Below are 112936 nucleotides of genomic sequence, written 5' to 3'. Positions count from 1 at the left end.
GACCGGGCCGGACCCTTCCGCCGCCGTGTGCTCGATCTTTCCCCCCACCTTCACCTTGATGGTAGCCTCGGAGATCGGCTGCTCGTCCTCGTGGCGCTTCTCGTCGATGACCCTGAAGCCGATCACGGAGAAGAACTTGCGGTGCGTGCCGAGCGCGCGCTTCATCAGGAGCTCGAAGGAAGCCTCCGCCCCCTCGAACTGATAGCCGCGGTTCTCCATCGCCTTGATGTCTTCCAGGATCTCCAGGGTCACCGGATCCTTGCTGTCCAGGTTGATGTTGAACTCGGTCGCCTTGGCGAGGATGTTGGCGCGCCCGGAGAGGTCGGAAACCAGCACCCTGGTGGTATTTCCCACCAGCTCCGGCCTCATGTGCTCGTAGGTCTCGGGGTGGCGCTGGATGGCGGAGACGTGCACGCCCCCCTTATGGGCGAAGGCGGAGTTGCCGACGTACGCCTGGTGCTTGTCGGGCGCCAGGTTCGCCAGTTCGTAAACGTAGCGGGAGAGGTCGCGCAACTGGCGCATCTGCTGGTCGCTCACGCACTCCATCTTCATCTTCACCTTGAGGGCCGGGATGACGGAGCAGAGGTTCGCGTTGCCGCAGCGCTCGCCGAAGCCGTTGATGGTCCCCTGCACCTGGACGATACCGCTTTGCACAGCGACTATCGAGTTGGCGACGGCGCACTCGCCGTCGTTGTGGGTATGGATGCCGAGCGGGGTGGTGATCGCCTTTTGCACGTCGGCCACGATGCTGGCGACCTCGAAGGGCATGGTCCCGCCGTTGGTGTCGCAGAGGATGATGCAGTCGGCGCCGGCCTGCTGTGCCGCCAGCAGGGTCTTGATCGCGTACTCCGGATTCGCCTTATAGCCGTCGAAGAAGTGCTCGGCGTCGTAGAACACCTCAGGCATGCGCGCCTTCAGGTACTCCAGCGAGTCGAAGATCAGCTCCAGGTTCTCCTCAAGCGGGATCCTGAGCGCCTCGTGGACCTGGAAGTCCCAGCTCTTGCCGAAGATGGTGACCGCATCCGCCTCGGACTGCACCAGGGTGCGGATGTTCTGATCCTTGTCCGGGGTGATCTTGGCGCGCCTGGTGGAGCCGAAAGCGGCGATCTTCGCCTGGGAGAGCTTCTCTTTCTTGATGTCCTTGAAGAAGGCGACGTCCTTGGGGTTGCTCCCGGGCCACCCTCCTTCAATGTAAGCGATGCCCGTCTCGTCCAGTTTATGGGCGATGCGGATCTTGTCCTCCACCAGGAAAGAGATGTCTTCTGCCTGCGTTCCGTCCCTAAGCGTCGTATCGTACAGTTTCACCAAGCTCATATCACCCCATCCTTCACAAAAAACCGTTCAACGTTCTACGTTCAACGTTTGATGTTCAGCATTTTAAAGGTCACCGCCATACGTACGCCGCCCGATGTCCCAAGGCCTCCGGCTGCAGGGGGACGGGCACCTTGCGGAGCCAGTCCCCTGCACACAGAAGGTTCCGAAACCTCGAACGTCTAACGTTGAACGGGTGTTATTTCGACAGGCCGAAGACGTCGTGCAGCACCCTTACGGCGAGTTCGGTGTATTTGGCGTCGACGACGACGGAGATCTTGATCTCCGAGGTGGAGATCATCTGGATGTTGATCCCTTCTGCGGCAAGCGCCTTGAACATGGTTGTCGCGACCCCTGCGTGGCTCCTCATGCCGAGGCCGACGATGGAGACCTTGCTCACGTTCTCGTCGGAGAGGACTTCCTTGGCGTTGATCGCCTGGGCGGTCTCCTGGGTGATGGCCAGCGCCTTCTTGAATTCGGCCTGGGGCACGGTGAAGGTGAAGTCGGTGGAACCGGCCTCGCTCACGTTCTGAACGATCATGTCCACGGAAATATTGGCATCGGAGAGCGGCGACAGGATCTGGGCGGCGATCCCCGGCTTGTCCGGAACCTGCATCACGGCTATTTTCACTTCATCCTTGGCATAGGCGATACCCGAGACGAGTACTGCTTCCATATCTTTATCCTCCTTGGTAACCATGGTTCCGAGATTTTCGTTAAAGCTTGAGCGGACATGGACGTCGACGTTGTACTTGCTTGCGAATTCGACGGAGCGGATCTGGAGCACCTTGGCGCCCAGGCTGGCCAACTCCAGCATCTCCTCGTAGGAGATGCGCTCGATCTTCTTCGCGTCCTTGCAGATGTTGGGATCGGTGGTGTAGACCCCGTCAACGTCGGTGAAAATTTCGCAAACGTCCGCTTTCAGAGCCGCCGCGAGAGCGACCGCCGAGGTGTCCGAGCCGCCGCGCCCAAGCGTGGTGACGCTGCCGGACTGGTCGACACCCTGGAAGCCCGCGACGATGAGGATGGTCCCTTCCTTCAAATCGGTGCGCATCTTGGCGTCGTCGATCTTCTCGATGCGTGCCTTTGCGTAGGCGCTATCGGTCTGAATGGGGACCTGGAAGCCCAAGTAGGATTTCGCTTTGTACCCCATGGATTTAAGGCACATGGCCAGCAACGCGATGGAAACCTGCTCGCCTGCTGCAACCAGCACGTCGTATTCGCGGTTGTCCGGGAATTCGCAGACTTCGTTGGCAAGGGCCACCAGCTTGTTAGTTTCGCCGGACATGGCAGAGACTACCACCACCATGTCGTTGCCGGCATCGTAGGTTTTCGCCACCCTCTTAGCGACGTTACGAATCCGTTCGACGGAACCCATCGAGGTGCCGCCGTACTTTTGGACCACCAAAGCCATGTCAGTCCTCCTTATACTCAACTGTTAATCCCCGGAAAGCATCCCCCGGTGGTTAGGAGGTACCTTTATTAGCAAGAATAGAGTTCACGGTCAAAACATTTTTTTAAGTAAGAGCGGCCAAGGGACCGGAATCGGAAAATATTCCTCTCGCTGGTGGGATCGGTAAAAAAAACAGCCCCGCATCATGAGACGAGCGGGGCTGCGGCTTGAAACAAGTTGCCCGGCCTTTGACGCGGCCGGGCAACCCGCTGTTTGAAGATGCTGTTTATAGCAAGAGATCAGGAGGGGAAAAGGGCTTCCAAAACGGCATTCGGCCGTGCCCCTTCGGCGTGAAAGGAAACGCAGCGCCCCTCCCCGCGGTGGCTCAGCTCGACGGTGAGGAGCTCTTCGGGGACCTCGTCTTCCAGGCGCTCGGCCCACTCGACCACGCAGGCCCCGTCGCCGGAGAAGTACTCCTCGAAACCGAGGTCGGCCACCTCGTCCGCCCCTTGCAGGCGGTACAGGTCGAAGTGGTAGAGCGGAATCCTCCCCTGGTAGACGTTCAAGATGGTGTAGGTGGGGCTTGTCACCGGCGTCTCCGGGTCCACCTCGAGCCCCAGGGCGACCCCCTTGGCGAACTGGGTCTTCCCCGCCCCGAGCTCCCCAACTAGGGCGACGAAATCCCCCGGCTCCAGGAGCCTGCCGAGCCTCGCCCCCAACTCCACCGTCTCTTCCGAGCTTTTGGTCTCCACGCTTGGCATCGGCTACCCGATCATGGTCTTCACCATGTCGATGCGGCCGATGATGCCGACCACGCGCCGTCCCTCCACGACCGGCACCGCCTGAATCCGTTTGCTGGTCATGATGTCGGCGACCTCCGAGACCGGCGACTCGGGCCCCACGCTGAAGACCTCTTCGGCATAGATCTCCCCGACGGTCTGCGCCGTCATCTTCTGCAGTTCCTTCTCGAAACGCTTGTCGCTTTCCAGGTAGATGACCCAGTCGAAGATGGAGACCACGGTGGGGATGTGCAGGTTCTTGTCCTGCTCGATCAGGTCGCTCTCCGAGACGATGCCGACCAGGAGCCCCCCTTCATCGACCACCGGTACGGTGGAGATGCGGTGCTGGGCGAAAAGCTGGGCCAGGTCCCTGACGGTGGTGTCGCGGCGCACGGTGATGACCTCTTTGGTCATTATGTCTTTTGCTTTGAGCATGGTGGTTCTCCCTTTTATTGCAGTTCAGTGCATCATGTTGCGGCCATAAGCCGCTGCAGCGCCCTGGGGAGGGCCTCCTGCACGTCGGTTGCGACCATGCCGCGCGTACCCATTTCCTCAACCAGGCAGTCCGCCGCGTAGCCGTGGAGGAAAGTCCCTAAGCGGGCGGCGGCAAAGGGGTGGTACCCCTGGCCCAAAAGGGCGGCGATGACGCCGGTCAGGACGTCCCCCATCCCCCCGGTCGCCATGCCCGGGTTGCCGCTGCCGTTGATACTGACGCCGCCGTCGGGCGCCGCCACGATGCTGCGGGCCCCCTTGAGGACGAGGTAGACCTGGAAGCGCGCGGCGAAGTCGCGGGCGCAGCCGATGCGGTCCGCCTCGACCTGCGGGATCGAGAGCCCGGAAAGCCTGGCCATCTCCCCGGGGTGCGGCGTCAAAAGCGTCACCCTCCCCCTCCTTTGCAAGAGAAGCTCAGGTGCCGCCGCCACCGCGTTCAGCCCGTCGGCGTCGATGACAAGCGGCGCCTCCAGGAGGGCGAGGAGCGAGTGCACCAGATAAACCGTGGAGTGGGCGGTCCCAAGCCCCGGGCCGAGCGCCACCGCATCCTTCCCCTTGGCGACGGATAAGAGTTCATCGAGCGCCCCCGCCAGGAAGTACCCCTTATCCTCCCGCCCGACGGCAATGGTCATCGCCTCGGTCGTCTTCGATTCCAGCACGGGGTTTAGCGCCGCGGGAATCGCGAGGCTCACCAACCCCGCCCCGCTCCTCAAGGCGCTTTGGGCGGCCATGGCCGCGGCACCGGTCTTCCCGGCGCTCCCGGCGATGATGAGGCAATGCCCGTTGCTCCCCTTGTGGGCGAGGACGCTCCTTTTGCGGATCATCCCCCGCGCGCTCTCTTCGTCCACGAACTCGCAACCGGGCGCCTCGTCGACTACAGCCTGCGGCATGCCGATATCCGCCACTGCCAGACGCCCGCCGAACTCCGCTCCCGGGTAAAGCACGTTCCCAAGCTTCGCCAGGGCGAAGCTCACCGTTAATTCGGCGCGCACCGCCCGCCCCAGCACCTGGCCGTTGCCGGCGTCGATCCCGGAGGGGAGGTCCACCGCGACCACCGGGACCCCGCAGGCGTTGACGATGTCGATGGCCTCCCCGTAGATCCCCCCCACCTCGCTGTTGATGCCGGTGCCAAGGAGCGCGTCGACGACGACGGAGGCGCTTTTGAGGAGATGCTCCTGCCCGGAAAGCCCATGGGGGAGCGTAGTAACCACGCCTGGGTCAAGGCGCTTAAGGTTGGCGGCGGCGTCCCCGGTCACGGCTTCCGGCGAGGCAAGTAGCAGCACCGGCGCCTCCCACCCCCTCTGCGAGAGGATCCTGGAGATGACGAAACCGTCGCCGCCGTTGTTCCCTTTGCCGGCGACGATGACCGCCTTTTTCCCGACGCCGTCTCCGAAGCGCTCGGAGATGGCGTCGGCGCACGCGGTGCCGGCGCGCTCCATGAGCGCAAGCCCCGGGATCCCGAACTCCCCGATGGCCCTTTTGTCGATCGACTGCATCACCTGTCCCGTGACCACCTTCATCTAGCGCTCCAGTACCACCATGGCGACGGCGCATCCCGCGTCGTGCGACAGCGACAGGAAACAGGAGCAAAGCCCCGCCTGCCGGAACAGCTCCTCGGCGCGCCGGTAAAGCCTGAGCTCCGGCTTGCCCAGCTGGTCGTTGACCACTTCCATGTCCTTCCAGGAGATGCCGTCGCGCAGGCCGGTCCCCAGCGCCTTCAGGAAGGACTCCTTGGCCGCGAAGCGGAGCGCGTAGTGCTGCGCGCTATGTTTCTTAGCGGAGCAGTACTCTATCTCGGAGGGTGTGAAGATCCTGTCGAAGAGGGCATCGTTCCCCTGCTGCAGGAACTTCTCGAACCTCGCGATCTCAACTATGTCAACGCCCGTGCCGTAAATCACAAAAGCTCCTGTCTTCCGGGAGATCTGTCAGATCGAATCGATCTCGCGGTCCTGCTAACACTATAACCGTTCACGCTGATACTCACAACAACGGCTCACTGAGCCTTGCCGGCCGACGCAGGCAGCGCTTGCTGCCACTCGCGCAGCAACCCCGGCAGGTCGAGCGACCAGTCGGAAAGGGCCTTGGCCACCGCCTTCTCCATGGTGACCCGCTCCCCCAGGTTCTTGAGCACGTTCTGAACGGCATACCACCCGTAGCGGTTCACCATGAACTGGGCCATGGAATAGCTCTGCTGGTAGGCGAGGCCCGCCTGCTGACCGTCCATGGAGGTGAAGGAGCCGGAGAGGGTGACCAGGGGCAACTGATGCGAGGCGTCGACCAGGTTCGGGTTGCGGCCGGGGTGGACGAACTCCTTGCGCCCCTCGATCTCCGCCAGCCCCTCGTTGAGCCAGGTGGGGACGTTGCCGTGGGTGATCTCCGCGATCAGCACGTGGGTGAATTCGTGGAAGATGACGGCGCGCAGTTGCGGGGTGATCCTTGTGATCCCCCCTATCGGGAGCCGGATCTTGCCGTCGTAGAGCCCTCCGGACCAGTCGGGGCCGGCGGTCACGCTGCCGTAGTCGCGCTTGGTGTAGAGGAGCACCGGGATGCGCGCGGTCGGGAAAAGCCCGAGATCGGCGCCCACCGAATTGTAGGCGCTCTCCAGGGCGTCCAGCACCTCTCTTGAGAGCCCCGGAGGGAGCTCCGCATCGAAGCTCAGGTCAAACATGGAGCTGAACCCCTTGTCCATGCGGGACTCCACCGGTAGTTCCCGCTCCGCCTTGGCGATGAGGGTAGCCAGCATCTTGTTGTCAGGCTCCATTTCTCGGGCGCGGCGCCAATAGGAAAGCGCCCCCTGCAGGTCGCCGGTGTCGTAGCCGATCTTCCCCAGGTAGATGAGCGGATCGACGCCCTCGCCTGCTTCCTTGAACTCGCTTGCCGCCGTCAGGTAATCCTTGTCCAGGTAGAGGGCCACGCCGCGCATGAGCGTGAGCTCCCTGTTTCCCGGCAAGAGCTCCCGCGCCTCGGAAAGGCTACGCGCCGCCTTGGCGTAGCGCCCCGCGTTCATGTCGCGCTTGGCGATCTCGGTGTAGGTCAGGGCCAGGTTGACCTTGAGCGACTGCTCGTAGGGAAAGAGCGAGGAGGCCCGCTTCAGCTCGTCCAGCGCCTGCTCGTATTCGCCGCGCTCGATCAGCTGCCGGGCCTTGGCGGCATAGGTGACGGGATCCCCGGCGACCGCCGTGGCGGCGAACGCCAGCATGAGGATAAAGGCGAGAAAGGAAAGCTTCTTCATGGTCGGGACGACAGATCGGCGCCGTCGGGCCGGTCCGCCGGTTCCAGGACCAACTCCTGCGGCGACTGCCCCCTCGCCTCCCGGATGCTCCGGGCGATACCGGCGGCGTCGAGGCCGTAGGCGGCCTTGAGCTCGGCCTGCTCCCCCTGCTCCACGAAGCTGTCGGGGTACCCCAGGCGGATCACCCGTACGCCGGTGACGCCGCACTCCTCCAAAAGTTCCAGGATGGAGGTGCCGAAACCGCCCTGCAGCACGTTCTCTTCGGCGGTGACCAGGAAGCGGGTAGCCGCGAGGGAGAGGATCAGGTCGCGGTCCAGGGGTTTGACGAAACGGACGTTCATGACGGCGAGGTCCAACCCTTCGAGGGCAAGCGCCGCCGCCGCCTGCTGGGCGGGGTGCACCATGGTGCCCACGGCCAGGATGGCGCCGTCTTTCCCCTCCCGGACCAACTCCCCCTTCCCTACCGGAAGCGGCTCCAGGATCTGGTCCATGGGGACGCCCAGGCCGCCGCCGCGCGGATAACGCACCGCCGAGGGGCCATCGAGCGAGAAGGCGGTGAAGAACATGTGCTGCAGCTCGTTCTCGTCCTTGGGCGCCATAACGGTGAGCCCGGGGAGCTGCCGCAGATAGGAGAGGTCGAACACGCCATGGTGGGTCGGGCCGTCGTTGCCGACCACGCCGGCGCGGTCGATGGCGAAGACGACCGGGAGTTCCTGCAGGCAGACGTCGTGGCAGAGCTGGTCGAAGCCGCGCTGCAGGAACGAGGAATAAAGCGCCACCACCGGACGGAACCCTTCCGCGGCAAGCCCCGCCGCGAAAGTGACGGCGTGCTGCTCGGCGATCCCCACGTCGAAGAACCGCGCGGGGAATTCCTTGGCGAACGGGGTGAGCCCGGTGCCGTCCGGCATGGCGGCGGTAATGGCGACGATCTTCTCGTTGTCCTGGGCCAGCCTCTTAAGAGCCTCGCCGAAGACCCCGGTGTAGGAGGCGGGGCCGCCTTTCCCCTTGTGCACCTTACCGGTCTGCACGTCGAACGGCCCAACGCCGTGGAAAAGAGACGGGTTGGCCTCCGCGGCGGGGTAACCCTTCCCCTTCTTGGTGAGGACATGGATCAGCACCGCGTCGTCGAAACGCTTCACGTTCTCCAGGGTCTCCACGAGCTTGCCGATGTCGTGCCCGTCGATGGGACCTATGTACTCGAAGCCGAAGGCCTCGAAGAGCATGCCGGGTGTGAAGAGGGTCTTAAGCGACTCCTCGGCCCTCTTGGCTATCTTCAGGACCGACTTGCCGAACATGGGGAGCCCCTCCAGGAAAGCCTCCAGGTCCTTCTTGGCCCGGTGCACGTATTCGCTGGTTATGGTGCGGGAGAGGAGATTGGAGAGGGCGCCGACGTTTTCCGAGATGGACATCTCGTTGTCGTTCAGGATCACCACCAGGTCCTTGTTCAGCTCGCCGGCGTGGTTCAGCCCCTCCAGCGCCAGGCCGCCGGTCATGGAACCGTCCCCGATCACGGTCAGCACCTTGTTGCGCTCCCCCTTCAGGTCGCGCGCCACGGCGAAGCCCACCCCGGCCGAAATGGAGGTGGAGGAGTGCCCGACATCGAAGCAGTCGTGGGGGGACTCGGCCCGTTTGGGAAAGCCGCTGATCCCCCCGAGGGTCCGCAGCGTGCCGAAGCGCTCGTTCCTGCCGGTTAAAAGCTTGTGGGCGTAGGCCTGATGGCCGACGTCCCAGACGATCTTGTCCTTGGGGGAATCGAAAACGCGGTGCAGGGCGATGGTGAGCTCGACCACGCCAAGGCTCGGCGCCAGGTGTCCGCCGTTTGCGGCGCAGGTCTCGATGATCCGCTCGCGGAGCTCGGCCGCAAGGGTTTCCAGCTCGCTCAGCGAGAGCGCCTTCAACTGCCCCGGTTCTTTAATCCCTTCCAGGATGGACGGCATCTACGATTTCCTTTTCACTATGTACGAAGCTATGGCCCGCAAAGGTTCTGCCCGCTCGTCGAACGGCTCCAGCGCGTTCAAGGCGATCTGCACCAGTTCTTCGGCGCGCCGTTTGGACGCCTCCAGCCCGACGAGCGCCGGGTAGGTCGCCTTGCCGCGGGCCTGGTCGCTCCCGGCGTCCTTTCCCAACTCCTCGGTGGTCCCCTCCACGTCGAGAACGTCGTCCGCGATCTGGAAGGCGAGGCCGATGGCGTCGGCGTAACGGGTGAGGGCGTCGAAGGTCTCCTCGTTCGCCCCGCCGAGGATGGCGCCGGCGCGCACCGAAGCCCGGATCAGGGCACCGGTCTTGTGGGTATGGATGTAGGAGAGGGTAGCCATGTCGATGTCGTGCTTTCCCTCGCTCTCCATGTCGACCATCTGCCCGCCAACCATCCCGCGCGAGCCGGAAGCGTGCGCTATCTCGTGGATCACCCGAAGGCGCGCCCCAGGCTCCATCCCTTCGCCGTTGCAGGAGAGGAGGATGAAGGCCTCGGTTAAGAGCGCGTCGCCGGCTAAGATGGCGGTCGCCTCGCCGTACACCTTGTGGTTGGTGGGGTTCCCCCGGCGGAAGTCGTCGTTGTCCATGGCGGGGAGGTCGTCGTGGATGAGGGAGTAGGTGTGGATCATCTCCATGGCGCAGGCAGCCGGCAGGGCGGAGTTAAGCTCCCCCCCCACCGCCTCGCAGGCGGCCAGCAAGAGCACCGGGCGCACCCTTTTGCCTCCGGCAAACACCGAGTAGCGCATGGAACCGTGCAGGGACGCCGGTAGTTCCTTCCCATGGGGAAGAAAGCGCTCCAGCGCCTGGTCGACCAACTCACACTTCTGCTTCAAATATTGCTTCAGATCCATATCATGTCTCACTTTTCGATAAGTTACGTTGGCCGCGTCCCGCGGCTCTCTATTCCTCTTCCTCGAATGGCTTGGTGACGAAGCTGCCGTCGCGCTGCTTGACGAGGGTCTCCACCCGCCGCTCGGCCTCGTTCAGCTTTTTGCTGCAGAAGGCGGAAAACTTCACCCCCTCCTCGAACGCCTTCAGGGACTCCTCCAGGGAGAGCTCGCCACCTTCAAGCTTCTTCACCACGTCCTCTAGCTTTTTCAGCGCGGTCTCGAACTTCTCCACTGCCATGAATAACCCTCTCGTCCCTCTAGCCGTGCCTTTAGCGAAGATTAACGCCGCAGGCGCCGGGAATTATTAAAAAGAGATCGCCTATTATACTGATCGTGGGGGTGCCGTCAAGGAATCACTATCCTTGTGCGCCTGCTCCACGGTACAAAGCGCCGAACCCGCGGCGAAGCTCACTTCTACGCGGTCGCCGGGGGCCAACTGGCGGCTGCTGGTGACCACCGAACGGGCGGGGAGTTTCCTGGTGATGCTGTAGCCACGGGAAAGGGTGGCCAGGGGGGAAACGGCGTTCAGCGTGCCGGTGGCAAGCCCTATGCTTTCCGCGGCCACGGCGAGGCGCCGGGTCATGGCGTGGTCCAGGCGCAGCGAAAGCGTGGCAAGTCGCTCCTCCCAACGCTTTAGCGTGAGCGCCGGGGTTTGCCGCGACAGCCGCGCGGTGAGAGTCACTATCCTCTCGGAAGCGTCGTCCAGGATGAGCCCCGCCTCGCGCGTGAGCCGGGCGTCGAGCGAGTCGACCCGCTGCGCCAGGTGCCCTAGGAACCGGCTCGGGTCGGTGATGGCGCGGCTCAAGGCGGTGACCAGGGCGCGCGAGCGCTCCAGGCGGCGCTGCTGCGAGACATGGAGCCTGTGGGTGAGCGCCTCCACCTCCGCGGTCAGCTCCTTCTTGCTGGCGACGACGATCTCCGCCGCGGCCGACGGCGTCGCCGCCCGTAAGTCTGCGACAAAATCCGCGATGGTGAAGTCGATCTCGTGCCCCACCGCCGAGATCACCGGAACCTTCGAGCGGTGGATGGCGCGGGCCACCACCTCCTCGTTGAAGGCCCAGAGGTCTTCAAGAGAGCCACCGCCACGGCCGACGATCATGACGTCGAGATTCCCCACCCGGTTCAGGTCGTCGATGGCGTCGGCAATCTCACGCGCCGCCCCATCCCCCTGCACCCGGACCGGCGAGATCAGCAGCTCCACGTTGGTGAAGCGGCGGTTTAAAACGGTGAGGATGTCCCTGATGGCGGCGCCGGTGGGCGAGGTAACCACACCGATGCGGCGCGGCAGCTTCGGTATCTCCCTTTTGTGCAGCTCCGAGAAAAGCCCCTCCTTGGCGAGCTTCTCCTTGAGCTGGATGAAGGCCATCTGCAGCCCGCCGATCCCCTGCGGCTCCAGGTAGTCGGCCACCAGCTGGTATTCGCCGCGCGGCTCGAAGAGGGTGAGCCTGCCGCGGGTGAGGATGCGCATGCCGTCGCGGGGGGTGAATTTGAGGGAGCGGAAGGCGCCGCGGAACATGACGCAGCGGATCTGGGCGCCGACGTCCTTCAAGGTGAAGTAGCAGTGCCCCGACTGGGGGCAGGCGAGATTGGAGATCTCCCCCTCGACCCAGACCTGCTCGAAATTCTCCTCCAAAAGTCCGCGCACCAGCGCCGTGAGCGCGCTCACGGTGAGGACCCGCCGCTCCTTGAAAAGTTGCACTGAAACCTCCGGGACTGCGGGAAATCTGATCAAGCTGTGATGTGAACCTCCCCCTTTGCCGAAAGTTCATCGGGGAATTCCGGGGCTTGCTTGGTCCCCCCCTCCCCTTGCGGGAGGGGGAGACTATTATCCCCGGTAATCATGGAAGACCCTTGTCAAAGGGGGAACATCGGGCGCCCCTGTTAGAGTAGGAAGCGCTGTTTCGATCAATAAAACTAAATCCACACTGTCAAAGCCCGTCGCACTGTGCCTGTCACGTCCGCCGTTCTACCATGCCGCCCTGACAGTGTCAAACCGGTTGACCGTCGCGCCGTGTCGATGTTAGTATGCGCGCCATGAAAAATTACCCTTATGTAATAACCGTTTCCTCTGAAAAAGGGGGCGTGGGCAAGACCACGCTGGCGACCAACCTGGCGATCTTCCTGAAGGGGCTGGACGAGAATCTTCCCGTCTCCATCCTCTCCTTCGACAACCACTTCACCATCGACAAGATGTTCTCCATCAAGGGACAGCAGGTGCGCGGCTCCGTCGCCGACCTGCTCTTGGAGACCAGAGGCGTCGACCTTCTGCACACAGGCCAGTACGGCGTGAACTACATACCTTCCTCCACCTCGCTCCCGAGCCTCAAGGCGTCGCTCAGGGGGCCGATGGTGCTGGCGCGGCTTTTGGCCATGTCGGAGATTCCCGGCATCCTCATCGTCGACACCCGCCCGGACCTAGACGTCATGACCCAGAACGCGCTCTACGCCGCGGACCGGGTCCTGGTCCCGATCAAGGACATGGCGAGCATGGACAACTGCAGAAACATCTTCGAGCTGTTCGACAAGAGGGGACTGGACCGCAAGAGCCTGTCGCTCATCCCCTGCCTGATCGACGAGCGCATCAAGTTCGAGGGGCTCTTCAAGGACCAGAAGACGCTCCTCAAAGCCTTCGCCATCAACCGCGGCTTCCGCTGCCTCGACATGTTCATCTCCAAGAGTCCCAAGGTCGAAAGCCTCAACACGAACCCAGAAGGGAAGATCTACCCGATCCTCACCCACGGGCGCGGCACCGACGTCTACGGCCAGTTCACCGCGCTGGGACAGACCTGCCTCAACGAGTACTATCAGACCGAGGAGCCGAGAGCTCTTTTGTACGACAAGTGGCAAAACGAAGAGAACAAGCGCAAGAAGGAAGAGTACTTCGGGAGGCTTTCCGGGCTTAAGAGCCAATGCATGGTCTGCGGAAAGGAACTGAAGCAGGGGTCACAGGTTTCCTACTACTGCGAGAGCTCGGACGGAGCCGCGAGCGGCTTCATGGAAGCGGACTGCTTCACCGGCTTCCTGATCTCCACCATCTTCAAAATCGACAGGGAACTTCCCACCGACGACCCGACCCGGATGATGATTCACCAGACCGCGCTGGAGTCCGTGTTCGTGCTGAACCCCGGCGATGCCAACGAGCCGGGCAGCATCGACTTCCACCGCTTCGACCTCACCGGCAGCGAGCTGTTGAAGAAGAAGTACCCGCTGGCGCGCGCGCCGCAGCGCGACGGCTTCTCCGGGATACTGGACGGGACCCTGGTGGGATATCAAGGGGAGTTGCGCGACGCCTTCCTGATGGTTCACCCCGTGAACGGCGAAAACCCCGCCTCCATCCTGGTGGATGAGAACTATCGCGAGATGGCGAAGCTGAAAAAGAGGATCTCGGAACAGCTTTAAAAACCGGAAGCCACTCATGCAAAGGCGCAAAGACGCCAAGACCCCACCCGTGGGTTTTGACGTTCTTTGCGCCTTTGCGGCTTTGCGTGACGGCTTTGCGTGATGGTTTTCAGCTGGTTAAAGCGGAGGCGTAGACGAAGGTGATGCCGGTCTTGGCCAACTCCGGCAGGTAAGCCTTCAGAGCTCGCAGGGTCGCGGGGTGCGGGTGGCAGATGGCTATCGCCCCGCCCCTTTTCCTGGCGACGGCGGCGGCCTCTAAAAGCTGCTTTCCTATCGCCCCCTCATCCTGCACGTTGTCCAGGAACACCTGCCGGGTCCCCGCCTTTATCCCCAGGGCGCGGGCGGTCTGGTAGCCGACCGAGGCGGGAGAAGTCCTGCTGTCGATGAAGAACACCCCCTTCTCCTTCAAGACCCCAAGCGCCGCCTCCATCTTGTCCGCATGCTGCGTGAAGCGCGACCCCATGTGGTTGTTGGCCCCCACGGCATGCGGCACGCGGCTGAAGTAATCGCTCACCCGCTTCGCTATCTCGGCGTCGTCCATGGTCACCAAAAGCCCGATGCTTTCCATCTTCTGCTTCGGATACCCCTCCGGCTCCATCGGCATGTGCACCATCACCTCGGCGCCAGCCGCGTGCGCGGAATCAGCCACTTGACGCGCGCGGGGAAGGCTCGGGATGATGGAATAGGTGATGGGGAGTCCTATGGATTGCAGCGTCTGCAGTTCCTGCATGCTGCTCCCCATGTCGTCGATGATTATGGCGACGCGCCCGGGCCCATGCGCGCGCGGGACAACGGCGACATGGGGTTTGGGAGCCGGGGCCTGGGCGGTGGAGAGGTTTTGCTGCACCGGCTTCGCATGTTCGGGTAGAGGGAGATGCGGAGAGGTAACCGCCGGCGCTTCGACCTTTGCCGGCGCGGCCGGTGCCGGCTCCTTGCGGCTCTTCTCCAAGAAGAACAGGGCAAGGGCGATCACGATGGCGACCGCAATCAGCGCGACCAAAGGCCTGCGCCCCCCCCCCGGTGAAGGTTTACGTCTGTTTACCGACCTGCCCTTTTTTGCCAAAACCTACCTCCGCCACTGTCTCTTTATAAACAACGACAGGGAAATAGCATGATCGTCGCAGACAATGCAAATCATTTGAGCTGTGACGCGCTTACTTCGCGGCCAGATCAGCACAACATTAAACCTTGATAAGCGACAAGATCATGCGCTATAAGAGTAGGGCTGTTTACTGGAACATTAGCAGGAGGCAATATGGCGGTAGGGTGGCAGGACAACCTGAGCATCGGCGTGTTAGAGGTAGACATTCAGCACAAGCTTCTCTTTGACAAATTCAACAGCTTCCTGAACGCGTACGCCGCCGACGGCAATACCGACCAAACGCTGCAGATGTTCTGGTTTCTGGAAGCGTATGCCGTCACGCACTTCAATGAAGAAGAGAAACTGATGCTGCAGGCAGGTTATCCTGCACTCCCGGCCCACCGGCAGAAGCACCAGGCTTTCATCGACCAGATCAACCAGTTGAAAGAGCGCCTCAAGGTGGAAGGCCTGAACCAGGCGCTGGTCACCGCTATGACCAGCTTCATAACCTCGTGGCTGATACAGCACATCTCCACCGAAGACCGCGCCATCGGCGACTTCATCAACAAAAGGCCGGCAGGATACGTCTCGGCATAGCTGGCGCCGCCGCGCGGCTTACGGCAAAGCCAAAGCCGGCATCTTCCCGCTGCCACCTCCCGTCCAGATTCGGCGTCTCAACCTTGAACGTCGAACCTTGAACGGCCTTGCTTCCCCCCCCACCGCATCTTCCCCTTCTCATATCCAGGTATGGCGTCTCAACGTCGAACGTTGAACGTCGAACGTTGAACGGCATTACGCCTTTTCTTGATCTGGATCATACATTCTTAACCCTGTCGGTGTTACTATCAGAGCTGCAAGATGAAGCGCACCTATTTCCGGATGTGCAAAGGAGACCGACCATGGAGAAAACAGCAAAGATTCCTGTCGAAGCAACCGATTCGGAAACCGTTGGCGCCGTCGTGGCCAGGGATTACCGCGCCGCCGGCGTGTTGGAAAAATATGGTATCGACTTCTGCTGCGGAGGGAACGTCCCTCTGGACGCGGCCTGCCGCGACAAAGGGGTAGATCCGCAGGCCGTGCGGCGCGAACTGGAGGAGGCGGCGGCCCGCCCCCTGGATCGCAGCCAGAATTACGACGCGTGGGAACTCCCGTTTCTGGCTGACTACATCGTCAACACGCACCATGTCTACCTGAAGGAAAGCATCCCGACCATTGCGGCCTACTCTCAGAAGATCGCCGAAGTGCATGGCGCCAACCATCCCGAAGCGGTGGAGATCGCCGCCATTTTCCGCAAGGTGGGGGAGGACATGATGCTCCACCTGCAAAAGGAGGAGGAAAAACTCTTCCCGGCGATCAAGCGGCTTGCAGAGCTGAAGGCAAAAGGAACCAGCGCCGATGCGCAGGAAGTAGCCGGCCTGAAGGAAGTCCTGGCAGACCTGAGCCACGAGCATGACGAGGTAGGAGCCGCGGTGCACGAGATACGGCGGCTCGCCAACGACTACACCGTACCCGGGGACGTCTGCAATACCTTCATGGTGACCTATGAGAAACTGAAGGAATTCGAAGACGACCTGCACAAGCACGTTCATTTGGAGAACAACATCCTCTTCCCCAAGGCGGCAAGGGTGTAAGTCAAGATGAAGCTCCACTTGCCCGCATCTCCAGGCCCGTAAAGGTCCCCCCTCCCCTTGCGGGTGTATGGACCGGGGTCAAGGTTTACAGTTGTTCGGGGACATGGTTTACACTTTTTGTTCTTTGAGATCGACTTCTGCGATTTTCTGGCTGCAGAAATAAACGCCATATTCGCCATCGCGTATGGTTGGCCGAAATGCCACCGGCTGCCCCCTGAGCGCCTTCGCGAGGCGCACACATCGGCCTTTGAATGACACCTTACCCTCGGCCTGGACCTTTCGGATCTCGTCGTCTGGGGCGTACTGAATCTCGGGCAGTATTTCTGAGTAAGTCCGCCGGCTAGGCTTATAACGCGTCATCGGAGTTTCCATACCTAGTGATTCGTGTGGGCGCTCCAAGTTGTAGCAATGCCTGAAGGTGTCGAATCTAAGCTGGCAGTCAGCTAGGTCTTCGAAGACTCTTCCAGCGATTGCTTCTGCAACCAGAGTTCTGTGAAACCGCTCGTCCTTACCCTGTGTTTGAGGATGATAGGGGCGAGAGTGGCTGACCCGTATCTCGTTTCTGATAAGCCAGACCGTTAATGGCGTAAGGTCGTTGTATTGATCGTTACCCCATGGGCTGCCATTGTCCATGGTCATTCGATATGGCAATCCATATTGCCTGAATGCCTCAATCAAAGCAGCTTTAACCGTTTCTGTTCGCTCATTGGCACAGGCTACAAGCACCACACTAAACCGGGAATGGTCATCCAGAACAGTCAACGGATGACAGCGACCATGATGCTTCATCGGAATACTGCCCTTGAAATCCATCTGCCATAGGTCGTTTGGGTATGGGTGCTCGAACCGTTGGAAAGCAGTATGTTTATCTGACTCAGCTGGATCAATGCAGCCGTTGCGGCGCAAGATTGCTGTTATGGTCGAAGGTACAGGCACCCCCTGATGCCCAAGTTTTTCAAGACGCTTACGTAGCTTACGTGCTCCCCAAGCCTGATGTTCTTCGCGAAGCTTGAGAATAGCATCTTCGGTCGCAGTGACCGTCTTATGTGGACAGGTCAGTGGCTTGCGAGATAAGTCAATTAGGCCTTCGACGCCGGTTTCAAGGAACCTGCTAATCCATTTGTAGCCGGTCGGACGGCTGATGTTAAAGCGTTTGCAAAGGAAGGCTATGTTGCTGCCTTCCTGCAACGCCAAATGAACGAACTCGAATCTCAGGGTCATAGTATCCACCGGTCGCCAAGGCATGGTCTCCCTCCTCCGAGGAAAGGTCATTCTTGGCAAAAGTGTTAACTATGTCCCCGAACATTTGTAAACCATGTCCCCAGTCTATACAGCGGGAGGGGGTCAGGGGGTGGGGTAAGGTGCCATCATATCCTGGACAAAAGGAGAAAATCATGGTTTTCGTAGTCGCTACCGTCGCCTCCCTCTGGCTCGCTCTCGTAGCTGTTTCCCTTTGCCCCATTAAATGCAGTGCCCGTTCCCGTGACCGGGAATAATCTTCATCATTAGCCGCACCGGCCCCACGCCCCGTCTTCCGAGTCGCATGAAATACCACAATCGGCCTTTGCTTCCGCCACTTTAAGCCATGATCCGGTTGACATCACCCCCCCCATGTGTATCCTTCTGTTGCTGCAATCATTAGAGCTTGGCAACTAACTAGGCAACACGGACCAAGGAGGGCGCATGACCGGAAAAACGGCTCGTCTCATCTTCTGGCTGGGAACCCTCATCTCAGCCGCCATCTTCCTCTGGATGACCTACGATTTTCACCTGCAAACCCCGAAGTACACGCACACCGACAAACTTAGCGAAGAGGTAGTGGCCGGGAAAAAGGTCTGGCACAAGTACAACTGCAACGACTGCCACACCATCCTGGGCTTCGGCGGCTATTACGCCCCGGACATGACCAAGGCCTTCTACCGGCTTGGCGAAAACAACATCGCCTCCATCGTCCAGCACCCGGAGGTGATGTACAAGAACTCCTTCAGGAAGATGCCGCAATTGGGGATAACCGAGCCCGAAACAAGGCAGCTTATCGCCTTCTTGCGCTGGACGGCTGAAATAGATAACCGAAAGTGGCCGCCGCAGGACGAGAAGTTCGTCGAGGCGTACAAGCTCAGGGAGTCGCAGCCTCAGAAGCTGGACAAAGTACACCTGGTACTGCAGGCGTGCGGCGGCTGCCATACCTTCGAGCACCAGGGGCGCAACGTGGGAGGAGACCTCACCGAGATTGCCAACCGCATCACCTACGACCGGCAGACTCTCATCAATTACATGATCAATCCGCAATCGGTGCGGCCGGGTGTGACCATGCCGCCGCAGGATGTGAGCCTGCAGACTGCCGGCACCATCGCGGATTTCTTGCTGAGCCTTAAAAGCCACAAGGAGGTGAGCCAATGAAGACGATCGAATTCGAGAGCCAGCGCGTCTCGCTTTGGTACTTCCGTCTGGCCCTGGTGCTGTTCATCCTGCAGGTCATCATGGGGCTTTGGCTCTCCATCAACTACGCCTTCACGCTGCCGCAGGAGCTGGTCAACGTCTTTCCCTTCAGCACCGCCCGTGAAATCCACACCAACACCCTGGTGGCCTGGATGCTGCTCGGCTTCATGGGGGGGACCTACTACATACTCCCGCCCGAGTGCGACCGCGAGCTTTACAGCACGAAGATCGCCTACTTGCAGTTGATCATCTTCGTGGCAGCGGCGGTCACCGCCGTGATCGGCTTTTTATTCGGTTGGACCCGCGGGAAGCCGCTTTTGGAGATCCCCTTCCCGCTGAACGCCCTCATCGTGGTGGCGGCGCTCCTATTCATAGCCAACGTCGCCATGACCATCATCAAGGCGAAGGTGAAGACCGCGCTGCAGTGGATGCTTTTGGGCGGGGTCACCTTTCTGGCGCTCATGTACCTCTTCGGCATGCCTTTTTACCGCAACCTCAACACGGATTATTACTACTGGTGGTGGGTGATCCATCTCTGGGTGGAGGGGGCTTGGGAAATAGTCACCGCATCGATCATGGCGTACATCATCATGCGGGTGACCGGGGTGGAGCGCCAGGTAGTGGAGAAATGGCTCTACGTCGAGACCGGGCTTTTCCTCTTCACCGGCATAGTGGGGACCGGCCATCACTACTACTGGATCGGGGCTCCGGACTACTGGCTTTGGTGGGGCGGCATCTTCAGCGCCCTGGAACCGCTTCCCATCGTGCTCATGGTGGTCGACACCTGGATGCACGTTCGGGAGCGCCGCAACCCCATCGTCAATCCGCTCACCTGGTACTACATCGTGGGGCTTGCCATCTACCACCTGGTCGGCGCCGGGCTCTGGGGATTCATGCACACCCTGCCACCCGTCAACCGCTACACCCATGGTAGCCAGATCACCGTCTCCCACGGGCATCTCGCCTTTTTCGGTGCTTATGCCCTGTTGAACCTGACCATCTTCTACTTCGCCATGCCGCGCCTGAAGGGGATCACGAAGTACCACGACACCGCCGGCCGGTGGGGGTTCTGGATCACCACCATCGCCATGTTCACGCTGGGGCTCGTCTTCGGCATAGCCGGGATATTGCAGACCTACCTGGAGCGATTCCTCGACATAGGCTACAGCACCGCCCAGCAGACCATGATGCTCTGGTTCAGGATCGCCTTCGGCGTCGGGCTCGTCTTTTTGGGTGGCGTACTCACCACCATCTGGCACCTGTTCACGCTGAAGCCTTCCGACAAGCAGGCCGCCGAGGAGGTAGTCGTCACCCCGGCAGCGAATATTTAATCATCAAATAATCCTGCGAACGCTGACGCGCCCTTCAGTTGTCCATCCCCTCGCCCCTCTGGGCCTTCGCCCACCGTAGGCTACGGTCCACAGGTGGGAGAGGGGCGGGGGTGAGGGCAACGCCCCTTGGGGTATCAAAGAACAGAAAGAAAAAAGAGGCCACGGCTGAATGCTGTCGCCTCTTTTTTTTGCGACGGTCGCCTCACCCCAGCCCATATTGCTCTGCCGGGGCGCGGCCCCTCAACTCTCCTCGCCGGTTTTATCCGTCCCTCCGTGGCAAACGGCTTCTGTGTTACCGGTTTCGTCGTTCCTTCCTTCAGCAAATCTCCTCAATACCTGAAATTGCGTTTTTTGTTGCGAAATATGTCATTTCTAAATCAGGAATGACGTTTTCGAGTCGAAAAATGCAACATTTGAGAAAAATATGAACGTTTCCTGTTACGAAATGACATATTTTGAAACGAATGTGACGTTTCCTGCTCCAGAAATGACGTATTTGAAATAAAATATGACGTTTCCGCTCCGGAAAAATGCATTTTTCCGCAAAAGCTCCGCCCCGCCAGGCGGGAGGGGGAGCGCAGAATGCTGACTGTTCGGTCCGCGAAGGGGGAAGGGATCGGCTCCTCATGGTTAGACCCGCTGCAGATCAGCCTCTATAGTATCGGGGCCGAGGTCCTGACCGTCAGGCCAACCAATTCCAATAAAAAAGACGCGCACCTGCCTGAAATAGGCATCATCCTCAAGTCTCTTGAAGAAATCGCTCCTCATACACGGCGCAACATCGAATATGCCGGTTAAACATCCTTCCTTCCCTATTTCGTCTGTTAGCGAGCGGCGGAGCCCTTACCTTCCGTACTTTCCCCCGCGCTCACCCACTGCGGACTCCGTCGCCACCTGCCTTGTTGGGCCTACTTTTTCCGTTGTAGCCATGCATTTCGCGTAGACATACTCCGGGTCAAGATCAACTCCGCAATCCCATTCAATAGTGTCGAAAGAAACCTTCACCCTTTTGAATGCATCTTCGTCTTTAAGCCTCTTGAAGACGCCAAATTCCAGAACAGGCTTCATATCCAGAAGGCCACATTCACCGTTATCAAAAGCCACTTTTAAGACGTAGTCGTTTCCCGGGATTACTTCTATCACTGCCGGATACATTTGTACCCCTTACCCCAACACCAGCTTTACCTGCTTTCGAGGGAGGTTTCCTTTTATTATCTCACAAGTCCTGATGTCGACTGAAGCCTTAAAGTCGTTGTAGTACACATGGAAATGTTGCGGCGGATGCTCCGCAGGAGAGAAATACATTCTGATTATAGTGCCGAAAAAGATGGAAATTGTTGGCACTTGAAAGTCCTTTTTTGTTTTATGGGTTTCACCCACATCTCTCGCCGGTCTTAACCGGTGCGCTAAGATCTGCCCGCCAAACCTCCCTCTGCCACCGGCTTTTTTACCTGTTTTTCGAAACAGAAGAAAACCCCTTTCCTGAATCGGACAGTGCCGGCTTTTTCATATCCCAGATGTTCATAAAGTGCCGTTGCACCGGGATTCTGCGTGAACGCATCAAATCGAATCGTTTCGTAGCCCTGTTTCTCCGCGGTCTTTTCAGCAAAATCCATCAAACGTGTGGCCATTCCTTGGCGTTGATGAGAAGGGTCGATGGTAAGACGGTGAATTACGAGTACTCTGCCGGAGTACTGCCATTTGACATCTTGGTATTCCGGTGACTGTGAATCATTGATCGAGATCATGCCGACGATTCGTCCATCAACCTCAATCACATGCATATGTTGTGAATCAACGTCACTCTGCAATATCGCTCTGTCCGGGTAGATGTCATCCCACTGATGAATCCCTTTGGCTTCCATGTGACGAGTTGCCGCTTGAACAATGTCGAGCAACGTGTCCAGTTCAGTCATCTTTGCTGGTCTTATAAGTATCATGTCATCATTGTCCGTGCTGGAAAGGGGTCGGTCCTTGACGCAGGACAGTTTTGTCTTATGTCCAGGGCTGACCCCTCTTTTCCCTTTTCCTTAAACGGATGCCGGCCCACCAACCGCGCTGAAATCAGTAGTTCCAGAACTCGCTAGCTGAACAAAACCGTCAATATCCACATATCCGGCAAGCCCTCGCTTGGTCTTTAGATCAAAGCGCAAGATGCGCCAAAAACCATGCTCAGACCCAAAATCAATGAATATCGGCTTGGTGGTGTGCCAGCGCTTGAAAAGTGTGCTCTGTCCGAACCATTGAAACTGCGCAATGCTGTCCTGGTTTGGACGTCCGCGCATGTTCGAGAAGTTGAACCTGTCCGCGTCGTTTTTACAGCCATCCACAACCCATATCATCGTCTGATAGAAGGCCTCTCTCGCCTGAATTTCATCGGGGTGAATAGTTGAACGCTGGAACTCGATCACCAGTCCCGAAGGGGTTTTCACATCGGCTATGTGCAACTCGCGAGAATCCCTATCCCGATTGGGGATCTCTTGCCAATCTTGAGGGAAGCGATTTTTCCAAGCTCGATGCCACTCAGTTTCCTGTTCCCACCACGGATCACAATGGGTTCGCGACAAATGCGCCCAATGCCAAGTGATGTGCTTTCCACATTTGGCAACAACCTCGGCGCCACAGCCAGGACAAGCAGCCCTCAGTTTTAGACTGGCCTCAATTCGTATTCCGCCTAACAGTGCAAATCGCATGTTCGCTCCTATATGCTTTCTCCGGCTTTGCTCAACGCTTCCTGGACATATGGATGTCTAGCGCTTCTGTGCATTGCCCGATGTGAGTTCCAGAGCAGTTGCTGCGATATCCCCAACATTCACTACAGACGCTTCCATGGACACTATTCTCGCCTTGGAAAACAATTGTCCTAGTCCTACCGTCTTTTGACTTGCCGACTCTGGCAATAATCGGCTTCCCCGTAGTAGAATTAAAGTTCGGTTTACTGCGGATGAACTCATACGCTTGGTCGAAAGTCTGCGCCGTTGTGAACTGATTTCCCTGTCCTCCGGTTGGATGCCCCATTTGCTCACTCCTTTCGACAGGCATTGGCTTTCCTGCACCAACGCCTCAAGGCGCCAGCGGCGGAGCGTTAGCGGAGACCGCTGTCGCCGCTGGTTAACCGGTCAAATCATTTCAGATCAACTTTTTCAGTTCGTGGAAACTCTGCATAAATTTCTATTCTTTCAATGTCTGTCAAAGCAATTTCTCTTGTCATGCCAGGGACTAATCGTGAACGCAAACCAACTAATTTATTTGCTTCAAAAAACACCGTGTCAAAATACATTTTAACTACATCATTTGTAGATTTGGATGTTATTTCTAATTGTGTATTACGATCTGGAAACAAGTATAAAAGATTTCCAGCTTTATCCCGACATAATACTTTCCTTATGTTATTCGCGTCATACTTTTGATTGAAAAATAGCGATGCGAGTGGTGATACAACATAGAAGCCTGTCGGGTTTTCCGTTTTATATTGCTTCTCTGCTACCTGATTTATGAACTCATCCGGAGTTACTAAGTAATTTGCGGTACACCCTGTCGTCAGAAGAATAACTGCCGGAATTGCAATTTTAATCTTTTCACAAATTTTTCTATTCATTGTCTCCTCGCTTAACTATGTAATTAAAGGGAAATTGCCGTCATCCCCCCTCGTCGCCGTACAACATTAAAAAGATTTGTCGATCATATTGGCGTAACCCGCTGATATCACACACTGTAACGACCGGATTTTGTGCCAATTGGGGGGATGGACAGAAAACTGTCCATCCCCCCTTCCCATCTGAATGGAACATGCATACGCTACTCATATGCAAATTTCATTTGTTCCAGCTAAAACAACCGCAATATATAGAGATCTACCATCACTGTCAAAGGTGAAGTGCGGATTGTCTTAGCCGGCAATGGCGCACACAAAAAAAGGCGCCAGGTCGTGGGACCTGGCGCAAAAGGAGCTACGCCTTACTGTTGCTTCTCGCGGCTCTATCTTCTACCCCCAAATTATGCTTTGTAAGCCAATCCTCGCAGCATCTTGAACCGATGTATTATCTGTTGCTTTTAAGCAGGTCCCTGATCTCAGTAAGCAGTATTTCTTGTTGTGTCGGTGCGGGGGGGACCTCCGGCGCTGCAGCTTCTTTCTTCTTGAGCGTATTTATTGCCTTGACTGCTGCGAAAACTGCCATGGCAATGATAGTAAAATCCACGACTGTTTGTATAAACTTGCCGTAACTAATCAGCACAGGTGGCTTTTTGTCAACCGCTTCTTTAACAACGATGGAAAGTTGTGAAAAATCAACGCCTCCCAGAAGAACTCCGATTGGCGGCATAACAACATCTCCGACGAACGACGATACTATTTTGGCAAATGCCGCACCAATTATAATACCGACCGCCATATCGACGACGTTCCCTTTTACGGCAAATTCCTTGAACTCTTTAACGATGCTCATAGTCACTACCTCCGAAAGAAGTATGGGTGAAAATCCATTCGCAATTCGACAAGATGAGTGTTTAGCGGCATCTATTCATCGCCGGAGCCGATAAACCGGTAAATACTGCCGCCAGCTATTGCTCCGATAATTGGGGCCACCCAAAAGAGCCACAATTGTGAAATGGCCCATCCTCCGACGAATATGGCAACCCCGGTACTGCGTGCCGGATTTACCGACGTATTGGTGATCGGAATGCTTATGAGGTGGATCAAGGTAAGTCCCAAACCGATGGCTATCGGCGCAAACCCTTGTGGTGCACGTTTGTCGGTCGCGCCCATGATGATAAATAGGAACATCATGGTCATCACGATCTCTGTAACGAACCCGGCTAATAGCGAATACCCACCCGGAGAATGCTCCCCATAGCCATTTGAAGCAAAGCCGGCAGCAACATCGAACCCTATTTTCCCGCTGGCAATGAGGAACAGTACAGCAGCACCTGCAATGCCTCCAAGCACTTGGGCTATGATGTACGGCAGAAGTTCTTTAGCCGGGAAGCGTCCTCCGGCGAAGAGGCCGATGGAAACAGCTGGGTTAAGATGGCACCCCGAAATATGCCCAATGGCGTAGGCCATAGTGAGAACAGTCAATCCGAAAGCCAGCGCGACACCATGCAATCCAATCCCGACATTCGGGAATGCCGCAGCAAGTACCGCACTACCACAACCTCCAAGAACCAACCAGAATGTACCGATGAACTCAGCGCAAAGTCGCTTTGACATTGTACTTCTCCTTTCTGGGTGAGGGTGCCATGCCATGGTGATAGCAAAACACCCTCTTAGAAATATTCCAAAAGGGTGTTTGCTTGTCAGCAGCCGTAGCGTTATTGCTACTTGTTGTTGCAGTTAAAGTTGGATTCGATACGCCGATTCTTTGCTTTCCCCGCTTTATCCTTGTTGCTGGCAACGGGCTTTGTAGGACCATAGCCTACTGCTTTAATCCGCTCAGGTGCGATCCCGAATTCTTTGATAAGAGAATTACGGATCGTATCTGCACGCGATTGAGACAGTTTCATATTAAGAGCTTTCGGTCCAACGTTGTCGGTATGCCCCTCAATGACACCAGTGGCATTGGGGAACTCGTTCAAGAAGTCAGCTAAAGCTTTCAATTCAGGGCGATACTGGGGCTTGAGGTCGGCCTTGTTGGTATCGAACTGGATGTTTATGACAGCAGGGCTGCACAGCTTCGGAGCAGGAGCAGGGGGCGCAACCACTACTGGAGCAGGAGCAATCACCGCGACTTTGGCTGCACTATTAGCGGTGCCACCGGCGCCATTGCAGGTTATGGTGTACTCAGTATTGTCAGCAGGGACAACCTTGACGGTACCCTGAGGCTTAACAGAGCCAACTTCCGGCTGAATTTCACAATTGGTGGCGTTGCTCGACTTCCAAGTCAAAATGGCGGCTTCGCCTTTGGTAATCGAACCCGGTGTAACCGTCATGTCTGCAGAAGGAGCGGGGGGGGCGGGAGGCGGCACAGGAGCTACTACAGGAGCCGGAACAGGCTTTTGCACAGGAACGGGTTCAACAACCGGCTTTGGTGCAGGTGCAGGTGCCGGAGCCTTTACCGGTGCCGGAGCTGCCTTGTCGCCAAACAGGAAGGTCAGGCCGGCGGTGTACTCCCAGTTGTATTTAGGCTTGTCCGGACTTTCCAATACGAACAGCTGGCGAGCGTCAGCCCGCAACGCGACCGAGTCGGTAACAAAGTACTTGATGCCCCCACCGGCATTGATGGTTGCGTCAGTAGTTCTGTCACTGACTTCAAGCCCATCGCGGCCGTGACCGTAGGTAATCCCGCCACCTCCCACTGCAAGGTACGGTACCAGCGGTCCATCCGGCAAAAAGTTGTAGAGGACGTCCAGTCGATAGGACAAGGCATTGACACTTCTGTCATTACGTGTCCCTTCGGTCGCTAAGTAATCAGCAACAGCTTCGACTTCCCAGTTCTTTGTCAGGTCATAGCCCAGGCGCAGCCCAAACACAGGTGCCGTTTCCAAGTGCTGCTCCCCATCGAACGTATAACCGCCGACAAAAGGAGAAATTGAAAATGCCCCCTCTCTTTCTCCGGCAACAGCTGTAGTTGCCATGGTAAGTACAGCAGCACAGGTTAGCATCGATGAAACAATCTTTTTCATACGTCCTCCTTTTCCGAAATAAAATTAAATGCCGAACTATATAAGCTGCACGGCATTCTGAATAACTGGTGGTGTATCATACATAGGATCAAGTGGATACCTGAAAATTACTTCATCGTATCTGACTTTAGATAAAACCGCTCGATAATCTCCTGATTTGCTTCCTGCTACAGATTTAGTAGGGCACCCATGTCACCAGTTCTTTATATGTAATACATTTTTTATCCAGTAAAACTTCTTCTATCTTTTCTGTTTTCTAGCACGTACTTCTTCGGCCGGGGTGTTGCTAAGGTGCTGGCAATGGTGATAGAAAAACCTATGCAGCAGGGCACGCTCAAAAAGGCGCCAGGTCGTAGGACCTGGCGCTAAAGGAGCTACTACCTCTTCTTGTTTCTTGTTACTTCTTGCCGCCTCTGCCACTGCTGACCTGTAGTCCGCTTCCCCTGTCGGAAAAGGCTTTATTACTGCCCGAGGCTCGCCTTGAGGTCGGCATCGACCGTGCTGATCTGGCCGATGTTGAAGTTGCTGACCAAAAACTGCAGCACGTTCGGCGAGAGATAGGCGGGAAGCATCGGACCGAGCTTGATGTCCCTGATCCCCAGGTACAAAAGCGAAAGCAGGATGACGTGCGCCTTCTGCTCGTACCAGGAAAGGATGAAGCTAAGCGGCAGGTCGTTGACGCCGCAGTTGAAGGCTCCGGCGAGGGCCAGGGCGATCTGCACTGCGGAGTAGGCGTCGTTGCACTGCCCCACATCGAGAAGGCGCGGGATGCCGCCGATATCGCCGAATTCGAGCTTGTTGAAACGGTACTTGCCGCAGGCAAGGGTAAGGATGATGCAGTCTTTGGGGACCTTCTCGGCGAACTCGGTGTAGTAGTTGCGGCCGCTCTTCGCGCCGTCGCAGCCGCCGATCAGGAAGAAGTGCTTGACCGCTCCCCCCTTCACCGCCTCGATGACCTTGTCCGCCACCCCCAGGACGGCGTTGTGCCCGAAGCCAGTCAGGATCTCCTTGCCGGGAGCGTCCGGGAGGTCCGGGCACTCAAGGGCCTTGTTGATCACCTCGTCGAAGTGCCAGCCGGCGATGTGCTTCACCCCGGGCCACCCTACCTCGCCCCAGGTGAAGAGGCGGTCTTTGTAGCTGTCGGCGGGGCGCTGGATACAGTTGGTGTTGAAGATGATGGCGCCGGGGAAAGCCTGGAACTCCTTGTGCTGGTCCTGCCAGGCGCCGCCGAAGTTGGCGTAGAGATGCGGGTACTTCTTCAGGGCAGGATAGCCGTGGGCGGGGATCATCTCGCCGTGGGTGTAGATATCGATCCCCTTCCCTTCGGTCTGCTTGAGGATCTCCTCCAGCATGCGCAGGTCGTGGCCGGAGACCAGTATCCCCTTATTCTTGCGGGTGCCGAGCTGCACCTTGGTCGGGACCGGATGGCCGTAGCGCTCGACGTGCCCCTCGTTGAGTATTCCCATCACCTTGATGTTGAGCTTGCCGCACTCCATGGCGATGCCGACGAAGTCCATCAGCCCCTTGTCGGTGTCGGTGGTGGCGGCGAGCGCGCTGTGGAAGAAGGCGAATACCTCCTCGTCGGTCTTGCCGAGGATGCAGGCGTGGTTAGCGTAGGCGGCCATACCCTTCAAGCCGTAGATGATGATTTCGATGGAGGAGAGGATGTCGGGATCGCTGTGCTGGCTCATGACTCCGCAGTTTTTACCCTGCGCCACCAGACCTTCCAGCGTATCCGCTATCACCCACGCGGCGGGACCGTCGGTGATGGCCGCGGGAGACGCCCCATGCTTCTCGCGCCAGGCTCCCTCGTACAGTGCTTTGACCTGTTCCTTCAGGTCGTAGCACCTTCTCAGCTTGCCGGCCAGCTGCACCGGATCGAAATCCACGTTGGTGACCGTGGTGAAGAGCCCTTCGATGAGATACATGTCGGCGACAGTATTGCGCGCATCCAGGGCACGCGCCTTGTCCGCATAGATCGCGAGCCCCTTGAGACCGTGGAGCAACAGATCCAGCAGGGCGGCTACCTCGGGACTTTTCCCGCAGACACCCATGACGTCGCATCCGGTTCCCTTGGCGGCCTGCTCACATTGGCGGCAAAACATGGACATATTATTTCCCCCTTTTGGCATTATAGTAATAGAAGATAACGAAATACGATCTACTATAACGACTAAGAATGTCATTTCAACCCTCGACCCAACCAAATATGGATTAATTTAAACTAATAATAGTTCTTGCCCTTTGCAATGAGAGAGGGTGACACCTGTCCTAGCCCGTTCATAGACAAAGGAAGCCAACATCTAAGGGAGATCCAGCAATGTCCAAGGAAGAGAAGCCGCTATGCAAGTGGGACAAGGAAGAAATAAAGGATAACCTGAAGGAATTGAAGAAACTGGTGTCGGCACCGCGCTTCGTCTGTCGCAAGTGCGCCCGCGCGGCGCGCAAGGAGGCGGTGCTCTGCAAGCCGGAACCGCTGGATGAGAAGAAAGGGGAGAAGTAGCGTCACGGGGGGGGAGTTGGCATAGCAAGACGAACAATAGAAGAATTCCGCCTCCTGCATAGAAGTAGATGAATCGCGGGTGCTCAAGGATGTCTCCTCCCGGTCATTGCTGTGCCAGCATGGTGACATTGTCGCCGTGCGTCCCTCATCCCGGGCAACAGTGATCCCAACGTATACCGATTCGTCACTTGCTAAACTCGGTTTGCACCATAAACTAACAAGTTGTTGCCGACTGGTTACTCTCAAACCATCTGCCACAGACAAAGCAGATACTGGAAAAGCAGGAAGGTTTAACGGTTTATGACTGGCGATCGCGAAGCTGGAGCGAACGTCGTAACGGCTGAAAGATTGATTTCCCACTCCATATCGAGGAGGCTGGCATGAATCAACAGGAAGGGTACGCGGACGACGTCGTCAAGGGGTTCATCACCTGGAGCATGGTGTGGGGTCTCGTGGCGGTCCTGGTCGGCGTGCTGATCTCGTTCCAGATCGCTTTCCCGCAGTTGAACCTCCCCCCCTACCTCACCTACGGACGGCTGCGCCCGATCCACACCAACGCCGGGATCTTCGGCTGGGGGATCGGCAGCTTCATGGCCTTTTTCTACTACATCACCCAGCGCCTCACCCGTACCGGCATCTGGAGCCCGGGCCTCGCCCGTGTCCAGCTCTGGCTCTTCAACCTGGCCATAGCGCTCGCCGCGGTGACGCTGGCTCTCGGCATGAACCGCTCCAAGGAGTACGCCGAGCTGGAATGGCCGGTGGCGAGCCTGGTGGTGGTGGTATGGGTCATCTTCGCGATCAACATCGTCATGACCATCGTCAAGCGCCGCGAGGAGCAGATGTACATCTCGCTTTGGTACATCCTGGCCACCCTGGTCGGCGTCGCGGTGCTCTACCTGGTGAACAACGCCTCCATTCCCGTGTCGCTCACCAAGTCCTACTCCGCCTACGCGGGGGCCAACGACGCCAACGTGCAGTGGTGGTACGGCCACAACGCCGTCGCCATGGTGCTCACCACCCCACCGCTCGCCATCTTCTACTACTTCCTCCCGAAAGCGACCGGCGTCCCCATCTACAGCCACCGCATGGGCGTGATCGCCTTCTGGAGCCTCATCTTCATGTACCTTTGGACCGGAGCGCACCACCTGCTCTGGGCGCCGGTCCCCGACTGGGTGCAGACGCTCGCCATGGCCTTCTCGGTGATGCTGATCGCCCCCTCCTGGGCCGCGGTCTTCAACGGCTACTTCTCGATGAACGGCCAGTGGCACCAGATGCGTGAGAACTACCTGGTCAAGTTCCTCATCTTCGGCATCACCTTCTACGGGGCGCAGACGCTGCAGGGTCCCTCCCAGTCGATCAGGACCTTCTCCGCCTTCATCCATTTCACCGACTGGGTCCCGGGGCACGTGCACATGGGGACGCTGGGGTGGGTCTCGCTGGTCCTCTTCGCCGCGATCTACTACACCCTCCCCCGCATCTACGGCACAGAGATCTACAGCATCCGCCTGGCCAACGTCCATTTCTGGCTGGTGCTCACCGGGCAGCTCATGTTCTCGATCAGCATGTGGATCGCGGGGGTACAGCAGGCGGCGATGCTGAACGCGACCAACCCGGACGGAAGCCTCCACTACAGCTTCATGGAGACCATGATCGAGATCTATCCCTACTGGCACATAAGAGCCCTGGGCGGGGTGGTGTATCTCGCCGGACTTTGCGTGTTCCTCTACAACATCTGGAAGACCGTCGCCGGCGCCAAGACGCAGGGCGCCGCGCAGCCGGCCTAGGGAGGAGACGCCATGATAGAGAAAAAACCGATCGTTTTCCTGCTCCTGGCCACCGTCACCATCCTGGTCGGCACCGTCATCACCATGGTGATCCCCTTCCGGTGGATCAACGACCCGAAGCTTGCTATCGCCTCGGTGAAACCCTACACGCCGCTGCAGTTGGAGGGGCGCGACATCTACATCCGCGAGGGGTGCAACAACTGCCACACCCAGACGGTGCGCCCGCTCTTATCCGACGTGGAGCGCTACGGCGAGTACTCCAAAAGCGGCGAGTTCGTCTACGACCAGCCCTTCCTCTGGGGCTCCCGGAGAAACGGGCCGGATCTCGCCCGGATCGGCGGCAAGTACCCCGACGCCTGGCACGTGAAACACATGAAGGATCCCCGCTCCATGGTGCCCCGCTCCAACATGCCCGCCTATGCCTTCATGAACCAGCCGCTCGACTCAAGCCTTAGCGAGCGGAAGATGAAGGCGCTCAACTTCCCCTACACCCAGGCGGACCTGGACGCGCTCAAGGGGAAGACGGAGCTGGACGCCATGGTCGCCTACCTGCAGAAGGTCGGAAACGACATCCCCTGGAGAAAGACCGGCCGCGCCGCCGTGCTGGGCGAGCTGAAGAACCCCTACCAGGACAACATGTCCGTGCTCCCGGAGGGAAAGGCGCTCTATCGCGAGCATTGCGGCCAGTGCCACGGGGAGGAGTTGAAGGGCGAGGTGGGACCGGACCTGCGTGACATGGATAAGCCGGACGCGGCCATCTTCGGCACGATCTACAGCGGCACCCAGGCCGGCATGCCCGGCTTCGGCGACTCGCTAGGGAAGGATAGGACCTGGAAGGTGGTCACCTACATCAAATCCGTGCACAGGCGCTGATATGGATCTTGCGAGCATCTACTACCTGGGAGTCACCATCCTGCTCTTCCTCGTCTTCGCCGCCATCGTGGCACGGACCTACAGCAAAAAGCACAAGGCCAGCGGCGAGGAGCCGAAGTACCGGATGATGAACGATGACCACCCCGAAGAGAACGGCAAAGGAGGACGAGATGTCCGACGAAAATAAGGAGTACGACGGCATCAGGTACCGCCCGGAAAAGAAAACCCCGCTGGTCTTCAGGATCCTGTTCTACGGGCTCATCCTCTGGGCCGTCCCCTTCATGGGGTACTACCTGTTCAGCGGCTGGAGTTCCTACGCCGAGTTCGACACGATCAAGAAGGCCAAAGAGGCCCGGCTGGCGGTCCAGAAAGAGAAACTGGAGAAAGCGGCGCCGCGCAGCGCCAACGAGGAGATCAGAAGCACCGACCTTATCGCCGAAGGTAAGAAGGAGTTCGCCGAGCGCTGCGTCGCCTGCCACGGAGCGGACGGCAAAGGGGGCATCGGCCCCGACCTGACCCGCAAGCAATTCAAATACGGCAGGACCGCCCCGGACGTTACCAGCAGCATCGTCGACGGCCGTCCCGGGGGTATGCCCGGCTTCAAGAACGACCTCTCCGGCGAAAAAGTGCAGGGGCTCGTACAGTTCGTGCTGTCGCTTTGAGGCAAGGGAACAAGCGGAGCGGGCGCCTGGCCCCCTGGCGCGAAGGCGTACAGTGGCTGGCCTCGCTCCTCCTGCTGGCGATCCCGTTTTTCCAGATAGGGGGGCAATCCCTGCTGCGCCTGGATGCCGGCAGCAGGACCCTCCTCTTCTTCGGCGCAAGCCTCCGCATCGAGGAGTTCTACCTCTTCCTCATCGTGGTACTGATCCTGGTCTTTGGATTCTTATTCGTCACCATGCTCTTCGGTCGGGTCTGGTGCGGTTGGCTCTGCCCCCAGACCACATTGTGCGACTTGGCCGACTGGATGGACGCAAGGCTTGCAGGGCTTAAGCCCGCGCTCTGGCAACGGCTGGCGCGTCACCTTTCCTACCTCGCCCTCGCAGCACTCGTAGCCTGCAACCTGGTCTGGTACTTCATAGCGCCGCCGCAGTTTTTCCAGCGTCTCATAACCGGGGGTATCGGCCCCGTCGCAGGGACCACCCTCATCACCGTTTTGCTGCTGGTGTACCTGGACCTCGCCTTCGTGCGGCGGAGCTTCTGCAAGAGCGTCTGCCCCTACGGCAGGATCCAGCTCATGACCATGGAGCGCGGCACCCTGACGCTGGAATTCGACCCGGCCCGAAAAGATGCCTGCCTTCGCTGCGGCGCCTGCGTCAGGTCCTGCCCCATGGGGATCGACATCCGCGACGGCCTGCAGGTCGAGTGCATCAACTGCGGGCGCTGCCTCGACGCCTGCCGGGAAGTGATGGAGAAGCGCGGATGCTCCGGCCTCATCCGATACAGCTTCGGCAACCTGCCGGGGGAGCCGGTCCGACTGAACCGGAAGGCCCTCCTTTTGGGGGCGGTGCTGCTGTTATTGGCGTTAGCCTTGGCCGCAGGCGTCGCGGGGAGAAAGGAAGCGACCCTGAAGCTGCAGCGTAGCGCAGGCGCCGAGGTGAAGCGGCTCCCGGACGGCTCCCTGGTCAACTTCTACACGGTCTACCTGGAGAACCGCGCCACCCGCGCCGGTTTCTTCTCGCTGAAAGTGGCGCCGCTGCCGGGGCGCCAGATGGAGCTGATCGGGCCGGTGCAAGGGTTGCAGCTCGCTGCGAACCAGAACCGGAAGGTGGACCTGGCGCTCAAGGTGAAACCGGCGCCGGCGAGGGCGCTGAACGCCGAACTGAGGCTCGTGTCGCAAGGAAGGGTGCTGGCGGCGACGCCGCTCCCGGTGGCAGTGGAGTAACGACAAGGGAGAAAGCATGACCAAGCGCACCACCAAAACCACCTGCTGCTACCGGGTCGTCCTAGTGACGCTGTTCGGCATCTTCATCGCCGGCATGGCCGCTACCTTTTTCGCCTCCGGGATGCTTGCGAGCCGCGTCACCGATCCCGACTATTACCGCAACGGGCTCAACTACGACCGCACCCGAAGCGGCGCCAGGAACCCAGGGCTCAAATGGACCCTGACGGCGACGCTTGCCGGGCGCGACCTGCTGGTTCGCGTCTGCGACGAGAAGGGGGCGCCGGTTGCCGGAGGGAGCCTTTCCCTGCACCCCGGCAAAAAAACGGACAGCTCCGCGTTGCCGCTGCAGCTTGCCGAGAGCGCACCTGGGGTATTCCGGACTTCGTTGCCGGTATCCGCCCAGAGTGAGCTTCAGGGGGTGCTCCTCTTCACCAGGGGCGAGGCCAGCGCGAGCCAAAGGGTGGTGTTCTTCAATTGACGGCCGCCCAATTCCCATGCTTTCACTGCGGAGCCGAGATCCCCGCCGGGGCGCTGGTGGAGGAGCGCGCGGACGACGCTACCTTGAGCTTTTGCTGCCACGGCTGCCACGGCGCCTACCTCGTCATCAACGGGGCCGGGCTCGCGGACTTCTACCGGCGCAGGGAGTGGCGGGAGAGTGGCCTTTCCCCGCAGGCCTTCCAGGGGAAGTACCAGGAGAGCTACCTCGCCCGCTTCGTCTACCAAGCCGGCGCTGCGAGTGCCATCGACATCATCATCGACGGCATCCGCTGCGCCTCCTGCGTCTGGCTCAACGAAAAAATCATCGGGAGGATCGCCGGAGTACAAGAAGTCCGCGTCAACTACGCCACCGGAAGGGCGCGCGTACTTTTCGACGGCTCGCGCACCTCGCCGGCGCAGATCTTCTCCAGGATCGACGAGTTGGGCTACCTCCCCCGCCCCTACACCCGCAACGCAGCTAAAGAAGTGGCGCTGAACGAGCACAAGGATCTCCTCTTTCGTTTCGGCACCGCGGCCTTTCTCTCCATGCAGCTCATGGCCTATGCCTTCGCCCTTTACGCCGGCTACTTCCTGGGCATCGACGAGCAGATGAAGAATTACCTGCAGCTCTTCTCGTGGCTGGTGACGACGCCGGTGGTCTTTTACTGCGGCTGGCCCTTTCTTCGCGGCGCCTGGCGCGGCATCGTCAACGGCTCCCCCAACATGGAACTCCTCATCGCCACAGGCGCCCTCTCCTCGTACGGCTACAGCGTCTATGCGACCTTCGCCGGCGAGGAGGTGTACTTCGAGACCGCGGCGATGATCGTCACCCTGATCCTCATAGGGAGGCTCCTGGAAAATGCCGCCAAAAGGAGGGCCTCCAGCGGGATCGAGAGGCTCATGGAACTTTGCTCCGGTGAAGCGCAACGCTTCAAGGGAGACGAGCTGGAGCCGGTCGACCCCTCCCTTCTACGTCCGGGCGACCTGATCCTGGTTTCCCCGGGGGAACGCTTCCCCGTTGACGGCACCATAGCCGAAGAGGCCACGGACGTCGACGAGTCCGCCGCGACCGGCGAGCCGCTCCCCCTTTACAAGCAGGCGGGAGACCAGGTGATTGCGGGAAGCTGCAACCTGACCGGAGCCGTCCGGGTGCGCTGCGACAGGGAGGTGGAGGAAAGCTTCATCGCCCGCGTGGCGCGCCTGGTGGAGCAGGCGCAGAGCCGCCGCGCGCCGATCCAGCGCCTGGCGGACCGGATCAGCGGTTATTTCGTACCCGCTGTCCTCACCCTCGCCGTCGCCACCTTCTGCTGGCACTACTCGGTGGGTGGGGAGTTCGGCCCCAGCCTCATGACCGCCTTGGCCGTCGTCGTCATCGCCTGCCCCTGCGCCCTTGGCCTCGCGACTCCCACGGCCATCCTCGCCGGGACCGGCGCCGCCGCCTCCGCCGGGGTTATTTTCAAAGGGGGGGACATCCTGGAGCGGCTGAGCCGGGTCACCGTCGCCGTCTTCGACAAGACCGGCACCCTCACCTGCGGGACTCCCATGCTGGTTGACGTTCAGCCGGCGCAGGGACTTTCCCGCGGCGAGGTCCTGGCGCTCGCCGCTGCGGTGGAGCGGGGCTCGCTGCACCCCATCGCGAAAGCGGTGCGCGAGTACGCCGAGGCAAACGGCATCGCCTACCCGGTGGGAGAGGAGCTGGTGAGTCTCGCCGGCGGCGGGGTCACCGGCAGGGTCGCCGGGGAAGCGGTCGCCGTCGGCAGCATCTGTTTCCTGAAGCGGACCGGCGCCAGCGGCGTCCCCGAACGGGTCGAGTCGCCGGAGGGGGGGATCGTGGTAGGGGTTGCGCGCAGGGGGCGTTACTGCGGCGCGCTGGTGTTGAAGGACCGGATCCGGGAGGATGCGCCGGGGCTCGTTTCCTACTTCAAGAGGGGGGGGATCGGGACGCTTCTATTCAGCGGCGACCGGCAGGAGTGCACCGAAAAAGCGGCGCTGGCCGCCGGGATAGATAAGGCTTGGGGGGAGCTTTCCCCGGCGGAAAAGGCGGCGAAGATCGAGAGGTTGCGCGAGGAAGGGGGAACCGTCCTTATGGTGGGCGACGGCATCAACGACGCCCCGGCGCTTTCGGCTGCCGACGTCGGCTGCGCAGTCGCGGGGGGGACCGACATCGCCATGGAGACCTCCGACCTGGTGCTCGCCAAGCCCGACCTGGAGCGGCTGGCCGAGGCCCACCGGATGGCGCGGCGCACCATGGCCGTAGTGCGGCAGAATCTGGCCTGGGCTTTTCTCTACAACGTGGTCGGCGTCCCGTTGGCCATGACCGGGCGGCTGACGCCGGTGTATGCTGCAGCTGCCATGGCGCTCAGTTCGATTTGCGTGGTCGGCAACTCGCTCAAACTTATGAGGACAAGAAATGGCTAGCTCACTTATCGCCTTGATGGGGCTGTCGCTTTTTCTCGGATGCGCATGCTGGCTCGTCTTTCTCTGGGCGGTGCGGCGCGGGGAATTCCACGACATGGAGCGCCCCAAACACCGGATGCTGGATGAAGACGAGCGGGAGAAGAGGCGGAAGTAGGGAGGGGAGAGGCGCTGACAATTCAGGCTGCACTTCGACCGAGGACGGGTAGCGGGTCTCCCCCTCCCTTGACGGGAGGGGGTCGGGGGGTGGGTGAAGCTGCCAACAACGTCGCATATGGCGCCCTCCCCCCCCACCCCGACCCTCCCCCGCAAGGGGGGAGGGAGCTTAAAAGCTGCAAGTGATCACGTTGCGAAGCTTGAGCATGGGATCAGAGAACGTCGCAGAAGGAGCTGGAGGTTCGATGCTGGTAGTATGGTTGGCTTTTTTGGCGGGTGCGACGGGAAGCTTCCACTGCATAGGGATGTGTGGCGGAGTGGTGGCGGCCCTTTCTTTGAGGGACAACGAGGCGCCGCTACGCGCGCGCATCTTTTCCCAGCTCTGCTACAACCTCGGCCGGGTCGCCACCTACACCCTGCTCGGGGCAGTGGCCGGACTCGCCGGCTCCGCCCTTGACCTGGTGGCGCTCAAGTCCGCCTCCTTCTGGTTTCTCGCCGGCGCGAACCTGCTGGTGGTCATGATCGGCCTTAGCTCGGCACTCGGCCTCGACGCCCTGAAGCTCTCCGTCTTTGAAAGGGGTGCTGCGAGCTTCCTCTCCAAGCCGCTCAAGCGCGCGCTCTCAGCCCGGGCCCCGCTGGCGTCGCTTCCCCTGGGGCTCGTTCTGGGGCTCCTTCCCTGCGGCATGGTCTACGCGCCGCTCGTGGCCGCGGCGGGAACCGGCAGCGCACTGACCGGCGCCGCCACCATGGCGGCCCTGGGAGCGGGAACGATTCCCGTCATGCTCGGCTTCGGCACCGCGTCAAGCGCCATATCCGGTAAGCTTCACCAGGTCATGCTCCGGCTCGCAGGGGTCGCCGTAGCCCTCATGGGAATCGCCGGACTCTGGCGCGCATTGGGAAGATAGGGCGACCCTGTTTCTTCCTCCGGACTTGGCAAGGTACAGCGCCCGGTCAGCTTCCTTGATGAACCACTCGGCGTCCTGGCCCCGCGCCACGAGCCCTCCCGACACACCGACGCTTACGGTCACCACCCCCAGCTCCGACGCCTCGTGCGGCAGCGCCTTTTCCTGCAGCATCCGACGCAGCCGCTCCCCAAGCCCCTCGGCAATTTCCGGCCTGCTGTCCGGGAGCACGACGGCGAACTCCTCGCCGCCGTAGCGCGCCGGCACCTCCCCCGCCCTCTTGAAGCTTCCCTGGAGCAGTTCCCCGAAGGACTGCAGGCATTTGTCCCCGGCCACGTGCCCGTAATGGTCGTTGTAATTCTTGAAGAAATCGATATCGCACAGGATAAGGGAGAGGTAACGCCCGTTGCGCATGGCGCGCTGCACCTCCAGCCGCAGTGTCTCGTCGAAGTGCCTGCGGTTGGCGACGCCGGTCAGGCCATCGACCCGGGCCAGCACCTCCAGCGCCCGGTTCTTCTCCTCCAGTTGCGCGGTGAGCTGCTCCAAGAGGTCCGAGTTCCGCTTGAGCTGCAGGTGGTTTCTCACCCTGGCCAGCACGATGGGCGGGCTTATCGGCTTGGTGAGGTAGTCAATGGCCCCTGACTGCAGCCCCATGGCCTCGTCCTCCTCCTTACTCATGGCGGTGACGAAGATGATCGGGATCTTTGCGGTCAGCGGGTCCGCCTTGAGCACCCGGCAGACCTGGTAGCCGTCCATCCCCGGCATCATGATGTCCAAAAGGATCAGGTCCGGCAACTGCTGCTGCACGATGCGGATGGCGTCACCCCCGTTCTTGGCGAAAAGGACGTCGTACGCCCCTTTGAGGATGCTGTAAAGGATCTCGATGTTGGCCGGCGTGTCGTCGACGATCAGGATCTTCTGCCGCAAGCTTTCATTTCCGCTGCTCATTACGATATCTCCAGGTTTTGCATGATGTCCCGCAGGATGGTGCCGGCATCGCCGAAATCGAGCGACTGCAGCGTCGCTTCGAGCCGGTCCGCGAGTTCTCCGGTTACAAGCGGCCTCATCTCTTCCCAAAGGCCGAGCGCGTTCATGTTCTGGTCCTCCAAAAGGCGCTTCAACGCCCGCGCCAGGGCCGCTACGTGTTCCAGGTCCTGGGCGCAGACCTTGATCGTCTCCCCGCCCCCGGATGCCGTCCCGACGGCCCCGCCGTATTGCTCTTCCAGGAGGCGTATCGAGTCTAGGACCTCGTGGAGTTTCTCGTGGAAATTCTCCAGCGTCTGGTGCAAGAGCGAGGCGTCGTCGCCATTGAGCGCCATCTCCAGGGAGGCGGCAGCGCTGCAGAGCCTGGTGGCCCCCAGGTTGCCGCCGGACCCCTTCACCGTGTGGATCAGGCGCTTGGCCAGCTGCAGCTCCCCTTTCGCGGCTGCCTCGCCCAGCTGTGCCATGAGCGGCTCGTTCTCCAGCCGGAACCGAGCCAGAAGCCGCATCAGCTGCGGCGTCCCCTCCAGCGTCCGCAACGCCCGCTTCAGATCCAGCCCCGGCATCTGCTCGGGGAAGCCGGTCCGGTGCCAGTCCGCCTGCAGCGGGTCGGGCTCGACGGTCAGCTCCATAGGCCCGATCCAGCGCCTGAGAGTGGCGAAAAGCTGCGGCACGTCGATAGGCTTGCTCACCTGATCGTTCATCCCCGCCTCCAGGCAGAGCCGCCGCTCCTCGCTGAAGACGCTCGCCGTCATGGCGATGATGGGAAGCCGCGCCAGGGCGGGATCGAGCCGTATGCGCCGGGTCGCCTCCAGGCCGTCCATGACCGGCATGTGCACGTCCATGAGCACCGCGCGGTAGCAAGCCTGCGGCAGGTGCACCAGCGAGAGCGCCTCGGCGCCGTTGCGTGCCACGTCCACCTTGATCCCCCCCTTCTCCAGGATCAGCCTGGCCACCTCCTGGTTGATCAGGTTGTCCTCGACGACCAGGACCCGCACACCGGTCAGAGCCGGCTGCGTATCGCTATCCGGTTCCGGTCCCTCCCCCCCCGGCGCCGCCTGCGCCCCCGATGCCGCGGGGAGGGCTAAGTGGGCGATGAAGCTGAAGGTGCTGCCGCGCCCCGGCTCGCTCACCACCCACATCCGCCCCCCCATCAGCTGCACCAGCTCGCGGCTGATGGCAAGCCCCAAGCCGGTTCCGCCGTACTTGCGGGTGGTGGAGCTGTCCGCCTGGGTGAAGGGGGTGAAGACGGATTCCTGCTGCTCCGTGGTCATGCCGATCCCGGTGTCGGCGACGGAAAAGCGGAGCGTTACCTCCCCTTGCTCCTGCGCAAGGAGCGCCACCTCGACCTCGACCTTCCCCTTCTCGGTGAACTTGATCGCGTTGCTGGCGAGGTTCAAGAGCACCTGTCCGAGCCGCAGCGGATCCCCGAAGAGCTGCTCCGGGATATCCGCGCCGCACCTGGTAACGAACTCGATCGGCTTCTCCCTGAGTGTCGCCTGCGCCACCGTCTGCAGGTCGGAGAGGACCGCCGCCATGCGGAAGGGGGTGGTTTCCAGCACCATCCTCCCCGCCTCCACCTTGGAGAAATCGAGGATGTCGTTGATTACCCCGAGCAGCACCCCGGACGCCGTCTGCGCCTTCTCCAGATAGCTCTTTTGCGTCTCGGACAACTCCGTGTGCTGCAACAGGTAGAGCATGCCGAGCGCGGCGTTCATCGGCGTCCTGATCTCGTGGCTCATGTTGGCCAAAAACTCGCTCTTCGCGCGTGTGGCGGCCTCGGCGGCCTCGGTGGCCCGGATCAGTTCGGCCTCAGCCCGCTTTCTTTCGCTGATGTCGAAGAAGGTCACCACCCCCCCCACCAGTTCCCCGTCGTGCAGCTGCGGGTAGGACCAGTACTCGACCGCGAAAGAGGAGCCGTCGCGTCGCCAGAATACGTCGTCATCCTTGTGCACCCCTTCGCCTCCCCGGAGCACCTGGTAGGCGGCGCACTCCTGCACCGGGTTGGGCTTCCCCTCGGAGGTGGTGTGGTGCATCAGCAGATGCATGTTCTTCCCCAGCAGTTGGTCCGGATCCGCGTGGCCCAGGAGCCTCGCGCAGGAGGGGTTGGCGAAGGTGCAGTTGCCCATGAGATCGATTCCGAAGATCGCCTCCGCCGTCGATTCCAAAAGCAGGCGGATCTGCTCGTCGCTCCGGATCAGCGCTTCCTCGGCACGCTTTCTCTGCGTGATGTCTTCCATGACCCCGACGAAGTTGTTGATTTCGCCGCGGGGCGATTTCACGGGCGAGATGGAGACGCTCTCCCAGTAGAGTTCGCCGCTTTTCCTCTTGTTGCGGATCTCCCCATGCCATTCCTTCCCCGAGCGCAACGTGCCCCAGAGCTCCTCGTAGAATTCCTCCGGATAGCACCCCGTGCCGATTATCTCCCTCGGGTCCCTCCCCAGCGCATCCTCCGGCTGGTACCCGGTCACCTTGGTGAAGTTCGGGTTCACGTACTCGATCCCCCCCTGCGGGTCGGTGATCATCACCGTCACCGGGGCCTGATCTATGGCCAGCCGCAGTTCGCGCGCGGCCGTCCTCTGCCTTTGAAGCTCCTGCACCATGCGGTTGAAGGCAAGCGCCAGGGTGCCGATCTCGTCGCCGGTGCTGATAGCCACCGGTTCCAGCTCGCGCTCCTGGTCCCCCATTCCCTGCACGTGTCCGATGAAGGTCAATAAGGGCGACGTGAGGCGGCGCATGAAGAGGTGGGTGACGAGGACGGTTCCGCAAAGTGAGATGAAAAGCGCCACCGCCAGGAGCGTCTTCGCTTCCCTAAGCGGAGCGTACGCCTCCCGTTGCGGGAAGTTTGCCCCGAGGATCCACCCGGTGGAATTCAAGCGCTTGAAGGAACTGAGCGAGGGGACCCCGCGGGAGGTGATGGTGTCCCCCGCCCCTTCGAAGCCGAGCAGCGCCCGGTCCAGGAGGCGGTTCGCCCCGGGCGGTATGTCCTGCTTCATGATTCGGGCGCGGTCGGGGTGGACGATCATGGTGCGCTGGCTGTTGAAGAGATAGAGGTTCCCCTCCTTGCCGATGCGCACCCCGGCCAATTTTCCCAGGTAGTTGTCGGAGAGAAGGTCGATCATGCCGCCGATCAGGCCGTAGAGCCTGCCGCGGGAGTCCAACAGGGGGACGACGACGGCGACAGTGGGGTGGCCATGATGCTGGGTGGTGATGAAGGGTTCGGAGATGACGGTCTTTTTGGTCTGCAGCGCCTTTTGATAATACTCGCGGAAGGAGTAGTCCCTGCCGATCATATCCCGCTCCATGGGGTTGATCGCCAGCAAGACTCCCTCACGGGAGAAGAGCAACAGACCGCTGTCGAAGACGGCGAGGGCTTCAGGGTGCTGCTGCAGAAACTCCTGGGCCTTGTGCGGCTCATTGAGGACTTCGGGTTTGATGGTTCCGGCGAGGGCTTCCAGCTGCTTTTGGGTGCTGTGGATCCTGGCGTCGATCTCCCCGGCGATGGTGGAGACCATGCTGAACTGCTGGCCGAAAATGGTCGTCCGGAACTGTTGTTCGAGGTACCAGCAGGCGCCAAGGGTCAGCAAAGAGAGGATCAGAGCCACCAAAAGCGAAACCATGGCGCTCATCTTCGTCGTGAGGCTCAAATTTTTCATTTAGCCAGCGTTCCTTTCCCAGTGGCGCCGGACCAGCAGGCGTCGGTCGTTCTGCCTCTTTTCGGACCCATTTCCCAATTCCTTAATTAATAAATTACCTTGCCGACGGTCCAACATGCCCTCTCCCAGAGGGAGAGGGAGTAAAAACCGCCGGTTGTTGGCGGGTCTGCGGCTGCTACACTCTTGCATTGGCAATTTTTAATTTTTTTTACAAAGGGGACGCCATGGCAGAGCAAACGCAGGAGAACGGCTATCACCGGCTGATGCAGCGCGTGAACAAGTTCCCGCAGGGGGCGCCTCCCTCGGAGCTGTTGCTCAAGATCTACGCCCTTTTGTGCAGCGAGGAGGAGGCGAGGCTTTTGAGCCGGTTGCCGCTGCGCCCGTTTTCGGCGGCCAAGGCGGCGCGGGTGTGGCACATGGACAAGGAGGCGGCGCGGGGCAGATTGGAGCAGATGGCGTCGCGGTCGCTATTGCTGGACATCGAGCGGGACGGCAAGATGGTGTACGTCCTCCCTCCCCCCATGGCGGGGTTCTTCGAGTTTTCGCTGATGAGGCTGCGGCCGGACCTGGACCAGAAGCAGTTGGCCGGCCTCTTCTTCCGCTACATCAACGTGGAGGACGACTTCATCCGCGACCTTTTCGCCGGTGGGGAGACGCCGCTGGGGAGGGTGCTGGTGAACGAGGAGGCGATACCGGAGGAGAAGGTCTGCCAGGTGCTGGATTACGAGCGTGCCAGCGAGGTGATCAGGAGTGCTACCCACATAGCGGTCGGCCTTTGCTACTGCAGGCACAAGATGCTGCAGGTGGGAAAGGGGTGCCAGGCGCCCTTGGACATCTGCATGACGCTGAACCTCGCCGCCCAGTCCCTGATCAGACACGGCGCCGCCCGCAGCGTCGACGCCGTTGAAGGGCTCGACCTCCTGCAAAAGGCGCGGGACCTGAACCTCGTGCAGTGCGCCGACAACGTGCAGCGGCAGGTCAACTTCATCTGCCACTGCTGCGGCTGCTGCTGCGAGGGTATGATCGCCACCCGCCGCCTGGCGATTCCCAACGCCATGTACACCACAAACTTCATCCAGGCCACCGACCCCGCCCGTTGCGACGGCTGCGGCAGGTGTGTCGCCATCTGCCCGGTGGACGCCATCTCGCTTGTGCGCGAGCCGGAGGGAAGCGGCATGCCGGCAAAGGCCAGGTTGAATTCCGAACTCTGTCTTGGGTGCGGGGTCTGCGCGCGCAACTGCCACAATAAGGCGGTGCGTCTTGAGGCGAGGGAGAAGCGGATGCTGACCCCGGTCAACACCGCCCACCGGCTGGTATTGATGGCCCTGGAGCGGGGGAAGCTGCAGAACCTCATCTTCGACAACCAGGCCTACCTGAGCCACCGCGCCCTGGCCGCGATACTGGGGGCGATACTGAGGCTTCCCCCGGTGAAACGGCTCACGGCCAGCCGGCAGCTCAAGTCGCGCTACCTGGAGCGCTTGATGGCGGACGTCGAGGTCACCAGGTTTTACAGGTTCGAGTGAAGATGGGGACTGGCTCCGCCAGGTGCCTGTCCCCCTTTCATGTCCCCCTTCAGCCCACCCTAGATGAGCCCTAGAAGCACCAGCCCCTCCTTGAAAAGGAGCAGCGCGAAGAGGACGAGGAGCCCCCCGAGAAAACGCATGGTGTAAAGGTAGAGCCTGCCGGATAGAAATGCCTTCGACCTTCCCACCGCCACGGCGAGGATGATCTTGGCCCCGATAAGCGACAGGTAGAAGCTCAGCACGAAGGCGAAAAACGCGGTCCAGCCGACGTTGAGCGATTTGGTCAGAAGCGGCGCGCCGACGGTGATCCAGAACAGATAGGGGTGCGGACTGAGGAAATTGGTCAGCACCCCTTTTCTTAGCGACTTGGGCTGTTCTTTGGGGAGATCCAGCTGCACGGGGCGGGTACGGATGGAATCCCATCCGGTGGCTAGGACGAAGAGCCCTCCCGCCAGGGATACGCCCCCGAGTACGCCGTGGTAGCCGGAGACCTTGACCAAAAGGAGCAGCGTGGCGAGGACGATGGGAAGGTCGGTGACGACGGGCGACAGGGCGACCCGCACCCCGGACCTGGTCCCGTGGTGCAGCGTTTCGGAGATGACCAGCATGAGCAGCGGCCCGGGGGAGAACCCGGCGGAAAGACCTAGCACGAGCCCCGCGGTGAGAAAATCCAGCATGTTGAGACGGCACCTTTCCCCGCAGCTCAGCGCTCCTTATTCGGCATGGGCGGCTGTTCCGCTGCGGTTTCCATTCCTTCGGCAACTTCCTTGATGATCCCCATCTGCACATAGATCGGCCGCACCAGTTGCCTTATGCGCGGCAGGTTCCTGGCGAAGACCACCGCCCCGATGAGGCAGCAGATGGCCCCCAGGAGCAGGGTGTCCCTGGGGCCGATCATCCTGGTCATGGCGCCGGCGCCCAGGCTGCCGAAGGGCGCCATCCCCATGAAGGCGACGGTGAAAAAGCTCATCACCCGCCCCCGCTTGTCCTCCTCCAGGATGGTCTGCAGGATGGTGTTGCAGGAGGCGACGAGCGTCATGGCCCCGTAGCCGGCCACCACCAGGGAAGCTAGCGACAGCCACAGGGTCTCCGACAGCGCGAACCCGGCTACCCCCACGGCGAAGAGCGCCGCCGAGGCCACGATCAGCCTCCCCAGTCCCAGCACAGATCCGCGGGAGGCGAGGTAGACGGTGCCGGCCAAGGCTCCGCAACCGGCCGCGGTCATCAGAAAACCGAAGGTGTGGGCGCCGCCGTGCAGGATGTCTTTGGCGAAGACCGGGACCAGGACCGTGTACGGCATCCCTGTCAGGCTCATCAGGGCGATCAGGAGCAGGATGCTTCTTATCGGCGCAAAGCCGAAGGAATAGACGAACCCTTCCTTCAGTTCGTGCAGGACGTGCCGCCTGGGCTTCGCGCTTCCGGCGCGGGGCTCGATGCGCATGGCCGCGAGGGCCAGCAAGACTGCCAGGTAGCTCGCGCTGTTCAAGAGGAAGCAGATCCCCTCCCCCACCGAGGCGACAAGGAGACCGGCTACCGTCGGCCCGATCAGCCTCGCACCGTTCACCATGGAGGAGTTGAGGGCGATGGCGTTCCCCAGGTCGTCGCGGTGCGCCACCATCTCCACCACGAAGGATTGCCGGACCGGGATGTCGAAGGCGTTCACCATGCCGAGCACGAGGCTCAAGGCCACGATGTGCCAGACCTGGACCACCCCCAGCAGCACGGCCGCGGCCAGCACCGCCGCCTGCACCATGGCGAGGCCCTGGGTGAGCATCAGGATCCGCCTGCGGTTCCAGCGGTCCGCGAGCACCCCCGCCACCGGCGAGAACAGGAAGGTCGGTATCTGGCTGGTAAAGCCGACCACCCCCAAAAGGAAAGCGGAGCCGGTGAGGCGGTACACAAGCCAGCTCATGGCGACCTGCTGCATCCAGGTCCCGACCAGCGACACGCTTTGGCCCGCCACGAAGAGCCGGTAGTTCCTGGAGCGGAGCGCCCGCAGCAGGGTTTTCATTTTGGAGATGCCCATGGTCCCCTCCTTCGCCCGCTTCACCTTGAGGAGTACCGCCCGGCGCTGTCGCTGCGCCGTTTTCCGCTACTTGACCACCCTTACCTGAACCACCGCGACATCCGGCGCGTTCCGGAACCAGCACAGGATGTCCTCCACCGCCCTTTCCACCTGCAGCCGCTCAGGGGACCCCACCGGGAGCGCATTTCCCTTCCCCCTTAATTCCCGGAACTTCTTTGCCTTCTCTTCCGCGACCCTGGACAGATGAGCCTCGACCTGCCGCCCGTTCTTCTCCGCGGAGAGGAGCAGGCGGTTCTCGTTGGCGTCGACGACCTCGATGGCTTTGTTGCCGGCAGTCGTCCCCGCAGCGATCTGTACGCCGTCGATGGAGCAGTTATTGGCGAAGTACTTGGCCTTCAGCTTCCCTTCGCCTCCGGCGGCTTTAAGGGCGGTCTTCGCCGCCAAGCCGAGCCTCGCCCCGATGAGGGAACCGGCGCAGGCATGGCCGTGGAACCTTTCCAGCGTCTCGAAGATGGCGCCGTTGCCGCTACCTGCCGGGGCAATCCGCTCCAGCGCGGCGGCCCCAGAGGGAAGCAGCATCGTCAAGATAACCACGATTCCCTTCCTGAAATTACCTGCTACTACCATCTCTGCTCCTTCCTCGCGTACTCCACCACGCTTTCCACGTGAATCGCCGTCGTGTTCAAAAAAGGTATCCCGAATTCGTCCTTCAGCAGTATCAGCGGCAACTCCGTGCAGCCGAGGATGACGGCATCTATATGCTCCTGCTCCTTCATGCGCCCGATCACCGCCAGGAGGCCGTCTCGGGTCTCGTCCTTGAAGACCCCCAGTTCGATCTCGGTCATCAGCTTCTCCTGGATGTACTGCTGGTCGGCTGGCTGCGGGATCACCACGGAGATGCCGGCGGCCGAGAACGGCGCCGCGAAAAAGTTCTCCTCCATGGTGAACTTCGTTCCCAAGAGGCCTACCCGCTTCACCCCCAGCTCCTTCGCCTTTTCCAGGGTCGCGGTGACGATGCTGATAAGCGGGATGGGGGATTTCGCCTGGACTTCGTCGAAGACGACGTGCGGGGTGTTGGCGGAGATGAAGGCGAAATCGGCCCCGGCTTTCTGCAGAGCCTTAACCTTCGCCGTCAGGAGGTAGATGAGGTTACTCCACTCGCGCCGGGCCGCCAGGTCCAGCACCTCCTGGAGGCTTACGCTGTAGATGATGATCTCCGGGGTATCGAGGGTTCCGGCTCCCCTTGAGGCTTCGATGATGCGCTTGTAGTAATCAAGCGTAGCTTCCGGGCCCAGGCCGCCAATCATGCCAATGGTTTTCATGTTATCCCGTCTCCTTTCTGTCCGATCCTCCCCGCCAGCTTGGTCAGGCGGCGGTGGGACTTCTGGTTTTGCACCGCCATGGCGAGCGCCTTCTGCTCGCCGATCACCACCACGAGCTTCTTGCCGCGGGTGACGGCGGTGTACAGGAGGTTTCGCTCCAGCATGGTGTAGTGCTGCATGGCAAGCGGGATCACCACGGCCGTGTACTCGGACCCCTGGCTCTTGTGGATGCTGGTGGCGTAGGCAAGGCTCACCTCGTCCAGTTCGGCGAATGCATATTCCACCAGCCGGTCATCGAAGTCCACGATGAGGGCGCTTTCTTCGGAGCGGATCTCGACTATGCGTCCGATGTCCCCGTTGAAGACCTCCTTCTCGTAGTTGTTCACCGTCTGGATCACCTTGTCCCCGGGGGCGTAGCTGGTGCCGAAGCGCTCCACCTTCGGCTCGGCCCTGCCGTTCAGCACCCCCTGCAACTCGGCGTTGAGGGACCTGGTCCCGAGCCCCCCGCGGTTCATCGGCGTAAGCACCTGGACCTCGCGCACCGGATCGAAGCCGAAGCGCTTGGGTATCCGCTCCCTGACCACCTGCAGGAGCTTGTCGTGGATATCCTCGGGCGTCGCCGCCGGGATGAAGTAGAAGTCGGCGAGCTCCTTCCCCTCGTCCTTCAGCGGCAGCTCACCCCGGTTGATGCGGTGGGCGTTGACGATGATCCTGGAGCCTGCGGCCTGCCGGAAGATCTCGGTGAGCCGTACCGTCGGAACCGCGCCGGACTCGATGATGTCGGAGAGGACGCAGCCTGGCCCCACCGAGGGGAGCTGGTCCACGTCCCCCACGATGATGAGGCCGGCATGGTCGGGAATGGCGGGAAGGAGCTTGTTCATCAACACGACGTCGACCATGGACGCCTCGTCCATGACCAGGAGGTCGGTGTGAAGCGGGTTCTCCTTGCAGCGCTTGAAGCCGAAGGTCTGCGGGTCGAACTCCAAGAGCCGATGGATGGTCTTCGCCTCCATCCCGGTCGATTCGGCGAGGCGCTTGGCTGCCCTCCCCGTCGGCGCGCAGAGGGTGACCCGGAGCGGCCTTCTGCCGATGACACCCAGGATGCTGTTGACCAGCGTGGTCTTACCCACCCCCGGTCCGCCGGTCACCACGACCACCTTGCTCTTAAGCGCGAGCCGAATCGCATCGCGCTGCGAGGCGGAAAGGGTGATTCCTTTTTGGCTCTCCACCCACGGGATCGCCTCTTCGGCGACGATGCCGCCCCAAGGGGGCGTGCCGGCGCGAAGCCGGCAAATGCCGGAGGCTACGCCTACCTCCGCCTTGTAGAGCGGCGCCAGGAAGACGCAGGGGGAGCCGGAGATCTGGTCGGCGACCAGGTTCTCCTCGGCGAGTTCCGCCTCGATGGCGGATTCGATTACCGGTTGAGGGATCTCCAGCAGAGTAGCTGCGCTCTCGGCCAGTTCCGCCCGCAGGCTGGCGCAGTGCCCGCCGGCCGACATCTCCTGCAGCACGTGCCGCACCCCCGCCTGGGCCCGGATCATGGAATCGGGCGCTATCCCCAGCTTGGCAGCCAGGAGGTCGGCAGTCTTGAAACCTATGCCATGGATCTCCAGGGCCAGCCGGTACGGGTTTTCGGTCACCTTGAAGATCGCTTCGTTGCCGTAGCTCTTGTAGATCCTCACGGCGCGGGCGGTTCCAAGGCCATTGGACTGCAGGAACACCATGATGTCCCGGATCGCCTTCTGCTCCACCCAGGCGCCGGCGACCGATTCCATCCGCTTGCGGCCGATCCCCGGGAGTTCCAGGAGCCTCTCCGGGTGGTTCTCTATGACGTCGAAGACCGCCGCGCCGAACGATTTCACCAGCACCTTGGCGAAGTGGGCCCCGATGCCGTGCACCATGCCGCTACCCAGGTACTTCTCGATCCCTTCCAGCGTGGTGGGGGGAACCACCTTGATGTGCCCGGCCTTGAACTGCATGCCGTGGGTCCGGTCGTTGTGCCAGGAGCCGGTGCACTCAAGGTACTCCCCCGGCGTAACCGAGGCCGCGGCGCCCGTCACCGTCACCAGGTCGCGCTGCCCGGCAACCTTCACCCGCAGCACGCAAAACCCGGTCTCCTCGCTGTGAAAGGTGACGCGCTCCAGCGATCCGGAGAGCCTGTCGACGTTTTCTGTTGGGGGTGTCTCTTTCATGGCAGTTCCGTTCGGGCTCGGCAGCGGGATAGCCACAGGCAAGCCAGCTGAAATCGCATCAGTTTTTAAGGTTCTTCGAAGAATTCAGGGAAGAAGAGTCCCCCCTCCCTTGACTGGATGTATGGACCGGGGTCAAGGTTTACAGTTGTTCGGGGACATGGTTTACACTTTTTGTTCTTTGAGATCGACTTCTGCGATTTTCTGGCTGCAGAAATAAACGCCATATTCGCCATCGCGTATGGTTGGCCGAAATGCCACCGGCTGCCCCCTGAGCGCCTTCGCGAGGCGCACACATCGGCCTTTGAATGACACCTTACCCTCGGCCTGGACCTTTCGGATCTCGTCGTCTGGGGCGTACTGAATCTCGGGCAGTATTTCTGAGTAAGTCCGCCGGCTAGGCTTATAACGCGTCATCGGAGTTTCCATACCTAGTGATTCGTGTGGGCGCTCCAAGTTGTAGCAATGCCTGAAGGTGTCGAATCTAAGCTGGCAGTCAGCTAGGTCTTCGAAGACTCTTCCAGCGATTGCTTCTGCAACCAGAGTTCTGTGAAACCGCTCGTCCTTACCCTGTGTTTGAGGATGATAGGGGCGAGAGTGGCTGACCCGTATCTCGTTTCTGATAAGCCAGACCGTTAATGGCGTAAGGTCGTTGTATTGATCGTTACCCCATGGGCTGCCATTGTCCATGGTCATTCGATATGGCAATCCATATTGCCTGAATGCCTCAATCAAAGCAGCTTTAACCGTTTCTGTTCGCTCATTGGCACAGGCTACAAGCACCACACTAAACCGGGAATGGTCATCCAGAACAGTCAACGGATGACAGCGACCATGATGCTTCATCGGAATACTGCCCTTGAAATCCATCTGCCATAGGTCGTTTGGGTATGGGTGCTCGAACCGTTGGAAAGCAGTATGTTTATCTGACTCAGCTGGATCAATGCAGCCGTTGCGGCGCAAGATTGCTGTTATGGTCGAAGGTACAGGCACCCCCTGATGCCCAAGTTTTTCAAGACGCTTACGTAGCTTACGTGCTCCCCAAGCCTGATGTTCTTCGCGAAGCTTGAGAATAGCATCTTCGGTCGCAGTGACCGTCTTATGTGGACAGGTCAGTGGCTTGCGAGATAAGTCAATTAGGCCTTCGACGCCGGTTTCAAGGAACCTGCTAATCCATTTGTAGCCGGTCGGACGGCTGATGTTAAAGCGTTTGCAAAGGAAGGCTATGTTGCTGCCTTCCTGCAACGCCAAATGAACGAACTCGAATCTCAGGGTCATAGTATCCACCGGTCGCCAAGGCATGGTCTCCCTCCTCCGAGGAAAGGTCATTCTTGGCAAAAGTGTTAACTATGTCCCCGAACATTTGTAAACCATGTCCCCAGTCTATACACTGGAGGGGGACGGGGGGGGAATCTGCAAGGGACGGAAATGATTGCACCTTTCCCCACCCCCTACCCCCTCCCGCTGTATGGACCGGGGTCAAGGTTTACAGTTGTTCGGGGACATGGTTTACACTTTTTGTTCTTTGAGATCGACTTCTGCGATTTTCTGGCTGCAGAAATAAACGCCATATTCGCCATCGCGTATGGTTGGCCGAAATGCCACCGGCTGCCCCCTGAGCGCCTTCGCGAGGCGCACACATCGGCCTTTGAATGACACCTTACCCTCGGCCTGGACCTTTCGGATCTCGTCGTCTGGGGCGTACTGAATCTCGGGCAGTATTTCTGAGTAAGTCCGCCGGCTAGGCTTATAACGCGTCATCGGAGTTTCCATACCTAGTGATTCGTGTGGGCGCTCCAAGTTGTAGCAATGCCTGAAGGTGTCGAATCTAAGCTGGCAGTCAGCTAGGTCTTCGAAGACTCTTCCAGCGATTGCTTCTGCAACCAGAGTTCTGTGAAACCGCTCGTCCTTACCCTGTGTTTGAGGATGATAGGGGCGAGAGTGGCTGACCCGTATCTCGTTTCTGATAAGCCAGACCGTTAATGGCGTAAGGTCGTTGTATTGATCGTTACCCCATGGGCTGCCATTGTCCATGGTCATTCGATATGGCAATCCATATTGCCTGAATGCCTCAATCAAAGCAGCTTTAACCGTTTCTGTTCGCTCATTGGCACAGGCTACAAGCACCACACTAAACCGGGAATGGTCATCCAGAACAGTCAACGGATGACAGCGACCATGATGCTTCATCGGAATACTGCCCTTGAAATCCATCTGCCATAGGTCGTTTGGGTATGGGTGCTCGAACCGTTGGAAAGCAGTATGTTTATCTGACTCAGCTGGATCAATGCAGCCGTTGCGGCGCAAGATTGCTGTTATGGTCGAAGGTACAGGCACCCCCTGATGCCCAAGTTTTTCAAGACGCTTACGTAGCTTACGTGCTCCCCAAGCCTGATGTTCTTCGCGAAGCTTGAGAATAGCATCTTCGGTCGCAGTGACCGTCTTATGTGGACAGGTCAGTGGCTTGCGAGATAAGTCAATTAGGCCTTCGACGCCGGTTTCAAGGAACCTGCTAATCCATTTGTAGCCGGTCGGACGGCTGATGTTAAAGCGTTTGCAAAGGAAGGCTATGTTGCTGCCTTCCTGCAACGCCAAATGAACGAACTCGAATCTCAGGGTCATAGTATCCACCGGTCGCCAAGGCATGGTCTCCCTCCTCCGAGGAAAGGTCATTCTTGGCAAAAGTGTTAACTATGTCCCCGAACATTTGTAAACCATGTCCCCAGTCTATACATCCCGCAAGGGGAGGGGGACCAAGAGCGGCCTTCCTCGTATTTTCCGATTTCCCTTTTTTAAGCAGCGGTATTAATGCCCCGAGGAGAAAGGAAGCTCGAAGGTCTGGCCGCCGCGCGACAGCCTTACCTTGGTCTCCTTGATCTCGACTACCCGGGCGCCGGCGATTTCGGCCCCCTCCCCCACCAGGACGCCGTTTAACACCGCGCGGCGCATGCGCCTTTCGTCCTGGTAAGCGATCCCCGAGATGACGATGTCCGGCGCACCCGACTGTACCGCGGCGGTTTCCCGCGGGGATCCACCCGCCCCCTCTGCCGCGGCGGGGCGATATGAAGAGGCCCGTGACGGCTTCGATCTGGCCGGCATGGTTGCGGCCTCCCCCTGCACAGAGGGGGGGAGAGCCGGGACCGCGGCGGCCGGCTGCGGTGCCGGCACGGCTATGGGAGCGGCCGGCGCAACGGCGGGTGCAGCAGGCAAAGGGGCGGCGGGAAGAACGGCTGCGACCGGCTGTGGAGCCGGAGCGACCGCTGCTGCGACCGGTTCCTCCTTTGACGTCTCGTTCCGGTTCCCCTTTAGGAACACCCCCGCGCCGATGCCGAGGCAAAGAAGCGCCGCGCCGACGAGCAGGACGGGATAGCGGGCCGGTTCCTTGGGCTGGCTGGTCTGGTGGTAGCGGAGCACCTCCGGGCGCAGGTCGTTCGCGGCGCCGCGCCGGCTCCTGCGCTCCTGTTCCATTTTTCTTAAGGCATCGAGGATCAGACTCATCTAGATTCGCCCCTGGTTGTGGGTCAAGGTTTGCAGCCCCGGCGGGAAAAAACCTCCGGCGCGCCGATACAGCATCATCAGGGTCTGCCCCCCCAGCTTCCCGTCCGCGGTCAACTGCTCCCGGCGCTGGAATTCGGCGACAGCCGCCTGGGTCTTGTCGCTGAGTTCTCCGTTAACGGCGCCGTCGTAGCAGCCGACTTGTTTCAAGAGCCCCTGCAGCAGTTTCACCCCGGCCGCCTTCTCACTAGCTTTGCCGCGCGAGGAGATGCCATGGAAATCCTTCCAGAGCAAGGTGGCGCCGCCGCTCCAGATCTGCGCGAGCTCCGCTTTGGTGAGCCTATCTTTTCCCGCCACGGCCGGCGCCACGCCGACCTCGTCACGGTCGACCTTCAAGAGGGCTATGAGCCTCTCGCCTCCCCCCGGAACGGCTACATGGAGCAGCGCCGGGGCGTCCAGGCGCGCCAGCGTGTCGAGGTTCCCGGTCACTTTCGTCGCCGTCATCCCGCGCTGGCGGGCAAGCCCGCGCAGCGTCGCCGGCTGCCCCGTGGTGGCAACAGCCGCCGGGGCCTGCCACGCCGCCAGCACCGCGTTGACAGAGGCGAGCAGGTTCTGCTGTTCGGAGGAGGCAGCAAGCCCTGCGAGCGCCGCTTCGCGCGACAGTGCGGGAGGGGGGTGCAAGGCGGCAGGTTTCTGGCGTAGCAGCGACCCGGAGAATATCGAGAAGGCGGCAATCGCCAGGATGCAGAGCGCCACCCCGGCAGACAGGGCCTTCATCGGTACGGCACGCCGCCTGCGGGGCAGCGACCTGCGCAGATCGGCTATGGCAAGAGCCGCCATTTCGGTTGAAACCTCCTTGCACTCCTTGGTGTAGGCGAGCAGCAGGGCACGGTCGCAGACCCCGTTGATGAGGCGCGGCAAACCGCCGGAGAAGCTGAAGATCTTCTTGAATGCGCCCTGCGAGAAGGTAAGCGGTTCCCGCCCGTCGGCGGCGAACCGGATCCGGTGCCGGACATAGGCGCAGGTATCGTCGAAAGACATGGGCTTCAGGTGGTAGCGCACCGTGATGCGCTGGTCCAGCTGCCTCAGTTCCTCCCGCGACAGGAGCGCGTTCAATTCCGGCTGCCCCACCAGCACGATCTGGATCAGTTTGTCGCTGTCCGTCTCCAGGTTGGAGATGAGCCGGACCTGCTCCAGCACCTCTACCGAGAGGTTCTGCGCCTCGTCGATCACCAGCACCACGGTGCGGCCGGCGCGGTTCTCCTCCAGCAGATAGGCGTTCAGGGTGGTGTGCAGCTCGCGCATGTCGTGGCTCACGCAGTCGAGCCCGAACTCCGAGTTGACCTCCTGCAAAAGCCCCAGTGGCGAAAGCGTCGGGTTGAAGATGAGCGCGGTGCGGTGGGTCTCCGGGTCGAGCTGGTTCAACAGCGTGCGCACGATGGTCGTCTTGCCGGTACCCACCTCGCCCGAAAGCTCGATGAAACCGGCCCGGCTCTCGATGGCGAAGAGCAGGTGCGCGAACGCCTCCTGGTGCGGAGAACTTAGGAACAGGAACGAGGGGTTGGGGGTAAGCGCGAAAGGCGCCTCTTTGAAGCCGAAAGATTCCCAGTACATATATCCCCATAGGCCCCGGCGAGGGGGGGAAAAGGATTCGGGTGGAAAAACGAGCCATTAGTCTATAGGTATTTGGGACGGGAGTGTCAAGCAATTACTGCTTGGAAATGAAGGGGCATTCATCCCAAGAGCTACTTGTTCTTGTATCCGACGGCGAAGTCCATGACGCACATGTTCCGGTACAAAGGATGCGATCCGCAGGCGGCGCCCGCCGTGCCGAAGGAACGCTCGAAGATGTTCTTTCTGTGTCCGCGGCCGGATACGCCGTCGTCTATGATCAGCTCCATCACCATCCGGCGCGCCGTATCGGGACCGTAGCCGATGTTCTCGGCGATGCTCCCCTGCCAGGTGCCGAAGCGCTCGATGCGCTGTTTCAGGTCGCCGCTTGCGCCGTCATGCCCCGTTGTGCCGGAGGCCGCCTGTTCCCGGACCAGTTCACCGGCCGCCTTAGCCAGCCCGGGAGACCAGGAAAGCGCGGACACGGGACGCTGCCTGGACAGAAAGGCTATCGCCTCTTCGACGGCGGCCACCCCTTCGTTGGTCATTACCAGGTTCATCGAACCCGGGAGCCGGTACCCCTTCCCGATGAAGTTCCCCCTCATCTCCTTGAGGTAGCCGGCATAGCGGGCGGGGTCGGTGCGGGCGACGTTGGTCTCGGCCAGGAACTCGCGAGCCATCTCCCCGCGCGAGGCCTGCGCGGCCGTCGCCGACAACAGCAACAAGATCCAGATCCTCAGCAGAGTTTTCATGATTTTTTCCCCTCAAGCATAGCCAGCCTCGTTTCGAACACCTTCATGGCGTCGGCCAGCGTCGCCTCGATATCGTCCCCGTACACGGTGAAGTAGAGGTAGTTTCCCGAGTAGTGGTGCCAGTTGAGATCCTCCACCAGGAGCGGCTCCAGGTAGCGCTCCATCTTCTCGTAGGGATAAAACGGGTCGCCGTTGGGCCAGGTCCGCCGAAGCTTTTGCGCCTGTCCCTCGGTCAGGGGAATCCGGTAACGCACCGAAACCACTTCAGCGTTCATCTGAACCTACCTCCTTGTGGGTGCCGGGAAAAACCCGGGGGAAGCATATAGGGAGAACCGCGCGTTGACAACGTCGCAATGTACGGGAATCGCGCCGAAGGAGCGAAAACAGCAATAAGGTAAAGCGGCGCGGGCCGCGCGTCTGCACAGGCGGGACTGAACGAGAGATGAGCGAAAGATAATTAAGGGAGCAGACTTGCTTTTTCACGCAGGTCGGCTTTATTTTTATCATGTCAATCCACCAACAACTTATAGGTGAGCATATGCGCCTTTCACTTTATTTAGAACACGGTGAGCAGTTTTCACGGGCAGCCCTGAAACTGCCGGTTCGCACTCCCATAGACATAGAGTCGAGCCTTCTCAATTGCTTCCTCGAGGTGCTGCCGGTAGCTTCGTCGCACTACGTGGGGCCGGACCACCTTCCAGGGATCGAGTTTCCTCATCCAGAAATACGGGTGGTCTTTCAGCTGAAAGAGCATCCGCAGGTTGCAGCGATCTATTCCATCGATGTCTTTGTCACCGATGCGACGCTGAGTCTGGTGAGCCATGCCCAAGGTCACACCCACGTCGATATCAACCGCAGGTCCGCGCACATCGAGCGGCTGATCTCGAATAAACAAAACGGGCTATTGGAGTTGATCGGCTGCAGTCACACCCTGCTGATCGACAGGCTGTCCCAGGCCTTCCTGGATCTGCGCGGCGCGTACCTCAACGCGCTCAACGAAGAGGGGTGCCTCCCGGTCCCGCACCACCATTAAAAAGAAGGCCCCGGGGACGACTTTAAGCCCTCCGGGGCCAGTCTCGGCTTTAGTTTCGGTTTTACACAAAGTCTGTTTTTCTCCGATTTTCTCCGTGGCTAAAGATTTGGTTGTTTTGTTTTCTCCAGATTCGCTTTTCTCAGATCTCCTCAGACGTTCTCCTTGTTAATGGTTTGCGGTTTATGGTTTCGACTTTAAGATGCAGTCCCTTTACCTCCACCACCCGCACCTTCTCCCCTTTGAGTATCCGCTCGCCGCTCACCGCGTTCCAGTACTCGCCCCGCACCAGCACCCTTCCCTCCTGGTCGATGTCGCTGTCCGCCACACCCTCCTCCCCGAGCATCCCCTCCACCCCGGTGATCGGCTTTTCCCGGTGTGCCTGCACCACCTTGGCGACCACCACGATGAAGAACCCTGCGGTTAAGAGCACCGTGGCGATGATGACGCTCCAGGAAAGGCGCAGGTACGGCTCCGGCGACGGAAAGAGCATGAGCGAGCCGAGCACCATGGAGACGATCCCCCCCACCCCGAGCATCCCGTAGGAAACCACCTTGACCTCCGCGATGAATAGGACGATGGCGAGCAGTATCAGGGCGATCCCCGCGTAGTTCACCGGCAGGGTCTGCAAGGCGAAGAACGAGAGGAGCAAAGAGATCCCGCCGATCACCCCGGGCAGGATCACCCCCGGGTTTGAGAGCTCGAAAAAGAGCCCCAGCATACCCAGGAGCATCAGCATGTACGCGACATCCGGGTTGCTGATGGCGTCTAGGATCTTGTCGCGGGTCCCCATCTCGTAGCTGGTCACCTTGGCTCTGGAGAGATGCAACACCACTTCCTTCCCCCCGCGGAGCACCTTGCGCCCTTCCAGCTTGGCCAGAAGCTCCTGCCGGTCGGCGGCGATCAGGTCGATCACCCTTTGCTGCAGCGCAGCCTCCGAGGTGAGCGAGATGCTGTCGCGCACCATACGCCTGGCGAGTTCCACGTTGCGGCCGCGCTTTTTGGCGATGCCGTCAACGTACGCCTCCGCGTCGTTGACGATCTTCGACTCCATCACCTTGTCCGGCTTTTCGCCCCCAAGCCCCACCGGATGCGCGGCGCCGATGTTGGTCCCCGGGGCCATGGCCAGGACGTCCGCCGACAGCCCTATCACCGCCCCTGCCGAAGCGGCGCGAGCCCCGGACGGCGTGACGTAGACCGCGACCGGGACGGGGCTTGCGAAGATGGCCTGCACCGCGTCGCGCATCGCCGTATCCAGCCCCCCTGGCGTGTCCAGCTCGACCATGAGGAGCCGGTCCCCGCGCTTTCCCGCCGCCTCCAGGCTCTGCTTCAGATAGCTTGAGGTGACCGGGTTGATCGGGCCGCGCACCGAGATGACCGCCACCTGCGGTTGCTCCCCGAAAAGCCGCATCGGCAGCACTAGCCCCAGAACCAGCAACGCCAGCAATAAGAGTCTCTTCACGGAACCTCCTAACCTACCCTTCCTCCCCCTCGGAAACTGCGTCGGCTCACCCGTACCCGGGAGCGATCAGGGCGCCGCCAAGGGAGATGCGTGCTGGTCCGGGTAAAGCTTGGCGATCTGGAGGAAGGAATCCAGGCAGCATTCCAACAGCACCTCGACCAGTTCCGGGTCAAACTGCTTGCCCGCCTCTTCCTTTATGGTGTCGAGGACCTTGTCGCAGTCCCAGGCGTCCTTGTAGCACCTGCTGCTGGTGAGCGCGTCGAAGACGTCGGCTATGGCGACGATCCTGCCGAAGAGCGGGATCTCCTCCCCCCGCTTGCCGCGCGCTCCCCCCTGTTCCGTCTCGAACCCGGGCAAGGGTTGGCGGGTGCGCGGATCGATGTGCCCGGGGTACCCCTTGCCGTCCCATCTCTCATGGTGGTTTATGATCACCACCGCCGCCGACTCGTCGAAGTCGGAATAGATGTCGCTGAAAAGATCGGCGCCGTAGACGGTGTGCTGCTTCATGATGGCGAACTCTTCCGGCTTGAAGCGTCCGGGTTTCTTCAGGATGGTGTCCGAGATGGCGACCTTCCCCACGTCGTGCAGCATGGCCGCCATGCGCAGCACGTCGCGGTTCTTGTCGATCTCCTGCTGCGACAGCCCGTTTCTCGCAGCCCACGCCTCATAGAGCGCAACGGCGTAGGAGGCCACCCGGTTCACGTGCGGGCCGGTCTCCTTCGGGTCGCGCATCTCGGCCATCCGGTTCATCCTCAGGATGATCTCCCGGGTCATCTTGGCGCGCTCCACCGCATTGGCCGCGGCATTGGAGAAGTAGGTGATGATATCGTCGTTATTGTCGGTGAAAGGAACTACGCTCCCGCAGGCGTCCATGGCGTTGATCAGCTGCAGCACGCCTATCACATCGCCCCGGTGGTTCTTGAGAGGGACGGTGAGCATGGAGCGGGTACGGTAGCCGATCTCGTCGTAGCGGCTGTTGAAAGAAAAGGGGTAGACCGGATCGATGCAGGAGACGTCCGGGATATTGAGGATGGAGCCGTTCAGGGAGACATAGCCGGCTATCGAACTGCTGCTGATGGGAACGGTGAAGGTCGCATAGGGGAGTTTGCGCCCCACCGGCAACCGGCGCTGCATGGTGTCGTTCTGGGCGTAACTGAACTTGAGCAGGTCACCTTCCTTCACATAGATGGAACCTGCGTCGCAATTGGTGAAGCGGCGCGCCTCTGTCAGTATCTTCTCCAGAAGCAGGTCGATATCTTTGATCTGCGATATCTCCAGACCGAGATGCAGTGCCTTGATCAGCTTGCTGTCTGGTCCATTCATAGTCTCAGCCCCTCTTCAAAGAGTAAAACCGGCTTAAAGCTCGCGGTATTGTTCCACTAAAGAGGGGTTTTTGCAACATCTAAGGCAGTAAATGCAGCGTTGCCGCCTACTGTTCCTGCTTAAGGTTCTCCCGGGGCGGGGGGGGCGAATTCCTTAGGAGCGCCACGTACTCCACGATCTCGTCAAGCTGCTCTCCCGTTATCAGTTCCTTCGTGAAGGCGGGCATCGCACCGGCTCCCGCTCGGACCTGCGCCTTGATCATGAATCCCGGCAACGGCTTGTTGTTGAGGGCAAACCCGAGCCCCTTCTCCCCTCCGGGATGGCACTTGTTGCAATTGGCCATGAAGGCGCGCTCCCCCCGGGCCACCCTGGCGTTGTCGATCTTCAGCGGCTCCGAAATAGGTTCCCCGCGCTTGGCGGAGCACCCGGCGCAAAGCGCCAGCGAAAGAGCGGCTACCATTACAATGCGCATTTTTACCCCCCTATTTTTGTTCTTCCCGCGTGGTGCGCCACAAGACGCCAGTATTTTTCGGAACCCAGCAACAGCAGGTACCCAATTCTAATTAGCCTAAGCATGGGTTATTCCTTATTGGAAATTTTTAATCGCGCAAGTATAAAAAGGGGAACCTGTCCTGTCAAGCGAATCGATACGTTTGACGGCCCTAGCCCTCTTTGTATAATTGGCAAATTCTAACCAAAGGAGGTTCAACGTGAGCTTTAATCCTTTCAAGGAACGCGGCATCGCCGCAGACAAGCAGCTGAGGAACTGGCAGGAGCTGAACGTCAAGCCCTACGACAAGAACGAGGTGCATCCCTACACCAAGGCCCGCATTATCCTCATGAACGGCGTGGAGGTCGAGGGGGCCATCTTCTCGCACCAGTTCGCCCGCAACTGCAACGCCCCGGAACTAAAGAAGCAGTTAGCCCTCACCCGCAGGGTCGAACAGCAGCAGCAAAAAACCATCAACTGGCTTTCCCCGGGAGACGAGTCGCCGCTTGAAACCACCATCGGCTATGAGCAGGTGGCGGTCGATCTTACCGCCTTTCTCGCCGCAAACGTCCCCGATCAGTACGTGAAGCAGGTCTTCGATTTCGGGCTTCTGGAGGACTTCGACCACCTGTACCGCTATGCCAACCTCCTGGAGATGACGCAGGGGGTGAAAGCGGAGAAGCTGGTCGGGAAGCTGACCGAGATCACACCGGGGCGCCCCACCGTCAAGGAGCACCGCCACCCCTTCGACGACGTCAGGAAGCCGATGAACCGGATGGCCGCCGACCCGCTCACCAAGCTCTACACTCTCACCCTTTTGGCCGGCGAGCAGCAGACCATGAACTTTTACATGAACATCGGCAACACGCTGCAGGACCAGGTCGGGCGGGGGTTATACCAGGAGATCGCCATGATCGAGGAGCAGCACGTCACCCAGTACGAGTCGCTGCTCGACCCGCAGACCCCGTGGATCGAGAACGCGCTCCTGCACGAGTACAACGAGTGCTGGCTCTACTGGTCCTTTCTGCAGGAAGAAACCGACCGCCACGTGAAACCGATCTGGGAACTGCACCTGGGCATGGAGCTCACTCACCTCCAGAACCTGGGCAAGATCGCCGGCAAGATGGGGGTAAACTTAGATCAGGTGCTGCCGCAGACCTTCCCCGCGCCGTTGCAGTTCAAGTCCCAGGTGAACTACGTCAGGGAGATCCTGGCCACCCAGATCGACTACAACGCTTTCGAAACCGAGATCGGCCCGCCGGACCAACTCCCGGAAAACCGGCGCTACGTCGAGTGCCAGGACCTGCTCAACGTAAAGGGTGCCCCGAGCGAAGAGGTGATCAAGATGAACCAGCGCAAGAATGGGCAGGATTACCGCCTGGAGCTGGCGGGGCAGCACCCCGTCAAGGAGCTGCGTCAGAAGAAATAGCGGATACCGCCCCTACCCTACCCTTTCGGAACGCATGAGCTACTCCCGTCGATAGGAAGCTCCCGCCGGGTGTGCATCGAAGAAGAAATCCGACCGCCTCCGTACCAACGGAGGCGGCTTTTTGTCTGTTTTCCTAGTCAGTACGGCCACTTATATTTTTTTACCAGAGGGTGAAAAAAATAGTTTGACATTTAATCGATTCGGAACTAGTTTAATATCAATCGATAGCACATCGAATGTATAGCAGGAGAAACACCATGGAAGAGAAAAAAAATTCATATCGTGCGCTCAATACCTACACCAAGCTGATGCGGGCTTCCGAGTCGGTAACCAGCAGGGTGGGTCGGAAGATGTCCGAGGCGAGGCTGACCATCAGCCAGTTCGGAGTCCTGGAGGCGCTGCTCCACAAGGGGGCCATGTGCCAGCGCGACGTGGCCGCGAAGATCCTCAAGAGCACCGGGAACATCACGCTGGTCATCGACAACCTTGAAAAGCAGGAGCTGGTCAGGCGGGAGCGCAGCCTGGAAGACCGGCGTTATTACACCGTCGTCCTCACCGACAAGGGACGGGCGCTGATAGAGGTCGTTTTCGCCGAGGTCGAGGCTGCCATCGTGTCGGAGATGAGCGTCCTCACGGAACAGGAACAGGAAACGCTGGGAGAGTTGTGCAAGAAACTTGGAATAAGGGAGGGACAGGGATAACAGAGAGCGCCTTTTTTTTGAGAAAACAGCTTAACGTTAAAGCGTATAACTTAAAACCATCCAACAATAACCTGTAAAAAGGAGTACACCATGAAAAAGATCATCGCATCCATCGCAGCCATAGCAGCACTGGCCCTTCCCGTTGTCGCCTCTGCCTCTACCTGGAATATCGACCCCGACCACTCCAACGTCGGTTTCAAGGTGCGCCACCTGATGGTCTCCAACGTCAAGGGGAGCTTTGAGAAGCACCGCGGCGTTCTGGAGCTGAACGACAAGGACATAACCAAGTCCAAGGTTTCCGTCACCATCGACACCGCATCGGTCAACACCAATGTCGCCAAGCGCGATGAGCACCTGAGGAGCGCCGACTTCTTCGACGCCGCCAAGTACCCGACCATGACCTTCACCTCGAAAAAGGTGGCCAAGGCCGGCAAAGGCAAACTCAAAGTGACCGGCGACCTGACGCTGCACGGCGTGACCAAGGAAGTGGTGCTGAACGTGGAAGGGCCGGCCAAGGAGAGCAAGGACCCCTGGGGCAACCTGAGAAGCGGCGTGGTCGCCAGCACCAAGATCAACCGCAAGGATTTCGGTCTGGTCTACAACGCGGCTCTTGAGACCGGCGGCGTCGCAGTAGGCGAAGACGTCGACATCAACCTTGAAATCGAGATGATCAAAGCGAAGTAACTTGCTGACCGGCCGTAAATAAAAAAGGAATCCCCGTCACTGAAGCAGATGGGGATTCCTTTTTTTGTGTTCGCTGTCGCCGTCCTGGAAGCTTTTCTGGAGCCTCGCCACCTTCATGACAAAACATGCATGCTCCTCCCGAGGGTGCGCAGGGAGCTTTTCACCAGTGGCCGATCAAGCGCACCTGGCGGCCCGAAGCGGAAATCCAGAATTGACCGTTCAGAAGCTCACCGGCAACGGAACCGGTACCGGCCCCGAGAGCATCGGCCAAAAGATCGGCCCAGCTGAAGTGGTAGCCTGAAAACTCGTCCACGCACTCGATGATGAAACCCGGCACCAGAGCAACGCCCGAGGACACCGCCATTCTCTCGCCCGGCCCCATTTGTGTCGCGGTGTGATAGGCGACGCTGTCGGCAACAAGGCCCAAGGCAGAACTCCCAGCGAAATGCGATACCTTGTCGGGCTCAATTGCCAAGGAAGGCTTGGCAACAAGTATAAGCATGAGCAAGAATACCGTTCTCATCGTGACCTCCCTGAATAGTTGTGACTCACCGCACAACGTTAATGATACCGGAATTTTCATGAATGACACGGGGGCGAGCAGCCGTTCCCTATCGCTCCGTTGGGAAAAGAGCCCCCACTTGCGCCCCCTGCGGCGCCAGTTGGACAACCCGTACAAAGGGATTCGAGGTTGCAAAACGATGCACGAGCTTTCACGGAAAAAAAGGGTTACCCGAAATCGGATAACCCTTTGAAATAATTGATGGTGCGAGAGAGGGGACTTGAACCCCTATTCCGTGAGGAGCCAGATCCTAAGTCTGGTGCGTCTGCCAATTCCGCCACTCTCGCGAAGATAAAACAGCAAACCCCGCTAATAAACGGGGTCTGTGGTTATTTGGGGTGGATAGTGGGGATCGAACCCACGTATGAACGAGTCACAGTCGTTTGTGTTAACCGCTTCACCATATCCACCATATTCAATTTTGGTACGCCTGAGAGGGTTCGAACCTCTGACCTACGGCTTAGAAGGCCGTTGCTCTATCCAACTGAGCTACAGGCGCAGAGAAGGACTGCTTGAGTGGTCGGGGTGAGAGGATTCGAACCTCCGGCCCCCTGCTCCCAAGGCAGGTGCGCTAGCCAGGCTGCGCTACACCCCGATTCAAGAACCACGTTTATAGCACAGCATTTATGGCTGTGCAAGCAGATTTTTCCAGTAAACAGCAAAACGGATTGGCTCGAACAATTCAAAACAAAAAAGCGCTTGCACAGTGATGAAACGATAAAAGGGATGACTGCTAAGAACAAAGCTTATGCCTAATCCCCTGCATCCCCTGCATCCCCTTTATCCCTGTTAGAGAGTCTTTTTTGCTGTCTTGCTTTTCTTTGCGTCTTTGCGTCTTAGCGTGAGACGTCTTCCCGTTTTTGCAGCGCCTCTTTGAGCATCTGCATGGCGCGGCCGCGGTGGCTGATGGTGTTTTTGATCTCCATCGGAAGTTCGGAGAAGGTCTGCCCGTGCTCGGGAACCAGAAAGAGCGGATCGTAGCCGAAGCCCCCCTCCCCGCGCGGCGCATCCAGTATCTCCCCCTTTAGCATGCCGTCGAAGGTCTGGCAGCTTCCGTCTGGGAGGCAAAGGGCGATGACGCAGTGGAAGGCGCCGGTGCGCTCTTCGCGCGGCACTCCGGCCATTTCCTGCAAGAGGCGCGCGTTGTTGGCGGCGTCCCCGGCCCCCTCTCCGGCAAAGCGCGCCGAGTAGACGCCGGGGCGCCCTCCAAGGTGGTCGACGCAGAGCCCGGAGTCGTCGGACAGAACCGGTTTACCGGTGAAGAGCGCGGCGGAGCGGGCCTTTTTCAGGGCGTTCGCCTCGAAGCTGTCGCCGTCCTCCTCCACCTCCGGAAGCCCCGGGAAGTCGGCAGGGGAGAGGATGGTCTCCACCACCCCCTCCAAAAGCTTCTCGAATTCGCGCAGCTTCCCCTTGTTCCCCGACGCTACCAGGAGCTCTTTCATGCCTGCAAAGCCTCCTGCTGGATCTCGAAGAGGCGGGAGAGGCCGAGCATCGCGTGCCTGCGCATGGCGTCCATCTGGTCGAGGGTGAAAGGCTCCGCCTCGGCAGTCCCCTGCACCTCGACAAAGCGCATGGACGAGGTCATCACGAAGTTCATGTCGACTTCGGCGGTGGAGTCCTCGGGGTAGTCGAGGTCGAGGAAGGGAACGCCGTCGACGATCCCCACGCTTACGGCGGCGACCGCCTCCCTGAGGGGGCTCTTCTCGAGTTCGCCGGCGTTGACCAGGTTCTGCAGCGCGTCCGCCAAGGCCACGTAGGCGCCGGTGATGGAGGCGGTGCGGGTGCCGCCGTCGGCCTGGATCACGTCGCAGTCGATCACGATGGAGCGCTCGCCCAGAAGCTCCAGGTCGACCACCGCGCGCAGCGACCTGCCGATCAGCCTCTGGATCTCGTGGGTGCGGCCGGAGAGTTTCCCCTTGGCAGATTCGCGCTGGTTCCTGGTGTGCGTGGCGCGCGGCAGCATGCAGTACTCCGCCGTGACCCAGCCGCTCCCCTTCCCTTTCAGAAACGAAGGTACCCTCGCCTCGACCGTTGCGTTGCAGATGACTTTGGTGTCCCCAAACTCGACCAGGACAGAGCCCTCGGCGTGCTTCAGGTAATTGCGGGTGATCTTAACTTCTCTCAAGGCGTTGGCCGCGCGGCCTTCTCTGCGTATCATGTATCTCCATCCTCTCTGGGTAAAAAGTTTAGGGTTTTTCTTTGGAACCTGCTTCAGGCGGTGCTGTCAGCCGCGGGGTGAATATGACCTTCCCCGCTCCACCGTTGTCATAAATCTTTGGCCCGGCCGCCCCCCACCAGTTGCCCGGCGCCCGGAACTCCTCCTTGCCGGCGTTGTAAACGTCGTAGCCGTTGTCGTGGATGGCGTTGTCCCAGGCGACGGAAGAGCCGTCGAAGACCAACAGGCCGCTGTTGCCGTTGCCGGTCATCTGGTTCGCCGTGACCCTTATCCGGGATGCGGTGAGCGAAATGCCGTAGTCGCTGTTGCGCGCTACCTGAACACCGGTGACCGCCCCTTCGCTCTCGTACAGGGTGATACCTCTGGCGTTGTCCGACACAGCCCCCCCTTGCAACCTGACCCGGCAGCTGTCGCACGAGAAAGCGGAGCCGTTCATGGAAAGGCTTCCCTCCTGCATATAAATGGAACTGCGCTGGGCGACGAGCCCTTTGCGGTTTCCAATCAGGTTCAGGTTGCGTAGGGTCGCCTCGCTCTCGGAGAAGTTGAGGCCGGTATCGCAGTCGCTGGCCCCGCCCCCCTCCATCACAACCAGGGCGTCCTGAAACCTCATCCCGGTCTTGCTCCGCTCGGCCCGCACGCTCTTCAGCGTCAGGTTGGAGAAAATAGCTTCGAGCCCGGTCTGCGCGGCGTCGATGCGGCAGTTCTCAAGGACGTTTCTCTTCTCGCTCCCCAGGAGCATCACCCCCTGCCAGTCCCCTGCGGCGGGCACGGCAAAGCTTGAGGTGAAGACGATGGGGGATTCCTTGGTTCCGGCAGCCGCCAACCGCCCCTGCACCACGAGCACCGCGCCGGAAGGCTCCTTCCCCCTGAAGCGCAGTACCGTCCCAGGCTCGATGGTCAGCGTCGCCTGAGGCGCAATGGTTACCGCCCCTTCCACCAGCACCACCCCTTTCCAGACGGTGTCCTCGGTGAGCACGCGGTCGCCGTAGCGAAAAGAGGGGATGAACTCCGCTTCAGTCCTTGGTTGCGCCGCTTCTGTCTTTGGTTGCGCCGCCTCGGCCGCGCCCGGCGCAGCGGCAGGTGTGGGCGTCGCGGCCAAAACGGGCGCGCCAAAGTAAAGGGCCCCCACTAGCAGGAGGCCCGGCAGACAATGTATGCGGTATCGGTTCATGGCGCGGGGATCTGTAGGCTTTCCTGGTGATAGACCTTGTTCTTGCCGCAGCGCTTGGCAAGGTAAAGGAGCGAATCGACGATGTTGAAGAGTTCGTCCATCTTGTCGGCATTGTCCGGATAGCTCGCCACGCCGATGCTGACGGTCACGCCGCGGCCTGACCCGTCCACGGGCCGGCTCGCAGTCCCGGCCTGCACGCTTTCGCGCAGACGCTCGGCGGCGAGGATAGCCTTGTCAAGCGTGGTCTCGGGGAGCAGCACGATGAATTCTTCCCCGCCGTAGCGGAAGGCGACGTCCACGCCGCGGATGGTCTCCAGGATGATCTCGCCCATGAGGGCCAGCAACCTGTCGCCGGTTGCGTGGCCGTAGCTGTCGTTGTAGGACTTGAAGTCGTCCACGTCCATCATGATGATGGAGAAGGGCTTGTGGTAGCGCTTGGCACGCCCCATCTCCTGCCTGAAGTATTGCTTGAAGTAGCGGTGGTTGTGCAGCCCGGTGAGCGAGTCGGTGATCGCCAGTAGCTTGGTCCGCTTGTGCAGCGTCGCGTTGTGTATCGCCATGGCGGCGAAGGAGGCGAGGATCGAGAGCATGTTCATCTTCTCCCGGTCGAACTCCCTGGGCTTAAAATCGTCAAGGTAGAGTATCCCGACGATGCGCGACTGGAAGATGAGCGGCACGCAGACCAGAGAGCGGATACCCTCGTTGAGCGCTATCGGGTTCTTGAAGAACGGAGTCTTCTCCGTGTCCTCGATCAAGAAGATCTCCCCCGCAGAGAGCACTTGTTCGGTAAGCCCGCCCGGGGCCACCTCCCAACGCTCCTTCTTGACGAAGTCCGCCGTCAGCCCCGAGTGGGCATGCAGGCTCAGCTCCCGCTTGGCGTCGTAATAAAGGGCGACGCTTCCGGCGGGGGTCTCGGCAAATCCCATGGCACTGTTGAGGATAGCCTGCAGCACCGTATCCAGATCGAGCGTCGAGACGACCGCCTTGGCGACCTCTATCAGGTCCTTCAGCGCCTTAACCTGCGATTCGAGCAATTCTTTTTGGGTACCGCAACTACACTCGGACATGTCAGCTCCGTCGAGAAATTTAGAAGCGGATATTAATAGCACAGCGCCGGCCATGTTGTAAATGGCATAGGGAGTTATCCGCCCCGATGCCAGAGATTTTTCCGTCCGCCGCCTTTTAATGTTTTAGCTCTTGACTTCGTCATACATCTTGTGGTTTATTCCTGGCCGGCCACTAAATGTGGTGTCGGCGCAACCAGCATGGTGACATGATATTTATCCAAGGAGAACGAAACGTTATGAAGAAAACAGTCGAGAAGGGAGTAATACCGGGCCTGACCAAGAATGCATTGACCGTACTAGAGAAGCGCTACCTGAAGAGAGACCAGACCGGCAAGACCCTTGAGACTGCCTCAGACATGTTCCGCCGCGTGGCGACCGCCATCGCGCAGGCCGACGCCGTTTTCGACAAGAAAGCGGACATCGGCGCACTCTCCGACAAGTTCTACAACATGATGACCAACTTCGAGTTCCTCCCCAACTCCCCGACCCTGATGAACGCCGGACGCGAGCTGGGTCAGCTCTCCGCCTGCTTCGTGCTTCCGGTGGGCGACAGCATGGAGGAAATCTTCGAATCGGTCAAGTACACCGCCCTCATCCACAAATCCGGCGGCGGCACCGGCTTCTCCTTTTCCCGCCTGCGCCCGGCCAACGACGTGGTCATGTCCACCACCGGCATCTCCAGCGGCCCCCTCTCCTTCATGAGGGTTTTCGACGTCGCCACCGAGACCATCAAGCAGGGGGGCACCCGTCGCGGCGCGAACATGGCGATACTGCGCGTCGACCATCCGGACATCATGGACTTCATCATGTGCAAGGCGGATCAGCGCCAGCTGAACAACTTCAACATCTCCGTCGGCATCACCGAGGCGTTCATGAAGGCCGTCGACGCGGACGAGGAGTACACCCTTTACAACCCGCGCGACAAACAGCCGGCCGGGAAGCAGAACGCCCGCAAGGTATTCAACCGCATCGTCAAGCAGGCCTGGGAAAACGGCGAGCCTGGGATCATCTTCCTGGACCGCCTGAACAAGGACAACCCGACCCCGCACATAGGCGAGATCGAATCCACCAACCCCTGCGGCGAGCAGCCGCTGCTCCCCTACGAGTCCTGCAACCTGGGCTCCATCAACCTGGGCAAGATGGTCATCCACGGCAAGGTCGACTGGGACAAGCTGAAAGAGGTAGTGCGCACCTCCGTCCACTTCCTTGACAACGTCATCGAGGTGAACAACTACCCGCTGCAGCAGATCGACGAGATGACCCGCTCCAACCGTAAGATCGGCCTGGGGGTCATGGGATGGGCGGACATGCTGATCATGCTCGGCATCCCCTACGGCTCCGAGGAGTCGGTGGAACTGGGCGAGAAGGTGATGCAGTTCATCAACGACGAAGGGCACGCGGCGTCCCGCCAGCTTGCCAAGACCCGCGGCGCCTTCCCCAACTTCAAGGGCTCCGTCTACGACAAGCTCGGCGCAGAGCCGATCCGGAACGCGACCGTCACCACCATCGCTCCGACCGGCACCATTTCCATCATCGCCAACGCCTCCTCCGGCGTCGAGCCGCTCTTCGCGGTCTCTTACGTGCGCCAGGTCATGGACAAGAACATCCTGGTCGAAGTGAACCCGCTTTTCGAGAAGATCGCCAAGACCGACGGTTTCTATACCGACGAACTGATGCAGCGGATCGCCGAGCACGGCACCGTTCAGGACATAAGCGCCATCCCCGAGGCCGTCCGCGAGGTATTCGTCACCGCGCACGACATCACCCCGGAAGAGCACATCACCATGCAGGCTGCCTTCCAGCGCCACACCGACAACGCCGTCTCCAAGACCGTGAACTTCCCGTGCGAAGCCACCATCGAGGACGTCGAGAAGGTCTACCGCCTGGCCTACGAGAGCAACTGCAAGGGGGTCACCATCTACCGTGACGGTTCCCGCGACGAGCAGGTTCTCTCCGTCGGCAAGAAAGAAGAAGTAAAGGCCGCAGCACCGGTGCATGTCGAAGACAAGCGCACCGGCAAACGCGAGCGTCCCAAGGCGCTGAAGGGTTGGACCTACCAGATGCAGACCGGCTGCGGCCCGCTCTACATCACCATCAACGAAGACAACACCGGCCTCTTCGAAGTCTTCACCACCATGGGCAAAGCCGGCGGTTGCGCCGCCTCCCAGTGCGAGGCCATCGGCCGCATGGTGTCTCTTGCCTGGAGAAGCGGCATTCAGGGGCGTCAGGTAGTGAAGCAGCTTCTCGGCATCTCCTGCCACGCGCCGAGCGGATTCGGCGACAACAAAGTACTGTCCTGCGCCGATGCGGTCGCCAAGGCGATCCAGTCGCACCTCTCCCTGACCGGTGCAGCCGACGTCATCGAAGCCCCCGCCTTCGACAGAGGCGCCTGCCCCGAGTGCGGCGGCGTAGTAGAGCACGAAGGCGGCTGCGCCGTCTGCCGCGTCTGCGGCTACTCCGAGTGCGCGTAAAGACGAAGTAGTACAACTACAAGGGGATCCCGCAGATAGCGGGATCCCCTTTTTTGTTACTGACTGCTAAAGCTATCTCTTCGATGCTGCGGGAACGGTATTTATTATCAACGCACTACACCCATAATTGCAGCCATTGACGATCTATCAAAAATTACAAAAAGAATCTAAGAGCTGACTATAGACACTGCTGATCCAAGTCGTTATTGGTTTATTTACTTACAGTCCTCTTCCCGCTGAAGGACGCACCCTAGACCACCAGTACCCCATGATTTATCTACCATTCTTGTATGCAGTTGATTCTGTTCTATACTGGATCCCACGAATTTGAAGCTCTGTGAAAACGATGGAGGTAGACCAACATGCCGGAACTGATGCCTGCAATCTTCTTCGGACACGGCAATCCGATGAACGCAATATCAACCAACAGCTACACCGAAAGCTGGCGGCGTATCGGAGCGCAAATAGCGAAGCCGAAAGCCATAATTGCGATCTCGGCACACTGGTATGTGCCCGAAACCAGCGTAACGATCAGCAGCATGCCTAAGACCATCCACGACTTCGGTGGCTTCCCGCCTGAGTTGTACCGGGTGCAGTATCCCGCGCCTGGGGACCCTCAGCTTGCCCGTCGCGTCCAGCAACTGCTCGCGCCCTTGCCTGTCAACCTTGACGACACCTGGGGACTCGACCACGGAACCTGGTCGGTGCTCGTTCATGTCTATCCGAAAGCCGATATTCCTGTCGTGCAATTGAGCATCAATGAAACCGAGCCCGCTTCCTTCCACTACGAACTCGGCAAAAAACTCGCGCCGCTGCGGGACGAGGGCATCCTCATCGTCGGCAGCGGAAACCTCGTCCACAATCTGCACACCTACGCCTGGGGCCGACACATGCCTGACCCTTATGTTTGGGCGGTGAATTTCGAGCTGGAGGCAAGACAGATGATGCTTGCGGGCGATTTCGAGCCGCTCGTCCGCTATGAAAAGCTCGGCCCGGAGGCAAAGCTATCCATTCCGACGCCGGACCACTACCTGCCGCTGCTTTACGTGCTCGCGACCCGGCAACAGGGCGAAAGCATCACCTTCCCGGTCGAAGGCATCGACGGCGGATCTATCTCAATGCTGTCAGTTTGTGTAGGTGGATAAGCCAGCCTGCCCCCCCTGCCCCTAAATCAACCGTCCTCCACCGTCAAATGTTCCCGGGCGAAAAAACGCACCCGTCGCCGTCCCCAGAAATAATTTGTCGGCTCCGGAAATACAAAAGTTGCTCCGAGAAATATAAAAGTGGACTTGGTCAGGTTAGTGATTCGGGCAACTCGTCTGCGCCCCCTAACCTGACCGAAGCCTCCCCTACTCTATTCTCAGTTTCTGTCTGATCTCCCGTGCAGAGGCGCTGGACGCATATACGGGGGTCCCAACGTCAAAAAGCTTGGAACTGTGTAAACCTCCGACGACGACTGGCTCCAGGCCCGCTCTCTGAGCCAATTCAACTGCGGCATCGAGCGCTTCCTGATCGTCACTTGCTATCGGGATGCCGATCGTCTCCCCATTTTTATTCACGGTCTTCTTCAGATCCTCGAAGTACACCGAATTGAAGGCCCGCACGATTCTCGCTCCAGGGAGAAGACGCGCCACGACACTCCCCATGCCACCGGGATCTTGCCTTGCCTCAACCGCCATTGCCCCGTCCCTCTCGGGATATGGGTTCGACGTGTCTATGACGATCTTTCCTTTCAGCGCCAGCCTCGTTTCGTCATCCAATTCCCGATATGCCTTCAGCGGCACGGAAAGGATGACCACGTCTCCAAATGCGATTGCTTCGCCCACCTTCCCGGCTCGCGCTGTCGGCCCGGCAGCTTCTACCATATCCTGCAGATTCTCCGGATGCCTCGAACTGAAGAAAACTTCGCACCCAGCCTTGGCAAGCAAAATACCCAGGTTGCCGCCAATGTTTCCAGATCCGACGATACCTACTTTTTGAATTCTCATTTCCGCTCCTCCTCATGTTGACCACGCCTTGTCCGCTAAACGGTCGCCCCCGGTTGCTCGCAATGGGGCGACGCGGCATCACGTAGCCTTACCCAACATTTTAGTACAGCTACAAAATAGTTGCCCCAATTTATTAGGCCGCTCCTATAAATCTATAGTGGAGGAGTTCAGGACGTTGAGATATTGTCTGCCGGCTGCGGAGGGTGCAATTACCGGGGAGAGAGGATGTTACAAATCGCAGCATCTGACAGAAAAACGGAAGCCATTGACAACAAAAAATGAAGGTACTACAGTGATGGCGGTTTGGCCTGTATAACGAGGAATAAGATCAATTTCCGAACCAACGCAGCAAGATGAAACTAAAATGAGATGGGGGATGTTCATGGCAAATGTAATTAGCAAGCTGTTCCTCGTTGTTGTTGTCTTGCTTTGCACCGCTTTCACTTCGTTCGCGGAGGACAAACCAGTAACCGTGACTTCATACGAAAAAGCAGCCACATGGATGAAGGAAAACAACAAGTGGGGGCAGGAAGCAGGTATCGTCAAAGCTTTCAACCAAGACCTGGAACAGGCGAAGAAGAAAAAGAAGACAACGTGGGAAATCGGCTGGGGGTTGACTAAGTCCAAGAACGCGTACTTCCTGCAACTTACCGCCGATGAGTTCACTGTCACCGAAATATCGCCAGAAGAAGCGGCCAAACGCGGAATTCGCGAAATGCGCAAAGAACTTGTCTTCTATTAGGAAATCATGACGCCAAAGGGAAACCCCTATGAAACCCTGCCTGAAGTTGTTTCTCTTGATTCTCGTTTCCATCGCATTCTCCGGCTGTGCAGTAAGAAGCGGCCAAACCAAGAAATTAGACGGTTACGAGACCAAGCTAAAAATCCTCTCCGTCGTTTACCGAGACGGGAAAACCGCAACAGACGAAAGAATGGCGAAGAAGCTGGAGAGATATAACTTCCAGCATATCGGCGATTATATGGCCAAGATCGTCCCACCTACCTTCTCGTCGTACGGCATAGCAGCGAGCTTTACCTCTGCTCAGCCGACAGCCCCCGGGACACCTGATGCAAAAGCTCTCCAAACCCTTTATATCTCTCCGACCAAGGTTTCGACGACAAAGCACAAAGATCTCGAGCTCAATACAGGACCCTCCGCCAGACCGATGAAAGTCGAGTTCGAGGCATATCTTTTCGATCCCGTTGTTAAACGAGAGGTCTGGACGGGCCAATTTTCAGTTGTCGTCGGTGGTCTGCTGTACGATTCTTTCGGTGAGAAAAAGACCGCCGAATTGGTAAACGCTGTGATCACAGGTATGAAGGACGATGGACTGCTAGAGGAGATCCACCCGTAGACGCTTCGCTAAACGGAGGAGTCAATGCGGTGCCGAAAAGGATCTGAAGGAGACATGCTATTTTTTACCGACTGATACTGTCACTGTTATTTTTGATGCTGGCCTCTGTGTGCGCCTCCGCTGCAGCACCACCCTCGTCCATCAACCTTACCGTTGAAACAACCGCGGCGGATCTCGCCACCATAATCAACCAGTCTCTTCCCAAGGAACTCTACAAGGGACAGGGGGGACTGGGGACATCAGTCTCTGTAGTTCGCACCGGCCCGATGGTAGTGAACGCGGCGGACAATTACCTCTACCTGACCTTGCCTGTTCAACTGACATTCAAGTACGTCATGTACGAGAGCTACCCGCTCAAGGCCGGACTCAAATTCAAGGTAAAAGTCAACGTCACTCCGGACTGGCGCCTCAAGACAGAGTTTTATTACATGGGCCTGTCTGACAATCTGGCCGATGACTTCAAGGTAGGACCGCTGTCGCTCAAGCCCAAAAGCATGGTCGACAACATCAGCCAACCGGTCCAAAAGCTTCTCGCGCCTGTAATAGACGCCAAGGTAAACGATGCCGTCCAACTGAAACCAAAGGTCGCTCGACTCTGGCAGAATGCCTTTTCCCCGACCCTCGTCAGCAAAGAATTCAGCGCATGGCTAAAGCTGGCACCGGAAAGGATCGTCATGAGTCCGCTTTCGGCTGCGAACAACCAGGTCCGGCTTAGCATTGGCATAGTTACCGGCGCTGAGATAGTTGTCGGGCCGAAACCCACCCCTGCTCCTGTGAAAGCGCTGCCCCAGGTGCAGCAGTTACAGGCATTCGACAAGGCGTTCCGCATTCAGCTTGGCACCGACATATTCTACGCCGACCTGGTCGAAGCCCTGAAGCCGGTGCTGCTGGAAAAGACCTTCGGCGAAGACAAGAAGATCACGGTGAAGGGTTTCAACCTAAAGGGTGAGGATGGTCGACTGATTGTCATACTGAACGCGACCGGAGACTTCAACGGCGAATTAACCCTTCTGGCGAAGCCGGTGTACAACCCGCAGAACAACTCTCTGACCTTTGAAGACGTAGATTTCGACACCAAGGGGGCGGGAGTGCTGATTGGTGCCGGCAGTTGGCTCTTCAGCAGCACCATCAAAAAGACCATAAAGACGAAACTCGACGGCTCCGTCAGCGAGCAGTTGGAGAAGGCTCGGGGCAAAGCATCCTCGGCATTGGCGTCGGTGCAGATCGCCGAGCACGTGAGGCTTACCGGAGCCGTCAAGTCCTTGGGACTTGGCGAGCCAGCCGTCTTGAGCGACCGCTTATCGCTTCAGGTCGTGGCACTAGGCGAGTCCAGCGTCAGCCTGAAATAGACCTGCTTCTCCCGGATCAGGAGTAATATAGGTAAAGGTGGTAACGGCAGCAAGTAAAGCCATTACCAAGGGGGAATTCGTCATGAGCAAAAACGCACACCATGGACATCAACGTCATGTCTCCATACCCGCAGGAGCCAAAAGCACACTGCAGCAGCAAGTTTTTGCGGGAACTGACTTGACCCCGGGCAGGGACCCCGCTGAAGGCCCTGACATCGAGTTTTCGTCGCCGATCCATGAGAGATGGGCGCAGGACACCTTCGATCGCGATCCCGCCGAAGGGCCGATTCTGGCTGCGCCAACCTCTGGAGCAAAGGCCGGCAGAGCACGATGAGAAGCGGAAAAATCAAAGGGTGACAACGGCAAAGGAGCTGACGGTAGGAGCCGCCGGCTCTTTTTGTATTTACCCCACTTTTTTCTCTTTGAAGGAAGAATCACTGCAGACACGGCCACGGACGGGTAGGAAACAAAGCTGCTTGTGTTATCCTGTTGCAAGTTTGGGAGCCAACCAAGAGCAGCAAAAGGAGCGCATCGATGGCAAAAGAAGGTTTGCTATGGCCGCGGGGAGTCCAGCCCAAGACGAAGCTGAGTATTGCAATTGCAACAATGGCAAGGTGGCTTTGCCTATGCTTGCTCACAATCTCCATCTGCCTCGGATGTGCGCATAAGCAAACGCTGCAGCCCGACCGGCTTAAGACAGTCCAGGCCCCGCCGAAGACAGTCCCGGAACGGCTGAAGACAGTCGCTACCTTCAAAGGAGTACAGGTCACCGGGGTTACCTCGACCAATACTGGTCGGCTTTTCGCAAACTTCCCACGGTGGCGCGAGGGGGTTTCCTTCTCCGTGGTGGAGGTGTCACCTGACGGCTCTTTTAAACCTTACCCGGATGCGGAGTGGAACCGGTGGGAAGGGTACCCGCAACCGAACCGTTTCACCTGCGTGCAATCGGTGGTGGCGCACGGGGACTCTCTCTATGTGCTTGACCCAAGCAATCCGCAGTTCGCGGGGGTGGTCGGCTCGGCAAAACTTTTCGTCTTCGACCTGAAGACGAACCAGTTGAAGCGCAGGTACGAGTTCGACAGCGGAGTCGCGCCGCAAAGATCCTATCTCAACGACCTGCGCATCGACGATGCCGCCGGCAAGATATATATCACCGACTCAGGCCTTGGGGCCATCGTGGTTGTCGATATCGCGACAGGCAACACCCGCCGAGTTCTGGCGCACCACCCTTCCACGAAGGCCGAGGAGATCACCCTTAAGATCGACGGCAAGGAGTTCCTGCGCAACGGCAAGCCCCCGCGCATACATACCGACGGGATCGAACTCGACCGCAAAAACGGATACCTCTACTACCACGCCCTCACCGGTTACCACCTCTACCGGGTCCCCACCAAGGCGCTCGTGGCAGCATTTTACGATCCGAAGCAGGAACCCGCCCTTGAGGCGAAGGTGGAAGACCTGGGAAAGACTCCCGCTCCCGACGGGATGATGTTCGACGCGGAGGGGAACCTCTATCTGGGCGATTTGGAGCACGATGCCGTCGTCTACCGCACTCCGGCCGGCGAGATACTGACGCTGGTCCAGGACCCGCGCATTCGCTGGGCCGACACCTTCACCATCGATCCAAACGACTCCCTCATCTTCACGGCATCCAGGATTCACCAAGTACCGCAAAACGGCGGGATAGACGACATGGAGTTCCCCATCTATTCTCTGCAGTTGCCTCACTCATCCGCGCCTCAATAAATCCAGGGGGGGGGCGAAATCCGGGGGGACAGGCACCTTGCGGAGCCAGTCCCCCTATTAGGCAGCCCCGGCCATTTAGAAGCGGTGGCTGAGTCCCAGGTGAAGCGCCACATCGGGGGACGCCTCGACATTGAGATCCTCGGCCAAGGCGATATCCAACGCGGTAACCGGTGAGAAGGCATAGGTGCCGCCGAACAACAAGACCACAGCCGGAGACGACAAAGGCTTCATGTCGCTGTCGCTATAGAAGGGCGTGTGCGAAGAGAACTCCACCTTGAGTGCGAAATTTTCCATCGGGGACCACCCTGCGCCCAGACTGCCAAACCCTACCAGATTCTCCCGCTGATCTTTCAGCACCTGCCCGTCGGTCATTGCCATACCACCCAGCGCCCCGAAAACGGTCGCATGTCCCCAGGAGAGAGAATAATCGCTGCTTCCGCTCAACCAAAGGGCCAGGTCCGTGCTGCCGCTGCCGGTCAGCCTGGAGCTGCTGCCGGTGGGAAGCTTGAGGCTCGCCCGCAGCGCTACCGCCTTGGGGTTGACGCCCCCCTCATGGTACAACTGCCAGCCGCCAGACACCCTGACATCACCGAGGCGGACGGTGGAGTTATCCATCCTCAGCCGCTCCTGCCCTTTTTTGTCATACTCGAAGAGAAGACGGTCCTCCTTTGTCTCGGTCCGGCTCCCCTGTGGTAGGCCAAAAAATCTGTGCCACTCCTCGATGAACCCGTCGAATATGCCACCGCTGTAGGCCACCACCGGGACATCCATCCCCAGTTCCACCCCCCTGGCGATGCCATAGCGTAGCGCAAGCGTCATCCTCTCGCTCTCGCCGTCAAGGATCAATTTTTCCTGCGCCGTCTCCCAGTCATAGGAAGTGTTCGCGACATCCAAGGAAAGCAGTGCCAAAGCCTTCCCGACTGGCTGAACGGTAGCACTTTCAGCTGAAGGGAGCCCGTAGATCTGGACCAATGGGGACTGATTGAAGGTGTAAAAGGGATTGATAACAAGCGGATCGGCATTGACGGGACCTGCCACAGCCCCCAGTAATAACGAGATGGCGACGAAATGCTTTACGTATCGCAATAGATATTCCCTCCTTTCCACGAATTCATAGGCTCAGCCAGCAAGCCACACACAAGGTACACGAACCGACACCGGCAAAACAATGAAAAGTGCCGGATGCTACTTGGAAAACAGATCCTGCAGCCGCTTTGGTTCCTCCCCCAACCATTGCGGGTTAGTGGCGGTCCCGTCGAAGAGCGAAGTGGTCTTGAACGGCTCGTAATAACCTGACATGGCGGCTTCGGCGGTCCGCGCCAGTAGATCGTCCACCTCCGCGCCGCTGAGCGGCCGGAAGGACTCAACGGCTTGCGTCGCCTGGTCCAGAACTTCCATGCTGTCGATGCCGGTGATCACCACCGAGGTGGGAAGGGTGAGCGCGTAATGAAGGCACTCGATGGCAGTGACGGTGCCGGATTTCAGCAGGATGCCGTTGGCCATCGACTTCATGCCGAGCAAGCCGATCTTCTCCTTGACCAGCTCCGGAAGCACAAGCTTCTCGAAACTGCGAAAATGCGCGTCCATGACGTTGAGAGGCATCTGCACCGCGTCGAACCGGAAGTCATGCTCACCCGCGACTTTTAGCATGTGCAGATGAATCTGGGGGTCCTTATGGCCCGTGAAGCCAAGGTAGCGGATCTTCCCCGCTGCTCGCGCCTCCAAAAGCGCCTGGTTCGCCCCCTCCTCGTCGAAGATGCGGTGGGGGTCCTCGAAACGGAGCACCTCGTGGTGCTGGACCAGGTCGATCATATCCACCTGGAGCCTTTTCAAGGACTCGTCGAGTTGCCGGGCAGCTTCCTTCTTGGATCGTCCATCGATCTTCGTCATGAGGAAGACCTTGTCGCGATAGCCGTCTCTTAGGGCCCGCCCCATGCGGGTCTCGCTGACGCCTTCGCTGTAATCCCAGCAGTTGTCCATGAAGTTGACGCCCCGGTCGATGGCGCTGCGGACGATGCGGACGCTCTCTTGCTCGGAGACCCGGGGAAGCCCCAGGTGCCAGCCCCCTACCCCGATGACCGATACTTTCTCGTTGGTTGTGCCCAAAGTGCGATAGATCATAGATCCTCCAACGCTTTCAAGATCACACACCCGGCAATTCTACATACTTTCGGCCGAGAGGCTATCAGGCATAACCTTTATACTTGACAGTTACTGGCGCGTTGAAACCGGTTATGGACAGATTCTCGACCTTACAACCGGTCCGGTCATACGGTGAAGGAATAAAAAAGCGGGAATCAGAGGCGGGTTTGTCAGGTGGGGAGTTTGATTGACGAGCTTCCCTCAAATAGTTGCAGGGAAGCTCGTGTATAAAATAAACCCATGAGCTACATGAACAGCCAGAACCCATTGGCGAACTGCACCAGACCGCAGATGCCGACTGCCATGCCTGCCACCCAGACCCACTTCTTCTTTAAGAGCGCGGCAACAGAGGAGAGCAGTATGGCGATTTGCAGAAAGATCACGGCCACCCCGAATGGGCGGCCATGCCGTAGAGCGTCGTCCCGTTCTTTTTCCAACTGTTGGGCGCGCTCCTGGATCTTACCCTTCTCTTTTTCATACTTTGCGATGCGGTCGTTGCACGCATTCAGCCTGGCGTCCAGGTCGGCCACAGCCTTGTTGTTGCTGCCGCCCCGGCTACTCTCCCGTTCCAACTGCCCCCGCTCGTTTTCCGCCAGGGCCTCTTTTATGCTCTTGGCCTGAAAGAACGCCCACTGGTCCGAGGCCTGGTTCTGCATGAGCACGGACCTCGTGGAATACCCGCCGCCTTTGAAGGTCGACAGTGTTGCACAGACGGCGATCACCACCGTGCTAAGAGCCAGATAATTCAGCCACGCTTCTTTCTTCGGTTCTTCTTGCCCCACCTGCTACCTCCACAAGGACGCATTGCGCCGTTTAATTCCTGCTACGACCACGAAGATACCTGAACCAGGCCCGGTTTTCCATTTTGTTTTCGCTAATTAAAGGCAGTCATCCATACCGGTGAGCCTGATCAAGGAAGCAGTATGGTGCACCCCGTGGTTTTACGGGCCTCAAGGTCGCGATGTGCCTGCGCGGCATCTTGCAGGGGATAGCGCTGGTTGATCTCCACTTTGACGGCGCCGGAAACAACCACCTGGAACAGCTCGCCAGCCATCTGTTCCAGGTCGGCGCGCTTGGCGGCATAGGTATTAAGCGTGGGGCGGGTCAGGTAGAGCGATCCAAGTTGGGAGAGGATGCTCAGGTCTACCGGCGGCAGCGGCCCGGACGCGTTGCCGAAGCTGACCAGCAACCCGAAAGGACGCAGGCAGCGAAGCGAGGTATCGAAGGTGTCCTTGCCGACGCCGTCGTAGACTACGGGGACCCCCTCGCCCTTGGTGATTTCCCTGACTCTTTCGACGATGCTGTCAGTGCGGTAATTGAGGCAGGTCTCGGCGCCGTGCCGCCGCGCCAGTTCGCACTTCTCTTCGGAACCTGCGGTGCCGATGACCCTCGCCCCCAGGTGTTTCAGCCACTGGCAGGCGATGAGCCCGACGCCGCCGGCTGCGGCATGAAAAACCACCGTCTCGCCCTGCTGAACCCGGTAGGTCCTCCTGATGAGGTACTGTACGGTGAGCCCCTTCAGCATCATCGCTGCCGCCTGCTCGAAGCCGATGGAGTCGGGCATGAGAACCACCCGGTCCGCGGGAATTATCCTCTTCTGGCAGTAGGACCCAAGCGCGCCGGCGTAGGCGACCCGGTCGCCCGGCTTGACCAGCGTCACCCCCTCCCCGACAGCCTCGACCACACCGGCCCCTTCGTTACCGGCGACAGCCGGCAGCGCCACCTTATAGAGTCCATTGCGCTGATAGACATCCACAAAATTGACGCCAACGGCTTTGTGGCTGACCAGCACCTCTCCAGGGCCGGGAGATCTCACCTCGATATCACTAAAGGTAAGCACCTCCGGTCCGCCAAACTCTTTGAAGCAGATCGCCTTCGTCATGATTCCTCCTCGGACAGCGGTTCTGGGAAAAGCAACCAGAAGAAGATACCCTAACCCTGCGCAAACTCCAGGCAGAGGAGGATGCAAAAAGCGACGCTCATTCCCGGTGCAGGGCAGCGGACCCAAGCAGCAGACGCAGAAGGCATCGTCCCTTTTACATTGAAGGCGGTTAACGCCGCGTGATATGCTCCGCTGTCGCCGGCCACAACTTCACAAGGGGGAACAACAGGATGAGCAGCGAACACGATATGCGACATTACCCGAAGAGTAGCCTCAGCTTCACGGATGACGTCCCAGGCGCGAGGCAGTGGGCTGTGTCTCTGGACAAGACGATGCTCACCTACTTCGAGGTGGATCCCAACTGCAGGTTCGAGAGCCACACCCATGAAAGCGAGCAGATCACCATGGTGCTGGAGGGAGTGCTCTACTTCGAGCAGGGGCCGAAAGTCTGTGCGGTGCAGGCGGGAGAAGTTATCGCTATCCCCTCGAACGCGCCCCACGCAGTGTTCACCAAGGAAGCCGCAGTGAAGGCAATAGACGCCTGGTCGCCGGTGATGGCGAAATACAGATGAAAAACTTTCTACAGGAGTTGCAATGTACCGCTTGAAAATTGTCGTGATGCTTATGCTAATCTGCCTGTTCCCGCTGGGATGCAGCTTCGTGCAGGCTCCCCCCCAGATGCAGTTTGGCGACTCACCCCACCGCTACACCAGATCCGACTTCAACATAGCCTGGAGAACAGCGAGTTCAGAGCAGGGAGTCACCATTGATGCGACGCTGAGAAACATGCGCTACTCCCTGGTTAAGGATCTGACCATGGAGGTTTCCCTGAAAAGAGGGGACCAAGTGGTAGCTCGGAAGAAGGGATTTGTCTACATAGACCTCAAAGAAAAAGCTTACGGCAACGTTGCCGTCCTTTTGAAAGGGGTCTCTGTCTCTCCCGGTGACCAGCTGCAGTTCCGCCTCACTTATGAGGGAACCGAGGGCACCGTCGCGCGGCCACACCAGCTTGATTTTTGCGTGGACGCAGAGACCGGCGTCGTCGACGAGGATAAATCGTCTCCGGTAATCAATTGACGATAGACAATGGACAATGGACAATTGACAACGAAAAGCCGAACCATGACCTGCATCGATTGGCGAGGGAACCACGATAGGTGGGACTTGAAGCAACCTCTGGCACAACAGGTTAGTCCACACTCACAATACGTTGATTTTCTTTACTACGGTTGCACTTAACACTCCTTCTTCTGTTATAATGTGTGGCAGGTGGTGACATAACCACTCGCTGCTTTTTGTGGCAAAAGGAGGACACGAGATGAATGTATTCGATTGTGCTATCAAAAGAGAGGAAGACACCAGGACGTACTTCGAGGGACTGGTAGAAAAAGCTACAGATCCTGAGCTAAAGACCCTTTTCTCAATGCTGGCCGACTGCGAGGATGAACATAGGAAGAGACTGCTGGACCTCAAGAAGGGTATGGAGAGCAAGACGACGGTGCTCGCAGACCTCGACGTTTCAGTCTGCAGCTACCGCCCCTTCCTTACTCAGAGCGAACTGCTTGAGGAAAAGGACAAGGACCCGGACCTGTATCTGTTCACCGTTAAAAAGGAGGAGCAGGATATCACCTTTTATCAAGAACTGGCAGCAAGGGCCAGGGACGAACAGACCCGCAAGAGCCTGCTCATGCTGGCGGACGAGGAACGCCGCCACCTGGAACGGATGGAGGAAATTTATGCCTTCGTGGAAACTCCAAGGACCTACCTGGAAAACGGTGAATTCAGCAATCTGAGAACACTGTAGCTAAAACAACCACTTCAACTGAAAAAGCCCGCACTAAGCGGGCTTTTTTTTCATTCAGGCAATAAGGGAATTCAGGGTTCTTCGGCCAAGGCTTCGTCATAGGCGCTGTCGGGATCGAATTCCGGCCGCAGGTAGCGCTCCAGTTCGTCGAAGAGACGGTCGGTGGTCAATTTCACAGCCATCAGGGTATCCAGCTCAAAGGTGATACCGTGCTGCATGAAGCCCGCGTGCATCCGGTCCACCAGCCCCTTCAATTGTTGGATAGAGCAGTAAGTATCCCTCAGCATCTGGTAATTGCTCTCTCCCAGTTCCTGCAACCGCTCGTCCCTCAGTTCGGTAGTCATCGCCACCCTCCCCCGGGCGCTCCCAAAACTAGCGCCAGTGTATGCAATTCACGGGACAGCTGTCTATCGCCTCTTGGATCTTCGCCTCTCCCGCACCGTTTTGATCAAAGACCTCGGATACCCCGGCATCGTTCAAGCGGAACACCTCCGGGACTATGCTCATACAGAGCCCGCACCCGATACATACTTGCTGGTCTACGTATACTTCCGCTGCCATCGTTATTCTCCCTTCCCACCTGAATTACCTGCGACATGAAGATGATGATACCTGACTCGGCGCGAATGTCGATTGCTGCGGTCGGTGACGCGCAGCCTGCAAGAAGGGATGCGGGAAGGGGGCGAACCTGGTTTGGTGGATCGCGGCGGAGTTGGTGACGGTTACTTGGGCTTGTAGGTGAAGCAGTCCGGATGGGACTCGTGCACGCCGACATCAACGCTTTGCGCGGTGCATTCGAGGGACTGGTTGTAACTGCAATTCTCGACCTTGCAGGCGCCAATGCCACCTTGGACGTCCATCACGCCGCCCTTTTGGTTGCTGTGCATGTAGGTATCGCAATTAGGACAAGTGTCGCCGGGACCACCGACCGTTATGGCCATAGTGTGGCAGGAATTATGTTTGTTGTATGAGCAATCCGTGACGTTGCAGGATGCTATTTTGACCATGGGTTTATCCATTGTTTCCTCTCCTTTTTTCGCCGCCCCCTTCACGCATTAGGAATGTTTAACAGTTTTGAAGGGATAGTCAAGAATTGCAGACGTTAGCGAAAACGCTGCCGGCAAAGGGGAAAAACATGTTAATCCGTATATTTGCATCGAAAGAGTGGCCAAGGCCGCAGCGGGCGAGCTAGCCGCAGCAGCCGCTGCCGGTGAAGCCGGGAATCCTCTTCTCCCTGAGCCACTCGTTGATGAGGCCGCTGGCGCACCCCACCCCGGCATCGACGTTTATGGCCGCGGCAGGGCAGTTGAGAGCACAAGCCCCGCACTCCATGCAGGCGTCCCGGTCGGCCAACAAGGCCCGCTTTTCTTCCAGCTGGAACACCTGGTGCGGACATACCTCGATGCATCTGCCGCACCCGACGCAAAGCTCCCGGTTCAACTCCAGCGTTGCCACCCCTTCGAGATACCTGAATCCCTTCATACGTTTTTCTCCATCATGAGAGCATCCGTCCCACGGTCACGAGGAGCAGCGCGGCCAAAATCGCCCCCCCCAGGACCGGCAGTCCCAGGCGCATCTCTTTCTTCACCCCCGATTTCGAGGTGTAGGTGGTGCAGCCGGTGAAATTGAGGGTGTAAAAGGAGGTGACAGCGGGAAAGGCGAGGAAAGCCGCCAGCGTAACCGGCAGGCTCCAGCCCTCGCCTCCTGCCGCCAGACGGAAAAGGAGGGTGTAGACGAGGCCGGCGGCACCTCCCTTGACGGCGAAGCTTCTGGAGGGAAGAAGCGGAAGGAGCACCGGCGCCGCGGCGACCCCGGTGAAGACGGCGCCGGCATATCCGGCGACGACGGTCGCGGCCGCCCCGGGACCTGCGGCGAGCCAGGCGGCAAGGTAGAGAAAGAGCGCAACCGGAAGGGATGGTTTCAGCACCAGAACCAGTTCCACCGGGACCAGCACCAGCCGTTCGTACCAGTTGAAGCTGAGCTCGCGCATGGACGCCGTGGTCCTGCCGCCGTTGTCCAGGTACTCCGGAAGGTCATCGGCACGGATGGCAGCATAGGCGACGTCGAAGCCGGAGCGCCGCTTCACCTGGTGGGCCGACACGCCGGGCGCCCCCAGTATCGGGAGGATGAGCCTGCGGTGCGAGACCACGCCGGAGAGAGCGGTCGCGGCGACCCGCCGTACCAGCTCGTCGGTGCCGAAGGTCCCCTTCCCCGCCGCACACCAGACGTTGATGCCGAAGGTCTCCAGAACGAGGAGCCAGACGTTGCGCCCGGCCAGCGCCTTGCGCACCAGGTCGAAACTCATCTTGTAGTTGGCCGTGACGACGACCGGCGCTTCGGCGTCCGGCGCCCCGATGGCATAAAGCCCGGCGGGGACCAGGTAATGCATCCGGTTGATCCCCCAGCGCGCCTTGCAAGCCCCGAGGCGATCGGCTGCGGTTAGACTGGTGGAAAGCTGCGGCACCTGGCCTTGGCCCGCCGGGTACCAGCGTATAAATCCCGGGACCTTGTCGTTCACCTCTCCGCCGCCGGCGGAGGTACGCGGCCCTCAACAGGGGGGAGCGTCAGGGTCCTGGGAGGCACCCGGGGCGCATCCCGCCGCAGGCTTTGGCTGCAGCACCGTGATCTTCTTGAATTGGCGCGTATTCATGGTTCCACCTTCCTCACTTTGCCGGTGGTCGGCTCGTAACAGGCGACCGATCAGCTTATCCGGGTTTACATATATATCTCGCAATCGTGTCCGTTGGTCAAGCGATTCCAGCACACAGGGTAAAAAAAAGAAGGGACAGCAGCGCGCCGTCCCCTCTTCTTCATGCTCATCGCTCACAGCTATCGCGGCGCCGAATCAAAGACGCCGCTTAACCTCAGGCTCCCCCAGCCGATGCACCTTCATCAGGTTGGTGGTTCCCGCTGAAGAAAGCGGGCTTCCCATGGTTATCACCACCAACTCCCCCTTGTTGAGCCAGCCGGTTTCCAGCACCGCTTTCTCGACGGAGATGATCTGGGATTCAGTGTCCCCCTCGATATCTACGCGCAGCGAATGCACCCCGGCATAAAGGGCGAGCACGCGCCGCACCTCTTCGGATGGTGTCACGGCGATGATGGGCTGGGCCGGCCGGCACTTGGAAACGAGAGCCGCGGTCCCTCCGGTCTGGGTGAAGGCAAGGATCGCCGATGCCTTGACGCTTTCCGCCGCATGGCAGGCGGCAAGCCCGATCACCTCGGAGAGGTTCGGCTCCGCCTCGGTCTGGGCGATGTGGCAGCTTTGCGCCATGAGCTGCGGGTCCGCTTCCACGTCGCGCGCCACCTGCACCATCATGGAGACCGCCTCCACCGGATACTTGCCGGACGCGGTCTCGGCGGAAAGCATGATGGCGTCGGTGCCGTCCAGGATGGCGTTGGCGACGTCGGAGGTCTCGGCGCGGGTCGGGCGCGGGTTGTTCACCATGCTCTCCAGCATTTGGGTGGCGGTGATCACCGGCTTTCCGGCATCGTTGCAACTGCGGATGATCCGCTTCTGGATGAGCGGAACCTTCTCGGGATTCAACTCCACCCCCAGGTCGCCTCGGGCCACCATGACCCCGTCGGAAGCCTGCAAGATGGCGCCGAAGTTGAGCACCGCCTCCGGCTTCTCGATCTTGGAGATGATGCGGAGCTGGGAGCCGCGGCTGTCGATGATGCTCCTCAATTCCTGCACGTCGGATGCCTCGCGCACGAAGGAAAGGGCGACGTAGTCAAGCCGCTGCTCCATGCAGAATTCGAGGTCGTCGCGGTCCTTGCCGGTCATGGCGGGGGCGGAAACCTTGGCGCCGGGGAGGTTGATCCCCTTGCGGTCCTTGAGGAGGCCTCCGGTCACGACGAGGCAGCGCACATCGCCCCCTTCCACCCCCAGCACCCTCAGCTCCATCAGGCCGTCGTCCAAAAGGATGCGGTCGTCGGGCTTCACGTCCCCGGGGAGCCCCTGGTAGATGGTCGGGATGAGGCTCCCCTCGCCTAGCAGCTCACGGGTGGTGACGATCACTTCGGTCCCGGCGGTGAGCTGCATCCCGCCCCCCTTCATGAGGCCGGTGCGGATCTTCGGCCCCTGCAGGTCCCCGAGGATGGCGACAGAATGCTCATGTTGGTCGCAGAGTTTGCGGATGCTGCGGATGACGGCGGATTTGGCGGCATGGTCGCCATGGGAGAAGTTGAGGCGGAAAACGTCGACGCCGGCCTTTATCAAGGCGCCGAGCATCTCTTCGGATTCGCTGGCGGGTCCGACAGTGGCAACGATCTTTGTGTGACGGAACATGGGATCTCCTCGTAGGCGGGAATGAGCGGCCGGCAACGGCACCCGGGCTTGAAGCCCCTGCGCGCGCCGGCGCCTGTACAAATTACCCGAAATCCGCGCGCCGCGCAATTGCTGTTACAGGTTTTCTCCAATGTTCCCGCCGAGCTCCGCCCAGCGGAAGCACTCCACCGTGTGGTCGTTCACCATCCCCACCGCCTGCATGAAGGCGTAACAGATGGTGCTCCCCACAAAGCGAAAGCCGCGCTTTTTGAGGTCGCGGCTCAGCAGATCGGAAACGGCGGTCGAGGCGGGGACCTCGGACAGGGAGCGCCGGGCGTGTTGCAAAGGAAGGCCGTCGACGAAGCGCCAGAGGTAGGCGTCGAAGGAGCCGAACTCCTCGCGCACAGACAAAAAGGCACGGGCATTGTCGCGGGTCGAGGCAATTTTCAGGCGGTTTCGCACGATGGACTCCTCGCTGGCAAGACAGATGAGCTCGGCGTCGGTGAAGCGCGCCACAGCCTCGGGGTCGAAAGCTGCGAAGGCGCGGCGGTATCCCTCCCGCTTGCGCAGGATGGTGATCCAGGACAGCCCTGCCTGTGCCCCCTCCAGGGTGAGGAACTCGAAGAGGAGACGGTCGTCGTGCACCGGCACTCCCCATTCCTGGTCGTGATAGGCGCAGTAAAGCGGATCGCTCCCGGCCCAGGCGCAGCGGTTGATGGAGGTTGTTTGCATGGATCTCCCGGAAGGTCAATTGACAATTGATAATTGACAATTGACGATGAAAAGCGCAAGCGAAGTCTTCAATTGACAATGCCACCCGTCGTAGCAGTTTGGACTGGCGCAGAAGGCATCAAATGGACAATGGACAAAGGCAACAAAGCGTCGTCCATTGTCCATTGTCAATTGCATCATTTAGTCGCGCCCGCGGCGCTCCCCGTCGGCGCGCCTGTCGTCGCGGCGGTCTTCCCTATCCTGGCGTTTCTCCTCGCGGCGCTGCTCCTTGTCGTAGCGCTTCTCCTCATGGCGCTGCTCCTTGTCGTAGCGCTTCTCCTCGCGGCGCCGCTCCTTGTCGTAGTGCTTGTCCTCGCGATGCGCGGCTTTCCAGTATCCCCTGTCGGAGCGGTGCCGGCCCGGGTAGTGATCGCGGTCACGCTGGTAGACTACGTATTCCCTGGTGCGGTACTCCCTGATCCGGTCGATCCGGTGCCGGCGCATCGGGGGGGGGAGTTGGCGGTAGCTGACCGGAATCCAGCGGCCACGGCTGCTGTAGGACCTGAGCCAGCGGCCGTCCCGGAACATGTAATAGCAGTTGTTGTAGAAGAACAGGTCATAGGGGACTCCGACCGCCACATAGAACCCCAGCGGCTCCGGATAGACGAACTCGACCTCCTCCTCGTCGTCGTCATAGTAAGGGGTCTGGGTCACCACGGCAGGAGGCGGGGCCACCACCACCGCGGGGGGCGGGGCCACTACCACCGGGCGCGGCGGGTTGCCGAGATGGATGTTGACGTCGACCCCGACGTTGGAGGAGGCGTAAAGCTCCTGTGCCGACAAAACCGGGAGCGCCGCGACCTGCAGCAACAGCGCCAGCGCAATGCTTTTTCTGGACATGGGTGTGATCTCCTTTTCTCTTGGATTGCCTGTTTCAAGGTAGTCTTTGGGCTAAAAAAAACGGGTTGCCGGCTATCTGGTCAGAGATATTTCGGCAACCCGGCTGTCTCTGTGAGACCCTGTAGGCTTTCCGCCCCATCCTCGCGGATGGTTTAGTATTATCGTTTATCGTCCTGGGGAGCGCTTCCGGTCCGCGCCGCTCTGGCCTCGGCACATAAAAGCGTGCCTCCCGCCGATTAGACCTTTAACCAGAAGCCGCCGAAAAAGTCAAACAAAATTAAGCATGCCGGGTCAGGAGAGGCTTCCGCCTTTCGGCTGTCGCAGCGGCACGGTGACGGTCACCTCGGTCCCCTTCCCCGCCGTGGCGCTTGACGATGCCGTAGCTCACGCCCCCGCCCGCGTTACCCCTGCGCTGCCAGTTCCTTCAGGAGCCGGAACAGTTCATGGGCGTCGTAGGGCTTGGGGGAGGCGGCGCAGAAGCCGTAATCCCGGTAGCGGTTCATCACGATGTCGTTGCTGTAGCCGCTGGAGACGATGAGCCGGGCCTGCGGGTCGATGGCGAGGATCTGGCGGGCCGCCTCCTTCCCTCCGCTGCCGCTGGCGACGGTCAAGTCGAGGATGGCCGCAAGAAAAGGGGTCCCGGAGCGGTAGGCTTCGCCGTAAAGTGCGGCGGCTTCCTCGCCGTTGGCGCAGACGGTGACCCGGTATCCCTGGGAGGAGAGGACCTGGATGGCAAGGTTGCGGATCATCTCCTCGTCGTCCATGACCAGGACACCGCGACCCAGGATGGCGGCCGCGGTAAGCGGCTTGGCGGGCTGCGGCTGCGGCTGCGCCTCCGTGCTGAATACGGGGAGGTAGAGGGTGAAGGTGGTCCCCCTGCCGAGCGCGGTGTCGAAGGTGATCGCCCCGTCGTGCCTGGTGATGATGGAGTGCACCGTGGCAAGCCCGAGCCCCGTCCCAAGCTCGGCCTTGGTGGTGAAGTAGGGGGTGAAGATGTTGGACTTGTCCTCGTCACGGATGCCGCACCCCTGGTCCCGGAAGCTCAACTCGACGTAGCTGCCGCAAAGCGGCGCCGGGAGACCCTCGTGGGCGGAAGCGACGCTCCTGCCGGTCACGGTCAGCATCCCCCCGTCGGGCATCGCCTGCACCGCGTTGATGCAGATGCAGTTGAAGGCCTGGCGCATCTGCCCGTCGTCCACGTACACCGGAGGGAGGTCGGCGGGAAGCTCGACGGCCGCCGTTACGTTGGAGCCGCTTGTGGCAAGCTGCACGCTTTCCTCGACTATCCTGGCGACCGGCACCGCCTTTCTCAGGGGCGCGCCCCCTTTGGCGAAGCTCAGGAGCTGGTTCGCGAAACCGGCCGCGCGCAAGGTCGCCTTCTCCGCGTGCAACAGCAGCGGGTGCGCGGCGTGGGACTGGTCCAGGTACTTCTTGGCGAAGGAGATGTAGCCAAGGACCCCGGTCAGGGCGTTGTTGAAGTTGTGTGCGACCCCCCCCGCCAGCACCCCGATGGACTCGAGCTTCTGGTTCCTGACGATCTGCTGCTGCAAAAGCTCCCGATCGGTCAGGTCTATGACGATGTCGACGGTGCGCGAGCCGGAGCGCTGGTTGCTGCAGTTCAGCTGGCGCTGCGAGCCGTCGCTGCATACCGCCTTCACCTCGTAGAAGGTCACCTGGTTATCCCGCTCCCAGCCGGCGATGGCGGCGCGCCTTTGCGCGGCGACGCGGTCGCGGTAGCAGGGATCGGGACAGACCCGGGAGAGCCACTCGTCGACGTTGCGGGCGTCGCGGTAGCCGATTCTCTGCGCCACGAAGGCGTTCAGGTACTCAATGGCGCCGTCGTCGTCGGACCAGATGATCCCCAAAGGCAACTGCTCCACCAGGTTCTTCAGCTCCTGGCGCGCGCGGCTTCGTTCCGCGATCTCCTTTTCCAGGTCCGCGTTGATGGATACCAGCTGCCTCTTCGAGGCAATCTCGAAATCCATCGAAGCCAAAAGTTCCTTGTGCAGCCGGCGGTTCTCCTGTTCGCGCTGCCTGAGCGATTCGGCCAGCTCGTTCACCGAGGCCGATGCCCTTCCCGGCTCGTCGTCGGAGGTGACCGCGATGCGGGAGACGTAATCGCCGCCGTGGACGTTCTTCAGCCCGCGCATCAGCGAGTTGAACGACGCGGTGACCCGCCGCAGCAGCAGGTAGCAGGAAAAGGAGACCAAGAGCCAGCAGCCGAAGGCGAGCAGGCACGAGTACCAGGCGAGCCTGCGTCCCGCCTGCCAGAGGTCGTCGGTGCCGCGATAAAGACGTACCTCCCCGATGCGGTCTCCCGCCGCCGCCTCCAGCGACTGGTCCTGCGACAGGTGCAGCGGCAGGGTGCGCACCTGCGCCCCCTCTACGATCAGCTCCTCCCCGGCGGGGGGAAGAGCCGGAACCCTGACCTGCAACTTGCCGTTTCCCCCCACTATCTCCACGCAGCGGATCCCGGGGAGCCGCAGCGTTTCCCGCGCGTACCAGTCGAGGAGTTCCATGTTCTCCGCGTACAGGGGAAGGCGGATGGAGCTGGCCAGGGTGCGGGCCTCGAGCCGGAGCTGCTCGGAGACGTGCCGCTTGTCTTCTTTGATCTGGTAGATGACGAAGAGGGTAACGCAGAGAACGGTGATGGCCGCGGCGAAGAGCGTGAAGCGGAGCAAAAGCTTGAACTGAAAGCTGGAGCGGAAGGTCGAGAGTTTTTGAGGGAGGATCATGCCGGTCTCCGTAGGCATCTCTCATGGGCAGGTATGGTTGCCGCGTCGCCATTTCCAAAACTGAACCAGGTCTATCCCGCGGAATGCGGAACAGTCAAGGCCCAGGCAGAGGCGTCACATAACAGCTGATACAAGCACACAAACAATACACTAAAGACGCGCGGCAACGACACCAGCACAGAGATTTTAAACAGCTGAACAAGCTATACCAGAAAACGGTACAATCAATACAGTTAATTTAAATTTCTTTGACACAATAATGCCAAACTGATACCAATATCACTTGGCGAATTTGTTCTCAGAAATTTCCCTGCTGTCAATCACTCTTTGCTACAGGCTGCTCGCTTGAGACGTAACTTCGTAACCAAATTACTGTTTCCATGCGCGCTGTTGTCTGCCGTCCTGGCCGCGGCCCCCGCGCTGGGATCGGGGCAGGAGGAACTGATCGGTTCCTTCGGCCTCTCCGACCCCCCTCCCGAACTTGCGCGCTTTCCCCGCCCTGCCTCCCGTATCGCCGAAAATATCACCGTCGTCACGGCGCAAGATATCGCCCGCATCAACGCCCACACTGTCGCCGAAGTGCTGAATACCCTCCCGGGGGTCCAGATGGACCAGCTGCAGACGCCGGGATCGATGAACTTCTTCGGGGTCCTGGGCGCATCGAGCCGGCACGTCCTGGTGCAGATCGACGGCGTGGCCCAGAACCTCATCGGTTCGGAAAACATAGCCCAGGTGGGGCTCATCCCGGTGCAGATGATCGAGCGCATCGAGGTGGTGAAGGGGGCAGCTTCGGCGGCCTGGGGCTCGGCGCTGGGCGGGGTGATCAACATCGTCACCAAGAGCCCTGCCGCGGACCGCGCCGCCGGCATGGTTTCGGGGTCCACCGGCAAGAGCGCCACCCGTGACCTGCGCGCCGAGGCGACCGGCAGCGGGGAGCGCTTCGGCTACTACCTGACCGCCGGCAAGCTTAGCTCCGACGGTCTCTTGGCCGGCAACGACACCGACATGAACCACGGCTTCGGCAAATTGAGCTACGACTTTCCCAACGGGGGGGATCTTTCCCTGAGCCTCGACGCGCGGCACAGCATGGCGGGCACCGAGGAGTCGCGGCGGTACGATTTTCACAACACCGGCGCCGCGACCCATGCCACGGGGAACCTGGTGCTCAACTACCCGCTGGCGGAGCGGCTTGCCCTGGAGGCGAACGCGCACACGGGGAGGCGGGAGGTGCAGAACCGGCGGGCTGTCCTCACCACGGGGGTCCCCTTCGCCGACTTCAAAGGCCAGGAGACGTTCCGCGGAGCCGACGCCGCGCTCAGTTGGGGAGACGCAAGCCGTGCCCTGAAAGCGGGGGTCTCCTTGGAGGAGACCGAGGTCGAAATGCACGAGCCGGTGAGACGGTATCCGCAGGCGAACTACGACCTTGCCCTCAGGCGGGAGTCGGCCTACCTGAACGGGACCTACACGATGGGAAGGCTCTCCATCCTGCCGGGTGTGCGCTTGGACCGCCTAAGTCTTATGGAAGATCCGGTCAGTTTCACTTTGGGCGCCACGCTGCGTCTGACGGATAACACGCTGCTGCGCGGCTACGCGGCGTACGGCTATAGCATGCCGATCATCTCTAACCTCGGTATCCAGAACGGGCAGGTGCAGCGGGACCTGCAGCACGTACGGACGGTGCAGGCAGGAGTTGAGAGCGCGGATCTCCCCTTCGTCTGGGTGAAAACAACCTTCTTCTACGCAGAGGTCTGGAACATCCAGGACTTCGACCAGCCGACGCCGCAGCTCAGCCAGCAGGTGAAGCAGGGGGCCGAGCTGGAGCTGAAGAGCTCCCCCTGGTGCGGGTTCGCCCTAAACGGCTCCTACAACTTCACCGACGCCCGCGACCAAAAGACCGGGAAGGTGCTTTCCGTACTGGATGCGGGGCCGCGGCAGGCGCTGAAGGTCGGGGTGAGATACGACAGCGAACCGGCAGGGCTTTCGGCTACGCTTCTGGGGGACTGGGCGAAGCTGCACAACCCGGGGCGCTTCGCCAAGGACAAAGGGGAGTTCTGGGACCTCCACCTGACCCAGAAGCTCTCTCCTTCTTCGGACAACTCCCCGGAGCTGTTCCTGTCCTGGCACAACATCTTCGACAGCAAACGGTACTTCTACGACTTCCGGGCCAACGCACCGCGCTGGTTAGAGGCAGGGGCGAGGTGGTTTTTCTGATGCGCGCCCTGGCCCTATTCCTACTGCTGGCGTTTTGCCTCCCCCCCCTCCCCTTAGCGCAGGGAGCCGAGCTGCTCATCCTGGAGTCGAGCCGCAGCGCGGTCTACAGCGAGGCGCTGCGCGGCTTCCGCTCAGCCTGCAGGAGTTCCGAGGAGACCGTCGTCCTCTCCGACTTCGCCGAGGTCGACGTGCAGCGCCTGGTGAAAGAGGAGCGCCCCAGGGTGGTGGTGGCGATCGGGGACCGGGCCCTTGCTGCCTCGCGCAAGGTCCGCGAGCTGCCGGTGGTGGCAATGCTCTCGCTCAACCTGGGGCGGCATGCTCCCGACAACATCGGCGGCATCTCCATGACCGTCGCGCCGAGGGAGTACCTGAACCTGTTCCAAAGCCTCGGGGTGAAACGGGTCGGGCTCCTCTACGACCCGAAAAAGAGCGGACAGTACCTAAAGCGCGCGCAGCAGGAGGCGCGGCAGGAAGGGGTTACTCTGGTGGCCGAACCGGTACATAACCCGCGCGACCTTCAGGCGAAATTGGAGAGGATGAAGGGGGAGATCGACGCGCTCTGGATGCTCCCTGACGCCACCGTCGCTACCACGGTGAACATGGAAGCCCTGCTCCTTTTCTCGATGACGCAGAGCGTGCCGGTGGTCACCTTCGCCAGCCATTATCTGAAAAACGGCGCGGCGGCGGCGCTCGACCTCGACCCGGCAGACATCGGGGTGCAGGCAGGCGAGCTCGCCTCTTCGCTGCTCAAGGGGGAAAGCCACCGAGTCGCCGTCCTGGACCCGCGCAAGACGCACCTGAAGAGCAACGAGAGCGTGCTGCGCAAGCTGCGCCTGCGCATTCCCTGATTCAGATCAAGACGGCATGGACCGGGGTATAGGGAAGCCCGAATGCCTCGGCCACGGCGCGGTAGGTCACCTGGCCCAGCGCGATGTTGATCCCTTCCTTGATGCCGGGGTTTTGGCGCGACGCCTCCTGCCACCCCTGGTCCGCGAGCGCCACGGCGAACGGGAGCGTGGCGTTGGTAAGCGCCACCGTAGAGGTGAGCGGGACCGCCCCCGGCATGTTGGCCACGCAGTAATGGAGCACGCCGTCCAAAAGGAAAGTGGGGTCGGTGTGCGTAGTCGGGCGCGAGGTCTCGAAGCAACCTCCTTGGTCGATGGCGACGTCCACCAGCACCGCGCCCGGCTTCATGCTCTTCAGCATCTCGCGCGTCACCAGCTTGGGCGCCTTGGCTCCGTGCACCAGCACCGCGCCGATCACGGCGTCCGCCTGCGGCAGGAGCTCCCTGATGGTGGCGGGAGAGCTCATCACCGGGAAGCAGTTCTTGGGCATGGTCTCGCAGAGGTGGCGCAGGCGCTCCAGGCTCAGGTCGAGGAGATAGACCTTAGCCCCCAGCCCGCAGGCCATCTGCGCCGCATGGGTCCCCACCACGCCGCCGCCCAAAACCACGACCGTCGCCGGCGGCACGCCCGGAACCCCGCCCAGGAGGATGCCGCGCCCACCCTGGGACCGTTCCGAGTATTTGGCCGCCTGCTGTGCCGCCATGCGCCCCGCCACCTCGCTCATCGGAGTGAGCAGCGGCAGCGTGTTCTCGGGGCCGGTGATGGTCTCGTAGGCGATGGCTACCGCCTTGCTCTTCATGATCGCACGGGTGAGAGGCTCGCTGGCTGCAAAATGGAAGTAGGTAAAAAGGACCTGCCCCTCGCGGATCAGATCGTACTCGGACGGCTGCGGCTCCTTCACGTGCATCACCAGCTGCGCGCGGGCGTAGATCTCGGCCGGGGTCGCCACGATCTCGGCCCCCGCGAGCCTATAGGCGTCGTCGGAAAACCCGCTTCCCACCCCAGCCGACTGTTCCACCAGCACCGTGTGTCCGTGGTGCGCCATCACCTCGGCGCCTGCGGGGGTCATGCTGACCCGGTTCTCTTCGACCTTGATCTCCTTCAGAATGCCTACGATCATGTTAGCTCCCTTCCCCGACGAAATTAATTAGCAGTGGGCACGATGGAATTGTACCGCATGAGCTGATGCGCCGTACCCTCGATGCGGCAGGAGCATAGCAGAATCCGGGAGGTTTTTCCTTGCGAATTCCACTCTTGAAAGTTTATTATTCGACAGAAAATTCGAACATCGGAGGCATTAGGTGAGCAATATTGCGCCATCCGGCCTGGACCAGATAGATAAGGCCATCCTGACCGAACTGCAGCGGGACGGGAAACTTTCCAACGTGCAGCTGGCCGAACTGGTGGGGCTCTCCGAGTCGGCATGCCTGCGCCGGGTGCGCCTTCTGGAGCAGACAGGGATCATCGACCGTTACGTGATGCTGGTGGACCAGGGGGCGGTAGGCAAGCCGGGTAACGTCTTCGTGCGGGTCACGCTGGACGGACAGCAACGGGAGAAGCTCGCAAGCTTCGAGGAAGCGATCGGGAGCGTCCCCGAGGTGATGGAATGCTACCTGATGTCGGGGGACGTCGATTACCTGTTGCGGGTCATCGTGAAGGACACCGACGACTACCTGCGGCTGCACAACAAGCTGACCGGTCTTCCCGGGGTGTTGCGGGTGCAGTCCTCCTTCGCGCTGCGCACCGTGCTCAGCAAGACGGCGCTCCCCATATAGAGAATCCTTCTGGCAATGGCAGTTGGTCCATTCTCCCCTCGCCTTTTGGGAGAGGGGAGGGGGTGAGGGATGCTTTGCCAACCCCCCTCCTCCTGCTAGACTACGGTGGGTTAAAAACCACCAACCAAGGAGGAATCGCCATGAAAGCTGTCGTTTGGCACGGAGTCGGGGACATAAGGCTCGACGAGGTTCCCGATCCGCGGATAGAAGAGCCCACCGACGCCATCGTTCGCCTTACCACCAGCGCCATCTGCGGGACCGACCTGCACATGGTGCGCGGGACCATGCCGGGGATGAAGGAAGGGACCATCCTCGGCCACGAGGGGGTGGGGATCGTCGACCAGATCGGCGCCTCGATACGGAACTTCATGCCGGGGGACCGGGTGGTGATCCCCTCCACCATAGCCTGCGGTTTCTGCTCCTACTGCCGGGCCGGGTACTACTCCCAGTGCGACAACGCGAACCCCAACGGCCCCGACGCCGGCACCTGCTTTTTCGGCGGCCCCGAGTTGAGCGGGCCGATCAATGGACTGCAGGCGGAGAAGGCCCGGATACCGTTCGCCGGCGTCGGGCTCGTCAAAGTTCCCGACGAGGTGACGGACGAACAGGCGCTGCTTCTATCCGACATCCTTCCCACGGGCTACATGGCCGCGGAGCTGGCCGAGATCAAGCCGGGGAACACGGTGGTTGTCTTTGGCTGCGGGCCGGTCGGGCAGTGCGCCATAGCAGCGGCGAAGCTGATGCAGGCGGGGAGGATCTTCGCGGTGGACAGCGTCCCCTTCCGGCTCGACCTGGCCCAGGAGCAGGGGGCCGAGGCGATCGACTTCTCCAGGGAGGACCCGGTCGCCATGATCCACCAGTTCACCGGCGGCATCGGCTGCGACCGCGCCATCGACGCCGTCGGCGTGGACGCGTCCGCACCCCACTCCGGCCCCGGGAGCCGGGAGTTCAGGGAGCACCTGCAGGAGTTCCAGCAGGAGCTCGCCCAAGTGGCGCCGCGCACCAACGTGCAGGGTGAGAACTGGCACCCCGGCGACGCCCCCTCCATGACGCTCGTCTGGGCGGTGCAGTCGCTGGCCAAGGCGGGCACCCTCTCCATCGTCGGGGTCTATCCCCAGACGGTGAGCCTATTCCCCATCGGCGCCGCCATGAACAAGAACCTCACCCTGAAGATGGGGAACTGCGACCACCGCAGGTTTATCCCGAAGCTGATGGAACTGGTGCAGGGTAAGGCGCTGGATCCCGCGAAGATCCTGACCCAGAAGGCCCCCTTTTCCAACGTCATCGAGGCCTACCAGGCCTTCGACCTGAGGAAGGAAGGGTGGCTCAAGGTGCAGCTGCAGATGCAGGGGGCGATAGGCGAAGAGCGCTAGAAAGCGAGGCAGGAACGAGCCATGGGGCAAAGGAAGGGGGCCGGTTGGAAGCCGGCCCCCTTTTTCATTCACATCTCCACCCGGGTCACGACCCCCTGGAGCTTCGCGGGGGGAAGGTTGTGGAACTGCACGAAGTTGGGAGTCTGCCGCTTGATGGTGGCGAAGAGCTTCCAGACCGGGTTGTCGGTGACGATGTCCTCGACCCCGTAGAAGATCACCTTCTCCTGAATCCCGTTTTCCTTCAAGACCGCCTCGATATCCAGAATCTCCAGGTAGCCGGCCTTGATCTCGATGGCGTCGAGCCCTACGGAGAGGTCGCGCTTCAAGTCGACCTTCAGGCCGTACGGCTCGTCCGTGCGCAGGATCGAGATCAGGACGTTGCGCTCGTAGATGATGTTGCTGCGGATGATGCAGTGCACCAGATAAGGGGGAATAACGCTCCATTCCTTGACGAAGAAAAGGGAGGTACCGGGGATGTTCTTTTCTTTCGCGTAGATCTGGCGGTAGGCGACGTCGAAGGTGTCGAGGTCCAGCGGCTTGAGCGCACGGTACAGGGCGCGCTGCCCCCGGGTCCAGACCATGATGATGCAGAAAGGGATCGAGCCTAACACGATGGACCAGTAGCCGCCGTGGGGGATCTTGTTCAGGCAGGAGAGGAAGAAGATGAGGTCCACCACGGTCACAGCGACGGCCAGGGGGACCTTCCACTTCTTGGTGGTGCGGGAGAAGATCATCACCATCATGATCCCGGTGATGGTCATGGTCCCGGTGACCGCCAGCCCGTACGCCGCGGCCAGGTGCTCGCTCCTTTTGAAGTACAGCATCACCACGAGGACGGCCAGCATCAGGATCCAGTTGACCGAGGAGAGGTAGATCTGCGACTTCAGGTGCGTCGAGGTGAACTCCACCCGCAAGAGGGGAAGTATGCGGGTGGTGATCCCCTGGTAGACCACGGAGAAAACGCCGCTGATCATCGCCTGCGAGGCGATGACGGTGGCGAGCACGGTGAGGATCAGGAACGGGATGTAGAGAAACGGGGCCTGGTTCTGCACCATCCCGAAGAGGTAGTTCTTCGCCTCCGGGTGACTGAGCAGGAAGACTCCCTGGCCCAGGTAGTTGATCACCAGCGCGGTGAAGGCGAAGTACCAGGCGCGCAGGATCGGCCTGCGCCCCAGGTGCCCCATGTCGGCGTAGAGCGCCTCGCCGCCGGTGGCGCAGAGTATCACCTCGGAGAGCACGAAGAACCCTCCCAGGCCGTGATGCAGCATGAAATCCAGCGCGTAGTAAGGGTTGATGGCGCTCAAGATGGAGGGCATGGAGCTGATGGAGGCGAGGCCGGAAAAGGCAAGCGCCCCGAACCATACCACCATGATGGGGCCGAAGGCCCCCGCTACCTTGTCGGTCCCCTTCGACTGCGCCAGGAAAAGCCCCACCGCGATCACCGCGGCGATCAGGATCAGCTCACCCTGGCCGGTATGCTCCAGGCCGGGTATCAGCTCGAGCCCTTCCACCGCGGAGAGGATGGAGATGGCCGGGGTGATCACCCCGTCGCCCAACAGCAGGCAGGCTCCCAGGTAAGAGAGGAAAACCACGAAGGCGAGCTGCCGCCCCGGCTTCAGCATCCGGACCAGGATCTCCTTGAGAACGATGGTCCCCCCCTCCCCCTTGCGGCTGAGGCTCATGGCGAGCCAGGCGTACTCGGCGCTGACCAGGAGGGTCATGGTCCAAAAGACGAGCGAAAGGATCCCGAAGACGTTCCCGGGCGTTGCGGGGGTGAGGGCGAAGATGACGGTGAGGGTGTAGATCGGGCTGGTGCCGATGTCCCCGAAGACGAGCCCCATCGCCTTGACGATGCCGCTCCAGTAGGATTGGGGCGCTTCGTTATTCATGGTTGCACCTGCTTGAACCGATACCCGACCCCGGGTTCGGTGGTGATGTGCCTGGGGCGCGAGGGGTCCCGCTCGACCTTCTTCCTCAGGTTGCTGATGGTAACCCTGAGCACCTGGGGCTGATCCTGGTACGCCACCCCCCAGATCTGCTTCAGGATCTGGCTGTGGGTTATGACCTTGTCCGCGTGGGTGATGAGCAGGCGCAAGAGGTCGTACTCGGTGGGCGTCAACTGGACCTCGGCTCCCTCCACCGTCACCCGGCGCAGGTTCAGGTCCACCGTAAGGTCGCCGCTTGAGAAGACCGGCTCGGAGAGCTGCACCGCGGAACGGCGCAGGGAGGCCCTCATGCGGGCCAGCAGTTCCCCCACCCCGAAGGGCTTGGTGAGGTAGTCGTCGGCCCCGGCGTCGAGAGCCGCCACCTTGTCGTCCTCACGCTCGCGCACCGAGAGGACGATGATGGGGACCTGGGACCACTCGCGGATACGGCGGATCACCTCGATACCCTCCAGGTCGGGAAGCCCCAGGTCCAATAGGATCAGGTCGGGCCTCAAGGCCGCGGCGGCTGATAGCCCGCCGTGCCCGGAATCGGCCTCGTGGAGGATGAATTCATCCGAGGACAGCGCGGAATGCAGGAAGCGGCGAATGGCCGCCTCGTCGTCGATGACGAGTATGCGCTGCCCGGTCGCCTCTTGGCTCTCTTTCATGGCTCCTCTGCTCCTTGCTGCAACGGCAAAAGGATCTCGACCGCGAGCCCCCCCTGCGGGCGGTTCCTGGCCGCGATCCTTCCCCCGTGCGCCTCCACGATTCCCTTGCAGATGGAAAGCCCGAGGCCGGTTCCACCGGTTTTTTCGGGGACCTGCACCCGGTGGAATTTGTCGAAAATATGGGAGAGTTCCGCTTCAGGCGCCCCCGGGCCCCGATCGGCGACGGTCAAGGAGAGCCAGGCGCCGGCGACGCGCGCCTCCACCTCGATGCTCCCTTGCGCGGGGGCGTACTTATTGGCGTTGTCCAAAAGGTTCACCAGTACCTGGGTCATCAGCACCAGGTCCAAGGGAACCAGGGTGAGCCCCTGCGGCAGCTGCACCGATACGTTGCGGTCCCCAAGCCGGCTCTCCATGGCCGAGATGGCGCAGCCGATGAGTTCCTGCAGGTCGCACGGCTCGATCCTCGGGCGGAGGGCCCCCGCCTCCAGGCGGCTCAGGTCGAGGAGGTTTCCGACGAAACGGTTCAGCCGCTCCGCCTCTTCGTTTGCCGTCTCCAGCAGATCCCGGCGCGCCTCAGGGGAGAGGCGCCCCCCCTGTTCCTTCAAGGCCGAGAGCGCCCCCTTGATGGAAACGAGCGGCGTCCTGAGGTCGTGCGAGATGGAATTCAAGAGCGCCCGTTCCAGGTTCTCCCGGGCTTGCAGGATCCTCGCCTTTTCCGCCTCGTGCGAGAGCCGCTCGCGTTCCAGGGACTGCTCCCTGACCTTCGCGACCAGCGAGCTTATCATCACCCCTACCACGAAGAAGCCGAGGAAGGTGACCAGGTACTCCTTCTCCGCGACGCTGAAGGTGAGCCGGGGGGGAACAAAGAAGAAGTCGAAGGCGAGGACGCTGAAAAAGGCCGTCGCTATGGCGGGCCGCCGGCCGAGCTTGGCGGCGGCCGCCACGACAGCCAAGAGGTACACCATCACCATGTTGGTGGGGATCAGGTGCGGCCGGACCAGTTCGCAAATGGCCGTGGCGCCGGCGACGAGCAGCAGGCTGATCAGGTATCCCCGTATCGCGACCACAACTTCCCCTTTTCATCTGAAGAGTGATACTGGAAGATCCTGAAGAGCGTATCAGCTTTGCGGCTGGATTTCCAGTCAAAGGAGCTGACAATGAATCGCGGTATGTGAATGGGGGGACGCGCCTTACTGTGACAGGTGCGGTTTCTGGGGGACTTTGAGCAGCATCCAACTCTGTGTCGTCGCATTGAAGACAGGGACCTCCCCCTTGGCGTAACGTGGAGGAGCTATCGGAGTGAGGGCTTCAACCCTTTCCAGGTCCCGCTCATCCAGAAAACCTTCGCCTTGATAGACACCGCTCTCGGGGCTGAAATAAAAGACTCTCATAACGCTCACCTTGATATAGAACATGCCTGCTGTTGCACGGACTTCTCCTAGTGTCAGGGTAGAGGATAGGATGTAAATTTTGCGTAAATATGTTGGCCCGAGGGATAAAGATTTCGTAAAGAAATGAGGAAGGGTTTGGGGCCGCGGGAAGAGACAAAAAAGGGTTAGCCCGCGGAGGCTAACCCTTTTCTTTGATCTCGTTGTTCTCGTTCCCAAGGTCCACCTTGGGAACGCAATGCCGAGGAAGCTCCAGCTTCCTCCGTATTCCAGGCTGGAGCTTGGCTTGCCTTGGGTTCCCAAGCTGGAGCTTGGGAACCAGGGGCATCCCCCTCCCGTCAAGGGAGGGGGGGAAGGTCCACCTCGGGAACCCAATTTGCCCTAAGCCCCCAGCGCGTGCTGCAGGTCCTGTTCAGCTGTGGTGATCGGACCCAGGTCGTAGTTCTGCACCAGGAAGTCGAGCACGGCCGGCGAGACGTAGGCGGGAAGCGAGGGGCCTAAGCGGATCCCCTTGATCCCCAGGTGCAAGAGGGTGAGCAGGATGACGTGCGCCTTTTGCTCGTACCAGGAGAGAATCATGGAGAGCGGCAGGTCGTTCACCTGGCACTGGAAGGCGTCCGCCAGGGCCACCGCGATCCTGATGGCGGAGTAGGCGTCGTTGCATTGCCCCACGTCGAGGAGCCGCGGGATCCCCCCGATGTCGCCGAACTGAAGCCGGTTGAAGCGGTTCTTGCCGCAGGCAAGGGTGAGGATGACGCAGTCCTTGGGGACCTTCTCGGCGAGCTCGGTGAAGTAGTTGCGGCCGCTTTTGGCGCCGTCGCAGCCGCCGATCAGGAAGAAGCGGCGGATGGCGCCGTTTTTGACCGCGTCGATGACGGGGCCGGCCACCTTGAAGACCGCCTCGTGTCCGAAGCCGACCAGGATCTCCTGCCCCGGGTTCTCCGGCAGGTCGGGAAGCGAGAGCGCCTTGTCGATCACCGGGGTGAAGTCCCACCCCTCGACGTGCGGAACGCCCGGCCAGGCCACCTCGCCCCAGGTGTAGAGGCGGTCGGTGTAGCTTGCCTCCGGCTTTTGGATGCAGTTGGTGTTGAAGATGATGGCGCCGTTGAAGCCGGAAAGCTCGCGCGCCTGGTTCTGCCAGGCGGTGCCGAAGTGGCCGGCGAAATGGGAGTACTTACGGAGGCCGGGGTAGCCGTTGGCGGGAAGCATCTCGCCGTGGGTGTAGACGAAGATCCCCTTCCCTTCGCTTTGTTTCAGGAGTTCCTCAAGCATCGGGAGGTCGTGGCCGGAGACCACGATTCCCTTGCCGCCGCGGGTGCCGAGGTTCACCGGCATCGGCTCCGGGGCCTGCAGGCGCTCCTCGTGTCCCTGGTACAAAAGCTCCATGGTGCGCAGGTTCATCTCGCCGCACTCAAGCGACAGCGCTACGAAATCCTGCAGCGTCGCCTGCGGGTTGGTGGTGGCCGCAAGCGAGCGGTGGATGAAGGCGTAGATCTTCTCGTCCTCCTTCCCCATCTCGGTCGCGTGCCAGGCGAACGCTCCCATCCCCATGAGGCCGTAGATCAGGATCTCGATGGTGGAGAGGATGTTCGGGTCCTGGTGCCAGGTGAGGACGCCGTACTGGCGCCCCTGGTCGATGAGCGCCTGGGTGTCCCCCGCCGGGGTCCAGGTGGCGGGGCCGTCGGTGATCTCGGGGGCGAGTCCCCCCTTTTTCCGCTGGTGGGCGTCCTGGTATAGCGACTTCGCCCTTTCCTTCATCTGGAAGCATTTCTGCAGCCGCCTCGCGATGTCGTCGGGGTCGAAGTTGACGTTGGTGACCCTGGTGAAAAGCCCGTCCAGCATGAAGCGGTCCACTTCCTGGTCCTTCTCCCCCAACTCGCGCGCAAGGTGCGCGTAGACCGCCGTCCCCTTAAGCCCGTGGATCATCAGGTCGAGCAGGGCCGATACCTGCGGGTCCTTGCCGCAGTTACCCATCACGTCGCAACCCACGCCGCGGGCCGCCTGTTCACACTGTCTGCAGAACATCGCCTGTTGTGCCATGTCACATCCTCCCTTGGATTAGTTTTTTACAATCCAGAGAGTCTTGCAGAAACGGGAGGTATTTCAAGGAAGTTTGCGGCGTAGTTACAGAGCACGGGCCGTTGCCAAGGAGGAGCGACGAAAAGCCTGGCCGACAGTCGGGGAGAAGGACGACAAAGGGAATAGGACGGAACGGGGGAACCTAGACGCCCCCTCCCTTGACGGGAGGGGGTTGGGGGGTGGGTGAAGCCGAACTGTGCTTAGCCGGTGGCACCTTCCCCCCCACCCTGTCCCTCCCCCGCAGGGGGAGAGGGGACCCAAGGTTTCCTCGAATTCCCTGAAGAACTACAAAGGGGGGCCGAAACGCCCCCTGACAATCGATAGTCGAGCCTGCCGCCTGCCGGGTCAGACGGTAAAGACGCTTACCTTCTCGCTCAGGCTGTGGGAGTGGTCGTTCAATTCCGAGACCCTTTCGTCGAGGCTTTTCGCCACGGTCATGTTGGCGATCGCCTGGCGTCTTACCTCTTCGATGATCTCGATGATCCGGTCGGATGCGCTCTCCTGCTCGGACGTGGCGCCTGCCACCGTTTTCAGGCTTACCAGCGTCTCCATGATCGACTGCGAGATCTTGTCCGACTCTTCTGCCTGCACCGAGACCATCTCTTTCATCGATCTGATCAGGTCGCGCATTTCGCCGGTGGCCGTGATGATCCCCTCGGAGATCTCGCGCTGCTGCTCCGTGTTCTGGTTGATCTCGTTGGCCATGGTGCTTACGTGCTGCATCGCGTCGGATACCATGCCGATCCCGGTGGTCTGCTCCTTGGCGGAGCGGGCGATGACCAGTGCGTTGTCGAGCGACTGTTCCGTGCGCAGAATGATCCCCCTGAGCGCCGTCTCCGCCGCTTGAGAGTCAACCACGCCGGCATCGACCTCGGCCGCGCTGCGGCGTGTAGCGGTGACCGCCGAGCTGGTGAGGCGCTGAATGGCCTGCACCATGTCCGCGATGTCGTTGGTGGAACCGGTAACCTGCTGAGCCAACAGCCTGACCTCTTCGGCCACGACGGCGAAGCCCCGGCCGTGCTCGCCCGCTTGTGCCGCGAGGATGCTGGCATTGAGCGCGAGGAGCTTGGTGCGATCGCTGATGTCGTTGATGATCTTCACCACGCGCCCTACTTCCTCGGAGACCGGCACCAGCTCGTCCATCGCCTTGATGGTGGCGCTGACCTCGGTGCGTATCCGCCCCATCCCGTCTTTGGTCTTGCAGATGGCGGCAAGCCCCACCACCACCGCCTCCTCCTTGACCGCCCGCGCCAGTTCCGCCTGGTCCTCCGACCTCCCGTTGATCTCCTTGGCGACGGCGCTTACTTGCAGCGCGGAAGCGGCGACCTCTTCCGCCCTGCGGGTGACCGACGCCACGTTGTCCGCGACAGCCTGGAAAGAAGTGAGGTTTTTCAGCATCGCCTCAGTGGTCTGATCCGCCTTCGCGTCCAGGTGATGCGTTTTGCCGGAGATGTCCTGCATGGTCGCCGAGATCTCACCTGCGGAAGAAGAGATATTGACCATCGAGGCCACCACCTCCTCGGTATCACAGGTGATGCTGCGGATGGCCGCGTCGAGCTTCTCGTTGGCGGTCACCGTTTCTTCCACGGCTTCAGCCTGATGCTCCGCGGTGTTCCGGATCTGTTGCGACGCCCCCTCAAGCGTACCCGCCGTGGCGGCGAGTTGTCCCGATACCACCGAGATGTCGGTGATGGTCCCCTGGAGGTTTTCGGCGAAGCGGTTGAAGGCAAGGCAGAACCTTCCTACCTCGTCGTCGGCTTGCACCGGCAGGCGCTTGGTCAGATCGCCGCGCCCCGAGGCGATGTCGTTCAGCATGTCCCCCACCGAGCGCAGCGGCCGCATGATGCTGTTGAAAAGAACCCGCCCCCCCACGGCCAGCAACAGGGAGACCGCGACCACAACCGCCACCAGCACGTTCTGCGAAAGCCGCTTCAGGCCGGCCGCCTCCGCCTGGTTCTTCTTGTAGGACGCGGTTATCTGGTCACCCAGCGCCGTCAACTGGGCGAGAAGCGGCTCGGCGTACTGGTAGTCCATCTCCTCCATCATCTTCGGCAGGCGCGGGTCGCCGTACGGCAGCGCCATGATGTTCAGCGTCGTTTCGCGCGTTTTATCGTACAGCTCGTGAACCTGCGCAATGACCGCGCGTTCTGCGGGTTCAAACAGCGGGAAGGCGTCGATCTGGGCGAAAATCGCTTTGACCCTCTTGTCCTGCTCTTCGAAGCTGTTCTTATAGGTAGAGCTGCCGGTGATGATATAGTCATTGCCCGGCATGACGGACTTATAGGCTGCTAGTTCAAGAGTGGAGACAAGATGAAGTTTAGTGGCTTCCTGAGTGAGGAATTGCAGTTGGTGGTTGAGGCGGCTCTGGGTGACCAGAGAAACCGCTCCCAGCGTGAGGACCAGCAGGCAAACGATGAAAACACCTATCTTGAACTTGGCTCTGATTGATACGCCCATCAGGTCGGAACTCCTTAGCGGGGATGGTCGGAAAATTCGGCAGTGCGGCGTGCAACACCTCACCAGGAGTTATCGGCATTTAACCTCGATTCTGTAGTTCTTAATACGTCTTGAAAAAAAATGGAAGCAAGTATTTGGGAGGATGTCTATAGAAGAGAGCGAGTTCGTCGCCGTTACCGCCATGCAGTGCAGTAGCCCCAGTAGCTACCGGCGCCGACCACCAGCAGCAGCAGGACGTGTTTTATCACCAGCATCCTGCGCCGCGTCCGCTCAGCCTCGGGGCCGTAAAAATTGTTGACGTAGGTGAAGCTGCGCATCCCGCCGGTGGCGAAGATGGCGGCGGCAGCCCCCACCGTGTTCCAGAAGAAGAACCGCTCGATACCGGAGAGGATCACGGTCACCTCGGGGATACCTCCCCGGAAACCGTGCAGCAGGTAGATCGCTATCAACGCCGAGAGCCAGTAGCCCGTGGCGAAATCGTGGATGAAGCCGTTCAGCACGATGGCTGCCTTCTTGATCGAATCCATGTTGCTCCAAAATCTTGTCCAGCCCTTACGGAATCGGCGCGAAGGTGTGCGGGTGGTCGCTGGCACCGGCATTGCCGCGCACCGTCTTGATGCTTTTCAAAAGCGCCTGCACCTCGGGCGGCATCTGCTTTCCTTCCTTCATCATCGACCTCATCTGCACCGCCAGGTACGAGTTGTTGATGAGGATGTCCAAAACCGCGACCATGAAGGTCTGCTTCCAGGGGGAGAGGTCGTGCAGCTTCTGGAACTTGTGCATGTAGAACTTCTGGCTCGCGCGGCCCAGCTCCCTTTCCAGCTCCTCCACCGTCATCGCCTTCGGCTTTATCACCGGCTCCACCAGGTTGTACTTGCGGTAGTCCTTGGTCGCCACGTACGGCTCCAGCTCGGGGTAGAGCTCGGCGTAGGGCCAGGGGGCGATGGCGAGGAAAAACGCCATGTCCGGGTTGTAATGCTTGGCGAGCTCGATGGTCGCCGCGATGCTCTCCGGCGTGTCGTCCGGCATACCCAGGACGAACGAGGTCTCGGAGACGATGTCGGCGTTGTTGATGATGTCGATGGCGGCTTTGGACTGCTCCACCTTGGTGTTCTTGTTGAAGAGGTCCAGCGTCGCCTGGTCCCCCGCTTCCACCCCGACGTAGATGTGCTCGACCCCTGCCTCGCGGTACTTGTCCATGATGTCCGCGTCGCGCAGGATGTCGTCCACCCGGGTTTCCATCAAAAGCTTCACCCCGACCTTCCTTTCGATCATCAGGTCCAGGATGCGCACCCAGCGCTCGCGGTCGAAGGTCGGGATCTCGTCGGAGAGCATCGCCACCTCGACGCCGTAGCTGTCGCGCAGAAGCTCCAGTTCGGCCACGAAGTTCTCGGCGCTTCGGGCGCGCCAGGAGCGTTCCCAGAAGAGCTGCTGCGAGCAGAAGGAGCATTTCTCCATGCAGCCGCGCGACGAGGAGACGATCGCCAGGCGGGCGTTGTTCTTGGCGCGGTAGGTGTAGATGGGCCATTCCACCAGGTCCCACGCCATGGGGAGCGCGTCGAGGTCCTGGATGGACGCCGCCTTCGGCGTCGTGACCACGGCGCCGTCGCGCCAGAAGGAAAGTCCGGGGACGGAGGCGGGGTCGCCCCCTTGGTTCAGGCAGTCCAAAAGCTTAACCAGGGTCACTTCACCCTCGCCCCGGACGATGAAGTCGACCGTGTCGTGATCGGCCTTGAGCATCTCGTCGTAGCAGAAGGTGGCGTGCACGTTCCCGTGCACCGTGACCACGTCCGGGTTGATCTCCTTGGCCAGCGCCGTCAGCTCCAGCGCGTGCCCTATGGAGGCGGTGAACGAGGTGGTGGCCACAACGTCCGGGTTGAAGGCCCTGATGCGCGCCTCTATCTCCGGCCACTTGTGCCAAAGGCTCATCGCGTCGTAGTAGTCCACCTCGTAGCCGGCTGCGCGCAGCGACCCGGCAACGTATACGAACCCCACATTGAGCCAGGTCCCCGCTGACTCCACGACGCCGGAATGATACGGCGGCGTTATCAGTGCGACCCTTTTTATAGTCATATCCAACCCCTTCCAGGTATTAGAACTGTAGTTAGTGAAGTCGATTTCTGAGTAAGTTTGGCTTTCTATGCAACAGAGGCCATCGAAATGAAAAGATACAGCCTTGTCGCAGCCCAGTGGCCCGGCCACTGTACTACAGATTTGTCATTCTTAGCCCGTTTTTTTAAAAACGTAACCAAATAGTTACTTTTGATGTGTCTGAACTAAGCCAAACTTAATACTTGCGTCGTTTTATTATAATCTTGACTGGCACAAAACCTGTAAGTACTATGACCGCTAACGTGTTTTAATAGCCAGCCGTTAAAAGGAGTTTGCCATGTCAGCATCAGGAAGCGTCAGTCACACTCTGACCGAAGAGATCCTCGCCATCATCGAAGCTGGCGTCGATGCCGATCTCTCCGATGAGAGGTTCAACGACTACTGCATGAAGCTCTTCACCCTGCAGTACGAAACCAACGCCATATTCCGCGAGTTCTGCGACGTGAAGAAGGTCCGCCCGGGGGACATCACCCGTTGGCAGGACGTCCCCATGGTGTACAACGACGTCTTCAAGACCCACCTGGTCGCTTCCTTCCCGCTGGAGCAGTCGGTCATGGCCTGCCTCACCGGGGGTACCACCAGCCTGACCCAGCGCGGCCGCATCTTCCGCGACGAGGACGGCAAGAAGCTCGTCTTCGGCGCCAACAAGATGATGACCAACTCCTACCTCTTCCCCGACTTCGAGGAAGGGAAGCGCTGCCGCATCCTGATCCTAGCCCCCAGCCCCGAGATGGCCCCTTCCATGGGGATGGCCATCGGCATGGACCAGACCCGCAAGGCCTTCGGCACCCCGGACAGCATGTTCCTTCTGGGCAAGAGCGGGATCGACATCAAGAACCTTCTGAAGGCGCTGCGCGAGTCGGAGGCAAGCGGGGTTCCCGTCGCCCTCATCGGCGCCACGGCCGCCTACGTCTACTTCTTCCAGGCCTGCCGCCGCAGAAAGATCAGCTTCAAGCTTCCCGCCGGCAGCCGCGTCTGCGACGGCGGCGGCTATCGCGGCCGTTTCGGCGTGGTCACCCGCGACGATTACTACGACATGGTGCAGGAGATCCTGGACGTCCCGCGCACCCACTGCGTGAACGTGTTGGGCGAGGCCGAGACCGCCACCAACCTCTTCGACGACGCCTTGAGGCGCCACGTGAAGGGGCTCCCCGAAAAAAAGCTGGCCCGCCCGGTACCGCCCTGGTCCCGCGTCCTGGCCATGAACATCGACGACCTCTCGCCGCTTCCCGATGGCGAGGTGGGGCTATTGGCCCACTGGGACCTGGCCAACGTCCCCACCGTTTTGGCCGTCATCACCGACAACCTGGGCTACACCACCGACAACGGCAAAAGCTGCGAGATGGTGGGACGCGCGAAGATCGAGAACGGGAAGGTGTCGCCGCTCCCCGACGAGGAGAGGACCATGGGGCCGATGGGGGACTCCGCCATCTTCCGCATGCTGGAGACCTACACCAACTTCTCCATCGACCTGAAAATGCGGCTCGCCAAGGACCCGAAGGTTGCTCCGAGCCCCCGCGAGGAGATCGAGGCGAGGCCCGGTTCGGTCGCCTCCTGTCCGCAGGTGGTCGACGAGATCCTCGTCTCGCAGGCGGATAAAGAAGCGGCGGAGCAGAGGGATCTTGCTCTCGGGACTTTCAAGGATCAGACCGAACGCCCGCTCGACTGGTTCTTAGCCGAAGCGGAAAAGCAGAAGCTCATGGACCACCCGGCGGGGCTTAAATCAGAGAAGCCGGCCCCGGCGAAGAAGCCGCAGTAGCCAACGAGTCTCCCTCCTGCATCCTTCCCCCTCCCACCGGAGGGGGGAGGGCGGGAGGGGGTAAACTAGCCCCTAGCCCCTAGCCCCTAGCCCCCAGCCCCTGGCCCTGGCCCTGCCGTCCTACCTCTTCAAATTCACCTCACCCTTGCTGGCCTTCCACTTTTCGAACGCGATCTTCATCCCCTTTCTGACCGGAAGCTGGTTCATGAGGGAGAGCATGTGGGCGTAGGGGAAGCCGCGCAGCGGCACCTTGAACATGTGGCGCAGGACGCGCGGCAGGCTCAACAGCTCAAGCGAGCTTTCGTAGAACTGCTCCTCGCGGGCCTCAGGGGTCATGGCCGGGTCCGGGTGCTCGAAAACGGCGTAGGAGCCGTTGTAGTACTCCCACCCCAGTTCCTTGAAGATGTGCGGCTCGTACTGACGGGCGAGTTCGGTCCCCGGGTAGGGAACCACCAGCGAAGGGTGCATGGAGACCCCGAGCCGGTCCGCGAGTTCGACGGAGCGTTTGAAGTCGTCTAGCGAATCGTCCCTGCTGCCAAGCATGTAGAACAGCGACACGTCGATGCCGTGGTCCCTGAGCGTGCGCACCGCCCGCTCCCGGTCCACACCGATCTTGCCGTTGGCCGCGTAGGCCTTGAGCCCCTCGTCGGTCATGGCGTCCCACCCCACCCAGACGGTGAGCATGCCGCAGTCCCGCGCTGCGTTCAGCATCTTCGACCCCAGGGGGGCCAAAACGGGACCGAGGCTGCCGAACCCCATCCATTTTTTCCCGGTTCCCCTGAGCGCGGTGAAGAGGTCTATGGCGCGCTGCATGTTTTCCGTGCCGGGCCACCAGATGTTCTCGTCGCCGTTTATGTACATCTTCTCGGGTATGGCCGCCACGTCGCGCACCACGTGCTCGATCGGGCGGAAGCGGATCTTCCCTCCGAAGAACGGCTTCACCGAGCAGAAGGTGCAGTTGAAGGGGCAGCCGCGCGAGGTGTTCACGATGCGGAACTGGTGCCCTCCCCCGAGGGAGCCGTAAAGCGGGGTCGGCAGGTCGGAGAGCTCGACCTGTTCGCCGCGGTAGAAGGGCTGCAGGGTCCCGGCGCGGAAGTCCTTGAGCACCTGCGGCCAGCAGCTTTCCCCCTCCCCGATCACCACCGCGTCGCCGTGCTCCTTCGCCTCCTCGGGCATGGCGGAGGCGTGCATCCCCCCGAAGACCACCTTGATGCCGCGCGCTCTCAGGGAGTCCGCGATGCGGTAGCCGGGAACGGCGGTAGGAGTCAGGATGCTGATCGCCGCCAGGTCGCAGTCGAGCTTCTCGAAGGCGTCCGGCGTCGCGCTCCCGCTGATCAACTGGATCTCGATGGTGGGATCCGCCTTCTTGGTCAGAGCGGCCAGGTACTCGAGAATCGGGGGGGCCACCGGGGTCCAGCCGAAGGGGAGCGGGGGGAAGATGATGCAAAGTTTCATGTATCGGCTACCTTAGTGCGCGTTCCCCGCCGGGTCACAGGTCGATTTTCCTGTTGCTGTAAATGGCATCGAGCACGCTTTTCACGTCCGGCAGCGGGTACCGGTCGGTCCTGCCGTCGGTCTTCACCACGGTGCGGGAGACCATCACCACGCCGTACTCGCCGTTGGGATAGACCACGAACTTCACCTCGATGCCGCTGGCGGAAATACCTGCCCAGCGCGACTTCAGGTCGAGCAGGCGTGGAGGCGCCGAGCCGACGAAGTCGACGTAATAGGTACCGGCGGTGCCGCGGGTCTCGCGCCAGTTCTTGCTCTTGAAGTGGCTGTACCTGTCGAAGGACTCGCCGATCTTCGTTTTGGTGTACCCGGGAAGGGACGCGCCCTTGATCACCTCGATCATGCCGAGGGTCCTCCCCGGAGGGGGGGCGCCCATCGGGCCGTGGACGCCAGGGGTCGCGCTTTTCGCGCCGTTCGGGGCGAGGGCCGCCAGCGCCGCGCCCTGGAGCACGGCGGCCAGCAGCAACAACGTCATTGCAATCTTTCGCATCTGTTACGTCTCTCCTGCGGTTACGTGTGGTCGATCCGGAAACCGGAGTGGAAGGTTTCCATGGAAAAGGGGATGCCCCAGTAGCTCACGATCATCACTACCAGTGCCGCCAGTGAATACCAGGCGAGCCTGGAACCGCGCCAGCCGAAGGTGACTCTCAGGTGCAGGTAGATGCCGTAGATGAGCCAGGAGATCAGGGACCAGACCTCGACCGGGTCCCAGGCCCAGTAGTTCCCCTTCACCGTGTTGGACCAGTAGGCCCCGGAGATGATCATGAGGCCGTACATGATGAACCCGCCGGCCACGAAGCGGTAGCTCTGGGTATCCAGCACCCCCAGTTCGGGGAGCCGATCATAGATGCCGCCCGAGTTCTTCTGCTTCAGCAGGTAGATGAGCCCGAGCCCAGCGGCGATCAGTACCGAGGCGAAGCCGGAGGTGGCGCCGACGATGTGCACCCAGAGCCAGGCGCTTTGCAGCGCCGGGTTGAGCGACGTCGCAACCTCCTTCATCAGAGTGCCCGCCCAGCCCATGAGCACGAAGGAGATCGGCATCACCAGGACCCCGAGCGGCGCCACCTTCTTCACGGTCAGCTGAAAAATCAAAAAGAGCAGCACCGCCATGAAGACACCGAAGGTGATCGACTCGGAGATGGTGATGAAGGGTTCGACCCCGCTTGCCGTCCAGCGCAGACCGATGCTCGCGGTGTGCGGGACGAACCCGGCCAGGGCGCTCAGCAACCCGACCAGGAAGAGCTTGTCGAACTTTCCGATCAGGCCGAAAATGTAACTGAATGCACTTACCCCATACAGAGCTACAGCGAGCCAAAAACAGATTAATTCAGGTTTCATGTCAGTCCCTCCAACCTTTTATTCATAGCTCGAACTAGCATAACAGCAATTGAGACAGTTTTTCAGACATCGTGACTGAATCAGGCAGTTTTAACTCCGGTGCTTCCCTTCCTGATCCTGCCGATGGTTGTCAGCACCATGCCGGCGAGCCCTACCCACAGGCTCCCCAAAATAACCGGCTTGCCCGGGTCGCGGCGTACCTTCATCCCCACCCAATAGCGCATCTCCTTGACGCTGACCCCGTAATCCCCTGCGGGCATGCTGCGCCCGACATAGGCGCTGCCGACCACGGCGGGGTTCTCCGTTTGATGCCCTGCGGTCGCGCTGTAGGGCCAAAGCTGGAAGAAAGCCTCCCCCAGCCGCTCCTGGTCGGGAAAGGGGCGGAAACCTACCTGCAGGTTGTACAGCGGCTTTTGCTGACCCTGCGGAAACGGCAGGCTTCCCTTGGCGCTGCTGGTGCCGGTCGAGTAGATATAGGAACCATCCTCCTGCTTCAGGCTCTGCAGAGGGAGGTAGGCGCCGTAGAGTTCTCTCCCCTGCCGGTCGGCCAGCACCACGAGGGCGGAATATCCCTCGCGGTCGGTCAGATACTTGAAGCCGTCGCAGTCGAGGTTGCGGGTGGCGTAGATGATGTCGCGCTTCTTCGCCTTCGGCGCGCCCACCTCGATCTCGTAAGCCGCCCTCTTGTCATCCTTGCCCACCTTGTAGCCTCTGTGCATCTTGATCAAGGTGGTCTCCCCCCGTATCTCCGCAGGGGAGAAGAAGCGGCCGAAGCGTGCTCCTTCCCAGCTCTCGGCGGCGCCATTTTGCAGGGTCTCCCCCTCCGTGAGCCGCATCGTCCCTTCGAAGAAATAGAGGCTGTTGTAGACGACGCCGCAGAACATGGCCACGAAACTGAGGTGGAACATGATCATGCCGAAGGTGAT

The 112936-nt window shown here is 60.3% G+C and carries 105 protein-coding genes, 4 tRNA genes, 1 pseudogene and 1 riboswitch (2 of these 111 cut by a window edge); of the genes and pseudogenes, 35 read left to right on the top strand and 75 right to left on the bottom strand.

Annotated elements, in window-relative coordinates:
* The 11 genes from cimA to xseA form a co-directional block, all read right to left on the bottom strand.
* Positions 1-1314, bottom strand: partial view of a citramalate synthase gene (gene cimA / locus GBEM_RS06350; RefSeq protein ID WP_012529696.1) — the 5' portion only. It extends 273 nt beyond the left edge of the window; 1314 of the gene's 1587 nt are visible here — the first part of the coding sequence; the start codon lies at positions 1312-1314; its stop codon lies off the left edge, out of view.
* A gap of 196 nt (positions 1315-1510) precedes the next feature.
* Entirely contained in the window at positions 1511-2725 is a 1215-nt protein-coding gene (locus GBEM_RS06345) for an aspartate kinase (RefSeq protein WP_012529695.1), read from the bottom strand.
* A 278-nt stretch (positions 2726-3003) separates the two neighbouring features.
* Positions 3004-3465, bottom strand: a complete 462-nt coding sequence (gene tsaE / locus GBEM_RS06340) for a tRNA (adenosine(37)-N6)-threonylcarbamoyltransferase complex ATPase subunit type 1 TsaE (RefSeq protein ID WP_012529694.1) — start codon at positions 3463-3465, stop codon at positions 3004-3006.
* 3 nt (positions 3466-3468) lie between these two features.
* Positions 3469-3918 carry a CBS domain-containing protein gene (locus GBEM_RS06335; RefSeq protein ID WP_012529693.1) on the bottom strand — a complete coding sequence of 150 codons (450 nt, stop codon included), beginning with the start codon at positions 3916-3918 and terminating at the stop codon, positions 3469-3471.
* 32 nt (positions 3919-3950) lie between these two features.
* Positions 3951-5495, bottom strand: a complete 1545-nt coding sequence (locus GBEM_RS06330) for a bifunctional ADP-dependent NAD(P)H-hydrate dehydratase/NAD(P)H-hydrate epimerase (protein ID WP_012529692.1) — start codon at positions 5493-5495, stop codon at positions 3951-3953.
* Positions 5496-5873, bottom strand: a complete 378-nt coding sequence (locus GBEM_RS06325) for a holo-[acyl-carrier-protein] synthase (protein ID WP_012529691.1) — start codon at positions 5871-5873, stop codon at positions 5496-5498.
* A 95-nt stretch (positions 5874-5968) separates the two neighbouring features.
* Positions 5969-7207 carry a peptidase MA family metallohydrolase gene (locus tag GBEM_RS06320; protein WP_012529690.1) on the bottom strand — a complete coding sequence of 413 codons (1239 nt, stop codon included), beginning with the start codon at positions 7205-7207 and terminating at the stop codon, positions 5969-5971.
* Positions 7204-9144, bottom strand: coding sequence for a 1-deoxy-D-xylulose-5-phosphate synthase (gene dxs / locus GBEM_RS06315; protein ID WP_012529689.1), 1941 nt, complete (start codon positions 9142-9144; stop codon positions 7204-7206). The genes GBEM_RS06320 and dxs overlap by 4 nt, the downstream gene beginning before the upstream one ends.
* Positions 9145-10032 (bottom strand): polyprenyl synthetase family protein, encoded by an 888-nt coding sequence (locus GBEM_RS06310; protein ID WP_012529688.1) that lies wholly within the window; start codon positions 10030-10032, stop codon positions 9145-9147.
* A gap of 49 nt (positions 10033-10081) precedes the next feature.
* On the bottom strand, positions 10082-10309 hold the full coding sequence (locus GBEM_RS06305; protein WP_012529687.1) for an exodeoxyribonuclease VII small subunit: 228 nt from the start codon (positions 10307-10309) through the stop codon (positions 10082-10084).
* Between the two features lie 84 nt (positions 10310-10393).
* Positions 10394-11770 carry an exodeoxyribonuclease VII large subunit gene (gene xseA / locus GBEM_RS06300; RefSeq protein WP_012529686.1) on the bottom strand — a complete coding sequence of 459 codons (1377 nt, stop codon included), beginning with the start codon at positions 11768-11770 and terminating at the stop codon, positions 10394-10396.
* Between the two features lie 326 nt (positions 11771-12096).
* Here xseA and GBEM_RS06295 point away from each other — a divergent pair, with 326 nt between their 5' ends.
* Positions 12097-13470 (top strand): ParA family protein, encoded by a 1374-nt coding sequence (locus tag GBEM_RS06295; RefSeq protein WP_012529685.1) that lies wholly within the window; start codon positions 12097-12099, stop codon positions 13468-13470.
* A 109-nt stretch (positions 13471-13579) separates the two neighbouring features.
* On the opposite strand, the gene GBEM_RS06290 is transcribed toward GBEM_RS06295, so the two are convergent.
* Positions 13580-14533 (bottom strand): divergent polysaccharide deacetylase family protein, encoded by a 954-nt coding sequence (locus tag GBEM_RS06290; protein ID WP_012529684.1) that lies wholly within the window; start codon positions 14531-14533, stop codon positions 13580-13582.
* A 192-nt stretch (positions 14534-14725) separates the two neighbouring features.
* Between GBEM_RS06290 and GBEM_RS06285 the strand changes: the two genes are divergently transcribed.
* Entirely contained in the window at positions 14726-15148 is a 423-nt protein-coding gene (locus GBEM_RS06285) for a bacteriohemerythrin (protein ID WP_012529683.1), read from the top strand.
* 302 nt (positions 15149-15450) lie between these two features.
* A complete protein-coding gene (gene ric, locus GBEM_RS06280) occupies positions 15451-16182 on the top strand; it encodes an iron-sulfur cluster repair di-iron protein (protein ID WP_012529682.1) in 732 nt (243 codons plus the stop codon).
* A 108-nt stretch (positions 16183-16290) separates the two neighbouring features.
* On the opposite strand, the gene GBEM_RS06275 is transcribed toward ric, so the two are convergent.
* The gene (locus tag GBEM_RS06275; protein WP_012528777.1) at positions 16291-17427 is read right to left on the bottom strand and encodes an IS481-like element ISGebe1 family transposase; all 1137 of its coding nucleotides are present in this window, start codon (positions 17425-17427) and stop codon (positions 16291-16293) included.
* A gap of 438 nt (positions 17428-17865) precedes the next feature.
* Between GBEM_RS06275 and GBEM_RS06270 the strand changes: the two genes are divergently transcribed.
* The 3 genes from GBEM_RS06270 (at position 17866) to GBEM_RS21930 (ending at position 20750) form a co-directional block, all read left to right on the top strand.
* Positions 17866-18582 carry a c-type cytochrome gene (locus GBEM_RS06270; protein WP_012529681.1) on the top strand — a complete coding sequence of 239 codons (717 nt, stop codon included), beginning with the start codon at positions 17866-17868 and terminating at the stop codon, positions 18580-18582.
* Positions 18579-19952: a cbb3-type cytochrome c oxidase subunit I gene (locus tag GBEM_RS06265; protein ID WP_012529680.1), complete on the top strand. Its 1374-nt coding sequence runs from the start codon at positions 18579-18581 to the stop codon at positions 19950-19952. Before GBEM_RS06270 ends, GBEM_RS06265 begins: the two co-directional genes overlap by 4 nt.
* 582 nt (positions 19953-20534) lie before the next feature.
* Complete coding sequence (locus GBEM_RS21930) at positions 20535-20750, top strand: hypothetical protein (protein WP_041262690.1); 216 nt, start codon at positions 20535-20537, stop codon at positions 20748-20750.
* A 45-nt stretch (positions 20751-20795) separates the two neighbouring features.
* On the opposite strand, the gene GBEM_RS06255 is transcribed toward GBEM_RS21930, so the two are convergent.
* The 9 genes from GBEM_RS06255 to hcp (GBEM_RS06225) all read right to left on the bottom strand — a co-directional run bounded on the left by GBEM_RS06255 (position 20796) and on the right by hcp (GBEM_RS06225) (position 28684).
* Positions 20796-21107: a DUF2442 domain-containing protein gene (locus GBEM_RS06255; RefSeq protein ID WP_012529678.1), complete on the bottom strand. Its 312-nt coding sequence runs from the start codon at positions 21105-21107 to the stop codon at positions 20796-20798.
* Between the two features lie 9 nt (positions 21108-21116).
* Positions 21117-21296 (bottom strand): DUF4160 domain-containing protein, encoded by a 180-nt coding sequence (locus tag GBEM_RS20635; protein ID WP_012529677.1) that lies wholly within the window; start codon positions 21294-21296, stop codon positions 21117-21119.
* Between the two features lie 62 nt (positions 21297-21358).
* The gene (locus GBEM_RS06250; protein WP_012529676.1) at positions 21359-21892 is read right to left on the bottom strand and encodes a GNAT family N-acetyltransferase; all 534 of its coding nucleotides are present in this window, start codon (positions 21890-21892) and stop codon (positions 21359-21361) included.
* A gap of 90 nt (positions 21893-21982) precedes the next feature.
* The gene (locus tag GBEM_RS06245; protein WP_012529675.1) at positions 21983-22645 is read right to left on the bottom strand and encodes a competence protein CoiA; all 663 of its coding nucleotides are present in this window, start codon (positions 22643-22645) and stop codon (positions 21983-21985) included.
* A 431-nt stretch (positions 22646-23076) separates the two neighbouring features.
* Entirely contained in the window at positions 23077-23550 is a 474-nt protein-coding gene (locus GBEM_RS20630) for a hypothetical protein (protein WP_012529673.1), read from the bottom strand.
* A 442-nt stretch (positions 23551-23992) separates the two neighbouring features.
* Positions 23993-24397, bottom strand: coding sequence for a large-conductance mechanosensitive channel protein MscL (mscL, locus tag GBEM_RS06240; protein ID WP_012529672.1), 405 nt, complete (start codon positions 24395-24397; stop codon positions 23993-23995).
* A gap of 71 nt (positions 24398-24468) precedes the next feature.
* Positions 24469-25161, bottom strand: coding sequence for an aquaporin Z (gene aqpZ / locus GBEM_RS06235; RefSeq protein WP_012529671.1), 693 nt, complete (start codon positions 25159-25161; stop codon positions 24469-24471).
* Positions 25162-25268: 107 nt separating this feature from the next.
* On the bottom strand, positions 25269-26573 hold the full coding sequence (locus tag GBEM_RS06230) for an OmpA family protein (RefSeq protein ID WP_012529670.1): 1305 nt from the start codon (positions 26571-26573) through the stop codon (positions 25269-25271).
* 461 nt (positions 26574-27034) lie between these two features.
* Positions 27035-28684 carry a hydroxylamine reductase gene (hcp, locus tag GBEM_RS06225; RefSeq protein ID WP_012529669.1) on the bottom strand — a complete coding sequence of 550 codons (1650 nt, stop codon included), beginning with the start codon at positions 28682-28684 and terminating at the stop codon, positions 27035-27037.
* A 209-nt stretch (positions 28685-28893) separates the two neighbouring features.
* On the opposite strand from hcp (GBEM_RS06225), the gene GBEM_RS06220 reads away from it, so the two are divergent.
* The 10 genes from GBEM_RS06220 (at position 28894) to GBEM_RS06175 (ending at position 37568) form a co-directional block, all read left to right on the top strand.
* Positions 28894-29076 (top strand): hypothetical protein, encoded by a 183-nt coding sequence (locus GBEM_RS06220; RefSeq protein ID WP_012529668.1) that lies wholly within the window; start codon positions 28894-28896, stop codon positions 29074-29076.
* A gap of 380 nt (positions 29077-29456) precedes the next feature.
* Complete coding sequence (locus GBEM_RS06215) at positions 29457-30860, top strand: cbb3-type cytochrome c oxidase subunit I (protein WP_012529667.1); 1404 nt, start codon at positions 29457-29459, stop codon at positions 30858-30860.
* A gap of 12 nt (positions 30861-30872) precedes the next feature.
* Positions 30873-31733: a cbb3-type cytochrome c oxidase subunit II gene (locus GBEM_RS06210; RefSeq protein WP_012529666.1), complete on the top strand. Its 861-nt coding sequence runs from the start codon at positions 30873-30875 to the stop codon at positions 31731-31733.
* A gap of 1 nt (position 31734) precedes the next feature.
* Positions 31735-31920: a cbb3-type cytochrome c oxidase subunit 3 gene (locus GBEM_RS06205; protein WP_012529665.1), complete on the top strand. Its 186-nt coding sequence runs from the start codon at positions 31735-31737 to the stop codon at positions 31918-31920.
* Complete coding sequence (locus GBEM_RS06200; protein WP_012529664.1) at positions 31904-32395, top strand: c-type cytochrome; 492 nt, start codon at positions 31904-31906, stop codon at positions 32393-32395. The genes GBEM_RS06205 and GBEM_RS06200 overlap by 17 nt, the downstream gene beginning before the upstream one ends.
* Positions 32392-33615 (top strand): 4Fe-4S dicluster domain-containing protein, encoded by a 1224-nt coding sequence (locus tag GBEM_RS06195; protein ID WP_012529663.1) that lies wholly within the window; start codon positions 32392-32394, stop codon positions 33613-33615. The genes GBEM_RS06200 and GBEM_RS06195 overlap by 4 nt, the downstream gene beginning before the upstream one ends.
* Before the next feature lie 16 nt (positions 33616-33631).
* Positions 33632-34093, top strand: a complete 462-nt coding sequence (locus tag GBEM_RS06190) for a FixH family protein (RefSeq protein ID WP_012529662.1) — start codon at positions 33632-33634, stop codon at positions 34091-34093.
* Entirely contained in the window at positions 34090-36510 is a 2421-nt protein-coding gene (locus GBEM_RS06185) for a heavy metal translocating P-type ATPase (protein WP_012529661.1), read from the top strand. The genes GBEM_RS06190 and GBEM_RS06185 overlap by 4 nt, the downstream gene beginning before the upstream one ends.
* Positions 36503-36664, top strand: a complete 162-nt coding sequence (gene ccoS, locus GBEM_RS06180; protein WP_012529660.1) for a cbb3-type cytochrome oxidase assembly protein CcoS — start codon at positions 36503-36505, stop codon at positions 36662-36664. The genes GBEM_RS06185 and ccoS overlap by 8 nt, the downstream gene beginning before the upstream one ends.
* A 244-nt stretch (positions 36665-36908) precedes the next feature.
* Positions 36909-37568, top strand: a complete 660-nt coding sequence (locus GBEM_RS06175) for a sulfite exporter TauE/SafE family protein (protein WP_012529659.1) — start codon at positions 36909-36911, stop codon at positions 37566-37568.
* Here the strand turns inward: GBEM_RS06175 and GBEM_RS06170 are convergent.
* Positions 37464-38513 (bottom strand): diguanylate cyclase, encoded by a 1050-nt coding sequence (locus GBEM_RS06170; protein WP_012529658.1) that lies wholly within the window; start codon positions 38511-38513, stop codon positions 37464-37466. The two genes, GBEM_RS06175 and GBEM_RS06170, sit on opposite strands and share 105 nt — an antisense overlap.
* Positions 38513-42202: a PAS domain S-box protein gene (locus GBEM_RS06165; RefSeq protein WP_012529657.1), complete on the bottom strand. Its 3690-nt coding sequence runs from the start codon at positions 42200-42202 to the stop codon at positions 38513-38515. The genes GBEM_RS06170 and GBEM_RS06165 overlap by 1 nt, the downstream gene beginning before the upstream one ends.
* A 224-nt stretch (positions 42203-42426) precedes the next feature.
* Between GBEM_RS06165 and GBEM_RS06160 the strand changes: the two genes are divergently transcribed.
* Complete coding sequence (locus tag GBEM_RS06160; RefSeq protein WP_012529656.1) at positions 42427-43725, top strand: 4Fe-4S dicluster domain-containing protein; 1299 nt, start codon at positions 42427-42429, stop codon at positions 43723-43725.
* Between the two features lie 59 nt (positions 43726-43784).
* Here the strand turns inward: GBEM_RS06160 and GBEM_RS06155 are convergent, their stop codons facing one another.
* The 11 genes from GBEM_RS06155 to GBEM_RS06105 form a co-directional block, all read right to left on the bottom strand.
* Entirely contained in the window at positions 43785-44402 is a 618-nt protein-coding gene (locus tag GBEM_RS06155) for a LysE family translocator (RefSeq protein ID WP_012529655.1), read from the bottom strand.
* Positions 44403-44428: 26 nt separating this feature from the next.
* A complete protein-coding gene (locus tag GBEM_RS06150) occupies positions 44429-45751 on the bottom strand; it encodes an MFS transporter (RefSeq protein WP_012529654.1) in 1323 nt (440 codons plus the stop codon).
* 66 nt (positions 45752-45817) lie between these two features.
* Complete coding sequence (locus GBEM_RS06145; RefSeq protein WP_012529653.1) at positions 45818-46378, bottom strand: formylmethanofuran dehydrogenase subunit E family protein; 561 nt, start codon at positions 46376-46378, stop codon at positions 45818-45820.
* Entirely contained in the window at positions 46372-47073 is a 702-nt protein-coding gene (locus GBEM_RS06140) for an aspartate/glutamate racemase family protein (RefSeq protein ID WP_012529652.1), read from the bottom strand. The genes GBEM_RS06145 and GBEM_RS06140 overlap by 7 nt, the downstream gene beginning before the upstream one ends.
* Positions 47070-49265 carry an SF1B family DNA helicase RecD2 gene (recD2, locus tag GBEM_RS06135; protein WP_012529651.1) on the bottom strand — a complete coding sequence of 732 codons (2196 nt, stop codon included), beginning with the start codon at positions 49263-49265 and terminating at the stop codon, positions 47070-47072. The genes GBEM_RS06140 and recD2 overlap by 4 nt, the downstream gene beginning before the upstream one ends.
* 162 nt (positions 49266-49427) lie before the next feature.
* A complete protein-coding gene (locus GBEM_RS06130) occupies positions 49428-50564 on the bottom strand; it encodes an IS481-like element ISGebe1 family transposase (protein WP_012528777.1) in 1137 nt (378 codons plus the stop codon).
* Between the two features lie 207 nt (positions 50565-50771).
* Entirely contained in the window at positions 50772-51908 is a 1137-nt protein-coding gene (locus GBEM_RS06125; protein WP_012528777.1) for an IS481-like element ISGebe1 family transposase, read from the bottom strand.
* A 159-nt stretch (positions 51909-52067) separates the two neighbouring features.
* Positions 52068-52760 carry a general secretion pathway protein GspB gene (locus tag GBEM_RS06120; protein WP_012529650.1) on the bottom strand — a complete coding sequence of 231 codons (693 nt, stop codon included), beginning with the start codon at positions 52758-52760 and terminating at the stop codon, positions 52068-52070.
* Positions 52761-54371: an AAA family ATPase gene (locus GBEM_RS06115; RefSeq protein WP_012529649.1), complete on the bottom strand. Its 1611-nt coding sequence runs from the start codon at positions 54369-54371 to the stop codon at positions 52761-52763.
* A gap of 131 nt (positions 54372-54502) precedes the next feature.
* Positions 54503-55120 carry a CAP domain-containing protein gene (locus GBEM_RS06110; RefSeq protein WP_012529648.1) on the bottom strand — a complete coding sequence of 206 codons (618 nt, stop codon included), beginning with the start codon at positions 55118-55120 and terminating at the stop codon, positions 54503-54505.
* On the bottom strand, positions 55117-55395 hold the full coding sequence (locus tag GBEM_RS06105) for a hypothetical protein (RefSeq protein WP_012529647.1): 279 nt from the start codon (positions 55393-55395) through the stop codon (positions 55117-55119). The genes GBEM_RS06110 and GBEM_RS06105 overlap by 4 nt, the downstream gene beginning before the upstream one ends.
* Before the next feature lie 263 nt (positions 55396-55658).
* Here GBEM_RS06105 and GBEM_RS06100 point away from each other — a divergent pair, with 263 nt between their 5' ends.
* Entirely contained in the window at positions 55659-56153 is a 495-nt protein-coding gene (locus tag GBEM_RS06100) for a hypothetical protein (protein WP_012529646.1), read from the top strand.
* 139 nt (positions 56154-56292) lie between these two features.
* Here GBEM_RS06100 and GBEM_RS06095 read toward each other — a convergent pair whose 3' ends face one another.
* From GBEM_RS06095 to GBEM_RS06085, 3 genes are all read right to left on the bottom strand, one after another.
* Positions 56293-57612, bottom strand: coding sequence for an NfeD family protein (locus tag GBEM_RS06095; protein WP_012529645.1), 1320 nt, complete (start codon positions 57610-57612; stop codon positions 56293-56295).
* A gap of 66 nt (positions 57613-57678) precedes the next feature.
* Positions 57679-58935 (bottom strand): GAF and HD-GYP domain-containing protein, encoded by a 1257-nt coding sequence (locus GBEM_RS06090; protein ID WP_012529644.1) that lies wholly within the window; start codon positions 58933-58935, stop codon positions 57679-57681.
* Between the two features lie 106 nt (positions 58936-59041).
* Positions 59042-59407, bottom strand: coding sequence for a c-type cytochrome (locus GBEM_RS06085; protein WP_012529643.1), 366 nt, complete (start codon positions 59405-59407; stop codon positions 59042-59044).
* A gap of 238 nt (positions 59408-59645) precedes the next feature.
* On the opposite strand from GBEM_RS06085, the gene GBEM_RS06080 reads away from it, so the two are divergent.
* From GBEM_RS06080 to GBEM_RS06070, 3 genes are all read left to right on the top strand, one after another.
* Positions 59646-60854, top strand: a complete 1209-nt coding sequence (locus GBEM_RS06080; protein WP_012529641.1) for a hypothetical protein — start codon at positions 59646-59648, stop codon at positions 60852-60854.
* 257 nt (positions 60855-61111) lie between these two features.
* The gene (locus GBEM_RS06075; protein ID WP_012529640.1) at positions 61112-61555 is read left to right on the top strand and encodes a MarR family winged helix-turn-helix transcriptional regulator; all 444 of its coding nucleotides are present in this window, start codon (positions 61112-61114) and stop codon (positions 61553-61555) included.
* A gap of 90 nt (positions 61556-61645) precedes the next feature.
* Positions 61646-62239: a YceI family protein gene (locus tag GBEM_RS06070; RefSeq protein ID WP_012529639.1), complete on the top strand. Its 594-nt coding sequence runs from the start codon at positions 61646-61648 to the stop codon at positions 62237-62239.
* A 160-nt stretch (positions 62240-62399) separates the two neighbouring features.
* On the opposite strand, the gene GBEM_RS06065 is transcribed toward GBEM_RS06070, so the two are convergent.
* The 9 genes from GBEM_RS06065 to GBEM_RS06025 all read right to left on the bottom strand — a co-directional run bounded on the left by GBEM_RS06065 (position 62400) and on the right by GBEM_RS06025 (position 67215).
* Positions 62400-62762, bottom strand: a complete 363-nt coding sequence (locus GBEM_RS06065; protein WP_012529638.1) for a hypothetical protein — start codon at positions 62760-62762, stop codon at positions 62400-62402.
* A gap of 241 nt (positions 62763-63003) precedes the next feature.
* A tRNA-Leu gene (locus tag GBEM_RS06060) sits at positions 63004-63088 on the bottom strand.
* A 47-nt stretch (positions 63089-63135) separates the two neighbouring features.
* Positions 63136-63211: transfer RNA gene (locus GBEM_RS06055), tRNA-His, on the bottom strand.
* Positions 63212-63223: 12 nt separating this feature from the next.
* Positions 63224-63300, bottom strand: a tRNA-Arg gene (locus GBEM_RS06050).
* 18 nt (positions 63301-63318) lie between these two features.
* Positions 63319-63396 (bottom strand) — tRNA-Pro (locus GBEM_RS06045).
* Between the two features lie 241 nt (positions 63397-63637).
* A complete protein-coding gene (locus tag GBEM_RS06040) occupies positions 63638-64243 on the bottom strand; it encodes an XTP/dITP diphosphatase (protein ID WP_012529637.1) in 606 nt (201 codons plus the stop codon).
* Positions 64240-64956 carry a ribonuclease PH gene (rph, locus tag GBEM_RS06035; protein WP_041263057.1) on the bottom strand — a complete coding sequence of 239 codons (717 nt, stop codon included), beginning with the start codon at positions 64954-64956 and terminating at the stop codon, positions 64240-64242. Before rph ends, GBEM_RS06040 begins: the two co-directional genes overlap by 4 nt.
* 31 nt (positions 64957-64987) lie before the next feature.
* On the bottom strand, positions 64988-66148 hold the full coding sequence (locus GBEM_RS06030) for a right-handed parallel beta-helix repeat-containing protein (protein WP_012529635.1): 1161 nt from the start codon (positions 66146-66148) through the stop codon (positions 64988-64990).
* Positions 66145-67215, bottom strand: coding sequence for a sensor domain-containing diguanylate cyclase (locus tag GBEM_RS06025; protein WP_012529634.1), 1071 nt, complete (start codon positions 67213-67215; stop codon positions 66145-66147). Before GBEM_RS06025 ends, GBEM_RS06030 begins: the two co-directional genes overlap by 4 nt.
* A gap of 236 nt (positions 67216-67451) precedes the next feature.
* Here GBEM_RS06025 and GBEM_RS06020 point away from each other — a divergent pair, with 236 nt between their 5' ends.
* Entirely contained in the window at positions 67452-69686 is a 2235-nt protein-coding gene (locus GBEM_RS06020; protein WP_012529633.1) for a vitamin B12-dependent ribonucleotide reductase, read from the top strand.
* A 362-nt stretch (positions 69687-70048) separates the two neighbouring features.
* Entirely contained in the window at positions 70049-70831 is a 783-nt protein-coding gene (gene ygiD / locus GBEM_RS06015; RefSeq protein ID WP_012529632.1) for a 4,5-DOPA-extradiol-dioxygenase, read from the top strand.
* 204 nt (positions 70832-71035) lie between these two features.
* Here ygiD and GBEM_RS06010 read toward each other — a convergent pair whose 3' ends face one another.
* Positions 71036-71674 (bottom strand): NADPH-dependent F420 reductase, encoded by a 639-nt coding sequence (locus GBEM_RS06010; protein ID WP_012529631.1) that lies wholly within the window; start codon positions 71672-71674, stop codon positions 71036-71038.
* A gap of 382 nt (positions 71675-72056) precedes the next feature.
* On the opposite strand from GBEM_RS06010, the gene GBEM_RS06005 reads away from it, so the two are divergent.
* The 4 genes from GBEM_RS06005 (at position 72057) to GBEM_RS05990 (ending at position 76124) form a co-directional block, all read left to right on the top strand.
* The gene (locus GBEM_RS06005; RefSeq protein WP_148212897.1) at positions 72057-72416 is read left to right on the top strand and encodes a hypothetical protein; all 360 of its coding nucleotides are present in this window, start codon (positions 72057-72059) and stop codon (positions 72414-72416) included.
* A gap of 28 nt (positions 72417-72444) precedes the next feature.
* The gene (locus GBEM_RS06000) at positions 72445-73029 is read left to right on the top strand and encodes a hypothetical protein (protein WP_012529629.1); all 585 of its coding nucleotides are present in this window, start codon (positions 72445-72447) and stop codon (positions 73027-73029) included.
* Positions 73030-73124: 95 nt separating this feature from the next.
* On the top strand, positions 73125-74378 hold the full coding sequence (locus tag GBEM_RS05995; RefSeq protein ID WP_012529628.1) for a DUF4403 family protein: 1254 nt from the start codon (positions 73125-73127) through the stop codon (positions 74376-74378).
* Between the two features lie 630 nt (positions 74379-75008).
* Positions 75009-76124: a major royal jelly family protein gene (locus GBEM_RS05990; RefSeq protein ID WP_226373935.1), complete on the top strand. Its 1116-nt coding sequence runs from the start codon at positions 75009-75011 to the stop codon at positions 76122-76124.
* 75 nt (positions 76125-76199) lie between these two features.
* Here GBEM_RS05990 and GBEM_RS05985 read toward each other — a convergent pair whose 3' ends face one another.
* From GBEM_RS05985 to GBEM_RS05970, 4 genes are all read right to left on the bottom strand, one after another.
* Positions 76200-77210, bottom strand: coding sequence for a DUF3187 family protein (locus tag GBEM_RS05985; RefSeq protein WP_012529625.1), 1011 nt, complete (start codon positions 77208-77210; stop codon positions 76200-76202).
* Positions 77211-77309: 99 nt separating this feature from the next.
* A complete protein-coding gene (locus GBEM_RS05980) occupies positions 77310-78245 on the bottom strand; it encodes an aldo/keto reductase (protein ID WP_012529624.1) in 936 nt (311 codons plus the stop codon).
* Between the two features lie 266 nt (positions 78246-78511).
* Positions 78512-79048: a DUF4337 domain-containing protein gene (locus GBEM_RS05975; RefSeq protein ID WP_012529623.1), complete on the bottom strand. Its 537-nt coding sequence runs from the start codon at positions 79046-79048 to the stop codon at positions 78512-78514.
* A 128-nt stretch (positions 79049-79176) separates the two neighbouring features.
* Positions 79177-80148 carry a quinone oxidoreductase family protein gene (locus tag GBEM_RS05970; protein ID WP_012529622.1) on the bottom strand — a complete coding sequence of 324 codons (972 nt, stop codon included), beginning with the start codon at positions 80146-80148 and terminating at the stop codon, positions 79177-79179.
* Between the two features lie 248 nt (positions 80149-80396).
* Here GBEM_RS05970 and GBEM_RS05965 point away from each other — a divergent pair, with 248 nt between their 5' ends.
* The 3 genes from GBEM_RS05965 to GBEM_RS05955 all read left to right on the top strand — a co-directional run bounded on the left by GBEM_RS05965 (position 80397) and on the right by GBEM_RS05955 (position 81952).
* Complete coding sequence (locus tag GBEM_RS05965; RefSeq protein ID WP_226373934.1) at positions 80397-80720, top strand: cupin domain-containing protein; 324 nt, start codon at positions 80397-80399, stop codon at positions 80718-80720.
* A gap of 22 nt (positions 80721-80742) precedes the next feature.
* Positions 80743-81225, top strand: a complete 483-nt coding sequence (locus GBEM_RS05960) for a hypothetical protein (RefSeq protein ID WP_012529620.1) — start codon at positions 80743-80745, stop codon at positions 81223-81225.
* Between the two features lie 241 nt (positions 81226-81466).
* On the top strand, positions 81467-81952 hold the full coding sequence (locus tag GBEM_RS05955; protein WP_012529619.1) for a ferritin-like domain-containing protein: 486 nt from the start codon (positions 81467-81469) through the stop codon (positions 81950-81952).
* 71 nt (positions 81953-82023) lie between these two features.
* Here the strand turns inward: GBEM_RS05955 and GBEM_RS05950 are convergent, their stop codons facing one another.
* The 10 genes and pseudogenes from GBEM_RS05950 to GBEM_RS05910 all read right to left on the bottom strand — a co-directional run bounded on the left by GBEM_RS05950 (position 82024) and on the right by GBEM_RS05910 (position 90568).
* Positions 82024-82296, bottom strand: coding sequence for a hypothetical protein (locus GBEM_RS05950; protein ID WP_012529618.1), 273 nt, complete (start codon positions 82294-82296; stop codon positions 82024-82026).
* 28 nt (positions 82297-82324) lie between these two features.
* Positions 82325-82513, bottom strand: coding sequence for a ferredoxin (locus tag GBEM_RS05945; protein ID WP_012529617.1), 189 nt, complete (start codon positions 82511-82513; stop codon positions 82325-82327).
* Positions 82514-82674: 161 nt separating this feature from the next.
* On the bottom strand, positions 82675-82839 hold the full coding sequence (locus tag GBEM_RS21735) for a DUF1540 domain-containing protein (protein WP_226373961.1): 165 nt from the start codon (positions 82837-82839) through the stop codon (positions 82675-82677).
* A 12-nt stretch (positions 82840-82851) separates the two neighbouring features.
* Positions 82852-82959, bottom strand: a pseudogene (locus GBEM_RS21730) (DUF1540 domain-containing protein); the annotation flags it as partial.
* 181 nt (positions 82960-83140) lie between these two features.
* On the bottom strand, positions 83141-83434 hold the full coding sequence (hgcB, locus tag GBEM_RS05935; protein ID WP_012529615.1) for a mercury methylation ferredoxin HgcB: 294 nt from the start codon (positions 83432-83434) through the stop codon (positions 83141-83143).
* Positions 83435-83447: 13 nt separating this feature from the next.
* Positions 83448-84602, bottom strand: coding sequence for a mercury methylation corrinoid protein HgcA (gene hgcA, locus GBEM_RS05930; RefSeq protein ID WP_264175534.1), 1155 nt, complete (start codon positions 84600-84602; stop codon positions 83448-83450).
* A 195-nt stretch (positions 84603-84797) separates the two neighbouring features.
* Entirely contained in the window at positions 84798-86243 is a 1446-nt protein-coding gene (gene pyk / locus GBEM_RS05925; RefSeq protein WP_012529613.1) for a pyruvate kinase, read from the bottom strand.
* A 114-nt stretch (positions 86244-86357) separates the two neighbouring features.
* Positions 86358-86954 carry a DNA-3-methyladenine glycosylase I gene (locus GBEM_RS05920; RefSeq protein ID WP_012529612.1) on the bottom strand — a complete coding sequence of 199 codons (597 nt, stop codon included), beginning with the start codon at positions 86952-86954 and terminating at the stop codon, positions 86358-86360.
* Between the two features lie 180 nt (positions 86955-87134).
* Positions 87135-87833 (bottom strand): hypothetical protein, encoded by a 699-nt coding sequence (locus GBEM_RS05915; protein ID WP_012529611.1) that lies wholly within the window; start codon positions 87831-87833, stop codon positions 87135-87137.
* A gap of 90 nt (positions 87834-87923) precedes the next feature.
* A riboswitch (cyclic di-GMP riboswitch) is annotated at positions 87924-88000 on the bottom strand.
* Positions 88001-88234: 234 nt separating this feature from the next.
* Positions 88235-90568 (bottom strand): ATP-binding protein, encoded by a 2334-nt coding sequence (locus GBEM_RS05910; RefSeq protein WP_012529610.1) that lies wholly within the window; start codon positions 90566-90568, stop codon positions 88235-88237.
* A 390-nt stretch (positions 90569-90958) separates the two neighbouring features.
* Here GBEM_RS05910 and GBEM_RS05905 point away from each other — a divergent pair, with 390 nt between their 5' ends.
* The gene (locus tag GBEM_RS05905; protein WP_264175533.1) at positions 90959-92779 is read left to right on the top strand and encodes a TonB-dependent receptor plug domain-containing protein; all 1821 of its coding nucleotides are present in this window, start codon (positions 90959-90961) and stop codon (positions 92777-92779) included.
* Positions 92779-93627, top strand: coding sequence for an ABC transporter substrate-binding protein (locus GBEM_RS05900; protein WP_012529608.1), 849 nt, complete (start codon positions 92779-92781; stop codon positions 93625-93627). The genes GBEM_RS05905 and GBEM_RS05900 overlap by 1 nt, the downstream gene beginning before the upstream one ends.
* 1 nt (position 93628) lies before the next feature.
* Here the strand turns inward: GBEM_RS05900 and ald are convergent, their stop codons facing one another.
* Entirely contained in the window at positions 93629-94744 is a 1116-nt protein-coding gene (gene ald / locus GBEM_RS05895) for an alanine dehydrogenase (RefSeq protein ID WP_012529607.1), read from the bottom strand.
* Between the two features lie 181 nt (positions 94745-94925).
* On the opposite strand from ald, the gene GBEM_RS05890 reads away from it, so the two are divergent.
* A complete protein-coding gene (locus GBEM_RS05890) occupies positions 94926-95399 on the top strand; it encodes an Lrp/AsnC family transcriptional regulator (RefSeq protein WP_012529606.1) in 474 nt (157 codons plus the stop codon).
* A gap of 140 nt (positions 95400-95539) precedes the next feature.
* Complete coding sequence (locus tag GBEM_RS05885; protein ID WP_012529605.1) at positions 95540-96772, top strand: zinc-dependent alcohol dehydrogenase; 1233 nt, start codon at positions 95540-95542, stop codon at positions 96770-96772.
* A 68-nt stretch (positions 96773-96840) separates the two neighbouring features.
* Here the strand turns inward: GBEM_RS05885 and GBEM_RS05880 are convergent, their stop codons facing one another.
* The 8 genes from GBEM_RS05880 to GBEM_RS05845 form a co-directional block, all read right to left on the bottom strand.
* On the bottom strand, positions 96841-98661 hold the full coding sequence (locus tag GBEM_RS05880; RefSeq protein ID WP_012529604.1) for a KUP/HAK/KT family potassium transporter: 1821 nt from the start codon (positions 98659-98661) through the stop codon (positions 96841-96843).
* Positions 98658-99365 carry a response regulator gene (locus tag GBEM_RS05875; RefSeq protein ID WP_012529603.1) on the bottom strand — a complete coding sequence of 236 codons (708 nt, stop codon included), beginning with the start codon at positions 99363-99365 and terminating at the stop codon, positions 98658-98660. The genes GBEM_RS05880 and GBEM_RS05875 overlap by 4 nt, the downstream gene beginning before the upstream one ends.
* Complete coding sequence (locus GBEM_RS05870; protein WP_012529602.1) at positions 99362-100432, bottom strand: sensor histidine kinase; 1071 nt, start codon at positions 100430-100432, stop codon at positions 99362-99364. Before GBEM_RS05870 ends, GBEM_RS05875 begins: the two co-directional genes overlap by 4 nt.
* 123 nt (positions 100433-100555) lie before the next feature.
* Positions 100556-100780 carry a hypothetical protein gene (locus GBEM_RS05865; protein WP_083770215.1) on the bottom strand — a complete coding sequence of 75 codons (225 nt, stop codon included), beginning with the start codon at positions 100778-100780 and terminating at the stop codon, positions 100556-100558.
* A 354-nt stretch (positions 100781-101134) separates the two neighbouring features.
* Complete coding sequence (hcp, locus tag GBEM_RS05860) at positions 101135-102793, bottom strand: hydroxylamine reductase (RefSeq protein WP_012529600.1); 1659 nt, start codon at positions 102791-102793, stop codon at positions 101135-101137.
* A gap of 384 nt (positions 102794-103177) precedes the next feature.
* The gene (locus tag GBEM_RS05855) at positions 103178-105289 is read right to left on the bottom strand and encodes a methyl-accepting chemotaxis protein (protein WP_012529599.1); all 2112 of its coding nucleotides are present in this window, start codon (positions 105287-105289) and stop codon (positions 103178-103180) included.
* A 173-nt stretch (positions 105290-105462) separates the two neighbouring features.
* Complete coding sequence (locus GBEM_RS05850) at positions 105463-105816, bottom strand: hypothetical protein (protein WP_012529598.1); 354 nt, start codon at positions 105814-105816, stop codon at positions 105463-105465.
* Positions 105817-105841: 25 nt separating this feature from the next.
* Positions 105842-107362 (bottom strand): B12-binding domain-containing radical SAM protein, encoded by a 1521-nt coding sequence (locus GBEM_RS05845; RefSeq protein ID WP_012529597.1) that lies wholly within the window; start codon positions 107360-107362, stop codon positions 105842-105844.
* Between the two features lie 316 nt (positions 107363-107678).
* On the opposite strand from GBEM_RS05845, the gene GBEM_RS05840 reads away from it, so the two are divergent.
* Positions 107679-109160, top strand: coding sequence for a LuxE/PaaK family acyltransferase (locus GBEM_RS05840; protein WP_012529596.1), 1482 nt, complete (start codon positions 107679-107681; stop codon positions 109158-109160).
* A gap of 120 nt (positions 109161-109280) precedes the next feature.
* Here GBEM_RS05840 and GBEM_RS05835 read toward each other — a convergent pair whose 3' ends face one another.
* From GBEM_RS05835 to GBEM_RS05820, 4 genes are all read right to left on the bottom strand, one after another.
* Positions 109281-110615: a B12-binding domain-containing radical SAM protein gene (locus GBEM_RS05835; RefSeq protein WP_012529595.1), complete on the bottom strand. Its 1335-nt coding sequence runs from the start codon at positions 110613-110615 to the stop codon at positions 109281-109283.
* Positions 110616-110649: 34 nt separating this feature from the next.
* Positions 110650-111162, bottom strand: coding sequence for a hypothetical protein (locus GBEM_RS05830; protein WP_012529594.1), 513 nt, complete (start codon positions 111160-111162; stop codon positions 110650-110652).
* A gap of 20 nt (positions 111163-111182) precedes the next feature.
* Positions 111183-112010, bottom strand: a complete 828-nt coding sequence (ccsA, locus tag GBEM_RS05825) for a cytochrome c biogenesis protein CcsA (RefSeq protein ID WP_012529593.1) — start codon at positions 112008-112010, stop codon at positions 111183-111185.
* Positions 112011-112090: 80 nt separating this feature from the next.
* Positions 112091-112936 carry the 3' portion of a cytochrome c biogenesis protein ResB gene (locus GBEM_RS05820; RefSeq protein ID WP_012529592.1) on the bottom strand. 300 nt of this gene lie beyond the right edge of the window, so only the last 846 of its 1146 coding nucleotides appear in the window; its start codon lies off the right edge, out of view; it ends in the stop codon at positions 112091-112093.

It is taken from the genome of Citrifermentans bemidjiense Bem, from assembly GCF_000020725.1.
In the GTDB taxonomy this organism is placed as follows: domain Bacteria; phylum Desulfobacterota; class Desulfuromonadia; order Geobacterales; family Geobacteraceae; genus Geomonas; species Geomonas bemidjiensis.
This window is presented reverse-complemented; position numbering and strand designations above follow the sequence as displayed.

What these genes read in the sequence shown, in the direction of transcription:
- GBEM_RS06010 (WP_012529631.1), bottom strand. Translation starts at nt 71,674, where the DNA reads ATGAGAATTCAAAAAGTAGGTATCGTCGGATCTGGAAACATTGGCGGC.
- GBEM_RS06075 (WP_012529640.1), top strand. Translation starts at nt 61,112, where the DNA reads ATGGAAGAGAAAAAAAATTCATATCGTGCGCTCAATACCTACACCAAG.
- tsaE (WP_012529694.1), bottom strand. Translation starts at nt 3,465, where the DNA reads ATGCCAAGCGTGGAGACCAAAAGCTCGGAAGAGACGGTGGAGTTGGGG.
- dxs (WP_012529689.1), bottom strand. Translation starts at nt 9,144, where the DNA reads ATGCCGTCCATCCTGGAAGGGATTAAAGAACCGGGGCAGTTGAAGGCG.
- GBEM_RS06065 (WP_012529638.1), bottom strand. Translation starts at nt 62,762, where the DNA reads ATGAGAACGGTATTCTTGCTCATGCTTATACTTGTTGCCAAGCCTTCC.
- GBEM_RS06155 (WP_012529655.1), bottom strand. Translation starts at nt 44,402, where the DNA reads ATGCTGGATTTTCTCACCGCGGGGCTCGTGCTAGGTCTTTCCGCCGGG.
- GBEM_RS06170 (WP_012529658.1), bottom strand. Translation starts at nt 38,513, where the DNA reads ATGAGCAGCGGAAATGAAAGCTTGCGGCAGAAGATCCTGATCGTCGAC.
- GBEM_RS06200 (WP_012529664.1), top strand. Translation starts at nt 31,904, where the DNA reads ATGTCCGACGAAAATAAGGAGTACGACGGCATCAGGTACCGCCCGGAA.
- GBEM_RS06150 (WP_012529654.1), bottom strand. Translation starts at nt 45,751, where the DNA reads ATGGGCATCTCCAAAATGAAAACCCTGCTGCGGGCGCTCCGCTCCAGG.
- GBEM_RS06175 (WP_012529659.1), top strand. Translation starts at nt 36,909, where the DNA reads ATGCTGGTAGTATGGTTGGCTTTTTTGGCGGGTGCGACGGGAAGCTTC.
- GBEM_RS06215 (WP_012529667.1), top strand. Translation starts at nt 29,457, where the DNA reads ATGAATCAACAGGAAGGGTACGCGGACGACGTCGTCAAGGGGTTCATC.
- GBEM_RS05910 (WP_012529610.1), bottom strand. Translation starts at nt 90,568, where the DNA reads ATGATCCTCCCTCAAAAACTCTCGACCTTCCGCTCCAGCTTTCAGTTC.
- GBEM_RS06145 (WP_012529653.1), bottom strand. Translation starts at nt 46,378, where the DNA reads ATGGTAGTAGCAGGTAATTTCAGGAAGGGAATCGTGGTTATCTTGACG.
- GBEM_RS05850 (WP_012529598.1), bottom strand. Translation starts at nt 105,816, where the DNA reads ATGGATTCGATCAAGAAGGCAGCCATCGTGCTGAACGGCTTCATCCAC.
- GBEM_RS06090 (WP_012529644.1), bottom strand. Translation starts at nt 58,935, where the DNA reads ATGAATGGACCAGACAGCAAGCTGATCAAGGCACTGCATCTCGGTCTG.
- GBEM_RS05995 (WP_012529628.1), top strand. Translation starts at nt 73,125, where the DNA reads ATGCTGGCCTCTGTGTGCGCCTCCGCTGCAGCACCACCCTCGTCCATC.
- GBEM_RS06165 (WP_012529657.1), bottom strand. Translation starts at nt 42,202, where the DNA reads ATGAAAAATTTGAGCCTCACGACGAAGATGAGCGCCATGGTTTCGCTT.
- GBEM_RS06000 (WP_012529629.1), top strand. Translation starts at nt 72,445, where the DNA reads ATGAAACCCTGCCTGAAGTTGTTTCTCTTGATTCTCGTTTCCATCGCA.
- GBEM_RS06345 (WP_012529695.1), bottom strand. Translation starts at nt 2,725, where the DNA reads ATGGCTTTGGTGGTCCAAAAGTACGGCGGCACCTCGATGGGTTCCGTC.
- ald (WP_012529607.1), bottom strand. Translation starts at nt 94,744, where the DNA reads ATGATCGTAGGCATTCTGAAGGAGATCAAGGTCGAAGAGAACCGGGTC.
- GBEM_RS06275 (WP_012528777.1), bottom strand. Translation starts at nt 17,427, where the DNA reads ATGCCTTGGCGACCGGTGGATACTATGACCCTGAGATTCGAGTTCGTT.
- GBEM_RS05950 (WP_012529618.1), bottom strand. Translation starts at nt 82,296, where the DNA reads ATGACTACCGAACTGAGGGACGAGCGGTTGCAGGAACTGGGAGAGAGC.
- GBEM_RS06330 (WP_012529692.1), bottom strand. Translation starts at nt 5,495, where the DNA reads ATGAAGGTGGTCACGGGACAGGTGATGCAGTCGATCGACAAAAGGGCC.
- mscL (WP_012529672.1), bottom strand. Translation starts at nt 24,397, where the DNA reads ATGAGCATCGTTAAAGAGTTCAAGGAATTTGCCGTAAAAGGGAACGTC.
- GBEM_RS06220 (WP_012529668.1), top strand. Translation starts at nt 28,894, where the DNA reads ATGTCCAAGGAAGAGAAGCCGCTATGCAAGTGGGACAAGGAAGAAATA.
- GBEM_RS06320 (WP_012529690.1), bottom strand. Translation starts at nt 7,207, where the DNA reads ATGAAGAAGCTTTCCTTTCTCGCCTTTATCCTCATGCTGGCGTTCGCC.
- GBEM_RS06070 (WP_012529639.1), top strand. Translation starts at nt 61,646, where the DNA reads ATGAAAAAGATCATCGCATCCATCGCAGCCATAGCAGCACTGGCCCTT.
- GBEM_RS06190 (WP_012529662.1), top strand. Translation starts at nt 33,632, where the DNA reads ATGACCAAGCGCACCACCAAAACCACCTGCTGCTACCGGGTCGTCCTA.
- GBEM_RS05965 (WP_226373934.1), top strand. Translation starts at nt 80,397, where the DNA reads ATGCGACATTACCCGAAGAGTAGCCTCAGCTTCACGGATGACGTCCCA.
- ccoS (WP_012529660.1), top strand. Translation starts at nt 36,503, where the DNA reads ATGGCTAGCTCACTTATCGCCTTGATGGGGCTGTCGCTTTTTCTCGGA.
- hcp (WP_012529600.1), bottom strand. Translation starts at nt 102,793, where the DNA reads ATGGCACAACAGGCGATGTTCTGCAGACAGTGTGAACAGGCGGCCCGC.
- GBEM_RS06250 (WP_012529676.1), bottom strand. Translation starts at nt 21,892, where the DNA reads ATGATACTTATAAGACCAGCAAAGATGACTGAACTGGACACGTTGCTC.
- GBEM_RS06040 (WP_012529637.1), bottom strand. Translation starts at nt 64,243, where the DNA reads ATGAAAGAGCTCCTGGTAGCGTCGGGGAACAAGGGGAAGCTGCGCGAA.
- GBEM_RS06085 (WP_012529643.1), bottom strand. Translation starts at nt 59,407, where the DNA reads ATGCGCATTGTAATGGTAGCCGCTCTTTCGCTGGCGCTTTGCGCCGGG.
- GBEM_RS06130 (WP_012528777.1), bottom strand. Translation starts at nt 50,564, where the DNA reads ATGCCTTGGCGACCGGTGGATACTATGACCCTGAGATTCGAGTTCGTT.
- pyk (WP_012529613.1), bottom strand. Translation starts at nt 86,243, where the DNA reads ATGTTCCGTCACACAAAGATCGTTGCCACTGTCGGACCCGCCAGCGAA.
- GBEM_RS06270 (WP_012529681.1), top strand. Translation starts at nt 17,866, where the DNA reads ATGACCGGAAAAACGGCTCGTCTCATCTTCTGGCTGGGAACCCTCATC.
- GBEM_RS06265 (WP_012529680.1), top strand. Translation starts at nt 18,579, where the DNA reads ATGAAGACGATCGAATTCGAGAGCCAGCGCGTCTCGCTTTGGTACTTC.
- GBEM_RS06110 (WP_012529648.1), bottom strand. Translation starts at nt 55,120, where the DNA reads ATGAAAACTCTGCTGAGGATCTGGATCTTGTTGCTGTTGTCGGCGACG.
- GBEM_RS06105 (WP_012529647.1), bottom strand. Translation starts at nt 55,395, where the DNA reads ATGAACGCTGAAGTGGTTTCGGTGCGTTACCGGATTCCCCTGACCGAG.
- GBEM_RS06115 (WP_012529649.1), bottom strand. Translation starts at nt 54,371, where the DNA reads ATGTACTGGGAATCTTTCGGCTTCAAAGAGGCGCCTTTCGCGCTTACC.
- GBEM_RS06230 (WP_012529670.1), bottom strand. Translation starts at nt 26,573, where the DNA reads ATGAAAAAGATTGTTTCATCGATGCTAACCTGTGCTGCTGTACTTACC.
- ric (WP_012529682.1), top strand. Translation starts at nt 15,451, where the DNA reads ATGGAGAAAACAGCAAAGATTCCTGTCGAAGCAACCGATTCGGAAACC.
- hcp (WP_012529669.1), bottom strand. Translation starts at nt 28,684, where the DNA reads ATGTCCATGTTTTGCCGCCAATGTGAGCAGGCCGCCAAGGGAACCGGA.
- GBEM_RS05980 (WP_012529624.1), bottom strand. Translation starts at nt 78,245, where the DNA reads ATGATCTATCGCACTTTGGGCACAACCAACGAGAAAGTATCGGTCATC.
- GBEM_RS06125 (WP_012528777.1), bottom strand. Translation starts at nt 51,908, where the DNA reads ATGCCTTGGCGACCGGTGGATACTATGACCCTGAGATTCGAGTTCGTT.
- ygiD (WP_012529632.1), top strand. Translation starts at nt 70,049, where the DNA reads ATGCCGGAACTGATGCCTGCAATCTTCTTCGGACACGGCAATCCGATG.
- hgcB (WP_012529615.1), bottom strand. Translation starts at nt 83,434, where the DNA reads ATGAAGGGATTCAGGTATCTCGAAGGGGTGGCAACGCTGGAGTTGAAC.
- GBEM_RS06140 (WP_012529652.1), bottom strand. Translation starts at nt 47,073, where the DNA reads ATGAAAACCATTGGCATGATTGGCGGCCTGGGCCCGGAAGCTACGCTT.
- GBEM_RS05915 (WP_012529611.1), bottom strand. Translation starts at nt 87,833, where the DNA reads ATGTCCAGAAAAAGCATTGCGCTGGCGCTGTTGCTGCAGGTCGCGGCG.
- GBEM_RS05885 (WP_012529605.1), top strand. Translation starts at nt 95,540, where the DNA reads ATGAAAGCTGTCGTTTGGCACGGAGTCGGGGACATAAGGCTCGACGAG.
- GBEM_RS06210 (WP_012529666.1), top strand. Translation starts at nt 30,873, where the DNA reads ATGATAGAGAAAAAACCGATCGTTTTCCTGCTCCTGGCCACCGTCACC.
- GBEM_RS06295 (WP_012529685.1), top strand. Translation starts at nt 12,097, where the DNA reads ATGCGCGCCATGAAAAATTACCCTTATGTAATAACCGTTTCCTCTGAA.
- GBEM_RS06285 (WP_012529683.1), top strand. Translation starts at nt 14,726, where the DNA reads ATGGCGGTAGGGTGGCAGGACAACCTGAGCATCGGCGTGTTAGAGGTA.
- GBEM_RS21930 (WP_041262690.1), top strand. Translation starts at nt 20,535, where the DNA reads ATGCTGACTGTTCGGTCCGCGAAGGGGGAAGGGATCGGCTCCTCATGG.
- GBEM_RS05835 (WP_012529595.1), bottom strand. Translation starts at nt 110,615, where the DNA reads ATGAAACTTTGCATCATCTTCCCCCCGCTCCCCTTCGGCTGGACCCCG.
- GBEM_RS06310 (WP_012529688.1), bottom strand. Translation starts at nt 10,032, where the DNA reads ATGGATCTGAAGCAATATTTGAAGCAGAAGTGTGAGTTGGTCGACCAG.
- GBEM_RS06025 (WP_012529634.1), bottom strand. Translation starts at nt 67,215, where the DNA reads ATGTCCGAGTGTAGTTGCGGTACCCAAAAAGAATTGCTCGAATCGCAG.
- GBEM_RS06305 (WP_012529687.1), bottom strand. Translation starts at nt 10,309, where the DNA reads ATGGCAGTGGAGAAGTTCGAGACCGCGCTGAAAAAGCTAGAGGACGTG.
- GBEM_RS05920 (WP_012529612.1), bottom strand. Translation starts at nt 86,954, where the DNA reads ATGCAAACAACCTCCATCAACCGCTGCGCCTGGGCCGGGAGCGATCCG.
- GBEM_RS05970 (WP_012529622.1), bottom strand. Translation starts at nt 80,148, where the DNA reads ATGACGAAGGCGATCTGCTTCAAAGAGTTTGGCGGACCGGAGGTGCTT.
- GBEM_RS05865 (WP_083770215.1), bottom strand. Translation starts at nt 100,780, where the DNA reads ATGTTCTATATCAAGGTGAGCGTTATGAGAGTCTTTTATTTCAGCCCC.
- GBEM_RS06030 (WP_012529635.1), bottom strand. Translation starts at nt 66,148, where the DNA reads ATGAACCGATACCGCATACATTGTCTGCCGGGCCTCCTGCTAGTGGGG.
- GBEM_RS05855 (WP_012529599.1), bottom strand. Translation starts at nt 105,289, where the DNA reads ATGGGCGTATCAATCAGAGCCAAGTTCAAGATAGGTGTTTTCATCGTT.
- GBEM_RS05875 (WP_012529603.1), bottom strand. Translation starts at nt 99,365, where the DNA reads ATGAAAGAGAGCCAAGAGGCGACCGGGCAGCGCATACTCGTCATCGAC.
- GBEM_RS06245 (WP_012529675.1), bottom strand. Translation starts at nt 22,645, where the DNA reads ATGCGATTTGCACTGTTAGGCGGAATACGAATTGAGGCCAGTCTAAAA.
- GBEM_RS06020 (WP_012529633.1), top strand. Translation starts at nt 67,452, where the DNA reads ATGAAGAAAACAGTCGAGAAGGGAGTAATACCGGGCCTGACCAAGAAT.
- GBEM_RS05830 (WP_012529594.1), bottom strand. Translation starts at nt 111,162, where the DNA reads ATGCGAAAGATTGCAATGACGTTGTTGCTGCTGGCCGCCGTGCTCCAG.
- GBEM_RS05960 (WP_012529620.1), top strand. Translation starts at nt 80,743, where the DNA reads ATGTACCGCTTGAAAATTGTCGTGATGCTTATGCTAATCTGCCTGTTC.
- aqpZ (WP_012529671.1), bottom strand. Translation starts at nt 25,161, where the DNA reads ATGTCAAAGCGACTTTGCGCTGAGTTCATCGGTACATTCTGGTTGGTT.
- GBEM_RS20630 (WP_012529673.1), bottom strand. Translation starts at nt 23,550, where the DNA reads ATGAATAGAAAAATTTGTGAAAAGATTAAAATTGCAATTCCGGCAGTT.
- GBEM_RS06335 (WP_012529693.1), bottom strand. Translation starts at nt 3,918, where the DNA reads ATGCTCAAAGCAAAAGACATAATGACCAAAGAGGTCATCACCGTGCGC.
- ccsA (WP_012529593.1), bottom strand. Translation starts at nt 112,010, where the DNA reads ATGAAACCTGAATTAATCTGTTTTTGGCTCGCTGTAGCTCTGTATGGG.
- GBEM_RS05955 (WP_012529619.1), top strand. Translation starts at nt 81,467, where the DNA reads ATGAATGTATTCGATTGTGCTATCAAAAGAGAGGAAGACACCAGGACG.
- GBEM_RS06160 (WP_012529656.1), top strand. Translation starts at nt 42,427, where the DNA reads ATGGCAGAGCAAACGCAGGAGAACGGCTATCACCGGCTGATGCAGCGC.
- GBEM_RS06120 (WP_012529650.1), bottom strand. Translation starts at nt 52,760, where the DNA reads ATGAGTCTGATCCTCGATGCCTTAAGAAAAATGGAACAGGAGCGCAGG.
- GBEM_RS06255 (WP_012529678.1), bottom strand. Translation starts at nt 21,107, where the DNA reads ATGTATCCGGCAGTGATAGAAGTAATCCCGGGAAACGACTACGTCTTA.
- GBEM_RS05880 (WP_012529604.1), bottom strand. Translation starts at nt 98,661, where the DNA reads ATGAATAACGAAGCGCCCCAATCCTACTGGAGCGGCATCGTCAAGGCG.
- GBEM_RS06205 (WP_012529665.1), top strand. Translation starts at nt 31,735, where the DNA reads ATGGATCTTGCGAGCATCTACTACCTGGGAGTCACCATCCTGCTCTTC.
- recD2 (WP_012529651.1), bottom strand. Translation starts at nt 49,265, where the DNA reads ATGAAAGAGACACCCCCAACAGAAAACGTCGACAGGCTCTCCGGATCG.
- GBEM_RS05840 (WP_012529596.1), top strand. Translation starts at nt 107,679, where the DNA reads ATGTCAGCATCAGGAAGCGTCAGTCACACTCTGACCGAAGAGATCCTC.
- GBEM_RS06100 (WP_012529646.1), top strand. Translation starts at nt 55,659, where the DNA reads ATGCGCCTTTCACTTTATTTAGAACACGGTGAGCAGTTTTCACGGGCA.
- GBEM_RS06005 (WP_148212897.1), top strand. Translation starts at nt 72,057, where the DNA reads ATGGCAAATGTAATTAGCAAGCTGTTCCTCGTTGTTGTTGTCTTGCTT.
- GBEM_RS05900 (WP_012529608.1), top strand. Translation starts at nt 92,779, where the DNA reads ATGCGCGCCCTGGCCCTATTCCTACTGCTGGCGTTTTGCCTCCCCCCC.
- GBEM_RS05845 (WP_012529597.1), bottom strand. Translation starts at nt 107,362, where the DNA reads ATGACTATAAAAAGGGTCGCACTGATAACGCCGCCGTATCATTCCGGC.
- GBEM_RS21735 (WP_226373961.1), bottom strand. Translation starts at nt 82,839, where the DNA reads ATGCACAGCAACCAAAAGGGCGGCGTGATGGACGTCCAAGGTGGCATT.
- GBEM_RS05945 (WP_012529617.1), bottom strand. Translation starts at nt 82,513, where the DNA reads ATGGCAGCGGAAGTATACGTAGACCAGCAAGTATGTATCGGGTGCGGG.